Origin of the sequence: Bacillus nitratireducens (genome assembly GCF_001884135.1) — a bacterium.
GTDB classification, from domain to species: domain Bacteria; phylum Bacillota; class Bacilli; order Bacillales; family Bacillaceae_G; genus Bacillus_A; species Bacillus_A nitratireducens.
In genome coordinates this window covers 230,687-313,185 of the sequence record NZ_MAOC01000007.1, presented here as the reverse complement: position 1 = coordinate 313,185, position 82,499 = coordinate 230,687, and the positions used below count along the sequence as shown (strand labels likewise).

Sequence of the window (82,499 nt, the reverse complement as noted above, 5' to 3'; positions counted from 1 at the left end):
TCATCCCCCACTGATTATTAGTTGAACCAATCGGGCTTTTACGGGCAGTTGATCCCCACCTAACTTCTTTGTTTTCGCTGAATTTTGAGGTGGGGGTCTTACTGCTCGTTAATGCGGGATAAAATATATGAAAATGGCAGAGAAGTGAAAGGAGGGGATTTTTATGACAGTTACAATTAAAGATGTGGCGAAGAAAGCGAACGTAGCACCATCAACTGTTTCTCGTGTAATTGCTGATAATCCAAGTATAAGTGAAAAGACAAAGCGCCGTGTTCGAAAAGTAATGAGTGAATTAGGGTATCATCCAAATTTAAATGCAAGAAACCTTGCGAACCAAACGACGAAGACACTTGGTCTTGTTATGCCGAGTTCTGCAAGTAAAGCTTTTCAAAATCCGTTTTTCCCAGAAGTTATAAGAGGAATTAGTTCATTTGCACATGTGGAAGGGTATGCGCTTTATATGTCGACTGGTGAAACGGAAGATGAAATTTTTAATGGCGTTGTAAAAATGGTACAAGGGCGTCAAATCGGTGGTATTATTCTTTTATATTCAAGAGAGAACGATCGGATTATTGAATACTTGCATGACCAAAACTTCCCGTTTGTTTTAATTGGAAAACCATATGATCGAAAAGATGAAATTACATATGTAGATAATGACAATTATACAGCTGCAAGAGAAGTGGCGGAATATTTAATTTCACTAGGCCATAAACAGATCGCGTTCATTGGTGGTGGATCAGATTTACTTGTAACGAGAGATCGTTTAGCCGGTATGAGTGATGCTTTAAAACTAGCAGACATTGTATTACCGAAAGAGTATATTTTACACTTTGATTTTTCAAGGGAAAGTGGTCAACAAGCCGTTGAGGAGTTAATGGGACTGAAGCAACCACCGACGGCAATTATGGCAACGGATGATTTAATTGGACTTGGTGTACTAAGCGCACTTTCTAAAAAAGGATTCGTTGTACCGAAGGATGTTTCTATTGTAAGCTTTAATAATGCTTTATTATCAGAAATTGCGAGTCCTCCGCTTTCGACAGTTGATGTGAATATATATCAGCTAGGATATGAAGCAGCAAAAGCTTTAGTTGATAAAGTAGAGAATGCTGAGTCAACTGCAAAGTGTATTATTATTCCACATAAATTACTGAAGCGTCAAACTTGTGATCATTATGCATAAAAAAAGCTAAGAGTTTAACTCTTAGCTTTTTGCTTTAGAAAAGCTTCTAAACGGTCACAGCCTTCTTTTAAAGTTTCGATGCTATAAGCATAGGAAAGGCGAAGGTAGCCTTCACCGTATTCCGAAAATGCTGTTCCAGGAACAACGGCTAGCCCGGCTTCTTTTACAAGATCAAGTGCAAAATCAAATGATGAAGATGTTAAATGTCCAACATATGGGAATAAATAAAATGCGCCTGTTGGTTTCTCGACCGTTAAACCCATTTGAATGAGTCTATTATATACGTAATCACGGCGTTTTTTGTATTGATAGCGCATCATCTTCGGGGCATCTTTAGCAGCTGTTAAAGCTTCGATTGCAGCATATTGAGCGATTGAAGTAGCACATGTAACATTGTATTGATGAACTTTTAATATGTGTTTTGCTAAATATTCTGGAGCAAATAAAAGTCCGATACGCCAGCCGGTCATAGAATGTGATTTTGATAAGCCGTTAATGACAATCGTCTTATCACGCATTTCTGGGAAATGAGCGATAGATGTGTGTTTTTCTTCATATACAAGTTCACTATAAATTTCATCAGAAAGAACGAAAATATTTTTATCTTTTAAGACAGATACAATATCTTCTAATTCTTCTTTTGATAAGGTAACGCCAGTTGGATTAGAAGGATACGGTAAAACGACGCATCTTGTTCGTTCTGTAATTGCATGTTGCAATGCTTCAGCTGTTAAACGAAATCCAGTTTCACGAACATCTATAAAAATAGGAGTTGCACCACATAGTCGAATAATCGGCTCGTAACCAGGATAAATAGGAGCAGGTAAAATTACTTCCGTTCCTGGTTCTAAAATAGTTCGGAATGCAACATCAATTGCTTCACTGGCACCGATTGTAACGATGGTTTCGTTTTCAGGTGAATAATGTAAATCGTAGTTATCTTTTACAAAGTTACAAGCTGCCTTACGTAATTCTAGTAAACCGGCGTTATGTGTATAGCTTGTATAATTTTCTGTAATAGCCCGTTTTGCCGCTTCTTTTACGAGAGAAGGTGTAGGGAAATCGGGTTGTCCAATTGTTAAAGAGATAAGATTATCATAGTTTTGAATCATGTTAGAGAATTGACGAATTCCAGAAATTTGGATGTCCTTCACTCTAGGATTAATGAATTGTTCCATTGTATCTCCCTTTCTTCCGTTTGAAAATTAAGTCCATTTTAACATATTTTCTATGATTCCGCTTTGCATATGTCATTTAGAAAGAGAGAAAAGAAAAAAGCCGCTGAAAGCGACTTTTTAATAACCGTATTCCCAATCTATTTCATCTTCGTTCCAAAGTACGGAAGATACTTTGCCGAGATGGACAACGGATTCATTTACAGCACATGTACAGTTATCTTCCCCTGCTTTATGTTGCAGTTCTTCGTATACTGATTTTTCAACGTTTTCTAGCACAACCAAATTTTCTTCTTTTAAAACAAGCGTAGTACCCGCCATTTTTATCTTCCTCCTACTAAAGTAATGATCACTTATTTGTAAACATAGATAGTATGGATTATATGCTGTATTTTGCGATAGTTGTCCGTCTAGTGAAGTGTTTTTTAATTTCTTTGTAATCCGTATTCATTGTATACTGCATGAAGGAAATTTGGTACAGGGTTTACAATCATTTCGGAAATCTGTAACATTTATTATTAGTTGTTAACAAATAATTAACAAATACGTTAAGAAAAATCAAAATTTTAAAACAAATCAACTTATAAAATGATATAATCATATCAAAATACATATAGGGGATGAGAGGCTATGGAGCTGATTCGTGATTTAATGATCCAAATTGCCATCATTATTTTACCACTATTTTTATATGAAGCGATTCGTTTAAATCGTTATCAAGAAATGCTTCCGAAGCCTAATCGCTACTTTATTATGTTTTTATCTAGCGTTACACTCGTTCTCTCCATGACATACTCTATTTGTTTTGGTACCGTTTGTGGATACAATTTTCATCCAATCCCAATTGTTAGTGGTTTTTTATATGGGGGGATTGTTGGGCTCATCCCTGCCATTATTTTTGTTGCATATGAATGGATTGTTAAGGGACTCAGTTGGTTGCCTGTCGTAGAAGTTATATTTCTTTCAATAATTCCATTGTTTTTGTCAAAGAAATGGTCTCTTTTTTCAAGAGATAAGAAGCTAATATTAGCTTTTATGATTGCATCATTTTATGTTCTTGTTTCATTAGTATTTGGGATGTTGAATGTCCTTTTAGAAACAGGTTTTACACCGTACATATCTAATCTATATAGTGGGTATATATTTGCATCACTTATTATGGTTATGACAATGGTGTTTCAAGTGTATTTGACTGAGTATTTAAACGAAAATGCATTATTGCGTACAGAAATGCAAAAATCAGAAAAACTTAATATTGTAAGTGAGTTAGCTGCAAGTGTTGCACATGAAGTTCGAAATCCGCTCACTGTGGTACGTGGGTTTATTCAATTGCTAGAGAGTACGGAAGACGTAAAAAACAAAGATTATATGCGTCTCGTATTAGCTGAACTGGATCGTGCTGAACAGATTATTTCAGATTATTTAAATTTAGCAAGGCCACAAATTGAAAAAAAAGAACATATTTGTTTATCAGCACAATTAATTGAAATGACAACGCTTATGTCATCATTTGCAGCAATGCAGGGTGTTTATTTGCAAGTTGAGATTTCTGAGAGCCTTTATACTATCGGTGATAAAACGAAATTGAAGCAAGCTATTATGAATGTTGTTAAAAATGGTATTGAAGCAATTCAAGGAAACAAAGGGTATTTAAAAGTAACGGCTATTCAAAAAGATGAAACGATTGTAATAAGAGTTAAAGATAGTGGCGTTGGAATGACAAAAGAACAGTTAACAAGGCTTGGACAACCGTATTATTCTTTAAAAGAAAAAGGAACAGGATTAGGTCTTATGGTAACATTTAGTATTTTACAAGCGCATAATGGTACATTGGAATATAAAAGTGAAAGTGGAAAAGGAACTGAAGCTATTATTATATTGCCAGCTGTACGATATAAGGAATAAAAGTTACCGGTAGAAGGTAACTTTTTATTTTATTGTGCATTAGAAAATATACAGAAGTTTATTCATTTGTTTTTTCTTGTTTTGTTCGAATGAATAAACTTCTAAATGATTGAAAGAAGCTTTGCTCTTTTGAGGCGGCGACCAATCTTTTTGTTTCTTGAATTTCGCGAATAACTTGCATGAGTTGTGCATCACGGCTGCTGTCTTTATTGTAAATTTGATGGACAAGTTTATTCATTTTTTCTTCTTGTTTAGATTCTCGCTTATACATATGATTCATTAATAAGTCCATCTTTTCTTTCTGGAGTGCATCTGTTTGAGCGGCGTGATCAACTAGATCTTGTAACATTTTTTCTTGAGATCCTTCCTTTACATAAACTTGTTGCATAAGTTCATCTAATTTCTCGTCTTTTAAACGATTTTGTGTAATGAGAGTAGAGTTTTGATGAATAATTGCTTCATTTAATTGAGCAAGCATTTCAAGTTTTAACATGAACTCCTCAAAGTTACGCCCATCTTCTTTTTCTTTTGGTTGTATTTCTTGCTTATCTTGAATAACAGGTACAGGTGGGGCCTCTTTCTCTTTTAAAATAATAGGTATTGTTTCTGAAATATCTTCTTGTAATGTAGCAGCTCTTTCATGTATAGATTTCAATAGTTTTAAATCATCCAATTTATAAATACGAGCATCAGCTGTTTTTGAAATGATATAACCGTGTTCCTCTAAGAGTTGGCTATATTTTCGGACTATATGTTTTGGGATACCTGTTTTATTTGTAACATCTTTCGTTTTATAAATAGCTTCCATGATAGTTCCTCCCCAAAAAGTATCGTATATATCATTTCAATCTTTTATGAGGACTTCCTTTGAAAAAGAATGTCGGAAGGTTATTAGTTTTCTACAGCATTAGTGAAAAGATGGGGAAAAATGAATGTTTTTGGCGGAATGGAGAGGAAGAGCTAAAATAATGTCTGAAAACATACATAGAAGAAGTTTGTTATAATAGCTGAGGAAAAGAAATTGGTAGGAACACGGAGGTACACATGAAGCAATTAAAAGGTATTATCATTTCAATTATTGCAATTCTTTCTCTTTTGGTAGCGGTATATGAAGTACTTGTGCCAGAGGAGACAAGTACTAAAAAAACAACTACGTATGATCAAATTTTAGAGTTCCCGAAAGAACGATATCCAGAGACCGGGAAACATATAGCGGATGCTATAAAAGAAGGGCATTCAGAAATGTGTACAATTGATCGTAATGGTGCAGCGGATAGAAGGAAATTATCGTTAGCGCCATATCCGACGAAGAAAGGTTATGATCGCGATGAATGGCCGATGGCGATGTGTAAGGAAGGCGGAAAAGGAGCTCATATTGAATATATAAGTCCAGCAGATAACCGCGGTGCAGGTTCTTGGGTAGGGAATAAGCTAGACAAATATCCAGATGGTACGCGTGTGAAATTTGAAGTGAAATAGTAGTTGCACATTTCATAATGAAGGAGAAGGGAACTATGGAGTTAACAATTTCTTATTCACAATTAATGTTGATGAACTATGATGGTGAACAGCCTTACGTAGATTGGACAGATGAAGATTTTGAAAGAGGTTATGCTAAGGCGGATGGAACTGTTATTTTTGAAGCACTCTCTGATTATACTTGTGAAGTAAAAGTGACTTGTGGAAAACATATTGAGAAAGAAGAAGTGCTTAGAACGGTTGCGGTTCCTTTTACAGTTGAAAATGAATGTATCGTTGTAACGAGTATTCTTTCAAATAGATTTCAGATCCCTATTCCAAATGGTGAGTATACCGTTGTATTACAGGCAATTCCTCTTGAAGAGCCAACGGATGATGAATTATATAAAATACAATATGAATTCTTTTTTGAAAGTAAAGAATAAAAAATGGGTTATCCTTTTGGAGGATAACCCATTTTTGTTATGCGTTTGTTTTTAAAAGGGAACGAGCATCTTTTGCTGCTTGCACCATGTGTTCTAAAGCCGGAATGACTTCTTCCGTTCTTCTAGTTTTTAAACCACAGTCTGGATTAATCCAGAAATATTTAGGATCACATACTTGTAAAGATTGTTCTACGATTGCAAACATCTCATCTTTACTTGGGACACGTGGACTATGAATGTCATATACACCTAGACCAATTCCTTTTTCATATGTTGTATGTTTTAATGTATCAATAAATTCTCCATGACTTCTTGATGTTTCGATAGAAATAACATCTGCATCTAACGCACGAATTGCATCTACAATATCTTCGAAGTTACTGTAACACATATGGGTGTGAATTTGTGTTTCGTTTGCTACAGAAGATGTTGCTAAAAGGAATGATTGAACTGCCCATGTAATGTATGCATCCCAATCTTTCTCTTTTAACGGCATACCTTCACGAAGTGCGGGCTCATCGACTTGGATTACTCTTATTCCAGAAGATTCAAGTAATTCAATTTCATGACGAAGTGCTAGTGCAATTTGATATGAAACTTCTTTTCGTGAAATATCATTTCGAACGAATGACCAATTTAAAATAGTGACAGGTCCAGTTAACATTCCTTTTACAACTTTCTCTGTTAAGCTTTGTGCATAAACAGTTTCCTTAATAGTCATTCCGTTAATAAAGGCTACATCACCATAAATAACAGGTGGTTTTACGCAGCGGGAACCGTATGATTGTACCCAACCGTTTTTAGTGAATGAGAAACCAGCAAGGCGCTCACCAAAATATTCGACCATGTCAGTTCTTTCGAATTCACCATGCACTAGTACATCAAGACCAATATCTTCTTGGTAACGAATCCACTTCGAAGTTTCCTTTTCAATGAACTGATTATATTGTTCATTTGTAATATCACCGTTACGCCACTGTTTACGAGTTTGACGAACTTCGGATGTTTGCGGGAAGCTACCGATAGTTGTTGTTGGTAACAACGGTAATTGTAAAGCCACTTGCTGTAGTTCATATCGTTTTTCAAATGGAAGAGGACGTGAGAAATCATCTTCTTTAAGTGATGTACTTGCAAGTTTTACATCTTCACGATTACGTGCAGCTGATGAGCGGATGGCATTATGTGCGTTACGATATGTTGTCAGCTCGCTACTGATACTTTCTACACCTTTAGTAAGAGCAGAATGGATAAGGACTAGTTCTTCTAATTTTTGATTAGCAAATGCAAGTGCATCAAATAATTCAGTTGATAAGTGTGCTTCTTCTGTTTTATCAATTGGAGTATGCAATAAGCTACAAGAAGGCTGAACAATTAAACCTTTTGCTGCAATTTGATTTTGTAATGTTGTAAATAAAGAAAGTACATCATCAAGATCAGCTCTCCAAATGTTACGGCCATCTATACAACCGATAGCTAAAATTTTATCAGCTGGGAATCCATATTTTGAAATAGCATTTATATTACCTTCTTTGCCATGAACAAAGTCTAATCCAATACCGGAAACAGGGAATGTAATAATTTCTTCATAGTTCTCTTCTACACTATCAAAATATGTTTGTAGAAGTAGGTTAGCATTCGGAACTTCTTTATGAATAGCTTCGTAAAGTTCTTTCGCTTGATTAATTTCATCTTTTGTTAAAGATGCGAAGATTGGTTCGTCAACTTGAATAACTTTTGCTCCAGCTGCGTGTAATTCAGAGAATAATTGAACATAAGGTGCAACTAGCTCTTTTAAAATAGTGGCAAATTGATCTTCGTTATAACCTTTTGCTAGTTTTAGGAATGTATAAGGTCCTAAAATAACTGGTTTTCCATCAACGCCTAACTCTTTTTTCGCTTCTTCATATAAACGAAGAGGACGATTGTCTTTTAATGAGATTTGTAATCCTTCTTCATATTCAGGAACAATATAATGGTAGTTTGTGTTAAACCATTTTGTCATTTCAGAAGCAACGTGATCTTTAGAACCACGTGCCATCGCAAAATATACATCAAGGTAAGATGTAAACTCTGAAAAACGTGACGGGATGAACCCTAACATGTAGGCTGTATCCAGAACGTGGTCATAATATGTAAAATCGCCAACTGGAATTAATTCAATTCCTTTTTCTTGCTGTACTTTGACGTGTTGAAGGCGAATTTCTTTCATTGTCGTTAAAAATTGTTCTTCATCAATTTTATTGGACCAAAAAGCTTCCAATGTTTTTTTCCACTCTCGTTGTAGTCCGATACGTGGATAACCTAAGTTACTTGTTTGAATTGCCATTTTAAATTCCTCCCTAATTGAAAGTAAGCATTTCCGTTTACTAGGAAATACCTGTAACAAAAAGCATAAAGGCATAGAAAAATAAGCCTTCCTTTTTGTTCTTAACACCTCATCATCATCCGTGAGTCTACCAGTGTTGTTAAAATAGGCAGGTCTCCTGACTTATGCTTCATATAATTTCTTTCACCTTCCCGTTTTCACAGTGGCACAAAAAAGAAATCTTAGCATTTACAGTGGCGGGACCGTGTTGGAGTTTCACCAAACTTCCCTTTTAAACACGAAATGAAATGTTCGTGTACCTATTTTCCTTTTGAAAGGAATGTAACAAGCAATATGATATTGAAACAAATTCTAACACAATTTTCGGAATTTTGTCCACTGTTTTAAAATAAGAAAATTCTAAAGTTTTTTATTTATTTTATTCAGAAAATTAAGAATTTATAATAGGGATTTATTATTAAAATGAGGGTATTTTGAGTTGAGGGGAATAATTATAGTATTAGGTTTTTCTAAAAGAGGGGCACCTCTTTTAGAAAAACCTAATCATTATCTACACCTATTTCTGAAAGACGACCTACAGAAGCATCTTGTAAGAGTGTGTTTAGCCAACGTAACTCAACGTTAATATGCTCAATGACGCTTTGTAAAATATATAGTTGAGCACGAGGAACTAGTTGTTTATTGTGATCGTATATCGTTTGCATTGTATGTAAATATAGCATTGTATCATCTCTCTTTTTTTCCAAAATAGGAACTAGTTCTTGTTCGTCGCTAAAGTGAGCGAAAGAGAGCGCAGAATAAATAGGTTTATATATTTGGTTTTTCGCTTCAAATTGTTTTAATAATAAAGTGTGGAAAAGGGCTTTTCCTTCTTCTGTTATATGGAAGATTGTTTTATCTGGTCTATTCGTATCTCGAACAATATGGGTAACGCTAATCGCACCTTGTTTTTCTAATTGCTCGAAGGCATAGTATAGCGATCCTTTGGCATATTTAATATAACAATCCATTTGTCGTTCTTTCATTATATGTTGAACTTCATATGGATGTTTATCTCCTTCGAGTAACAAGCCGAGAATGACTAACTTCATGCTCATGCTGTCTCAACTCCTGTATATAGAAACTTTATATATATTATAAACGGTATATCCTCTTTCATAAAGGGATATACCGCTTCGTTTTTCTATATTAGCTTACTTGTTTTTGTTTTTGCTTCGTTTTCGGACCTGTTAAAAGACGTTCATTTCCCATAAGTAAAATACAAACTATACTTAGTACAGCTGGGATAAGTGCCCAGAAAAATGTATTGGCAATAGATGTTGCAAGAGCATCCTTAATACCACTCAGTACTTCAGGAGGTAGTTTGTCAGCGGCATTTGGTGATAATAAAAAGCTAGTGTCTCCACCTTTTGGAGCCATTTTTGCTAGTTCAGGTGGGAATACAGTGCTTAATTTATCAGTAAAAATATGATTTTGAATTGTACCGAAAATCGTTACACCAAGGGTCATTCCAAGTGAACGGAAGAATGAGTTCGTTGATGTAGCAGAACCGCGATCTCTCATTTCTAGTTTATGAATAGATGCCATACTTAAAACTGAGAAGGAGAATCCAACTCCAAGTCCAGCAAGCACCATAAACATTGTTACAAGTGTACGAGGTGTTTCCATTGTTAAAGTACTTAGTAAATAAATACCAAGAACGAAGAACACTCCGGATGCTATCATGATGTTACGATAACTTGTTCGTGAAGCTAACTGTCCGCCAGTTTGACTTCCAATTACAGACCCTACCATCATGGGTGTCAAAATTAATCCAGCATTTGAGGCTGAACCACCGAGAACACCTTGAACGAAGATTGGAATATAAACTGTACAGATGATAAAAGCTGCGCCATAGAAAAAGGCAACACCTTGGCTAGCTGCAAATAAAGGTTTTTTAAATAAATGGAAAGAAATAATAGGTTCTGTTGCGTTTCTTTCTACGAAGAAGAAGATAATAAGCGTAATAACAACAGTTGAAAATAAACCAATAATCACATTAGAGTCCCATGCATATTCTTTACCGCCAAGTTCCAGGGCAAACATTAAGCAAACGATACTAACGACAAGTGTAATAGCACCAGCCCAGTCGATTTTTTGTTTTCGATATTCTAGAGACTCGTTGTAGTATTTAGTAATGAAGAAGAAGGAAATAAGTCCTAATGGAATATTAATATAGAAGACCCAGTGCCAACTTATATAATCTGTAATATAAGCACCTAATAGAGGCCCGAAAACACTGGATGTTCCGAAAACGGCACCAAATAGACCTGTCATTTTCCCTCGTTTTTCAGGTGGGAATATATCATACATAATTGTAAATGCGATAGGCATCAGAGCGCCACCGCCAATTCCTTGAATGGCTCTATAAATACTTAGTTGTTCAATACTTGTTGCTGTCCCGCAAAGTGCAGAACCGAATAAGAAAAGAATTAGTCCACCAATATAAAAGCGTTTCCGTCCGTACATATCAGAAAGCTTACCGAAAATAGGCATACCAGCCATTGTTGCTACCATATATGCAGATGTGACCCAAACGAATTTGTCGAACCCTCCTAAGTCTCCAACGATTGTTGCCATCGCAGTCGCGACTATTGTGTTATCCATTGCTGCCATTAGAATACCAAGTAGTAAACCAGCAACAACAAATTTTGTTTTACTTGCTTCGTTTTTTGATAGTTGTGCTTCCAAAAGTAGCCCTCCTTTAATAAAAATTACACTAACTTAAGTTTTTAGATGCAGTGCATGAAAAATCTTTGTGTGTAGTTTGTTTCATTTCCTCTTTATTTATAAAAATTGAGCCTACATGATATAAAGAATGGAAATCATAGATTATATTATAGTCAAATTTGACTAAAAGGCAAATGTTTTCTATCGCCAAATTATTTTATCCCGCTTTAACGGGCAGTAAGACTTCCAACCCCAAAATTCGGCGAATGCGAGGAAGTTAGGCGGGAGTCGGGCCGTCCGTAAAACCCCCACTGATTAAAGTTTCACTTTATTATATTGACAAAAAGAGAGAGCAAGAGTTGATTTTGTTATGTAGTCAAGGAAGGAAATTGTAAAAAAATATTTAATAAAGAATAACCTGTGCCAACCTATTAAAAATGGTTTTTTCTTTATATTGTCGAATAGGATAAAAGGAAAAGAAAAATTAAAGGTGGTTTGTAATAAGCTCAATATTTTTTCTAAGTGTAGTTTATTGCGTCGGGAGGCAGAATAAAGTTGTATAGAGGATACATCTGGAATGAGGTGAATATATTATGAAAATATGGAAACGAATTTCGGATCAAGGAAGGTATTCTATACCGTTACAGCCGGTTTTGTGGATTGATGGTTCTAAAAAGGACACGGAAGCACCAAATGTAGCAGTCGCATTACAAATCCGAAGTATGTATAAAGAAAATTTTTCATATGAGATGATCTATGATGTTAATGACATACTAATTATTCGACTTGAAGTTGAAAATAAAGGCGTTGAAATGATTTCGCGAGTAGTTGTAAGTCATATGATTCGGGATTATTTCGCGTATATTCCAAACTCTTTAAAAGCAGATAAGGGAATAAGTGAGTTTTTATTTCAGCTCGTAAGGTGGCGAATCGATAATTTATCGCCGGGTGAAAAGGTAGAATTAATTTGTCAAATAAAAGCAAATAAAGATAAAGCTCCTCCAAATTCGTTATTTCAGGCTACATATACATTTCAATATAAAGGAGTATCATATGGACCGCTACAAACAAATGAAGTGGTTGTCAGAAAATGAGAAAAAGGAACCTACGCGAAAGGTTCCTTCTTTAATGAAGATTATGCTTCTTGAGTAATTTTTTTTGTTCCACTCCTTTTTTTCCAACATAGTTATTTTTGTATCCAAAATATAGAATGAATAGAAATGAAATAACATTTACTATAGCGTCAATTTGATCGTTTGTAATGAAGTTTATTCCGAAAGAGTTAAATAGTAATTTTAATGATAATAAAAAGCCAGCTAGTAAGCGCATAATATCTGATAGATTTTCTTTTTGAAGCATATATATCACTCCTTTCTAAAAACGATATATATTATATATATGAAATGAATTAGAAAAGGTATACAAGCTTAAGTAGAAATGTACATTAAATATGTACATTTTTTATTTTGTAGAAAAACATTATCGTTATAGAAACATATATTGGTATAAAAAGGGGGGAGAGTATGAAATATAAAGGGAAAATTAGTGGGTTATTACTTGGGAACACAGTTGCGATTACAGAATGGATCGCACTTCAGGATGTAATCGCTAAGCTAGATTCGCGATCATTTTTTACCGTCTTTATTATTTATATATTGCAAATGATACTAAGTTGTTATTTTGGACATTGGTACGATAAAAGAGCGAATACGCATGAAAATATTGAAGCAGGAGGAATGACGAACAACGATTTTGTCGTTGATTTTTTCGGGAAAGTAGCTGCTTTATCAGAAAGAGATTCTCGTAATATTACAGTGTATATCCTTTCTGTAAAAGAATGGGATGTATTAAAAGACACAGTGCAAGGAAAAAAATTAGATGAGTTAGTCCAAAGAGTAGAACGTACAATTGTAAAGACAGTTCGAAAGGGTGATGTAGTGACGAGGTGGGATGAAAATAAATATGTTATCGTAGCTGTTGATAATGGCTATGAAAAGTCAACAATAACAAATCGATTAATCAAAAATATTCAAAATGAAATAGCGAATGATTTATTAAATGTCACACTATTATTTGGGGCTGCAAGTTATCCGATAGAAGGGAAAACTTTTGAAGATTTGCTTAGAAAAGCACAAAATCAATTGTATAATTATAGAAATTTGCAAAGTCATGAATGAAATTTTGATTTGAAGAAGTATGATATAAAGCTTTTTTGTAACATTTTTTTGACTTTTGTTACAAGAAAAACTTTTTTTGTAACAAAAGTCTTTAAAAACATATGGAATCAGCATATAATTGTGTGTGGATGTATCAATGCATTTTGCACAATGTTTTCAGTTGAAAAGTGTAGAGGAAAACATTCTCTACACTTTTCCTTTTTAAGAAATTAAAAGAATCTTTATAAGAGTTGCGAGGTCACCTTCGCACTATGTAAAATGGACAAAGAGGTTATTTGGTAAAAAGTGAGAAAGGGAATGGTAGACGTGAGAGGTTATAGATTATCTTTTATCAGGTGAAACATTATAGTGTTTCTTGCAGTAGGTAAGATTACAGTAAATACCTTTATGTTTTAAGAAATTACATAATTTCAAGTGCTAAAATTGTACAAGCAGTATAAATAATTATTGATGATCGTCGTAAAAAAGATGCGAGCGTGAAATAGATAAAGAAGTTACATGTTTTCATGGGATTTTTGGCACGATGATCGTTTACTAATAGGAGGAAAAAGATGTTGAAATATAGTAAATTAGCAATTGTAACTGCATTATCACTGACTTTACTAGCCGGTTGTTTCGGACCGAAACCAGAAGAGGAATTATATGTTGCATTTGAAAATGCTGCAAAGCAAGAAAAAACAATGTTTGAAGATGCGAAGAAACTTGAAACTTTAGAGAAAGAGGGACAAGAATTATATAACCAGATTGTTCAAGAAGGAAAAGATAATAATCAAGCTGTTAAGGAAAAACTGAATCAAGCAGCGAAAAATACAGATGAACGAGAAAAAGTGCTTAAAAAAGAAAAAGAATCTTTAAATAAAGCACAAGAAGAAGTGAAATCAGCAGATAAATATGTGAGTAAAATTGAAGATAAGAAATTGAAAGATCAAGCGGATAAAGTGAAAAGTACATATGAGAAACGACATGATTCATTTAACAAGATGTATGATAGCTATAATAAATCGTTAAAACAAGAAAAAGAATTATATACAATGTTACAAGATAAAGGTACGAAATTAAAAGATATTAGTGAAAAAGTAAAAGTAGTAAATCAATCTTATAAGGATATTGAATCAGAAAAAGACAAGTTTAATGAATTTACGAAATCTTATAATACAGAAAAAATAGCTTTTTATAAACAAGCAAATATTAAAATTAAAGAAGAGAAAAAATAAAACAGTTTGGCCTAATATAGGCCAAACTGTTTTATTTTTTTGTATAGGTACGGCTATACCATGGAACTGGTTCGCTTAATTTTTTTTCTTGTTTTAATGCTTCAGGACCAATATAATCTTGCAGTGTTTTTTTTGCTATTGTTAAAGATAAGGTTGTTTTCGGATTTCGGTAGGAGGATTCAAGGTGACCAAGATGCGGTAGGGTGCGAAAATCATCTTTCGTAGGAGGGATATGGAAAAAATAATCACCTAAACGTATAAGAACATCGGATTGTTGTTGACTAAAACGTGGATTTCTAGAAAAATGTAATCCTTCTTTGATAGCCTTCTTTTCAGTAATTAAGCGTTCTAAAGCAGTCTTTTTTAACCAGTATAAGTACTTAGGATTAGTTGCAGCTTTAGCATGACGATTCACAACGAAAATAGATTGAGCTAGTCTATTAATAGAATGTTGGTTATGTAATTGAGATTGTGGTTGTGAAGGTTTCATATTGAATCTCCTTTCAAGTTTTCCTTATTATAGCATAAATAAAATGGGTTTTTATTATATGCAAAAAGTAATTGTATATATTTTCAATATTAAAGCAATATTGTTACAAAAAACAACTATTTTGTATAATAGTAATAGAATATGTTTCAGAAATTTGATAATGAAAGAGTGAGAAGGTTGAAAGAAATATTAAAACAACAATATGCCATTATAGACATTGGTTCTAATACAATGCGCTTAGTTATTTATGAAAAGCAAAACGGAGGTTTTTATAAAGAGATTGAAAATACGAAAGTGGTCGCTAGGTTAAGAAATTACTTAGTAGATGGTGTATTAAGTGAAGAAGGAATAGAAGTATTGTTACAAACATTATTTCAATTTCAAGAAAGTACACGATTTCATAAGTTGCATCATGTGCTTTGTGTCGCAACGGCAACAATTAGACAGGCAGAGAATCAAGATGAAATTAAAAAACTTGTTGAAGGACAAACAGATTTTACTCTTAGAGTTTTATCAGAATATGAAGAAGCGCGTTACGGTTATTTAGCAGTTATGAATTCTACTTCATTTTCAGAAGGAGTTACAGTTGATATTGGTGGCGGAAGTACGGAAGTTACATATATTAAAAATAGAGAGATTTTAGAGTACCATAGTTTTCCTTTTGGTGCGCTTTCTTTAAAACAACAATTTATTAAAGGTGATATTCCTACTAAAGATGAATTAGAGGGAATTCAAGAGTATTTAGAATGTCAATTTCGAACGTTACCATGGTTGATTGATAAAAAATTGCCTCTTATCGCAATTGGTGGTAGTGCGAGGAACTTAGCGAAAATCCACCAAAATTTAATAAGCTATCCTATAGCAGGAGTACATTTATACAAAATGAAAGAAGAAGATATTGAAAATGTAAAAGGTGAATTGGAAAAACTATCATTTATCGAACTTCAGAAAATGGAAGGATTGGCAAAAGATCGAGCTGATACAATTGTTCCAGCGGTTGAAGTATTTCATAAGCTTGTGAATATTATAGAAGCAACGGCATTTGTATTAAGCAGAAAAGGATTAAGAGAAGGTATTTTCTATGAAGAGTTAACGAAAGATTTAGGGATTTCATATTATCCGAATGTAGTTGAAGAAAGCTTGCATTTATTATCACACGAATATGAAATGGATATGGAATTTGTTATTCAACTTATCAAACATGGAAGGGTGATTTGTCAACAGCTTGAAGAAATAGGACTTATTTCTGTTTCAATAAAAGACTGGGAAGCATTCCATCAAGCAGCGAAAGTATTTAACATCGGAAAATATATAGACGAAGAAGCGAGTCGTTTACACACGTTTTATTTATTGGCGAATAAAACAATTGACGGCATGATGCATAAAGACCGAGTTAGATTAGCGCTTATTGCCTCGTACAAATCAAAAATGTTATTTAAACAACATTTAGCTCCATTTGAAGGTTGGTTTGAGAAAAGTGAACAAAAAAAAATTCGGTTATTAGGAGCTGTTTTGCAATTTTCAGCTGCTTTAAATGTGAGACAAAGATCGCTTGTTGAAACGATATCTATAACAGAAAGTAATGAAGGATTAACATTTAGAATTGTATGTGAGCAATCGGCGTTAGCAGAAAAAGTGCAAGCTGAAAAGCAAAAAAAGCAGCTGGAAAGAGTATTGAAAACGAATATTAACTTATCATTTGAATCAAAACGTTAAGTTGTACGGATGTCTTTACAAAAAATTAACACTTTGGAATATTGTAATTTGATAAAATAAAAGTAACTAAATTATAGTAAAAAAGTTTCAAAGGGAAGTGTGAAGAGAATGGAATTGCTAAAGGGGAATTTAGTAAATTTAAATGATACAGCTTATTATAATAACCGTGAGTTGAGCTGGCTAGCTTTTAATGAACGTGTACTACAAGAGGCGCAAGATGAAAATAATCCACTTTTAGAAAGATTAAAGTTTATTAGTATTTTTAGTTCAAATTTAGATGAATTTTTTATGGTGCGCGTAGCAGGTTTGAAAGATCAAGTAAGTGCCGGATTTAATCAGCCAGAAAATAAAGCGGGTTTAACACCGAAGAAACAGTTAAATAAGATTGCGATAAAAGCTCATGAGTTAATGACTGTACAGTATGACACGTTTAAAGGTTATGTATTGCCAGCGCTTGAACTAGAGGGGATTGAGCGTCTAACATTCCATGATTTGACGAAAGAGCAGAGAGAATTTATAGAAGAATATTTTGATGAACAAATCTTTCCGGTATTAACTCCTGTAGCTATTGATGCGTATCGTCCATTTCCAATGTTATTAAATAAAAGCTTGAATTTAGCTACTATTTTATATGATGAGAAGCAAGCAGAGGAAGAAAATCGTACGAAGTTAGGAATTGTCCAAGTGCCTTCTTTACTGGAGCGTTTCATATTTTTACCGAGTGAAGGGCAAAAACATAAATTTATTTTATTAGAAGATGTAATTAGTGGTTTTACTCATAAATTATTCACAGGATATAACGTATCACCCGTTACTCGTTTCCGTATTACACGTAATGCGGATTTAACAATCCATGAAGAAGGTGCACGCGATTTATTAAAAGTAATTGAAAAAGAACTGAAAAAGCGTAAGTGGGGAGCTGCCGTTCGTTTAGAAGTTGGTAAAGAACACATTGATGAAAGAGTGTTAGCGTTATTGTATGAGGTGTTGGAAGTAAAAGATGAAGATGTGTACATGATGGATGGACCGTTAGATTTAACATGTTTATTCTCCTTATATAAAAAATTAGCGCCTTTATATGAACATCTAGTATATCCGGCTCTTATTCCCCAACCTCCTCAAGATTTAGGTGATGAGGAAGATGTATTTGAAAAAGCGATAGAACATGATATTTTATTACACCATCCCTTTGAGTCGTTTCAGCCAGTCGTTGATTTTGTCCGTGATGCGGCAGATGACTCGAATGTACTTGCAATCAAACAAACATTATATCGTGTAAGTGGAGATTCTCCAATAATTCAGGCGTTGAAGATAGCAGCTGAAAAAGGGAAACAAGTGACGGTATTGGTTGAGTTAAAGGCGAGGTTTGATGAAGAGAATAATGTTCATTGGGCTAAAGAATTGGAACAGGCCGGATGTCACGTTATTTACGGAGTAAGTCACTTGAAAACGCATAGTAAAATTACGTTAGTTGTAAGAAGAAGAAACGGAAAAATTGAAAGGTTTGTACATCTTGGAACCGGAAATTATAATGATGCAACGGCGAAGTTATATACCGATTTTGGATATATTACATCGCGAAAAGACTTTGGTATAGATGCAACAAATTTCTTTAATTATTTGAGTGGCTATACAACGAAACCGCATTTTCATCATTTATCTGTTGCACCATTTGATATAAGAGAGCAATTTATGGATTTAATAGATGAGGAAATCCGTTACCATAGACAATATGGAAATGGATATATTATCGCTAAGATGAATTCGTTCACAGATAAGCCGTTAATAAAAAAAATGTATGAAGCATCGCAAGCTGGGGTAAGGGTAGAGCTCATCGTTAGAGGGACATGTTGTTTAAGACCTGGGATTCCAAATGTAAGTGAAAATATTCGTGTAGTTAGTGTTGTGGGAAGATATTTAGAACATAGTCGTATTTATTATTTCCATCATAATGGAGATGAGAAAATATACTTATCTTCAGCTGATTTGATGACACGAAATATGGAAAAACGAGTAGAAATATCTTTCCCAATTTTAGATATTGAAATGAAAGCGAGAATAAAGGCAATTTTACAGCTTACTTTAGCTGATAATGTGAAAACACGTGAACAAAATAAAGATGGTGACTATTATTATATTATTGATAGTGGTGCAGAAGAAATTGATAGCCAAGTGAGTTTATTTAAAATGGCTTATCAAAATACAGATGCTGAATAGTGGGAATATAGTAAAAACCTCTTAGTGCAATTAAGAGGTTTTTACTTTTTTTCTCTACTCATATGTTCCTAAAATGGAAGAATGAGTAGAGAGAATAGTTTTTATTATAAGCGTGTGATGAGTCGGTTCCTTGAGAGAATAAGATTTGAAAGAATCGCTTTTTTTAATTAGTAATAGTATGGTTGCTGACAAGGCCCTCCGTAGCAAGGAAAGGGTGCTGGTGGTGGGAAAGGTGGTGGATAAGGCGGATAAAACGGTCTAGGGCCGAAAGCTAATGCTCCGCCGAGTAATCCTCCAGCAATTCCGGCTAGAAATGGAACACCGAAAAATGGAAAGAAGCGTGAGTCGCCTGCTGGGCCAATAGGTGCTGAACGAACTGGGATTGGTTGATAATATGGATACATGAACAAACCTCCTTTATTGGACTCATTTTTATCATATGGTAGACCAAGCGTGGATGAGCGAGTACAAGAAAGGATAAGTAAGAAAATAGGCGAATTGTTACGAATGTTGTAGGGTAAAGAGTGTAATTTCGGGTTTTGACATAAAGCGGAATGGGACACGTGTTCTTCCAATACCTCGATTGACATAGAGAGTCAAATCCTGAATGTTATAGAAACCTTCAATATATTGTTTTGCAAGCGACGGAGTAATAATAGCACCTAAAAAAGGGATTTGTACTTGTCCGCCATGGCTATGACCAGAAAGTTGAAGGTTGATTGGATATGTAGCGATTTGTGGCGCGATATCTGGTTCGTGAACGAGAACAATTGTATAAATATTTTGATTTGCGTGCTGTAAAGTTTCCGCTATTTTTGGTTTACCTAGTAGTACATCATCGAGCCCGAAAATGGAAATTTCACTATTATCCAGTAAACGAATTCGCTTTTCACTATTTTGTAAAATTTCAAATCCCGATTCACGCATGATGTGATCATAGTATTCAGTTCCATATCCTCCATGGTCGTGGTTGCCATAAATAGAAAATTTACCGAAAGGTGCTTGTATATTCTTTAAAATGGATGCCACAAAAGGAGCCTCGGTATATGTTTGATAATCATCAATGAGGTCACCAGTAAAAAGGACAATATCTGGCTTTGCAGCATTGATTTTGGAAACAATTTGAGATAAATGTTGGAGAGAGAGATAGTATCCTAGATGTAAATCGCTAAATTGAAGAATTTTCATACCATGAAAACTTTCTGGTATGAGTTGTGATGTAAGTGTGTGTTGGGTAAAAGAAAGCAAATAGGGTTCTATATATTTAGCATAATAATAGCCGATGCTAGCGGTTATAAATGAATATAGACAAGTGCGTATTCCAGCTTTTAAAAAATTTCTTCTTGTAATTTTTTTCATATACAGGTTACTTGAATCTCCTTTCAGTTTTTTAAAAATATATTTTAAATATAAAAAAAATAGTATAGATTACGAAAAAAGGAACAAAAAGAAGTCTCTTCACGTTAAAATATCAGAAAATATTAAAAATATAAAGATTTCTGTTAAATAAAATGATAAAATGAATGTGTATTCATTTTTTGGAGGGGATGTATGTGAAAGAGAAGGTAGTTATTATAACAGGTGGATCAAGTGGAATGGGAAAAGGAATGGCGACTCGTTTTGCGAAAGAAGGGGCACGAGTAGTTATTACAGGACGTACAAAAGAAAAATTAGAAGAAGCAAAGATCGAGATTGAACAGTTTCCGGGGCAAGTATTACCTGTACAAATGGATGTACGAAATACTGATGATATTCAAAAGATGATTGAGCATATTGATGAGAAGTTTGGACGAATTGATATTTTAATAAATAATGCAGCTGGAAACTTTATTTGTCCAGCAGAGGACCTATCTGTGAATGGCTGGAATTCGGTCATTAATATTGTATTAAATGGTACATTTTATTGTAGCCAGGCTGTCGGAAAATATTGGATTGAAAAAGGTATAAAAGGAAATATCATTAACATGGTGGCAACATATGCATGGGATGCAGGGCCAGGAGTTATTCATTCAGCAGCAGCTAAAGCGGGTGTATTAGCAATGACTAAAACGCTTGCTGTTGAGTGGGGACGTAAATATGGGATACGAGTTAATGCTATCGCACCAGGGCCGATTGAACGTACGGGCGGTGCCGATAAATTATGGATTTCAGAAGAAATGGCTAAGCGTACAATACAGAGTGTCCCACTTGGTAGGTTGGGGACACCAGAAGAAATCGCGGGTCTAGCTTATTATTTATGTTCAGATGAAGCTGCATACATAAATGGAACTTGTATGACAATGGATGGTGGCCAACATTTGCACCAATATCCATTTTAAAAGGATGAAAAATGTGACAGAATTGTGACACGTGAGAGAAAGGTGTTTACAAAGGGGAATATATACGGTATATTTAAGACCTCTTTTTTCTTCATAGTAGAATTGCTAATTCCCCTTAGCATTTTACCCCTCTAATCCCTTCAGGAAAACTGAAGGGATTTTTTATTATTTTTCCGTAAATATCGTGTTATAATTTTTGAAAAGTAAAGGGAGGGAAGCACGTTGATAGATGCATTAGATGTAATGAGTAACTTGGATAAAGTCCTTCCTTATTATCAAGCTATTTTTAGTGCTGATGAGCATACAGTAATTGGATATGAAGTTGTAGGACGTATTCAAACAGAAGAGGGCATACAAAGTTTAGCATCTTTCTTCCATGATGATTCTATTCCGAGTGAGTTCCAACTGGAAGCGGATAATATCATAGTAGAAAAAGCGTTAAATAGGTATTTAGAAACAGATCAAAAATTATTATTATTTATACATCGGAATGCCAATGTATTAATGAATGATGAAGATGAAAGTTTACTTCAACTTTTATTGATGTATGAAAAACAAGGTTTAAATTTGAACCACATTGTTTTAGAGATTACAGAACATGAATGTAAAGAAGATATCGAGCAATTTAATCATTTGCTGATGTATTATCGTACATATGGTATTCAAATTTCGATTAATAAAGTTGGAACGGGTACAAGTAATTTAGAACGTATTAGCGTGTTAGCACCGGATATTTTAAAAGTAGATTTAACAAACCTAAGGCAAACTGCACTTTTACAATCTTATCAAGATATTTTATATTCCTTATCTTTACTTGCTAGAAGAATTGGTGCGACATTGTTATATGAAGAGATTGATGCTTTTTATCAACTACAATATGCTTGGAAAAACGGTGGTAGATATTATCAAGGTAATTATTTGAAAGAATGTTTACCTGATTTTATTGAAACGAATGTTTTAAAAGAGCGACTTGGTAATGAATGTCATCAATTTATTCTGCATGAGAAGAAAAAGTTGCAAAAAATTTATAATTTAACAGAGATGTTACGTGATCGAATTGGTGATGTTCTGTCAAAACAAAAAAAGAATGAAGATATAAATGACTGGTTATTACAATTTAGCCAAAGTGTATCACAATGTAGTTTTCGGATATTTATTTGTAATGAAGATGGTTTCCAGCAATCAGGTAATGTTATGAAAAAAGATGGGGAATGGATTGTGATGCCAGAGTATTATATGAAAAACTGGAGTTGGCGTCCGTATTTTCTCGAGAATATCATGAAAATGCGTTTTGAAAATAAGGCGCGACTTTCAGATTTATATGCCGATATTGAAACTGGTGAAATGGTACGAACATTTTCTTTCCCGATTGATGATGAAAACTTTTTATTTATAGATTTATCTTATGAATATTTATATGAAGAAGATGTTTTATTTTAATGCACGAAGTGATTCGTGCATTTTTTTGTTTGTTTTTATCATAAATTGGTAATAGTGAAAATAATAATGAAAATGCTGTCTATCATTGTAAAGATTTTACGAACGAAATCATCCCTGTTTTTGCATAATCATTGTTACAATGAATACTACAAAGACAAGCTCTTTTAAAAGGAAGGTGAAAAAATGAGGAAATATGGAATATGGTTTGTTCTATTTATATGTGTTGCCTTTCTAGTTGGCTATAGTGTCACAACTGTTTTAGGGAAAGAAGAAGTGAAAGTGGATCGGAAAGAAGTGTTTACAACGATACAAAAAGGTTATGAGACGCAATTTTCAATTCGAGGGAAACAAATACCAATGAATAAGATGATAGAGACGTTATCACCATATTTTACAAATAATTTCCTTCAAGTTTTTACGGATGAAAACAGTAGAAATGAAAAACAAAGTGGTGAGTATTTACTTCCAGCAAAAGAAGCTCCGTTTTCCTTTAATTCAGAAACAAAAATGTCATATGATGAGGAACATAAAAATTTATACGTCTATGAACGGGCAAAAAGTGGACAATATCAAATTGTGACATTACAAAAGGATAATGGGAAATGGAAATTAGCAGGGTATCATGAAAGTCAGGAACTTTTGGCTGAAATAAAAAGGTTACAACAATTATGAGAATAGGAATAGGTTTCTCCCTATTCCTATTCTATACCAAGTAGCTGTTGTAATTTTTCAATTTGAAAACCTGCGACAACTTCTCCGTCAATTACAACTGTTGGAGTTGAATAGGAGTCATAGTCATATAAAAGACGATTGCGTGCAGCGGCGTCTTTTTTTACGTCAAATTCTTCATACACAACGTCATTATGTTTTAAAAATTCTTTCACAATGGTACAAGGCGGACAATCAGGCTGTGTATAAACCTCAATTTTTTTCATTGTAATTCCTCCCTTTTTCTGTGTTTTATTATATTCTGTCAGTATAAAAAGAGCAATAAAGAAGGAAAAAGATATTCTTTCTTCTTTTTCCTTCGTATTTCGACAAATTTTAGTTGAGTTTCTGTCCAAGAACCTTTATCCTAGACTGTGGAACATTTTTTCTGTTATGACGGATAGAATGAGTATAGCTGTAAAACCTATTGGTAGGAAGATCAGAGAAAGGAGAGATTTCATGTCTCTACTCCAAGGAATTTTAACTCGACTTGTTAGTCTACAAGAACAAGCTGAAAGCGGTGAAGTAGCACAACGCTATTTTGAAGTGAACGGTGAGCGCAAATGTAGCGTGAAATTTTTCGATAAAAGTGAAATGTATGAGTTAGAAGTGTATCAACAAGGTGAAAAACCTCAAGTGTATCAATTCGACAACATCGACATGGTTGCAATTGAGATTTACGACATCATTTCTTGATACATATAAAAAAGGTACTGCCATTTGGCAGTACCTTTTTTAGTTATATTAATTAATAGGCTATACAGGTAGTGGAAGTCGCAATCAAATAAAAGAATTTCCACAAATGTATATGTATAGGAATTTTTTATTTTTCCTACAATGATAGTAAATAGTAATAGGAGGTGAAAAGGATGGAACGCTTACCGATTGTTATTTGCCCTAATTGTCATAGTCATGCTGAAATGAATCATGTATTAACTGCTCAGTCTAATCAAAATGTAATTTATACGTGTAGGTTTTGTCAGTATGTAATCCGAAATATTGAAACGAATAAAGGGTAGTGAGTTATAATTTTTGTTTTTGTCCCATACAATGAGAATACGAAAAGTCTGTCTAATTGAAAGGACGTGACTATGTGGACGGTGAACATACATTTTATAATGTTTCTGAGAGACATTTGAATTTTGATATGGTATTTAACCGCATTTGTAGTTTCATTGAAAAGGATCCGCGAAATTTATATCGCTTATCTATTGGGACAGACTCACAAGCGCATCAAAAGGATACGAGGTTTATTACAGCGATACATATTCATCGGGTTGGAAAAGGAGCATGGGGATGTTTGCATCACAAATCAGTAAAAAATAAGCCAGCAACTTTGCGAGAGAAAATATATTTAGAAACGCAGTTTAGTCAAGAAGTTGCCTGTCTATTTACTCCAAATCATATACAAACAATCTGGGATTTATTGCACCCATACGCTCAAGATGGAGCGGGATTCATAATGGAAATTCATTTAGATATTGGGAATGATGGTTTAACAAAAGAATTTATTTTAGATATGACGAAGAAAATTCAAGCGATGGGATTAACAGCAAAAATTAAACCGGATGCTTATGCGGCGTTTAGTTATGCGAACAGGTATACGAAATAATGTAAAATGGTTTCTATATATTCGCAGTTATTAAATACCTTTATTAAAAACTGAATATTACATCTATTAAATAAGTTGAAAATTTTATATAATAATAGTGATGATGTGAGGGCAAGGAGAGGGACATATGGAAAAGGAATTTGTTTTAACGAGAGAAGAAGAAGATTTATTGTTGGATATTCTGTTTCAGCAAAATTATGCGAGCGAAATTTTAGCGGTGGAGCTCACAGACATTGAGAATGGTTTAAAACAGACAGATGTGACAAAATATAAAAAAATCACAAGATTGTTTTACCGATTAAAAAATAAAGGGTATTAAGCGCTACCGGAATGGTAGTCTTTTTTTTATGTTGTATGCTAAAATAGCTGTGTATCTTTTTTATTAGAAGAATGTCAGGACAAAATAATAATATGAAAACGCTATCATAAAATGTGAATAGGATCAGAGAATATAAGCAGGAAAAAGGGAAAATGGGGGGATGTAACATGATTAGTATTCCGAAAGATGAGTTTCAACAAATTCTTGTGAAGGATTTAATGATTTCATCAGAAAAAGTAGCACATGTCCAGATAGGGAATGGTTTAGAACATGCTTTACTCGTTCTTGTGAAATCTGGATATTCGGCGATTCCTGTTTTAGACCCTACGTATAAATTACATGGGTTGATTAGTACTGCTATGATTTTAGATGGTATTTTAGGATTAGAGCGCATTGAGTTTGAAAGACTTGAGAATATGAAAGTGGAACAAGTGATGAAGGAAGAGATTCCAGTTCTTATGTTAGAAGATTCCTTTGCAAAAGCTTTAGAAATGACAATTGATCATCCTTTTATTTGCGCTGTCAATGAAGAAGGTTACTTCGAGGGTATTTTGACACGTCGAGCTATTTTAAAATTGTTGAATAAAAAAGTGAGACAGCATAATCGATAATATAGGAAAAGTGACTTCATAGAAAAGGAGAAGTCACTTTTTTTCGTGCATATCAGTTGTGTATGTATTATATTTAAAAAGACATAAAACATAAGAAAAGTTTGAACTAACAAACCGTTCTAATGTATAAAATTATTCAATTAAATTAAAGATGAAATGCTTATTAAAATTAGGTGTATGGAAGCTAAGGAAAGAGGGAGAAAGTTGCAAATCGATGATTTTCAAATGATGGTTGTGTTAGCTCAGGAATCAAATATGAGAAAAGCGGCGGAACGTTTATTTGTTTCCCAACCTGCGCTTAGTCAACGATTACAATCTATGGAGAAACAATGGGGAATGAAATTTTTTATTCGTTCACAAAAAGGATTGACAATTACACCTGAAGGGGAAAAAGTTGCAAATTATGCAAAAGAAATGTTACAAAAAGAAGAGGATATTAAAAGTGAACTGGCTCTTTTTAGAACGGAAACATATGGTACGCTAAAAATAGCCGTTGCGTCAGTCATTGGTCAATATTGGCTTCCACCTGTTTTGAAAAAATTTGTGCATAAGTATCCTTCTGTGAAGATATCTCTGTTTACTGGCTGGAGTAGTGAAGTGCAAAAGCAATTTTATGAAGGAGACGTTCACGTCGCCATATTAAGAGGGACACAAGAATATAAAGGTCAGAAGCAACAATTATTTGAAGATGAATTATACTTAGTTGATAAAGAAATAAAAGATATTTCAATGTTAAAAGAAACAAATAGACCTTTTATTCAATTTAAAAGTGATTCGACCTACTATGGACAAATACAAAATTGGTGGTATGGATTATTTTCCAATCCACCTAAGCGAACGATTGTAGTTGACCAAATTGAAACGTGCAAACAGCTTGTTTTAAATGGTATAGGCTATGCTCTTTTACCTTCGACTGTTTTAAAAGAAGTGCAGGAAAACATGTATAAAACACCTGTTCAATTAACGAGAGAAACATGGTTATTGACGAGTGACTCGGCAAGGCAGTTGAAGCAAGTGCAAGCATTTTTAGAAATTATAGAAGAAATTCAAATGGAAAAATAAGATTATTGTCTTGCTACTCGCCCTATCGTTTGGTAGAGTAACATTATAAATGGATTTAGGAGGCAACAAGAATGAAAATGATGGACGCTAACGAAATTATTTCGTTTATTCAAAAGAGTGAAAAGAAAACTCCTGTAAAGGTATACATAAAAGGGGATTTAAAAGAAGTAACATTCCCTGAAACAGTACAAGCATTTGTAAATAAAAAATCTGGTGTATTATTCGGAGAATGGTCTGAAATTAAGACAATTCTTGATGAAAATAGCAAGAACATTGTTGACTATGTAGTTGAGAACGATCGTCGTAATTCTGCAATTCCAATGCTTGATTTAAAAGGTATTACAGCTCGTATTGAGCCAGGCGCAATTATTCGTGACAATGTTGAAATTGGTGACAACGCTGTTATCATGATGAATGCAACAATTAATATCGGTGCTGTAATTGGCGAAGGTACTATGATCGACATGAACGCAGTGCTTGGTGGACGTGCAACAGTTGGTAAAAACTGTCACGTAGGTGCAGGTGCTGTACTTGCGGGTGTTATTGAGCCACCTTCTGCAAAACCAGTTATCGTTGAAGACGATGTTGTAATTGGTGCAAATGTAGTTGTTCTAGAAGGTGTTACAGTAGGTAAAGGTGCAGTTGTAGCAGCGGGTGCTGTTGTAACAGAAGATGTGCCTCCATATACAGTTGTTGCGGGAACTCCAGCACGTGTAATTAAAGAAATTGATGAGAAGACAAAGGCAAAAACTGAAATTAAACAAGAGCTTCGTCAATTAAACCCAGGGAAATAAAAAAACAAAAAGCGTAAGAGCATGAATGTGCTCTTACGCTTTTTATAGATGGAGGTGTAAAAATGACAGTAAGTAAGTTTGTCCAAGTTCGTAGAGATTTACATAAAATTCCGGAAATCGGATTTAAAGAGTGGAAAACACAACAGTATATTTTAAATTATATAGGAACGCTCTCTAATGAATATTTGGAAGTGAAAACATGGAAAACAGGTGTAATTGTTAAAGTAAATGGGAAAAATCCGGAAAAAATAATAGGTTATCGTGCAGATATAGACGGTCTACCAATTACAGAGGAAACGGAATATGACTTCTCTTCTATCCATGAAGGAATGATGCATGCGTGTGGGCATGATTTGCATGCAACAATTGGTTTAGGCCTTCTAACAGCGGCTGTAAGCGAAAGAATAGACGATGATCTTGTGTTTATATTCCAACCAGCTGAAGAGGGTCCAGGTGGTGCACTTCCTATGTTAGAAAGTGAAGAGTTAAAAGAATGGAAACCGAATATGATTCTTGGGCTTCATATTGCGCCTGAATACCCTGTGGGAACAATTGCTACAAAAGAAGGTTTATTATTTGCGAATACATCAGAGTTATACGTTGATTTAAAAGGAAAAGGTGGACATGCTGCATATCCGCATACAGCAAATGATATGATTGTTGCAGCGAGTCATCTCGTTACACAACTACAATCAGTTATTAGTCGTAATGTGAACCCTCTTGACAGTGCGGTAATTACAATTGGGAAAATCACTGGTGGCACAGTCCAAAACATCATCGCAGAAAAGTCTCGTTTAGAAGGAACGATTCGAACGTTATCAGTGGATTCAATGAAACGTGTTAAAAGCCGAATTGAGGCAATTGTTGCGGGAATAGAAGCTGCTTTTCAATGTGAAGCTGTTATTGACTACGGAGCGATGTATCACCAAGTGTATAACCATGAAGAGTTAACGAGAGAGTTTATGCAATTTACTCGTGAACAAACGAATATAGATGTAATTACATGTACGGAGGCAATGACAGGTGAAGACTTTGGTTATATGCTTCGAGAGATACCTGGATTTATGTTTTGGCTGGGAGTAAATTCAGAATATGGTTTACATCATGCGAAATTAAAACCAGACGAAGAGGCTATTGAGAAAGCGATTGTATTTTTAGACCAATATGTGAAGTGGAAGGGAAATCGAAAGTGAACTTCCACGCTAATTGTGCAACAGTTTAGAGTGGGAACTTCTTAGTTCCGAGACGAAAATATCTTTCGTATTTGTTAGTGTTAGACATTTTCATACAAATGAGTAAAGTTACATTTGGCGTTTTAATAATGAGCAGGGGTTTTTTAGCCACTGCTCATTATTAATTATTGCTAATAGAAAAGATAATTATTTAACTACCTATATATGTTTACTTTTAGTATGAAAAGTGTGTAAAATCAATGTGATACATAGAAAAAAGGGTGGGGAATTACGTGCAAATTAGCAGTGCGATTTTATGTTTCGTCTTATATGCATATGTTATTATTGCGGCGGTTTATTTTGGGATAAGTTTTTACGCCTATCGTTTAGCGAATAATAGTGAATATGAAGAAACATACAAATGGGTGAAAAGATATTTGTCACCTGTACTAGAAATTATGAATGGATTTGTTCTTTTTTTATTTATTGGATTAATTGCTTTCTCAACGAGCTTAGTAGGGAATAAGACTGCATTATTTGTGCTAGGTATCATTATTTTTATGCTATTAGGAATTCGGATTGGTAATACGGTATTTTGGAATGAAAGAAAAGTAGATGGTTGGACGGGAATGCTAATTCCATGTATGTTAGCTGCAATCGTGACGAATATAGAACATGAATATTATGAATTACATTTTTGGCTTATCATTGTTTTAACAATCCTTTCTGTTTTGTATATAAGTACTGTCGTGCTAACATACATTGCAAACGAAAAAGGCGATGCAAAAGGTACGCGATTCTTTAGAGGGCGTGCATTATTATGGAGTGTGCCGACGATGGCAGTTATAGGAATTATTGCGATATTAGTAAATGGATATCAATTTACTAATTGGCAACTGTTTTTAGAAACTTGGTGGATTTTTATAGTTTCGTTTATAGCTTTTTTAGGCGCAACACATTATTTATTCCATCAACATCATTATATATTGGCATTGTTATTCGCATTTACACAACTGTTATTTGCTTTTTTCGGACAAGAAACGTTATTGTTCGTTTTTGAAACATTTAGTTCATTTGGAAATATATTTGTATTCGGTATGTTAATTTTCAGTATCGCATTTTATTTACAACAGTATTTTTATATGCAAAAACAAAAATAAGAGTTTTATACAGGTTTTTGTAGCAAAACTAAAGTATGTTACAATAAAAGTACATAGTATTTGATATTATTGGAGGAATTCCTGTGGGCGAAAAAGAGAAAGAATTTGCTGTCATTGGGCTTGGGCGTTTCGGTGGAAGTATTTGCCGTGAACTCGCTCAATTAGGTATGGAAGTAATGGCAATTGATTCAGACGAAGATAAAATTAATGAGTTTGCAAATATAGCTTCGCATGCCGTAATTGCAGATTCAACAGATGAGATGGTATTAAAAAGTCTTGGTATTCGCAATTTTGATCATGTAGTCGTTGCTATTGGAGATAATTTAAATTCAAGTATTTTAACAACGTTAATTTTGAAAGAATTAGGTGTGAAAAATATTACTGTGAAAGCCCAAAATGACTACCATGAAAAAGTGTTAAGTAAAATAGGGGCCGATCATATTGTGCATCCAGAACGAGATATGGGAAAAAGGATTGCAAATAATATTGCATCAAGTAATGTGTTAGATTACCTAGAGCTTTCAGATGAGCATAGTATTGTAGAGATTATTGCAAATAAAAAAATCGATGGACACTCTTTAATTGAATTAGACATTCGTGCGAAGTTTGGTTTGAACATTGTAGCAATTAAACGTGGAAAAGAAGTTATCGTATCTCCTCGAGCTACAGAAAACATTCAAGCGGGAGATATATTAATTGTAATTGGTCATGACGATGAAGTAGATCGTTTTAAGCATTTTTTAAGATAAGAGAAAAGGACAATGCCGAGGAGGCATTGTCCTTTTCTTATATTTCCATAATGATTGGTAAAATCATTGGACGGCGTTTCGTTTTTTCGTATAGGAATGGTGCTAATGTGTCTGTAATCTCATTTTTAATTTCAGACCATTGTGTTGTTTTTCGCTCCATTACTTTTTCTAAATGTGTTGTAATTAATGTTTGAGCATCGTTGATTAAATCGCTGCTTTCACGCATATAAACGAAACCACGCGAGATGATATCAGGTCCTGCTGCAACTTTAAATTCTTTCATATCAATGCTTACAACTACAATAACAAGTCCTTCTTCAGAAAGAATGCGACGATCACGTAATACGATATTCCCGATATCTCCAATACCATTTCCATCGATATAGACAGAGCCAGATGGGATTTTCCCAGCTACGCTTGCTTCATCAGAACGTAAAGCAAGAACATCTCCATTATCCATAATGAAACAATTTTCTTCTGGAATACCACAATCATTAGCTAATTTCATATGCATACGCTGCATACGATACTCACCATGAATTGGCATGAAATATTTCGGCTTAATAAGACGTAACATTAACTTTTGTTCTTCTTGTCCACCGTGTCCACTCGTATGAATATTTGAGAGTTTACCATGGATTACATCAGCGCCAGCACGGTACAACATGTTAATTGTACGACTTACACTAATTGTATTGCCTGGGATTGGTGAAGAAGAGAAAACGACTGTATCGCCAGGGATAATTTGAATTTGACGATGTGTACCATTGGCAATACGTGAAAGTGCTGCCATAGGCTCCCCTTGACTACCTGTACATAAAATAACAACTTTATTAGCTGGTAGGCGGTTTAGCTGAGATGTGTCTATGAATGTATCCTTTGGACATCGGATATAACCAAGGTTTTGCCCGATTTCAATAGCTGCTTCCATACTTCGACCAAATACAGCTACTTTACGATTATTTTCAACAGCGGCCTCAACAACTTGTTGTAAGCGATGGATATTCGATGCAAAGGTTGCGAATATAATACGACCTTCTACTTTGCGGAATATATCTTGAATACTATCACCAACACGGCGCTCAGACATCGTAAAGTTTGGTACTTCACTGTTTGTACTATCAGATAAGAGACAAAGTACACCGTCTTTTCCAATTTCAGCCATTTTTGTTAAATCTGCTGGCTCACCGACTGGTGTGAAATCGAATTTGAAATCACCTGTATGAACGACTTGTCCTTGAGGTGTTTTCACAACAACTCCGTATGAATCTGGAATACTGTGAGTTGTACGGAAGAAGGAAACAGATGTCTTTTTAAATTTAATAACATCATCTTCTTGAATTTCATAAAGTTTTGCTTTACGAAGTAATCCGTGCTCTTCTAATTTGTTTTTTATTAGGGCAATTGCTAATTTTCCGCCGTAAATTGGAATGTTTACTTGACGTAATAGATAAGGAATTCCACCAATATGATCTTCGTGACCATGTGTAATGAATAACCCTTTAATTTTATCTTCGTTTCGCACAAAATAAGTGTAATCTGGTATTACATAATCGATCCCGAGGAGTTCGTCTTCTGGAAATTTAATTCCAGCGTCAATTATAATAATTTCATCTTGAAATTGAACAGCATATGTATTTTTACCGATTTCACCAAGACCACCAAGGGCAAAAACGGCAGCTTGATCATTTTTTAGGAATTTCATATGACTATACGATCTCCGCTAATATTAAATCAGCGTTTTGTTTTTCATATTCAAGATGAGCACCAGTAACAGACTGAACGAACTCGATATTATATGCGAACTTATTTAATTTTTTACGAACATCCTTTTGAGACGTAGCCTCTAAATATAAAACTTTTGTATTTTCACGTACTGGGACCTCAGTTAATTTTTCTTGATAAAATACTTTAAAAATCATTGGGAAAACCTCTCCTTGTCTATGTTTTGCATTATCTGTTACTTATTATAAAGCAAACAGTCATGATTTTCATGTTTTTTCGAACGAGAATGAAGAAAAAGCCCGAAATGGGCACAATTTAAGCGATTGTCTTCTTGCGGACTAAATCGTTTAAATAACGCTTGAGCTTTTTCTTCAGCTTCTTCAGCATGATTACTCCTTCCTTTCCTTATTTTAAACATGCATGTTACTAATGATAACTCCGTCTCCCGTACAAGAAAGAAGATTAGAAGTGAATAGTGAATCTTGTTCTTTTTAGTATAGTGTAAGTTATCCTGTAGTAACGATTAGTAGCCGTTAGTTATAGATATAGTATGAGGAAGAATAGAAAAGAAAATTCATCCGAACAAGTATCCACATTTTTTTACTAATATTATATGCACATTTCATAAATAAGGTCAGAAAGTGAACGCTTTCTTCACAGATGTTTAATATGTTATACTTTTTTTTGAAATTTGAAAAGTGATAATCAAAATAGGAATATAGAGTGCCAGAAAGGATTTTGACAAATGAATGATAAAATTGTCTTTTTTGATATTGATGGAACATTATTAGATCATGATAAAAAAATTCCGCAATCTACACGTGATGCAGTAAAAGATTTACAAGAAAAAGGTGTGCACGTAGCGATTGCGACAGGGCGTGCGCCATTTATGTTTGAAGATATTCGTAAGGAACTCAATATACATAATTATGTTAGTTTTAATGGACAGTACGTTGTATTTGAAGGTGAGACAATATTTAATAATCCGTTACATCCAGCGGCTCTACATAAGTTTACCCAGTTTGCAAAACAAGAAGGATATCCACTTGTATATCTTGACCATCAAGAGATGAGAGCGTCAGTGGAATATCATGATTATGTAAAAGAAGGTTTTGGAAGCTTACAATTTGATCATCCGGCATATGAACCTGATTTTTATGAGAAACGTGATATTTATCAAACGCTTCTTTTCTGTGAAGTAAATGAAGAGGAAAAGTTTATTAATCAGTATCCGGATTTTCATTTTATTCGTTGGCATGCGTATTCAATGGACATCATTCCAAATGGTGGTTCTAAGGCAAAAGGAATTGAGAAGTTCATTGAAAAATTAGGATTTAACCGTGAACAAGTGTATGCATTTGGGGATGGCTTAAACGATTTAGAAATGATTGAAGCAGTAGGCACAGGTATTGTGATGGGAAATGGTCATGATGACTTGAAAAAGCTTGCAAATTATGTGACAAACGATGTAAGTGAAGACGGTATATATCATGGATTAAAATGGGCTGGATTGTTATAAGTGAATATGGAACCCATTTCAGATAATAAAAAGGCGGAAGGTTAACTTCCGCCTTTTTATTATTATCGCTCTAGAGGTTTTGAATCATCGGGAGCCGCAAATGGATTGTCTTTATTAATATGATCATAGAACATAACACCGTTTAAATGGTCTATTTCATGTTGGAATACAATTGCTGGTAAACCTTTTAATCGTAGTTTTACGTCTTCACCGTTAATAGTTGTTGCTTTTACTGTAATTCTTGTGTAACGAGGGACATAACCAGGTACTTCACGGTCTACAGATAGACAACCTTCACCATTTTGTAAATATGTACGTTCAACAGAATGACTAATGATTTTTGGATTAAATAATGCGTAGCTATATAACGTACCGTTCGTATCAGTTACATGAACCGCAATCATTTTCTTTGAAATACCAATTTGCGGAGCTGCTAATCCGATTCCGGGGCGTAAATTATATTTTTCAGCCATTTCAGGGTCCTGGCTATTTATTACAAACTCAATCATTTCTTTAAGGGTATTTGTATCTTCCTCGCTAGCAGGTAAGGAGACCTCTTCTGCGACGTCACGCAAAATCGGATTTCCTTCACGAATTACCTCATTCATTGTAAGCATATGTAATCTCTCCTTTCTTCTTTAGTCTACCAAAGGAGATAAAAAAAGTCATCGGCAAGTAAGGAAGAGCTACGTGGAAACAAATCTTCTATAGATAAGTTATATAATAAAAAGAAAAGACGGCAAAGCCGTCCGTTTCTTTCCATAGTTGTTTCATTTTACATTAGCGAATGCAAGCAGCACCAACAATAATTAAAAGGATAAACAACACAACGATTAATGCAAATCCGCGTCCAGATCCGCCACAAGAACCGCCATAACCGTAGGAAGGATATGAGCAAGTTGTTGGATAGCAATATGAGTATCCGTACATGAGATGACCTCCTTTATCATTTCCCGCTAATACTGCGGTTACAATAATGTATGGAAGAATGGTCAGAAATGTATAGGTATTTACCTATAAAAGGAAGAAGTGTTTGTATAATTTTATTGAGAAGAGAGAAAAACTAAAGAGAATTAAATCGTTTACATATTATTCTAAGAGAAAAAATAAGTTAAAAAGGGAATAATATAACAGTAGGTTAATGCCTACTAATACAGATGTGAAAAATAAAAACACGTTTGTGTGGAGGAAACCTGCATATTATTTATAAAAAAACGTATTCAAAGTAATTGACATCGTAATTAGAATAGTTGTAAACTAAAAAACGTGATCAAGATTGTATTAATATGTTTTTGAAAAAACATTAGTACAGATTGTTAGGTACACAAAATTATTCTCAACCGACAGACAAATTTGTTGGTTTACATTGTTGCGTTTTCAGTCTAGCTAATAGATAGTGAAAGCGTTTCAGAATATGGTTCAAGAGAGGAAGAGGTGAACGGAATGGGTACTAAAACAAAAAAGACCCTATTTAATGTTGATGAGCAAATGAAAGCTATCGCAGCTCAATTTGAAACATTACAAATTTTAAATGAAAAAGGCGAAGTTGTGAATGAAGCAGCTATGCCTGAATTATCAGATGATCAATTAAAAGAATTAATGCGCCGTATGGTGTATACTCGCGTACTAGATCAACGTTCTATTTCTTTAAACCGTCAAGGACGTCTAGGTTTCTACGCACCAACTGCTGGACAAGAGGCTTCTCAATTAGCAAGTCATTTCGCACTTGAAGCAGAAGATTTCATCTTACCAGGATATCGTGACGTTCCACAATTAGTGTGGCACGGTCTACCATTATACCAAGCATTCTTATTCTCTCGTGGACATTTCATGGGTAACCAAATGCCTGAGAATGTAAATGCACTTGCTCCACAAATCATTATCGGTGCGCAAATCATCCAAACTGCTGGTGTTGCGTTAGGTATGAAATTACGTGGTAAAAAATCTGTTGCAATTACTTACACTGGTGACGGTGGTGCTTCACAAGGTGACTTCTACGAAGGTATGAACTTTGCGGGTGCATTCAAAGCTCCAGCAATCTTCGTTGTACAAAACAACCGTTATGCAATCTCTACTCCAGTAGAAAAGCAATCTGCAGCTAAAACTGTAGCACAAAAAGCAGTAGCAGCAGGTATTTACGGAATTCAAGTAGACGGTATGGATCCATTAGCTGTATACGCAGCAACTGCTTTCGCTCGTGAGCGTGCAGTAAACGGCGAAGGCCCTACTTTAATCGAGACTTTAACATTCCGTTACGGTCCACATACAATGGCTGGTGATGACCCAACTCGTTACCGTACAAAAGATATCGAGAACGAATGGGAACAAAAAGATCCAATCGTACGCTTCCGTGCATTCTTAGAAAACAAAGGCCTATGGTCTCAAGAAGTTGAAGAGAAAGTAATCGAAGAAGCAAAAGAAGATATCAAACAAGCAATTGCTAAGGCTGACCAAGCTCCAAAACAAAAAGTTACTGATTTAATGGAAATCATGTACGAAAAAATGCCTTACAACTTAGCTGAACAATATGAAATTTACAAAGAAAAGGAGTCGAAGTAAGCCATGGCTCAAATGACAATGATTCAAGCAATCACTGATGCTTTACGCGTTGAAATGAAAAATGACCCTAACGTACTTGTGTTTGGTGAAGACGTTGGTGTAAACGGCGGTGTATTCCGTGCTACTGAAGGTTTACAAGCTGAATTCGGTGAAGATCGTGTAATGGATACTCCACTTGCAGAGTCTGGTATTGGTGGACTTGCAGTTGGACTTGCATTAGAAGGTTTCCGTCCAGTTCCAGAAATCCAATTCTTCGGTTTCATTTATGAAGTAATGGATTCAGTTTCTGGTCAATTAGCTCGTATGCGTTACCGTTCTGGTGGACGTTGGACTGCTCCAGTAACAATTCGTTCTCCATTCGGTGGTGGCGTTCATACTCCTGAACTACATGCTGATAGCTTAGAAGGATTAGTGGCTCAACAACCTGGTCTAAAAGTTGTTATTCCATCTACTCCATACGATGCAAAAGGTCTTTTAATCTCTGCGATTCGTGACAACGATCCAGTTATCTACTTAGAGCATATGAAATTGTACCGTTCATTCCGTCAAGATGTACCAGAAGGCGATTACACAATTGATTTAGGTAAAGCTGATATCAAACGTGAAGGTACAGATGTATCTGTTATCGCTTACGGTGCTATGGTTCATGCTGCATTAAAAGCTGCTGAAGAACTTGAAAAAGAAGGTATCTCTTTAGAGGTTGTTGACTTACGTACAGTTCAACCATTAGATATCGAAACAATCATCGCTTCTGTTGAAAAAACAGGCCGCGTAGTTGTAGTTCAAGAAGCTCAAAAACAAGCTGGTATTGCAGCTAACGTTGTAGCGGAAATTAACGACCGTGCAATCTTAAACTTAGAAGCTCCAGTTGTACGTGTTGCAGCTGCTGATACAGTATTCCCATTCTCTCAAGCTGAGAGCGTATGGTTACCAAACCATAAAGATATTGTTGAAGCTGTTAACAAAGTAATGAACTTCTAATTTTTAGTTTTTCATGTGCAAAAGAAATCAGCACATGCTGGTTTCTTTTGTACATATTCCATAATAATGAAATGAATCAGGGGGCTGAATTCCGTGGCATTTGAATTTAAACTACCAGATATCGGTGAAGGTATCCACGAAGGTGAAATCGTAAAATGGTTTATTAAACCAGGTGACGAAGTAAACGAAGACGATGTACTTCTTGAAGTACAAAATGATAAAGCAGTAGTAGAAATCCCTTCTCCTGTTAAAGGTAAAGTACTTGAAGTACTTGTAGAAGAAGGAACAGTTGCAATTGTAGGAGATACATTAATTAAATTTGATGCTCCTGGATACGAAAACCTTAAATTTAAAGGTGACGATCATGATGAAGCTCCAAAAGCTGAAGAAGCAGCAGTAGAAGCTCCAGCAGCGGAAGCTACTCCAGCAGCAACTGCGGAAGTAGTAAATGAGCGTGTAATCGCTATGCCATCTGTTCGTAAATATGCTCGTGAAAAAGGTGTAGATATTCATAAAGTAGCTGGTTCTGGTAAGAACGGCCGCGTTGTGAAAACTGACATCGATGCATTTGCAAATGGTGGACAAACTGTAGCAGCAACTGAGGCTCCAGCAGCAGTAGAAGCTACTCCAGCAGCAGCGAAAGAAGAAGCACCAAAAGCACAACCAATCCCAGCTGGTGAATATCCAGAAACTCGTGAGAAAATGAGTGGTATCCGTAAAGCGATTGCGAAAGCAATGGTTAACTCTAAGCATACAGCTCCTCACGTAACATTAATGGACGAAGTAGATGTAACAGAACTTGTTGCTCACCGTAAGAAGTTCAAAGCTGTTGCAGCTGACAAAGGTATTAAATTAACTTACCTTCCATACGTTGTAAAAGCTTTAACATCTGCATTACGTGAATTCCCAATGTTGAATACTGCTTTAGACGATGCTTCTCAAGAAATCGTTCATAAACATTACTTCAACATCGGTATCGCAGCTGATACAGACAAAGGTCTATTAGTACCAGTTGTTAAAGATACAGATCGTAAATCTATCTTTACTATCTCTAACGAGATCAATGAACTTGCTGGTAAAGCACGTGACGGTCGTTTAGCTCCAGCTGAAATGAAAGGTGCTTCTTGCACAATTACAAACATTGGTTCTGCAGGTGGACAATGGTTCACTCCAGTTATCAATCACCCAGAAGTAGCAATCCTTGGTATCGGCCGTATCGCTGAGAAACCAGTTGTGAAAAATGGTGAGATCGTTGCAGCTCCAGTATTAGCATTATCTCTAAGCTTTGACCATCGTTTAATTGACGGCGCAACTGCTCAAAAAGCATTAAACCAAATTAAACGTCTATTGAATGACCCACAATTATTAGTAATGGAGGCGTAATAACAATGGTAGTAGGAGATTTCCCAATTGAATTAGATACAGTCGTTGTTGGTGCAGGTCCTGGTGGATACGTTGCGGCAATTCGTGCAGCACAATTAGGTCAAAAGGTAGCAATCATTGAAAAAGCTAACCTTGGTGGCGTATGCTTAAACGTTGGATGTATTCCTTCAAAAGCGTTAATCAATGCAGGTCACCGTTATGAGAATGCAATGCATTCTGATGACATGGGTATCACTGCAGAGAACGTAAAAGTTGACTTTACAAAAGTTCAAGAATGGAAAAACGGCGTAGTTAAGAAATTAACTGGCGGTGTTGAAGGCCTTCTTAAAGGTAACAAAGTTGAAATCATTCGCGGTGAAGCTTACTTCGTAGATGCTAACACATTACGCGTAATGACTGAAGATGCAGCACAAACTTATACGTTTAAAAATGCTGTTCTTGCAACTGGTTCTACACCAATCGAAATTCCAGGATTCAAATACTCTAAACGTGTTATCAACTCTACAGGCGCTTTAAGCTTACCTGAAATTCCTAAAAAACTTGTTGTAATCGGCGGCGGTTACATCGGTATGGAATTAGGAACTGCATATGCTAACTTCGGTACAGAAGTTACTGTAGTAGAAGCTGGCGACGAAATCTTAGCTGGTTTCGAAAAAGCTATGAGCTCTGTTGTTAAACGTGCTCTTCAAAAGAAAGGTAACGTAAATATCCATACAAAAGCTATGGCTAAAGGCGTTGAAGAAACAGAAACTGGCGTAAAAGTTAGCTTTGAAGTTAAAGGTGAAATCCAAACTGTAGAAGCAGATTACGTATTAGTAACTGTAGGTCGTCGTCCAAACACTCAAGAAATTGGTCTTGAGCAAGTTGGAGTTAAAATGACTGACCGCGGCATCATCGAAATCGATGAGCAATGTCGTACAAACGTATCAAACATCTATGCAATCGGTGATATCGTTCCTGGACCTCCATTAGCTCACAAAGCTTCTTACGAAGGTAAAGTAGCTGTTGAAGCAATTAGTGGCCATGCATCAGCAATCGATTACATCGGAATTCCTGCAGTATGCTTCACTGATCCAGAATTAGCATCTGTTGGTTACACTAAGAAACAAGCTGAAGAAGCAGGAATGACAGTAGCTGTATCTAAGTTCCCATTCGCTGCAAACGGTCGTGCGTTATCATTAAACAGCACTGATGGTTTCTTACAACTTGTAACACGTAAAGAAGATGGTCTTCTTGTAGGTGCACAAGTTGCAGGTGCAGGCGCTTCTGATATTATCTCTGAGATTGGTTTAGCTATCGAAGCTGGAATGACAGCAGAAGATATCGCTCAAACAATCCATGCTCACCCAACATTAGGTGAAATCACAATGGAAGCAGCTGAAGTTGCTCTTGGAATGCCAATTCACATTGTAAAATAATTTAAGTAATGTAAATAACCCATCTCTTATTTAAAGAGATGGGTTATTTTTATTTTAATATAATGGCGTGCAAGGTCTTTATATGTACTTGTCGAATGAATATATATAATACTTTAAATGAATCGTTAGAACATAGGTTAATCCAAAAGCAGCATATATACTTTCATATAATATGTAATTGATTCAAACTTAATCCCATATATTAATAAAATAGAGCATGTCAAAGGAGAAGGTTCCATGAGAATATTACATGTTATATTTTATCATTTTCTATTATGGAGTGGTTTTTCCATTGTATTAACATTATCGAATGGTGATAAGTTTCATTATAAAGTAATTCTCTTTTTCGTATTTCTTTATTTGGCATATGTAATTGCATGTTTTGTATTACACGCAAGGAAGCAGGCATTATTCCTTACGTGTTCAAATTGCATACTTTTTTTAATCATATTCTCAATTTTTTAAATTAACGTTTATAGAAATACATTGTTCTTCCATTAAATAATCGTAACTCTCCTTCCAATTTCTTCGCTAGAAAACGGCTAAATTCATTTGCTTTTCCTTTATCGCCGAATGTTGCTGTGGTGGGTAAAGAAATCTGTATGAAAGATTGATCCTTTTCTATTCCAATCCCCACATAAATAGAATTATATCGGTCGTGACTCGATTGGAGTTTTAATGTTGTTGCTGATGTATCTAATATTTCATAAGGAAAAGCTGTATTTGTATAGGCGTAATTAATTTGATCACCAGTCTTGGAAGTAACGGTTTTATAGTTATGAAAAAGGTGTTTGACATCCTCTATTGAAACAGATTGTTGATTGGATTTAGGTACAAGTGTGATAAAGGCGTGTTGCATACAAATTCCCCCCCTAGTTTAGTAGAATAATATCATTCTACATCCTACTGAATTTTTTGACAATTAAAAGGAGTATTACTTTTTTTGTTTAATATATTATTGAGTAGGAAGTGTTATTGAGAAAGGTGGAAACTGATGTTTGAAAAATTGTATGATGAGCATGAAAGTGTGAAGGTACGATTTTTAGGATTTATGACGCATGATACACGTTATGATTTTGGAGTTATTTATACAAATATGTTTTTTGGAAAGCCACTTATTGTTTGTATGCAAACAGGGAGATCTACTTTACTTGGAAGAGATGATGTGGAAAATGTTCCTTATATACAAGAAACTTTTAAGTTAGGGTCGGAAGAGGAGGCAGAGGAGTTAGCTCAGTTTTTTAAATTTCTTGTTCCGTCTACTTCTTTGCATGCGGAGTATGAAGAATAATTAACAAGAAACAGTCGTACGTATGATATATGACTGTTTTTTTGTGTTAATATCGCATACTAATTTATTTTTAAAATATTTAATGTGTTATACTAAAAACCTATTGACGTAAAAAGTATAACATATTAAAATAAAGACAGAAAGTTAAGCGGTTACAAAAAGTTTTTGGGATTATAAACTTAGGGGGAAATGAAAAATGGGAACAATCGTATGTCAAGATTGTGAAGGTACAATTGCACACTTCGAAGATGAGAAAGTAACGGTACTTTACGGGAAATGTGGATCTTGCGGATGTGATCACACAGAGCATACAAAAGCCCAATAATTGATAGGAAATGGACAGCTAAAAGTTTTTAGGACCATAAACTTAGGGGGAAATGAAAAATGGGAACAATCGTATGCCAAGTATGTGAAGGAACAATCGGACATTTTGAAGATGAAAAAACGACAGTGCTTTACGGGAAATGTGGTACAAATTGTGAATGTGCTAATAGAGATAATGCGAAAGCTTAATTATAAATAAGTAGATTATTATTAAAACTCAGGGGGAAATGAAAAATGGGAACAATCGTATGCCAAGTATGTGAAGGAACAATCGGACATTTTGAAGATGAAAAATCAACAGTACTTTACGGGAAATGTGGATCTCATTGCGAATGTGACCAAAAGGAACACTCAAAAGCTTAATAATGAAGAAAAAACGCCTACACATGTAGGCGTTTTTTTTTTTAGTAGATTGTAGTTGTATGTCCGACTGTTGCAACGATTGCATCATCTCTAATTGGAATAAATCCTATTGAGGTTTGTGGTGTGCTAGGCGAACTGTATTGGCTCATAATACGACTATCGATACGAGTAATAGTATCAGTCAAGAAAGCCGAAATAAATGCATAAGGGACTCGTCGTTCATTTAACGCGTATATAATTTCTTCTTTTGTTTTTACACCTACGCCATGTCCGTAAAAAAAGAAATTTCCTAAATAGATTGTGTTTTCTCCTTGCCACTCGATTGTAGCTGGATTCACTTGTGGGTTTTTAAAGTAAACGAGATCGCCTGGAACAAGATCGCCACCTGTTTTTGTTATGAGCTTTAAATCATGATCATAGTCCCATGTATAAAGTAAAAGGTTTGCAAATAGCCGGTTGAAAGTTTTTTCCTCATACAATGATAGTAATGCTTTGTAAAAAATAATTATCATAGCGGTTGCGCATTCAGTTCCATATAGTTTTCCGTTTTTGAAAATATCTTGGATGGCAATGGAAGGCGGTATGTTTGGAAGTAGTTTAAATCCGCCAAGTGATGTTCTTTCCCAAAACTGAGGGTTGCAAAAAGATTGTTGAAATGTACGAAACTGAAATCCGCTTTGAAAAAGTTCTAGCGCGGAAGTAATAATATTAACTCGTAAATTAAGATCAAAGCTGAGTTCATCAGCTGTTCGGAAGGAATAAACTTCTTGATTTCCTGCCATAATGGATAAAATTTGTTGTTTCTCAGCTGCAAATGGCTCATATTCATTTGTGATATAAGGATGTACAATAGAACGGCCTATTACAATCATAATAGTATCCCCACCTATACGTTACATTCTTTAATATCGTATGAGAAAAGGAAAAAAAGGTGAAAGAAAAGCCTATCAACTGATAGGCTTGTACTCTTTAATAACACGTAATGTTTGTAACGTCATATCTTCGGGTCCTTGTACAGGTAACCCTGCTTCTAAATTTTTACGAATATACTCTAAGTTTTCTTGTGTAATAATTTCCCCCGGAGTAAAGATTGGAATCCCTGGCGGATAAACCATAACAAAATCAGCTATTATGCGACCCGCTGCGTTTTCAAATGGAATGACTTCCGTCTCTGAATAAAAAGCATCTCTAGGAGAAAGTGCTAGCACAGGTATTTCTGGAATGTCTACTTGTACTTGAACACCTGTATCTACTCTATTTCTGTATGTTGTTGCTAAATCTTGTAATGCTGTGATAAGTGTATCAGTTTCACTTTCGGTATCTCCAAAAGTGATAAGACAAAGTATGTTATATAGATCAGAGAGTTCTACTTCAATGTTGTAATGTTCTCTAAGCCATACTTCAGCCTCATGGCCAGTAATACCTAAATCTTTTACAGATACAATTATCTTTGTAGGATCATAGTTAAAAGTAGCATCTGTTCCTAGCATTTCTTTTCCAGGACAATAAAGATGCTCAATAGCATTAATAGCATCACGAACATGTTCAGCTAATTGTATTGTTTGTTCTATGAGAACTTTTCCTTCGGTAGCAAGACGTTTTCTAGCAACATCAAGGGATGCTAACAAAATGTAAGAAGTTGATGTTGTCGTAAGCATGCTAATAATGGATTGGACATGCTTTACATTCACAAGACCTTCTTTTACATTAAGAATAGAGCTTTGGGTTAAAGACCCTCCTAACTTGTGAACACTTGTTGCTGCCATATCTGCACCTGCTTGCATAGCCGAGATTGGTAGTTCATCATGAAAATGGATATGAACACCGTGAGCCTCATCAACAAGTACAGGAATATCATAAGAATGAGCTAATTTTACAATCTGCTCTAAATCTGCAGCAAACCCAAAGTATGTTGGATTAATAACAAGTAAGCCTTTCGCATCTGAGTGCTCTTCGAGAGCTTTTTTGACAGACTGCATTGTGATCCCGTGTGAAATACCAAGCTTCGGATCAATCTCAGGATGCATGAAAATCGGTTTTGCACCTGAGAAAATAATAGCTGACATTACAGATTTATGCACGTTTCGTGGCACGAGGATTTTATCACCAGGGCCGCAAACGCTCATCACCATTGTCATAATTGCACCACTTGTACCTTGAATAGAAAAGAAAGTATGATCTGCACCGAAAGCAGCGGCGGCTAAATCCTGAGCTTCTTTAATCATACCTTTTGGATGATGTAAATCATCGAGCGGCGCAATGTTAATTAAATCAATTGCTAATGCATTATGCCCAATAAATTCGCGAAATGTTGGATCCATGCCCTGTCCTTTTTTATGACCTGGAATATGGAATTGAACTGGATTTCGCTTACTGTGCTCAACTAAAGCGGTAAACAATGGTGTTTCGTATTGGGACAATCTATACACCCCTTCTTCTTCGTAATATTTATTAGAATTTGTTTTATATGATTTCATCTCATTCTAAAAGGAATTTAAGATGACTAACTTTTAGAACATGACTTGTTTTCCTGCCATTCACAAAAGCTTTTTTGGGGATGGTAGTCTCACTTTACTTTCTATAAAACAAAAGCATTATATCACCAATAATTATAGATGTATAGAAAAATCTCATTTTCAAGGTGAGTATGTTTAATAGTTAGATTTTAAATACCGCAAAGAGGAAGACAATTCCATTGAAATGGATAAATGGTGTATAATGCAGAGTGGCTATAGTGAAGAATAAAAGATTCTTTTAAAGGTAGCATAATGGAAAAAGAAAGAATACTGAATGAGGTGCAAAATGGAATATCAATATCCACTTGATTACGATTGGTCAAATGAAGAAATGGTAGCAATTGTAAAGTTTTATGAAGCGATTGAAAAGGTATATGAAAAAGGAGTTTTGAGAGAAGACTTGATGGAATTATATCGTCGTTTTAAAGAGATTGTCCCATCGAAGGCAGCGGAGAAAAAAATTGATAAAGAATTTCAAGAAGTAAGTGGATATTCTATATATCGTGCGATTCAAAAGGCAAAAGAAGTAGCAGAAAAAAAGATTGTAAAAATGTAAAAATATTTTGAAAAATAAAATACAAAGTGCTATAATGTGATAACAACTAAAAACGGACAATATAAATTGTCCGTTTTCTACTATCGATTTATCGATTAGAAACCGCATATAAAGGAAGGAGTGATTGCATCGTAGATTCAATCTTAGCAAGGAATTGTTCGTTGGTCATTGCTGAAAACTCCTCTGGTGATATATGAATACCGACTAATAATTCTGCTTTTTTCACAGTAGCTAAACGTTCAATCATCTTTTGTAAGTCTTCCGTTTCAAGCGTTTCATGCAATTTTACACCTGGTTTAGTATGGTCAATGGACCAAACGAAGTCATTTGGAATATTCGTTTTTAAATCATTTAAATGTTCTAAGAAGGCGTGAGCCGTCTCCACTTTTTGTGGACACTCATAGATTAAACCAAAGTATATGAAAGCGTGAGTACCCCATAAACCAATTTGAAAATGTGGTAACATTTTATATCCACGTTTATTTGTTGAAAAAGCAACCCAAGTATCGTTTGGTGGATTGACTTTGCGGCGTGCGTGTTTGGCTACATGGTAGAAAAAGTTTTCATCGGTTTGTTTTGATAAGTATTCTGCAAACTGTTCCCCTAAAGCTTCTAGCTTAGGATGAATATTCGTTTTAATTGCGCTCATTCGTTCTTCAAGACCATCAACAGTAAAAACTTCAAAATCAGTTGATGTGAATGTTTGTAGTGGCATGATTGTTCCTCCAACTCCTATTTTGTTTTATTTTAGCATAGCTTGTACTATTCATAAAAAAAACAGCACAAAAAAATTTTAATAAAAAAATATAATTTTGTTGCATAGATGATTTATCCAACATAGTATAGTATAAAACAAAAAATCAGAAAATTGAATCAATTCTAGTCCGAGGGCAAACGAATATTGGGAGGAGGCAAATAATATGAGACAGGTGATTAATGCGTTAAAGAGAACAGATGCTGAAAAAAGAATTCCGGTGCTACGTTTGGAGCTAGATTATGAATTAGCAACTTTATATGATGCAATGATGGAGAATGACAAACAGAAAAAAGAAGAGTGCGTAGAAAAATTAGAAGTGTTAAGACTTGAAATGATTCGTTTAGAAGCGTAATAATAGTATATGAATAAAAAATTAGTTGGTGCGAACCTTATAAAGGGTTCGTTTTTTCTGTGAACAGTATAGATCGGAGTGTTTAAACATGCACGAGATATGGAAAGATATTGATACACACGCAAAACAGTGGATTCGAGAAGCGGGAGAACGTTTAATGGGATCGCTGAAAAAAGCACTTATTATAGAAACAAAATCTAATGCAGCGGATTTAGTAACAAACATGGATCGAGAGACGGAGCGGTTTTTAATTGGGAGAATTAAAGAAACATTCCCAGCCCATAATATTTTAGGAGAAGAAGGATATGGAGATGAAATCACTTCTTCTAATGGGGTTGTTTGGTTAATTGATCCAATTGACGGCACGATGAACTTTGTTCACCAAAAAAGAAATTTCGCAATCTCAATTGGAATTTATGAGAACGGTATCGGAAAAATTGGCCTTATTTATGATCCAGTTCATGATGAATTATATCATGCGATAAAGGGAGAAGGGGCCTTTTGTAATGATTTACCTATTCCCATGCTAGAAGAAGGAACAATAGAACAGGGAATTATAGCTTTAAATGCGATATGGCTTACTGATAATCCATTGCTGAATACGAAAAAAATGATGAGGCTTGTTAAGAAAGCGAGAGGAACAAGGTCTTATGGTTGTGCTGCGCTAGAAATGGTATATGTTGCAACGGGAAGATTAGATGCGTATGTAACACCGCGTTTATCGCCATGGGACTTTGGCGGGGGACAGATTATTGTAGAAGAAGTTGGCGGGAGAGTGACAACCTTCTCTGGAACTCCTCTTTCTATCATAGAGAAGAGCAGTGTGTTAGTTGCAAAACCAGGAGTATACGAAGAGGTATTATTATTTGTATCGCAGTAACAAAAAAAGTAAGAGGCTATAAAAGAAGCTTCTTACTTTTTAACGTTATTGCGATTTACGCATTTTTCTTTTTGTTACAAAACCGTATCCAACTGTAACAAATGTGCCGATAATGCAAATAATAATACCAATGGGACTATTTTCAGCAACCATAATGCCGATACCGATTAAGAAAATAACACCGATAATTGCAGTTAATAAAAAGCGATATTGAATGTGTTCCATTTCTTCACCCTCCAATCTCATTTTACTTTCACAAAAGTAAGAATACAACTATATTTTCATTCTTGATTTTATTTTGATTGCCATAGTATCCCCTTCGCTCTTATAATAGAGAAGGATTAAAAAGACATTAGGAGTTGGACATGTTGAAAAAACGACAAGATTTACGAAATATAGCAATTATTGCCCACGTTGACCATGGTAAAACAACACTTGTTGACCAGTTATTACGTCAAGCGGGGACTTTCCGTGCAAACGAACACGTTGAAGAACGTGCAATGGATTCGAATGATCTAGAAAGAGAACGCGGTATTACAATTTTAGCAAAAAATACTGCGATTCACTATGAAGATAAACGAATTAACATTTTAGATACACCTGGTCACGCTGACTTCGGTGGAGAAGTAGAACGTATCATGAAAATGGTTGATGGTGTTCTACTTGTTGTTGATGCATATGAAGGTTGTATGCCACAAACACGATTTGTTTTAAAGAAAGCTCTTGAGCAAAACTTAACGCCAATCGTTGTTGTAAACAAAATTGACCGTGACTTCGCTCGCCCTGATGAAGTAGTTGATGAAGTAGTTGACTTATTCATCGAACTTGGTGCAAACGAAGATCAATTAGAGTTCCCGGTTGTATTTGCATCAGCAATGAACGGAACAGCAAGCTTAGATTCAAATCCAGCAAACCAAGAAGAGAATATGAAATCATTGTTTGACACAATCATTGAACATATTCCAGCACCAGTTGATAACAGCGAAGAGCCACTTCAATTCCAAGTAGCACTTCTTGATTACAATGACTATGTTGGTCGTATCGGGGTTGGACGTATATTCCGTGGTACAATGAAAGTAGGACAACAAGTTGCATTAATGAAGGTTGATGGAAGTGTAAAACAATTCCGTGTAACTAAATTATTTGGTTATATTGGATTAAAACGTCAAGAAATTGAAGAAGCAAAAGCTGGAGATTTAGTAGCTGTTTCAGGTATGGAAGACATTAACGTAGGTGAAACGGTATGTCCGGTTGAGCATGAAGAGGCTTTACCATTATTACGTATCGATGAGCCAACATTACAAATGACATTCCTTGTAAATAACAGCCCATTTGCAGGTCGTGAAGGTAAATTCATTACATCTCGTAAAATTGAAGAGCGTCTTCGTTCACAATTAGAAACAGATGTAAGTTTACGTGTAGATAATACAGATTCTCCTGATGCATGGATCGTATCTGGACGCGGAGAATTACATTTATCTATCTTAATTGAAAACATGCGTCGTGAAGGTTATGAACTACAAGTATCTAAGCCTGAAGTAATTATTAAAGAAGTTGATGGCGTAAGATGTGAGCCTGTAGAGCGCGTGCAAATCGATGTACCTGAAGAATACACAGGTTCTATTATGGAATCTATGGGTGCACGTAAAGGTGAAATGTTAGATATGGTGAATAACGGAAACGGTCAAGTTCGCCTTACTTTCATGGTTCCAGCACGTGGTTTAATTGGTTACACAACAGAATTCTTAACATTAACTCGTGGTTACGGTATTTTAAACCACACATTCGATTGCTACCAACCAGTACATGCTGGACAAGTGGGTGGACGTCGTCAAGGTGTTCTAGTTTCACTTGAAGCAGGAAAAGCATCACAATACGGTATTATGCAAGTTGAAGACCGTGGTGTAATCTTCGTTGAACCAGGTACAGAAGTATATGCTGGTATGATTGTCGGAGAACACACTCGTGAGAATGATTTAACAGTTAACGTTGTGAAAATGAAACAACAAACTAACATTCGTTCTGCGACGAAAGATCAAACTTCAACAATGAAAAAACCACGCTTAATGACTTTAGAAGAGTCATTAGAGTACTTAAATGATGATGAGTTCTGTGAAGTAACTCCAGAATCAATTCGTCTACGTAAAAAGATTCTTGATAAGAGCGAGCGCGAAAGAGCTGCTAAGAAAAAGAAATCTGTTGAAGCGTAAAACAGTAAAAACAGCTACCTTTTATAAAGGTAGCTGTTTTTTTATTTTGTTTATTTTTTAGAATATTTACTCTTTTTTGTGGACAGTATTTTTTTTGCGAGTTACTCTTGTATTAAGTACATAAAGAAAATTTGTTTTTATGAGAAGGGAGGAAAGATAGTGTTAGAAAGAATGTCATTTTTCGCGAAATTGTGCAAAGTTGATGAAAATCCAGAACTAGGGATGTGGTTACTTTATGGGACAATTATTATACTGAGTGCACTTGTATATAATTTAGGATTTGCAAGGAAGCTATCAGTGCTAAAAAATATAGTAATATACATATCTTTAGCAATCGGATGCACGGTATTAACTTTCTTTGCAGTTTTTTTACCAGTTGGAGAGGGGCTCGTTGTAGCGGCGATTGTACTTGGAATTTATAGATTACGTTTACGTCAAGCGAAACAACAAAAAGTAGGGTGAAAAGGGGGAGTTTCATGCGCTCGGTACAAGATGCACTATATAATTGGTTAACAATTAAAACTGTTGCGGAAGCGCGTCCAGATGATAGCGCTGCACAAGAAACGTATGTATTATTTCGAAATATGATATATGAAGAGCATAAATTACGAAATGTAGAAGTGGAAAAGAACGAGGAAATGTATTTAATTACATATGAAATTGATGGAGAAATAAGGAGTGCAAGATTTCCAGTAGAAGCAATTGATTGTTTTTTGGATCAGATGAATCGTGAACCAGAAAAATACAAATAAGTCCTTATCTATATGATTAAGGACTTATTTACGGTTTACCAATCGTCTTCTACTTTTTTATCACGATATAATCGGAAATTACCACTTGCATGGCGTTCCATAGTACGCTCTGCAATGCGTTCCGTACATTCCATGCACATATATGTATGAATAGGGCGATTACGCAATTTTTTTGCCATAGGATTTTCGTCATCTAACATATCTTTTTTATCACAAATCATACATCTGACTCTCATTTCGTCACCTCAATACGAATTCTATCAGTATAAGTATATCATGGAAGCATAATGTTTTTGAATAATAGCGGGAAAAAATAATATTTTCGCAATTCGAAAAATAAGTTATGATAGGGGTATAGAAAGATTATTTGGAGGTGGAGATATGGCGAATGTAGTAGAGCCTACATTGACAGATGATTTAGTACAATCGTTACGTAAAGAGAGTATCGTTCTGGTAGCAACGACAGATTTCGAAAAACAAATTCCTAACGTAAGTGCTATTTCTTGGGTATATGCAGTGAGTGAAACTAGTATTCGATTTGCGGTAGATCAACGCTCACGTATTGTGGAAAATATACGGCATAGTGCAGGGGTAGTATTGACTATAATGGCGAATGAATCCGTATTTTCCATATGTGGTGAAGGTCAAATTTTAACAGATAGAATGGAAGGGATTCCACTAAAATTAGCTGTAATAGAAGTGAATGTGCAAGAAGTTCGTGATGTTATGTTTTATGGAGCTAAACTTGCTACAGAACCAGTATATGAAAAAACATATGATCTTCGAGCTGCGAAAAAGCTGGATAATCAAGTGTTGGTAGGAATGAAAGAATTATAAATGGGATGAATAGGAAAGTCGTTCATTAAATTTTGTAATTGAGTATTGTGATTTAATGTGAAAAATAATAATTAAAAGTAATATATTGAATAGAAATGAATAAAAAATAAAGAAAAGGTTTAATTTCTATGAATTTCGATTCTACCTCGTTTATACGTTACATATAATTATAACAATGGTTCGTCCATATTTTATGGATGAAACCCTTGTTCTACAAATTTAAAAGTGGAGTCAGGGGGTAACAGGTTGGATAAAATTTATGTGTTAGATACGAATGTACTTTTGCAGGATCCTTTATCTATTTTTTCATTTGCAACAAATGAAGTAGTGATTCCAGCAGTTGTATTAGAAGAGGTTGATTCGAAAAAACGTTATATGGATGAAGTAGGACGAAATGCTCGTTATGTGTCTAAGTTAATAGATAAATTTCGCGAAATAGGAAAGCTGCATGAAAGTATTCCGCTAGAAAACGGCGGTACATTTCGTATTGAATTAAATCATCGCTCATTTGTTCAACTGCAAGATATTTTTGTAGAAAAAACAAATGATAATCGAATTTTAGCGGTAGCGAAAAACCTATCTTTAGAAGAACAAGAAAAAGAGGACGGGAAGTCTGTTATTTTAGTAAGTAAAGACGTGCTCGTAAGGGTAAAAGCTGATGCAATTGGTTTGAAGGCTGAAGATTATTTAAGTGACCGCGTAATTGAAGTAGACAATATATATTCAGGATTTTTAGAAGGATATATATCAAAAGAACAATTGGATTATTTTTATGAAAAAGGTGAACTACCTTTATCTGAAATAGCAAATCATCCTTTTTATCCAAATCAGTTTGTTGTAATGAAAGATGCACTAGGGGGCTCTAGTTCAGCACTTGGGATTGTGGATCATTTAGGTAAGAAGGTAAAGAAACTTATTTTTCACAATGAACAAGTATGGGGAATACGCCCACGAAACGTGCAGCAAATTATGGGATTAGAATTGTTGCTTCGGGAAGATATTCCGCTAGTAACGTTAACGGGGAAAGCTGGTACAGGAAAAACATTACTAGCGTTGGCTTCGGGACTCATGCAAACGGAAGATTTAGGGTTATATAAAAAACTACTCGTTGCAAGGCCAATTGTTCCAGTCGGAAAAGATATCGGTTATTTACCAGGAGAAAAAGAAGAAAAATTAAGACCGTGGATGCAACCGATCTTTGATAATCTAGAGTATTTATTTAATACGAAAAAGCCAGGAGAGTTAGATGCTATTTTAGCTGGAATGGGTTCGATCGAAGTAGAGGCCCTTACCTATATACGTGGGAGAAGTATTCCAGATCAGTTCATTATAATTGACGAAGCACAAAATTTAACAAAACATGAAGTGAAAACGATATTAACAAGGGTAGGGGAAAAAAGTAAAATTGTATTAATGGGAGATCCTCAGCAAATTGATCACCCGTATTTGGATGAATATAATAACGGTTTAACATATGTTGTAGAGAAGTTTAAAGAGCAACGTATTAGTGGTCATGTAAAGTTTGTTAAAGGGGAGCGGTCTAATTTAGCTCAACTAGCAGCGGATTTATTATAAAAAGGAGTGAGCTTCAGCTCACTCCTTTTTTGTCTTTTAATTATACAATTTAAATGATTGTGAATTTACGGATGTTACGAATCGGATTTTGTCTATTAGATCCATCGTGGAAATATAGATGAACAGGTCCGTCTTCTCTTAATGGTTTACCTTCTTTTGAAAAACCGAGAATTGCTTGATTAGCTGTTTCTAACGGAAGTGTAATCGAATTGTCTGTGGTTTCAATTTCGATTTGAGTAGCACCTTCTAAAATTTCAGCATTTTTAAGAAATGGCTGAAGTGGTATGCCAAATGTTCCGTTAATAAGCTGTTCTTTTTTATATTTCTTTACGCTTTGTTGGATTGGCGGGAAGGCAGCGCCATCACGGATTTCGCGATCCCAATGCTCTGAAGTATGTTTTAAGTATGTTTCTAATTCGGATGATTCTTCTCTTGTTTCATCAAAGTAAGTTGTCAAATCTAATTTTCGATCATCAAAAATCCAAACAGTTGGATCGATAGTGATTGGAAAACGTACTTTTCCATTAATAAATAAAATTTCGCTCATTGTTGTTCCCCCATTTGTGTTATACTCCCACTTTTCAGTATAATAGTATTAGACACTGTTGTCACAAAAAATGTTTCTATTGCAATTTATTAAAACTATCGCTAATATTAATAGATAGGAGAGAGTAGGACGGAAACGGAGGGAATCAATTTGGCGTCTGAGACAGTATCAAATCATCAGGAAAAGGCACTAGCCCTTCTACAAGCGGATGCGGAGAAGATCTTAAGACTCATTAAGGTGCAAATGGACAATCTTACAATGCCGCAATGTCCATTATATGAAGAAGTGTTAGACACACAAATGTTTGGACTATCCCGCGAGGTCGATTTTGCAGTTCGCCTTGGTCTTATTGCAGAAGAACAAGGGAAAGCGATGCTAGGAGAGCTCGAACGTGAGTTATCTGCACTTCATGAAGCATTTACAAACAAACAACAATAACGGGTTCAAATAGGAGGGCTCAAACTGAAATAGTTTGGGCTTTTTATTTGTATGATAAAGCAGGAAGAATCTGTATACATATGGAATACAACAATAATTAAATTGAAACAGAAAGAGGAAATGAAATGAAAAAAGTATGGAAATCGATGGATTATTCATTATTACTTCCTCTTATTATTTTATGTGTGTTGGGAGTAATAATGGTATATAGTTCTAGTTCCATTGTTGCGATTTCAAAGCATAACTGGCCAGCAAATTACTTTTTTAAAAAACAATTAGTTGCTCTAGCAATTGGAACGATAATGTTAGCGATTATCGTTGCTATTCCCTATAAGATTTGGAGAAAGCGAATAGTTTTGATTGCAATGGGAACAGGGAGTATTGTTTTATTACTTGCAGCCTTCCTTTTCGGTAAGGAAGTGAATGGTGCAAAAGGATGGATATTAGGTATACAACCAGCTGAGTTTGTGAAAATAACGGTTATTATTACGCTAGCAAACTTTTTTGCCAAGAAACAAGAGACGCAAACAGCTTTTGTACAAGGGATAATTCCGCCTTTAGCTGTTGTCGGTGGAGCGATGGGATTAATTTTACTTCAAAATGACTTAGGGACCGATATACTAATAGGTGGAACTGTACTAATTATGTTCTTTTGTTCGGGAGTTAATGTTAATTTAAGTATAAAACGATTTCTTTTAACGTCTATAATATGGATTCCGGCGTTGTATTTAATTGGGAATTATAAGTTGAATCCATACCAAAAAGCGCGTTTTTCAGTTTTTCTTGACCCATTTAACGATCCTCAAAATGATGGATTCCAATTAATAAATTCTTTTATTGGAATTGCTTCAGGTGGGCTACATGGTCGAGGATTAGGAAACAGTGTACAAAAATATGGCTACTTACCAGAGCCGCAAACAGATTTTATTATGGCAATTATATCTGAAGAGCTCGGTTTTATAGGTGTAGCAGTCATTTTAATCTGTTTATTATTAATTATTATTCGGTCGCTCAGGGTTGCACAAAAATGTAAAGATCCGTTTGGCAGTTTAATAGTAATAGGGATTGCAGGTTTATTTGGAGTTCAAACTTTTGTTAATGTCGGTGGGATGTCTGGGTTAATACCGCTTACAGGGGTACCATTACCGTTTGTAAGTTATGGTGGAAGTTCTTTATTGGCTAATTTACTTGCAATGGGTATACTGTTAAATATTGCTAGTCATGTAAAACGACAAGAGAAACTACAGAATGAAACGAATACAGAAATAGGGCAAGGTGGACCACATCTTGTTGTTGTAAAATAAAAAGCACACTGGGACGAAGAGCTCAGTGTGCTTTTTATTTCGTTTATTTTTAATGTGATATACTATTTTGTTATATTGATTAAAAATATATCACATTAAAATTAATGTGATATACAATAATGTTGTTAGAAAAGGAAGAGGTATGCTATACTGTTTTTGTGAAACAAATTGATCAGAAAACTTATCATTTGTTGAAAAATAAGGTATGATGGATAAAAATAAAGTGAAGCTTTCTAAGTATAATATAATGTGGAAAGTGAAGAACTTCACGCTCTTTAGAGTGTGTATGTATTTTATCTCTAGAGTGGTAGAAAGTAGAGGGGGAAAATCATGACAAAGCTGCAACGTATTCAAAAAGTATTGGTAGCTAACCGTGGAGAGATTGCAATTCGTGTATTTCGAGCATGTTCAGAACTTGGATTAAACACAGTTGCAATTTATTCGAAAGAGGATAGCGGTTCTTATCATCGCTATAAAGCCGATGAGTCCTATTTAGTTGGGGAAGGAAAAAAACCAATTGATGCTTATCTAGATATTGAAGGCATTATTGAGATTGCGAAAAGTAATCATGTAGATGCAATCCACCCTGGATATGGTTTCTTGTCAGAAAATATTCAATTCGCAAAACGTTGTGAAGAAGAAGAAATTATCTTTATTGGTCCAAAAAGTAAGCATTTAGATATGTTTGGAGATAAAGTTAAAGCAAGAACACAAGCGCAGTTAGCACAAATTCCAGTTATTCCTGGTAGTGATGGTCCAGTAAATTCATTAGAAGAAGTCGCAGAATTTGCTGAAAAGTATGATTACCCGATTATTATTAAAGCGTCCCTTGGTGGTGGCGGCCGAGGTATGCGTATAGTACGAGCTAGTGAAGAATTAAGAGAATCGTATAATCGCGCGAAATCAGAAGCAAAAGCAGCCTTTGGTAATGATGAAGTATACGTTGAAAAATTCGTTGAAAAACCTAAACATATAGAAGTACAAATTTTAGCAGATGAAGAAGGCAATGTTGTTCACTTATTCGAGCGTGACTGTTCTGTACAACGTCGCCATCAAAAAGTTGTCGAAATCGCACCGAGTGTATCGCTTTCAGATGATTTGCGTCAACGTATTTGTGATGCTGCTGTTAAGTTAACGAAAAATGTAAACTATTTAAACGCAGGAACGGTAGAATTCCTTGTAAAAGGTGATGAGTTTTACTTCATTGAAGTAAACCCACGTGTTCAAGTTGAACATACAATTACAGAAATGATTACAGGAGTGGATATCGTTCAATCACAAATATTAATAGCTGATGGACATGCATTACATAGTAAAATGGTAGGTGTTCCTAAGCAAGAGGAAGTGGTTGTGCATGGATTTGCAATCCAATCTCGTGTAACGACTGAAGACCCACTAAATAATTTCATGCCAGATACAGGGAAAATTATGGCGTACCGATCAGGCGGTGGTTTTGGTGTTCGTCTTGATACAGGTAATAGTTTCCAAGGTGCAGTTATTACACCATACTACGACTCTTTACTTGTAAAAGTTACTACTTGGGCACTTACTTTTGAACAAGCCGCTGCAAAAATGGAACGTAACTTAAAAGAATTCCGTATTCGTGGTATTAAAACAAATATTCCATTCCTAGAGAATGTAGTAAAACATAAAAACTTCTTATCAGGAGAATATGACACTTCATTTATTGACGCTTCACCTGAACTATTCTTGTTCCCGAAACGTAAAGACCGCGGAACAAAAATGTTAAATTATATTGGTACAGTAACAGTAAATGGCTTCCCAGGAGTAGGGAAAAAAGAGAAACCAATTTTCTCAGATGCTCGTATACCAAATGTGATACACTCAGAGCCAATCCAAAATGGAACGAAACAAATTTTGGATGAGCGTGGGGCGGATGGATTAGTAAAGTGGGTACAAGATCAAAAGCGTGTACTTTTAACTGATACAACATTCCGTGATGCACATCAGTCATTACTTGCAACTCGTGTTCGTACAAAAGATTTACATCACATTGCAGAGCCGACAGCGAGAATGTTACCAAACTTATTCTCAGCGGAAATGTGGGGCGGTGCAACGTTTGATGTTGCATATCGTTTCTTGAAAGAAGATCCATGGGAACGATTACTAGATCTTCGTGAAAAAATGCCAAACGTTTTATTCCAAATGTTACTTCGCTCTTCAAACGCAGTAGGTTACAAAAACTATCCAGATAATTTAATTCAAAAATTTGTGGAATGTTCTGCTCAAGCTGGAATTGATGTCTTCCGTATTTTTGATAGCTTAAACTGGGTAGAAGGTATGAGAGTTGCGATTGATGCTGTACGAGATACTGGTAAAATTGCAGAAGCGACAATGTGTTACACAGGAGATATTCATGATCCGTTACGTAGTAAATATGATTTAAATTACTATAAAAACTTAGCAAAAGAGTTAGAAGCATCAGGAGCTCACATTTTAGGTATTAAAGATATGGCGGGCTTACTAAAACCAAATGCAGCATATGATCTAGTTTCAGCATTAAAAGAGACGGTATCGATTCCGATTCATCTGCACACACACGATACAAGTGGAAATGGTATATTAACGTATACGAAGGCAATTGAAGCAGGTGTTGACATTGTCGATGTAGCAGTAAGTTCTATGGCTGGTCAAACGTCACAACCAAGTGCGAACACGCTATACTATGCGTTAGGCGGAAACGAAAGACAGCCAGACGTTAATATAGATTCATTAGAAAAACTATCTCATTACTGGGAAGATGTACGTAAATACTACGCACCGTTTGAAAGTGGTATGAATGCACCTCACACAGAGGTATATATGCACGAAATGCCAGGCGGACAGTATAGTAATTTACAACAACAAGCGAAAGCGGTTGGTTTAGGAGATCGCTTCGATGAAGTTAAAGTGATGTATCGCCGTGTTAATGATATGTTTGGTGATATTGTAAAAGTAACACCATCATCTAAAGTTGTCGGTGATATGGCATTATTTATGGTTCAAAATCACTTAACAGAACAAGATATTTTAGAGCGTGGACATTCTATGGACTTCCCAGGATCTGTTGTTGAAATGTTCTCGGGAGATTTAGGACAACCATATGGTGGTTTCCCGAAAAAATTACAAGAAATAATTTTAAAAGGGAAAGAGCCATTAACAGTAAGACCAGGTGAATTATTAGAGCCGGTAGATTTCGATGCTTTACAAAAAGAGTTATTCCATAAACTTGGACGCGAAGTGACGATTTTTGATGTAGTCGCATATGCGTTATATCCAAAAGTGTTTATGGACTACGAAAAAGTTGCTGATCTTTATGGAAACGTATCTGTGCTTGATACAACGACATTCTTCTATGGAATGAGATTAGGTGAAGAAATCGATGTGGAAATCGAACAAGGTAAAACATTGATGGTTAAACTAGTATCAATCGGAGAGCCTCAGCCAGATGGAAACCGTGTACTTTACTTGGAGTTTAACGGTCAACCACGTGAGATTGTTGTGAAAGACGAAAGTGTAAAAGCAACAGTGGCACAACGTGTGAAAGGAAACCGTGAAAATCCAAACCACATTAGTGCAACAATGCCAGGGACAGTTATTAAAGTAGTTGTAAAAGAAGGCGATGAAGTGAAAAAAGGCGATTCTATGGCAATTACAGAAGCGATGAAAATGGAAACGACAGTTCAAGCGCCGTTCAATGGTAAAGTGAAAAAAGTATATGTTAACGATGGAGATGCAATTCAAACGGGTGACTTACTCATTGAATTAGATTACTAAAATAGAAAAAGAGCTGTGTAAATACAGCTCTTTTTTTATCGCAAAAAATACCTTGCCAATTCGGCAAGGTATTTTAATTTAAATTTATTTTGTTTGTTTAGAAGTTGATTCAGCTTCTTTTGCATTCGCTTTACTTCTTGTACCTAACATAACTAAATAGCATAGTACAGCAAACAAGCAAGAAATGAATAGTGAATGTAATAATGCCATTACTAAATTAGCATTTGTAAATACGACTAAAATTCCCACGATAGCTTGAAGTGTAACAAGGATAAATGAAATGATCCATCCCCAGTATACGACAGGCTGCTGTTTGTAATGGCGAATAGCGAGAATCATCGCGTATAGTATCCAAGCGAAAATTAACATCGCTGCAACTCTATGTCCCATTTGAACCCATTCATGTAGTTGAGTTGGCATAGGTCTATTTTTGCTACATAAAGGAAAGTCTGGGCAGGCTAAGCTAGCTCGTTCGTGACGTACTAAAGCGCCTGTGTAGACGACAATATAACTGTAAATTGTTACACCATAAATATGAAATTTCATTTTTTTGTCCATAATAAGTGAACGTGCATCAAATTTCTGGTCGATTTCAAAGATAAGACACGTTAATAAAATGACAGAAGCAAATGAAATTAAGGAAATACCGAAATGGATAGCAAGTACAGCTGGCATTTGTCCCCAAACAACAGCAGCAGCTCCCATTAATGCTTGTGCAACTAAAAATACGAAGGATAAAATTGCTAACGTTTTTGTTTCGCGCACATGTTTATAATATTTCCAGGACAAAATACAAAGGAGTGTGACAAGAATTCCTGCTGATCCTGATGTAAGTCGGTGACTTAGTTCAATAATAGTTTCCATTGATAAATTAGATGGAACAAATTCACCGTTACAAAGTGGCCATGATTTACCGCACCCTTGGCCAGAACCTGTTTTTGTAACTAAGGCGCCTCCTAGTAAAACTATTAATAAATCAAGACTCGTAATGACTGCTAACCATTTAATAAAGCGTTGCAATCTATTTCACCATCTTTCTGCTATGAAGTTATTGCGAAATATTTTCATTCCATTATGTATAGAATAAAACGCGCTAGTTCCTATGATATATAAAAAATAATAAAATAGCAAAGAAATGGTGGGCGCAGACAGGGGAGAGAAAATGGGTGTAGAAATAGGATATATAAGGAAAATTTTAGGTGGAAAATAGGCTATTTTGAAAAGAAATGGGGAGAATACGTGTTAAATATGACAAAAAAAGTTTATGATAGAAGGTAACATCATGTTATGATAAGGACAAGTAAGAATTAAGTTTTTTATGTTCGACACAAAAAGTTCATGTTTTCTTCACAAAATGTTCGGGAAATATGATTTAATATATTGGAGTATGGGCGTAGATTAGTAGTAGAATGGGTTAACAATGTTTCTACTGTAATAATATTGCTATATAGAAGCGAAATATTTCATTCGAAATAGGCGCAAAAAGAAAGATGAAAGTTTTAAGAGGGGGTTAAAGTGATGAACCATGCAACAAGTGAGCTGCATGATGAGTCTGCTGTTACAAGTGTGCCGGAAACAACTCGGTTACAAGATTTAAAAGCGCTCGTTAAAATGGGGATTGTAAACTCAAATACACTTACTGTATTTACAGGATTTTGGTTGGCATTACACTTTAATGGATTAAGTGTGATGGACAATCTGGATAAGTTATTCTTTACAATCGTTGGTTCTGGATTAATTATGGCGGGGGTATGTTGTTTAAATAATTACATTGATCGAGACATCGACCCGTTAATGGAAAGAACAAAAAACCGTCCAACGGTTACTGGGAAGTATAAACCGGGATTTGCACTTACATTTGGACTAGTTATATTACTTCTTGGATTTGTATTTTTATTATTAACAACACCAATGGCAGTATTAATGGGATTTATTGGTGCTTTCACATATGTTGTCTTATATACGTTATGGACAAAGAGAAAGTATACACTAAATACTGTTGTAGGTAGTATATCTGGAGCAGTTCCACCTTTAATTGGATGGGCAGCAATCGATCCATCTTTAGGCCATCCAATTGCTTGGATGTTATTTTTAATTATGTTTATTTGGCAAATCCCACATTTCCTCGCATTAGCGATGAAACGTGTTGATGAATATCGAAATGCAGGAATCCCAATGCTTCCTGTTGTACAGGGATTTGATATTACGAAACGTCAGATTATGATTTGGACAGTATGTTTATTACCACTACCATTTTATATGAGTGGGCTTGGAATAACATTCATGGTAATCGCAACATTGCTAAACATCGGATGGATCGTACTAGGGTTTTATGGCTTCCGTAAGCAAGATGACATCAAATGGTCCGTAAAAATGTTTGTTTATTCCCTGAATTACTTAACAATCTTATTTGTGTCAATGATTGTAGTTACATTCTTCTAAGACAACGACATGATTGGATTTCTTTACGTTGAGATTTACTTTACTTAACTATAAAGTACAATCTAATTCACAAAGAAAGTGGGGGTTGTTTGTATGAAGAAACAGTGGCGACTGCTTTCGTTCGTTTCACTGCTGGCTTTACTGTTAGGGGGGTGCGGTAAAGCCTTTCAATCTACTTTAATTCCGCAAGGAGAAGTAGCAAAAATGCAATATGATTTGCTCTTACTAGCGAGTGCAATCATGATTGGAGTAGTACTTGTAGTTACTATTATTTTCTTATATGTAATTGTGCGTTTCCGACAAAAGAAGGGTGAGGAAGATTTCATTCCAGAGCAAGTTGAAGGAAATCACAAACTAGAAATTATATGGACAGTTATTCCGATTATTCTTTTGTTAATCTTGGCTGTTCCGACTGTTACATATACATTCAAGCTTGCTGATGTAAGTGCGATGGAGAAAAAGAATATTGATAAAGATACTATCGTTGTTGATGTAACAGCGAATCTTTATTGGTGGGAATTTTCTTATAAATCAGAAAAAATAGTAACTTCTCAAGATTTAGTCATCCCCACAGGTAAGAAAGTGTATTTGAATTTGAAGGGTGCCGATATTAAACATTCGTTTTGGGTTCCATCTTTAGCTGGGAAAATGGATACAAATACAGATAATGTAAACAAAATGTGGTTAAAGGCAGATAAATCGGGCACTTATAATGGTTTTTGTACAGAGTTTTGCGGCCCGTCACATTCTTTAATGCAATTTAAAGTGAAAGCTTTAGATGAAAGCGAGTACAAAAAATGGCTTGCTGATATGAAGAAGATTGATGGGAAAAAAGAAGTAGCTTCAACAAAGGCGCAAGAAGGCCAAGAAATATTTAATAAAAGCTGTATTGGTTGTCATGCAGTTGGATCTAATGATAGTAGACCACCTTCCGCTCGTATCGCACCAAACTTAGCAAACTTTGCAGATCGCGATACAGTTGCTGGTATTGCCGAAAATAATGAAGAGAACTTAAAAAAATGGCTGAAAGATCCTGAAAATATGAAGCCAGGTAATAAAATGACTGGTAAATATGGCAACTTAACGGATGATCAAATTAATGCATTAAATGCATATTTACAAACGTTAAAGATTGAAAAGTAAAGAGGGATCATTTGCGAAGGGGAGGTTGAAAACGTGAGTTCTGTAGCAAAAAAACAGGGGATGGGTGCTGTCATATGGGATTATTTAACGACAGTAGACCATAAAAAGATTGCCATTCTCTATTTAATTGCAGGTGGAGTATTTTTTATAATAGGCGGAATAGAAGCGCTATTTATTCGCCTTCAGTTAGCGATTCCTAACAATGCTTTTCTTGTTGGGGATGCTTATAATCAAGTATTAACGATGCACGGTACAACAATGATTTTCCTCGCAGCTATGCCACTCGTGTTTGCATTTATGAACGCCGCAGTACCACTTCAAATTGGAGCACGTGATGTGGCGTTCCCGTTTTTGAATTCACTCGGATTCTGGTTGTTTTTCTTTGGTGGAGTATTTTTAAATTTAAGTTGGTTTTTAGGAGGAGCACCTGATGCAGGTTGGACATCGTATGCATCTTTAGCTTTAGCCTCAAAAGGGCATGGTGTTGACTTTTATGTACTCGGCTTGCAAATATCAGGTATTGGTACATTAATTGGAGGTATTAACTTCCTTGTTACAATTATTAATATGCGAGCGCCAGGAATGACCTATATGCGCATGCCGATGTTTACATGGACAACATTTGTAACATCGTCACTTATATTATTCGCATTTCCTCCATTAACTGTAGGATTAGGTCTTTTAATGCTAGATCGCTTATTTGGCACAAGTTTCTTTAATCCGGCATTAGGTGGGAACACAATTATATGGGAGCATTTATTCTGGATCTTCGGTCACCCAGAAGTATACATTCTTATACTCCCAGCTTTCGGAATATTCTCAGAAATCTTCGCCACATTTTCGAAAAAAAGATTATTTGGTTATTCATCGATGGTGTTCGCGACTGTATTAATCGGATTTTTAGGATTTATGGTATGGGCGCATCATATGTTTACAGTTGGTCTTGGTCCTGTTGCGAACGCTATCTTCTCAGTTGCAACAATGGCGATTGCAGTTCCCACAGGTATTAAAATATTTAACTGGCTCTTTACAATGTGGGGTGGAAGTATTAGGTTTACAACACCAATGATGTGGGCGGTAGCTTTTATTCCATCATTCGTTATGGGTGGAGTTACAGGCGTTATGCTTGCATCTGCACCAGCTGATTATCAATTTCATGATAATTATTTTGTGGTAGCACATTTTCATTATGTAATTGTCGGCGGTGTTGTATTTGGTTTACTTGCAGGTGCACATTATTATTGGCCGCTTATGTTTAATAAGGTATTAAATGAAACGCTAGGAAAGATAACATTTTGGTTATTCTTTATCGGTTTCCATTTAACGTTCTTTATTCAGCATTTCCTTGGATTAATTGGTATGCCACGTCGTTATTACACATACCTAGAGGGACAAGGATTAGAAATGGGGAATATGATTAGTTCTATTGGAGCAGTATTTATGGCTCTTGGCACAATCGTTCTTTTATTCAATGTAATTAAAACAACAGTGTCAAAAGAGAAGGCTGGTCGTGACCCATGGGATGCACGTACATTAGAGTGGACAATGCCAGCACCTACACCGGAATATAATTTCAAACAATTACCATTTGTTCGCGGATTAGATCCGTTTTGGATTGAAAAACGTGAAGGTAATAAAGAGATGACAGCTGCGGAACCAGTTGGTGATATTCATATGCCAAACCCTTCGTTTTCACCGTTTATCATTTCTTTAGGTTTATTTATAGCCGCGTTTGGTGCGATGTATATGCAGGGTGGAAAAGATAAGTTTTGGTTGTTAGTAGCAATTATTGGTTTAATCATTACATTTGGTACAATGTTCCTTCGCTCAGTAGTCGATGATCATGGATATCATATTCATAAAGAAGATTTAGAGGATAAGGGGGGCAAGGCATAATGCATGTAGATGAAAAATTAACGAATGAAACATTTCCAGCAGAGCCTGAAAAAGCAACCCTTGAGGGAAAAAATAAGTTTGTCGGTTTTTGGTTATTTCTTGGAGGCGAAACGGTGTTGTTCGCTTCCTTATTCGGCACATATTTAGCATTAAAGAACTCTACAAATGGCGGACCAACATCTCAAGAGATGTTTCAAATGCCACTCGTTTTCATCATGACGATGCTTTTGTTAACAAGTAGTTTAACGAGTGTATATGCAATGTATCATATGAAAAATTTCAACTTTAAGAAAATGCAACTTTGGTTACTTGTAACAGTGTTGCTGGGATTAGGATTTTTGGGGTTTGAAATATATGAGTTTTATCATTATACGCATGAATTTAAGCATACTATGAGAAGTAGTGCATTTGGTTCTGCATTCTATGCTCTTGTTGGTACACACGGGCTCCACGTGTTGTTTGGATTATGTTGGATTTTAACATTAATCTTTAGAAATGCGAAGAGAGGCTTAAATTTATACAACGCACCAAAGTTTTATGTTGCATCAATTTATTGGCACTTTATTGACGTAGTTTGGGTGTTTATTTTCACTGTAGTATATTTAATGGGAATGGTGGGATAAACAATGGCCGTAAAGCAAACGAATAATCCTAAAGTTGATCTTGTTTATCGGAAGAGAAAAAGTGCGGAGGAGATGAAGCATCAAGTTATTACGTTTGCATTAATGATTTTTTTAACATTAGTTGCATTTGTGGCAGTTGCATTTCCGAAAACTTTTAGTCCGACTTTCTCTGTACCATTTATTTTACTATTAGCAGTGGTACAAGTAATTTTTCAATTGTATTATTTTATGCATATGAGTCATAAAGGACATGAAGCGGCAAGTTTCTTTCTTTATTCTGGTCTGTTAATAGGATTAATTACAATTTTAGCTTTTATGACGATCGTGTGGATCTGAAAAGTGAAAAATAAGGGAGCTTGTGTTGTCACAGCTCCCTCTTCACATTATGTGAAAGGATAACCTTAAGAAGGTGGGTGTGACAATGAGTAACTTGTGGATATTTGGTTTTCAAGCTCTATGGAGTCCGATCTTTTTATTATTTATGCTTTCGATTCTTATTGGGTACTTTTTAATTATTGGACCATATAGAACGCGATTTGAAAATGCGACGAAGGTAAGTAAGAAGCAAATTTTTTATTTTACGACTGGGATTGTCCTCTTGTATTTTGTAAAGGGAGGACCTATTGATTTAATTGGTCATATTATATTTAGCGCACATATGTTTGAAATGGCAATAATGTATATTGCAGTTCCACCGTTATTACTGCTTGGTATACCTGTATGGCTATATCAATATATTACTTCTTTTAAGTTCGTTCAAATTGTGCTGAAGGTTTTTGCAAAGCCGCTTATTGCGTTGTTCGTATTTAACGGTCTGTTTTCCTTTTATCATTTGCCAGTTGTTTTTGATACAGTAAAACAAAGTCAAATAGCGCATCCTATTTGCCTTGCTATATTGTTTTTTGCAGCAATGATGATGTGGTGGCCGATGCTAAATCCGTTGCCGGAATATCAAACGTTAAGTGATATAAAGAAGCTTGGTTACATGTTTGCTAATGGTATTTTATTAACACCAGCTTGTGCATTAATAATTTTTGCGACTGCACCATTATTTGCAACATATACGGATTCAGCCGCTTGGATGAAGGCGATGGAACTTTGTGTACCAGCGGGTACTTTATCAGATTTAAATATAACCGGACCAGAATTTTTACATTGGATGCCAGTCGTACAAGACCAGCAAACAGGCGGTATCATTATGAAAATTGTCCAGGAAATAGTGTACGGTACGATTATCGGCTATGTGTTCTTTAAATGGGCACGTAGAGAGCGTGAAAAGGATAAAGAGCAGTTGCAAGAGTTACCCCCTTATTTGCAGACAAAATAAAAACGAGAGCATCTTATTGATGCTCTCGTTTTTTGTTATTCTATAATTTGAAATTCTTTCAATTCTTTTTCAATATTTTGTAGGAGTTGTTCGCTTTTTTGAAGTACATTCGTTGGGAAAATCTCATCATCACCATATTCAACGCCATGAGGATAATAATGTTTTCCTAATAAGGGAGGTAATAGTTTTACTTGAGCGTGTCTACCGCCGATGTCACCTTCAACAGCAAAACCTTGTACACGTAAATAATAAATATCCGTTAATATTTCAAATTTATAATCGTATGTAATGCGTTCATAATCCCATTGTCCAGCGAGTACAAAATGGTTGTTTTCCATGATTTCAGTTAAAAGAGTTAAATCTACGACTGCATCATTAAACTTTGTATTTGTAAATTGCATAAAATACCTCCTTCTTATTATTCATACTATTATTTTTATAATAGTATGAATAATAAGAAAGTGCAATTCATATTGAGAGAAAAGGGATAATCCAGACTTTTTTCGTGAAAATATGATATAGTGAAAAGAGTACGGTACACACAAAAAGGAAAGAAAAGGATTTGTGTATATCTCAATTTTATGTTTTGTTCAGGAGGTATATCGTTTGAAAAAAGTATTACGTATCGTAATCATTACATTTTTAATTTTAGCTGTGGATTTATACGGGAAATTACTCGTTTCGCAATATATATTAACCCCATCTCACTCTAAGCAAGAAAATAAAATTGTGAAAAAGAAAAAGCAAATAAATGAAGAAACCTCAGACACTGTTTTAAATATGATTGGTGGGGACTCTGAGAATTTATTAGCAAAGTGGGGCGAACCATCTCGAATAGAGCCGTCTGCCTATGGATATGAATGGTGGGTGTATAATCAAGATTTAACTCAGTATGTTCAATTTGGAGTTGCTGAACGTAAAATTGTAACGGCGTATGTTGCTGGTGAACAAGTTAAGGTGACGCCTTATTATATAAATGAAAAGTATGAAGAAGTATATAAAAAGAATCCGATTTCACATGAGATTTCATTAAAAAGAGGGAAAAATAATTATCAATTTGAGTTATCTGATACGGAAGTAATGGAACAACCACTAATACCTGTAGAAGATGGATGGGCACAATTATACTTTGATCATTTTACACATGAGCTTGTTGGTGTTCGTTATATGGATGATGAAACGTTATTACGCCAAAGACCGTATCAGCTTGTTTATTCAGGAGAATTAATAGCGGAACAACCATTGACTCCAGAAAAAATGAAGCAAGTAGAAAATGGAAATATGCAGCAAATTCTAGACTTAACAAATATTATTCGAGGTCGTCATGAATTACCGTTGTTAACATGGGATCAACAAACGGCAGACGTTGCATTTGGCCATAGTAAAGATATGAAGGATAATAATTATTTTTCCCATGACTCGCCTACTTTTGGTACGTTAGGAGATCGTCTGCAACGTGGTCAAGTAGCTTTTCAACTTGCTGGTGAGAATATAGCGGCGCAACATAGTGATGGAATCGCAGCGGTACAAGGCTGGTTAAATAGTGAAGGTCACAGAAAAAATTTATTAAATGAGCAATTCACTGGATTAGGTGTTGGGGTATACGATAAGTTTTATACTCAAAACTTTATTCGAAAATAAAAAGGTGCATGAATCGTCTAAAAATGGGCGAACCATGCGCCTTTTTTTTCTTACAATATAGTAGATATACAAGAAGAGGTGAGGATTATGCCGACAACAAAAGGGCCGTTGCATCCATCGGTTCAGCAGTTTAAAGAATTTGTAAACCATCACCCTAAAATGGTTCATGAGGTTAGAGGTGGCCAAAAAACTTGGCAGCAATTTTATGAAGAATGGTACTTACTCGGTGAAGAGGATCGAATATGGGCAGCCTATAGACCTGATGGAGCACCTGCTTTTTCTTCAGTGAAAAAAAATAAAGAGAAAAAAGAAGATAGAACTGAAGAAGAAAAAACTGAAGAAGAAAAAACTGAAGAAGAAAAAACTGCTGATGTGATGGGACAAATGCTTTCTTTTTTTAAGAAGCTAGACGTAGAACAAATGCAACAACATTTAGCAAATGTAACGAGTGCGATTGGTAGTGTGCAACAAGTTATACAACAATTTCAAGGAAACCGCGCGCAAGAAGAACAAAGTACTTCTGAAAATAATCCATTTTTCTTTCAAAAGGATTAGGGGGAAAGAGGATGAGAGCAGATCTTATGGAGTCTATAAAAGCTGATGAGGATTTAACTCGTTATATCCGGGAACAGCCGTACTGGTATCGGAAATTAACGCGTAATCCAGAAGAAAAAGAAGCCTTTGAGTTAGCTGCTATGCAGCATTTCAAAAAAACAATACCGGATAAAGTGGAAAAATTTCAAAATCAATTAGCGGTGGCTTCAATTATGATTGATATGTTTCAGTATATGAAGCAGCAAAATACGACGTAATTGGAAGGTGAAAACTATGTCCGTCATGCAAAACTTTTGTTACAATAGAATCGGATTATTTAAAAAGGAGTTGCAGCATGACGGAAATTTGTTTAGTACGACATGGACAAACTGATTGGAATTTTCAAGAGATTATTCAAGGGCGCGAAGATATTCCGCTTAACGAAGTTGGGAAAAAGCAAGCGAGTCAAAGTGCAGCTGCCTTGCAAGCAGAATCGTGGGATATTATTATCAGTAGCCCTTTAATTAGAGCTCAAGAAACAGCTAGGGAAATTGCTGAGGCTATTGGGTTGCAATCTATTTTATTAGATGAGCGATTTATGGAACGTAATTTTGGAGAAGCTTCTGGGAAACCAGTTGCGACAGTTAGAGAGTTAATTGCAGAAGGTAATGTAAAAGGTATGGAGCGGGACGAAGAGATTGTAGAACGCTGTTTTACCGCTTTACAAGAGGTTGCAGCAACCCATGGAGATAAGCGTATTATCATTGTTGCGCATTCACATGCAATAAAAGCAATTTTACATGCGATTACACCAGAGGAAATTACATTTAAAACGCCGTTAAAAAACGCATGTATTAGCTATGTAAAAGAAAATAGTGGGAAATGGGATGTTCTTAAATACAATGTTGCGGAGCATATTAGCGTATAGGAGTATAAGAGGATTATATGAAAAGAAGTTAGAAGCATATCTTTCTTTTAGGTGAGAGACTTCAATTAGTAGTTCTGTCCCAAATGTGTTATGATGAATACTCGGAGGTGTCTCTCATGATTGTAGCGACGCTGGAAAGCGTACTGATTTTAGATAAGGCAGAGCAGCTTGCAAAATCAATCATTTGTTCAGATATAGCAGAAGATTATCGTAAGTGTTATAAGGATATACAAGAAGATATAGATGTCCAGACGCTAATTCAACAGTTTACAGCGATGAAAGAGCGATATGAAGAAGTGCAACGCTTTGGTAAATATCATCCTGACTACACTTTCGTTTCAACGAAAATGAGGGAATTAAAGCGTTCTGTAGATTTGCATGATAAAATTGCAGCCTTTAAAAAAGCAGAAACTGCTTTACAAAAGTTATTAGATGAAGTTAGTGTAGCAATCGGTTCGGAGGTATCCTCTTCCATTAAAGTTCCAACAGGAAATCCGTTTTTTGATGCGGGTGGCTGTGGCGGTGGTTGTGGTACCGGGGGCGGTTGTGGTTGTAAAAAAACGGGGTAATTTACCCCGTTTTTTAGAATATGGAAGAAAACGTATACAGAGTTTGTCCTTTAATATCATAAATTTCTGATTGGTTTTCATAAAAGATAAGAATATAAGTTTTTAAAAGGAGAAGATGGAGAAGATTATGTTCGGGCAACGACAAAGTATGATTGTTTATTTACATTCATTGAAACATGCCAAGATTTTAAGGAAATATGGTAACATTCATTACATATCAAAACGATTGAAATATGCGGTTGTATATTGTGATATGGAACAAATTGAGCATATGATGCAAAAATTGAATAAACTTCCTTTTGTAAAAAAAGTAGAACAGTCGTATCGCCCATTTTTAAAAACGGAATTCGAAAATTCACGTCCTGATCGGGCGAAGGAATACGATTATAGCTAATAAAAAAATCCCCTGCTAAATTTAGTGGGGGATTTTTTTATTTTAAATAACATGTTATTTCATTGGAGGAATGAAATTGTTCATTCGTAAAATACCAATTAGATGATTGAAAAATAGTTCTTTTTCAGGGAAAGTTGTCGACGGTTTTACAGTAAAGGTAGTAACTTTTTTCCCTATTTGTTCCGCCGTTTCTTCAAATAAAATAACACGTTTGCTTTTTTTATTTTCAAGTACAGGAATGCCTTCACGACATATGTATAATGGCTGAAAATCACCAGTAGTTGTAGGTTTTAGTATTACAACAAGTGAACACACTTTTTTTTCGTTTTTTACAGTTTCAAATTGTAACATGTGTGTTATACGTTCTTTGTTTGCTTTGGCAATTTCGAGTAATTCATATAAATCAGAGTAGCCTTCTCCGAGTTCTATAAAGCGTTGAATCATATTTTTGCCTCCTCTTTCTTTTACTGTACCATCTCACTTTTTAAATGAAAAGTAGACAAAGAAAAAAACCCTGCAATGCAGGGCCCTTCTTATACTAGTATGAACTAGTAAGAAGGCAAAGGGAGAGGAGAAACCGGAGGAAGAACTTATGGGGAAACGTAAGTCTTCTCCGCGGTTGGCAACAACATCGAAGGTGATGTTGTTATATTTATTTATGTCCAATCTAAATGAAGATATACATAATGAAATTAAAATTTATGTTAGGCTTTTTATTTTTCTTTTTTTTATTTTATGATAGGATAAAAAAGGTAAAGTGGAACTGATGTACATAGAGGGTTGTTGCTTGCAAAAAGTGAAATGGATATGAAAGAAATAGCGAGCGGTTATTTTAACTGAGGTTTTCAATTATTTAAATAACAAATTAATAAAAAAATGTATGAAATAGTATGAATTGGTAGCGGTTACTGAATTGAAAAGAATTTGCTGTAATCGCTCTATAGATTGAAATAAAGGTAGTGACAACAGATGAGAGTAGTTTCAGGAAAATGTAAAGGGCACCCACTTAAAGCGGTACCTGGTAATACAACGCGTCCAACGACAGATAAAGTGAAAGAATCTATTTTTAATATGATAGGTCCTTATTATGATGGTGGTATCGCTCTTGATTTATTTGGTGGTAGCGGTGGTCTTGGAATTGAGGCCATAAGTAGAGGGATTGATAAAGCGATTTTTGTTGATCGAGATAGTAAAGCGATAAAAGTCATTCATCAAAATTTAGAAAGCTGTAGGCTACAAGAACAAGCTGAAGTGTATCGAAATGATGCAGAGCGTGCGGTAAAGGCGCTTATAAAGCGTGAAATATCATTCGATCTTATACTAATAGACCCTCCATATAAAGCTCAAAAAATTGTTTCTTTAGTTAGTGTGATGGATCAACATGGATTGTTAAATAAAGATGGAATCATTATGGCAGAGCACGGGGATGACGTGGTTTTACCTGATTCTATAGGAGAACTTGTAAAAGTACGAGCGGAAAACTATGGGATTACAGCAATTTCGATTTATAAGTATGAAGGTGAGGGGACGGAATGACAAGTATAGCTATTTCTTCAGGGAGTTTTGATCCAATTACCCTTGGGCATTTGGATATTATTAAAAGGGGCGCAAAAGTATTTGATGAAGTATATGTAGTTGTTTTAAATAATTCATCAAAAAAACCATTCTTTTCGGTAGAAGAACGCTTAGAGTTAATTCGAGAGGCGACAAAGGATATTCCGAATGTAAAGGTTGATTCACATAGTGGATTATTGGTGGAATATGCAAAAATGCGTAATGCAAATGCAATATTACGTGGTTTGCGAGCGGTTTCTGATTTTGAATATGAGATGCAAATTACTTCAATGAATCGAAAATTAGACGAAAATATAGAAACCTTTTTTATTATGACAAACAATCAATATTCATTTTTAAGTTCAAGTATTGTGAAAGAAGTTGCGAGATATGGAGGAAGTGTAGTAGACCTTGTTCCTCCGATTGTAGAGCGAGCTTTAAAAGAAAAGTTTCAAACCCCGTTAAAGTGAACGGGGTTTTTCTTTATAAATACGTAAAAACAATAAGATAACATATAAATATAAACAAAATAAGGTGAAGATTGGTCCGTAGTGTATAAATGCTGTCCAAATATCATTTAGTGTAAAAGAATGATTCAATAAAAATACGGGAATATCTTCTTGTGTAGGCGAGACAGAATGAACTTTTTCATAAAATGGTTCCCAAAATATAAAAGTGAGAATAGGAGCGATAATACTTTGGATAATTCGAGCTAAAAAATATGGTTTAAAACGGATATCTGTCTCCGCTAATATGCTTGCTACTTGTGCCTGAATAGAAAGACCACTAAATGCTAAAATGAAGCTTGTTACCATTGCTTGTTGAAGAAGTGTTGTTTCATTTATTTGGCTGATCATTTGGCTTCCAAGCGTCATTTCAAAAATACCGGATAATATCGGAATATTAAATTGGGAGGTAAGTTGGAAGAATGATAAAATATGTTGCATAATAAAAGAAAGCGCTTCTGTAATTTCGAAAACAGTAATCATTTTATTTAAAACAGAGAATAAAATAATAAACCCACCAATCATGAGCAGTGTTTGAATAGAAGAAACGATAGCGTCACCAAGTAGTTTTCCGATTGGCCTTTTTTCTTGCATACGCGTTTGGTGGAGAATGGAAAAAGGATTTTGAAAGGCACGTTTTTGATTCGTATGTTTTTCTTTTATGTAAGTATCGTTACTACCATAAAAGCGCATCAGTAACCCGACGGTAAAGTTACTTATATAATGTGCTGCTGCTAATACGAGCCCTAATTTCGGATTATTGAAAAAACCAATAGAAACCGCTCCGAAAATAAAAAGCGGATTAGAAGAATTTGTGAAAGATACGAGTCGTTCCGCTTCAATTTGTGTTAGTTGGTTGCTCTTGCGTAGTCTAGCGCTTAATTTGGCGCCAGCGGGGAATCCTGAAGCCATTCCCATTGCCCAAACAAACCCGCCTACCCCTGGAACACGAAACAATGGACGCATTAGTGGTTCTAATATAACACCGATAAATTTTACAACACCAATACTGATTAGAAGTTCCGCAATGATGAAAAACGGTAGTAGTGAAGGGAATACAACTTCCCACCATATATTTAACCCTCGAATTGAAGCTTGCAAAGCAGCTTGGGGGTGGAGTACAAGAGAAAAGGTTAAAAACAACATTGATATGGTAAGAAAAGCAGTTTTCCATTTTTCGTACATGTAAGAAAATCCCCCTTTGTCCCAAAAACGTTCATTTCAGTATACGTGGATATGTGGTGAATTTAGACCATAAGTATGAAAAAGGAATGAAAAAAATTAAAGGGTGAGAAAAATGAAGGAACCAAAAATCGGTTTAGCACTTGGATCCGGAGGTGCAAAAGGTTTTGCTCATATAGGGGTAATAAAAGTGTTAAGGGAAGCTGGCATCCCTATTCATATGGTAGCAGGTAGTAGTATAGGAGCGTTAATTGGTACATTTTATGCAGCGAGTTGTGACGTTGAAAGATTGTATAGATTGGCCGCTGTTTTTAAAAGGAAATATTATTTGGATTTTACAGTTCCTAAAATGGGATTTATTGCTGGAAAACGTATCAAAGATATGATTAAAATGTTTACATATAATAAAAATTTAGAAGAGTTAGATATCCCAACGGCTGTTGTGGCTACTGACATTTTGAAGGGGGAAAAAGTTGTTTTTACAAGCGGTCCGATTGCAGAGGCGGTTCGAGCTAGTATATCTGTGCCAGGGGTGTTTGTTCCAGAGAAAATAGATGGCCGCTTATTAGTGGATGGAGGGGTAATTGACCGTATTCCCGTATCGGTTGTAAAAGATTTAGGGGCTGATATTGTTATTGCTGTTGATGTATCTCCAATTAAGGTGAATGGAGAGGTTACATCGATTTATGATGTGATTATGCAGAGTATTGAAATCATGCAACATGAACTTGTGATAAATCGGCAAATAGCATCAGATTTAATGATGAGGCCAGCAGTAGAACAATTTAGTTCGCGTGCTTTTACACATATTGAAGACATTATTAGGGTCGGAGAAGTGGAAGCAGAAAAACACATTTCAAACATTTATTTACTAATTGAGCAGTGGAAGGAGAAACATAATGTTTAAGCGTTTTCGGTTTATATATGCAATTTTAATAGGGGTTATATTGGCGATGCTACTTGTTTATGTGCGTTTGCCATACTATGTGACAAAACCAGGTATGGCCGCGAAATTAGCGCCGTACGTGCAAGTTGACGGTGGAACTAAAGAGTCTGGTGATTTTATGCTTGTCACAGTCTCAATGGGGCCTGCAAATGTTGTGAACTTAATAGCCGCGCAATTTAATAAATATACACACGTTTCGAAGGCGGAAGAAATATTGCAAAAAGGTGAGAGTGATGAAGAATATCAATTTCGCCAAAATTATGCAATGAAAGATTCACAAAACGCCGCAATTTATAATGCATATAAACGTGCAAATCGTTCCGTATCTTTTGAAAATAAAGGGGTCCTAGTTGCTGGTGTGACAAAGGGAATGCCGTCAGAAGGGAAGCTTAAGCTTGGAGATGTCATCATAGCTGTCGACGGAAAAACATTCGAAAAGACGGAACAATTTATTGAGTATATGACAGGGAAAAAAGAGGGAGATACAGTAAATATTGAATACAAGCGAGGTGGAGAACAGTTTAAAGAAAATTTAAATGTAAAGACAATTCCTAATGGAAATGGCCGCGTTGGAATAGGTGTATCTATCGTTACAGAAAGAGAGTTAGTGGTAGATCCGAAAGTGAAAATTGATTCCCATGAAATAGGGGGGCCATCAGCGGGTTTAATGTTTACCTTAGAAATTTATAATCAGCTCGTTGAAGAAGATTTAACAAACGGACATGAAATAGCTGGAACAGGTACAATCAATGATAAAGGAGAAATTGGTCCCATTGGTGGTATTCAGCAAAAAGTAGTAGCTGCTAGTGATGCGGGAGCTGAAGTGTTCTTTGCGCCAAATGAAAAGGGTGTAGAGAAATCGAATTATAAAGATGCTCTTGAAGCTGCGAAAGATATTAAAACAAAGATGAAAATTGTACCGGTGGACACACTGGATGATGCATTAACGTATTTGGAAAAAATGGGTAAAATAAAGTAAACCTCTCTGAAAAAGAGAGGTTTTTCTTATAGGAATTTTTTAGTTGTTTCATCATAACGAACTGGATGATGCGTTGCTTCTTGTTTTAGCAGGTGTGTCCGCAAAGGTTCTTGCATTATGGAGAAATATACAGCATTTGATTTTCGCTCTATGTCTAAAGTAGGGTGTTCGAATGTTTTTGTATGTGTAAGGATTGGCAGTTCTATTCTTTTCTTATTTTTAGAAAGATAAGTTTGTCCTTTTTGTGACATTCCGAGTAGACGGATATACGGCGCGTGCTGTTCTATATTTGCTTTATATATTTCTTCCTTCGTTGTATTTGTTAAAATATGTGTACAAGCTCTTTGTAATCTAGTCCATGTATAACGTTTTGTTTTTAATGCTTCCATGAATGAATAGAAAGATGAACTGTCTTGTATTTTGGATAAAATACGATGCTCTAAACCCTCTTCAATTTCATATATATGTTGTAAGTCCCCTGGAGACATCGTCATAAGTTTGTATTTAAAAAATGAAAAGTATTTTTCCCAGTTATGTAACGTCCCATAGTTTTGCTTGTAGTTTTCTAAAAGAGAAGCAGTTGTTTTCGGGATAAAAGGCTCAATAGTTGTAGATGAACCGTGTTCATTAAATAGTTGTTTGCGGATACTTGTTGCACTTGCAATATGTTGATCGTGAAATGTTTCATCATGATAATGAGAGGCGAATCTTTTTATGGTTTGTGCTTGCATGGAGCTATTTTGTAAAAGGATAGCTTTAATGTACTGTAAACCTAAAATGTTATTTGGTTGTGACATATCTACATTTTTTTCAGGTGGTAAGATGTGTTGAAAGGCTTCGGATGTAGCTTTTGCATAACTATTACCCGCATTCATAAATTGCTTCACAAGACGATTAAAAGTCTCTTCTTCATTTTTTTGTACAGAGATGGTATTGTAGAAATTTCCAGTTTCCCCATCTTCACTACCGAAACAAATCTCAGAAACATGAAGGGCGTTTAAAATCGAAATTGCGCCATTTGCGAAAGTTTCGGCCTTTTGTGTTGCAAATGCATAAGGAAGCTCTACAATAAGGTCTACGCCGTTTGTTAAGGCCATTTTAGTACGATACCATTTGGAGATGAGTGCTGGCTCACCACGCTGCAAAAAAGGACCACTCATAACGGCGATAATAATATCAGACTGTGTTAACTTTTTTGTTTGTTGCACATGATAAGCATGACCGTTATGAAAAGGGTTATATTCAACAACAATACCACTGGCTTTTATGGTAATCTCTCCTTTCGATGTAGCATCTTTTTGGAAAACGTGATAATCTATATATTATTTCCTATGATGACTTCATTATAGTGTAAAGAAAAAACATTGACAAATATAAAATGGCTAGCTATAATTTTGTTTGTTGCCTTGAGGTGATATGATATGAAATGGTCCATCCATCAATTGAATAAATTGAGAAATAAAGGATTGACATTGAATGAAATGGTAGATGTAAGTGAGCTAAAAGAGGTCGAGAAAGATATTCGTGAAATTAATCCTGTTCATGTAACAGGAAGAGTTGATTTTGGCTCCGGTAAGTTTACGTTTCATCTACATATAACTGGAAGCATGGTTTTACCATGTTCTCGCTCTTTAGTAGATGTGACATTACCATTTGACATTAAAACAACTGAGGTGTTCCAAACTTCAGAAGAAGAATTTGAAACAGAAGCTGAAATTCATTGTTTAGAAGGAGAAGTACTTGACTTACTGCCCGTAATCAAGGAAAATATACTTTTGGAGATTCCAATGCAAATTTTCAGTGATGATGTTTCTGGTGGAGCGCCGATGCAAGGTCAAGACTGGCAAGTGATTTCGGAAGAAAACAAAGAAAAGACTGTTGATCCAAGATTAGCAGGACTTGCAAAGTTTTTTGACAAATAATCGGAAGACTGGTTTAGGCCTTCATATGAAAATAACTATTTCTTTTAAGGAGGTGGGAAGAATGGCTGTACCTTTTAGAAGAACTTCTAAAACAGTAAAAAGAAAGCGTCGTACGCATTTCAAATTATCAGTACCTGGTATGGTAGAGTGCCCAAGCTGTGGTGAAGCGAAATTAGCTCACCGTGTATGTAAAGCATGCGGTACTTACAAAGGTAAAGAAGTAATCAGCAAGTAATTGCGGGAAAATAAACGTAGAAGATATCTTCTGCGTTTATTTTTTTTGTCTTATTCTTTATTTGTTGTATTCTATCTTTTCTAGTAACTGCATATGCTTAATAAAAAATGCATAGGGAGGACTAGAGAGATGGCGACAACAAGACAAGATGCTTGGACTGATGATGAAGATTTGCTTCTGGCAGAAGTAGTACTCCGGCATATTCAAGAAGGTGGAACGCAACTTTCTGCCTTTAAAGAAGTGGGTAGACATTTGTCTCGCACACCAGCAGCATGTGGATTTAGATGGAATTCTTACGTTAGAAAGCAATACAAAGAACGTATTGAAGAAGCAAAGCAACTTCGTAAGGTAGAAAATTATGAAGTGAAAGAGACAAAGGTATTAGAGCCGAAATCTATTACGTTGAATGATGTTATTGATTTCTTACGAAATTATAAAGATGAAAACTCTTTAATGGTGTTGCAACAACAAATTGAATCGTTACAAACAGAGCGAGAAAGTCTTCTGGAGCGATTATCAGTATATGAGGAAGAATATAGAACATTACTTGATTATATCGATCAAAAAAGAAGTGTAATGGTAGCGGAAAGAAATGGTGCTCGCTCGAATGGGAAATTGGAGAAGTTAAAGAAATAAAAAAACAGCTGTTACGCAGCTGTTTTTTTTATTTCTTATGCAGATTCTTCATTTGTAACCGCATTCACATTTGTTTCTGGAAGCCAAATATAAAAATCGCCATCAGGTACTGATACTGGTTGGAAACTCAATTTATCCCAAAAACCAGCTGAATGGATACGTGCTATCGTTTTAATTGGGAATTTCAGTTGCTTTGCATAGTTAACAAGTATTTGTCCGAATCCTTGTTTTTGAAAAGTCGGTAACACTTCAAGTTTATAAAGTTCTAGGTAAGGTCCTGTAATTTCAAATGGTTCCCCGCCGTTCCTTTTCATGTATAGACTCATACGTGCGATTAGCGATCCTCCGTAATAAATACCGTAAAATGGAGATTCGCTATCATTTTCAATAATGTTTGCTTCTAATTCTTCCAACATGGATAGTTCTTGAGCTCCGCAACCTTTAAATTTTTTAAATTCATCTAATGTTTTATAATTGATGAGCAAGCGCTCAACTTTTGGGAATCCCATTACATCACATCCTTTTCATATCTTGTTGAATGCAGAAAAGTTAAAATATTTATAATAATATTATAACTCATTTTTTAATTTTTATGAAGAAGATAGAATATTTCTTTCATTATTTTTTTGAGGATTTGCTAAACTAAGAGTAGAACTATGTATATAAGTAGTATATACATAGTGAAAGAAGAGGTTGCATTTGTTAAAAGATAATTGAATCCTTAACTATGCAATTATAATTTAATAAGCCGTAAAGGGGGAAGGGCAAGGGAACGTATATCACTTGTTAATATATGTTCCTTGTGTGAAGATGAAAATTGGAATTGTTGGACCAGGAGCTATTGGTCTACTATATACATTTTATTTACAAAAAAATAATCAAGATGTTACGTTGTTTACAAGGACGGCTAAGCAGGCTGAGGAATTGAATGTAACAGGTGTAACTTGTATTAGAAATGGGGAAAGTGAAACGGTATTCCCAACTGTTTTACCAATAGAAAGTATGCGAGATGAGAAGTTGGATTATACATTTATTGCTGTAAAGCAGTATCATATAACTGACATATTACCTTTTGTGCAGGCTGAATCGTCATTAATCTTTTTACAAAATGGCATGTCTCACCTTCATATTATGAAAAAATTAGGGAATGAACGTATAGCGGTTGGGATCGTGGAGCATGGTGCGAAAAAAGAAGGGAAACATACAGTCCATCACACTGGAATAGGTGTTACAAAGTTTGGTGTAGTGCGTGGTCAATCTAATGGTTTTGAAAAGGTATTGAATCATTTTCCTTTACATTATTTTCCGATTCAAATAGAAGATGATTGGAATGGGATTATGCGTAATAAATTAGTGGTGAATGTATGTATTAATCCACTGACCGCATTATTACGGGTTGAGAACGGAGAGTTAATTTCAAATCCGTTTTTTTATCAAATGATGGAGCAAGTATTTCAGGAAGTCGCATTTCTTATTAAAGAAGAGGACAAAAGAATGGTATGGCAAATGGTATGCCAAGTATGTGAAAAAACAGCTCGTAATACATCATCTATGTTAGCGGATGTAAGAGAGAATAGACAAACGGAAATTAATGCGATTGTCGGATATGTATTAGAAGAAGCAAAGGGACGACAACAATCCGTTCCGACACTTCAATTTTTGTATGATGCAATAAAAGGGATGGAATTATAAGTGTTTTTCTTTGCTTTTACATGAAACATTGACTACAATGTGGGTTGGTGAGAGAACAGGATACGAAAGGAAGAATTATATGGAGATAAAAGAAATCTCTGTTCCACTACAAGGTGTTGTAGCGGACTATGTGAACGGTAAAAAAGAGATACAGTCATGTTTTGACTATTTGTTAACAGAAGATGCTTTTAAACAGCGTTTACATGATTTACGTGAGAGAGAGTTTTTCCGTCAAGATTTAGTAACGCATTTATTAGAATATAATACACAATTGCAAGCGGGAGAATCTACAATTCAAAATATAAAAGCGCTTGAAGATGAAAATACATATGTAGTTATAGCTGGACAACAGGCTGGATTGTTAACTGGACCACTTTATACAGTGCATAAAGTCATTTCGATTTTACAGCTTGCAAAAGAAAAAGAAGAGAGTTTAGGGGTTAGAGTTGTTCCAGTCTTTTGGATTGCCGGTGAAGATCATGATATGGATGAAATTAATCATACATTTGTAACGAAAAATAAAAAAATAAAAAAGACCATTTTTCATGATCGTCATCCGAAAAAGGCGAGTGCTTCTGAGTCAGAGCTTTCTATTGAAGACTGTAGAAAATGGATCGAAGAGATTTTTAAAACATATCCGGAAACGAATTTTACAAAGGATGTATTACAATTTGTTGAGGATGCTTTAGATAAATCGCATACATATGTAGATTTCTTTGCGCACCTTATTACAAAAATGTTCGTAAATTCTGGTTTAATTCTTGTAGATTCTCATCATCCTGCCTTAAGAAAATTAGAAGTACCGTTTTTACAACAAATAATAAGTAAATATAAAGAAATTCAAGCAGGCCTTCATAATCAACAGGAAGTAATTAAGGAATTAGGGTTTAAACCGATTATTGAAACGAAGGCAAATGCAGTGCATATATTTATGGAAATTGATAATGAGCGAGTATTGCTTGAAGAGAATCAAGGGAAATTTATTGGGAAAGATGGAGTGCATTCATTTTCGTATGAAGAATTGATGGAAGAGATGGAAAGAAGTCCAGAACGTTTTAGTAATAATGTTGTAACGCGTCCTCTTATGCAAGAGTATGTGTTTCCTACGTTAGCGTTTATTGGTGGTCCGGGGGAGTTAGCTTATTGGAGTGAATTGCAACAAGTGTTTCACACTGTCGGTTTCCAAATGCCACCTGTCGTTCCTCGGCTTACGATTACTTATATGGAGCGAGATATAGCGACAGATTTATACGATTTAGATTTGCAAGAAATTGATCCATTTCTAAATAAAGTAGATAATTTGCGTGAAAACTGGCTTTCTAATCAAATAGAGGAACCGATAGACGAACGATTTCTAGAAGCGAAAAAAGAAATAATGGATATTCATACATCATTACAACTATTCGTGAAAAAAATAGATCCAGGGTTAAATGAGTTTGCAGGGAAAAATGAAATGAAAATTAATGAACAAATTGAACTGTTAGAAAAAATGTTGAAAAGAAATGTTGAGAAGAAGCATGAGGTTCAACTAAATAAATTCCGACGTGTGCAATTTGCGCTTCGTCCATTAGGAGCACCGCAAGAACGTGTGTGGAATGTCTGTTATTATTTAAATCAATTCGGTCTTGATTTTGTGGACCAGGTAATGGAACAATCATTTTCGTGGGACGGAAAACATCATGTAATAAAACTATAGAATCTTGCTCTTTTGAGCAGGATTTTATTTTTATCCCGTTGAATTAACTGAGAAGCGAAATATTTCTGAATTGTCTATCTTATATTGGTGTGATGAATCGCTATGTACCAAGTTTATATATATGACAAAATAGCACAAAATGTAAACGGATTAATATCTTTTTCGACAGGTTTTTGTTTAAATTCCCGCAAAAAATGATAAAATTTAGTATATAATAAAATAAAATAGCGATTTGTATAGCAGGCTACCTTGTTGGAAGTTAAATGAGTCGTTCTTTAGTAGCATTTCATCCTCTAGTAGTAAATAATGTTTGTAGAGTGAGAAATGTATTTAACATAATTTATTGGAAAAAGAGTAGGTGCAGCAATGTTCAAACACGTAACAGTACTTTTGAAAGAAACAGTAGATGGCTTAGATATAAAGCCGAGTGGTACATATGTAGATTGTACACTGGGTGGAGGAGGACATAGTTCTTATTTATTATCCCAGCTAACAGATGGTGGAAAATTAATAGCATTTGATCAAGATGAAATAGCGATTCAAAATGCAAAGGAAAAATTTTCTTCTTATGGTGAGCAATTTGTAACAGTAAAGAGCAACTTCCGTTATTTATCTGAAAAACTACA

General features: G+C 35.2%; 93 protein-coding genes and 1 riboswitch (1 of these 94 cut by a window edge). Of the genes, 65 read left to right on the top strand and 28 right to left on the bottom strand.

The window, feature by feature from the left end:
• Positions 1 to 163 precede the first annotated feature (163 nt).
• On the top strand, positions 164 to 1,186 hold the full coding sequence (gene malR / locus BAU23_RS03010; protein ID WP_000219030.1) for a maltose operon transcriptional repressor MalR: 1,023 nt from the start codon (positions 164 to 166) through the stop codon (positions 1,184 to 1,186).
• A 14-nt stretch (positions 1,187 to 1,200) separates the two neighbouring features.
• On the opposite strand, the gene BAU23_RS03005 is transcribed toward malR, so the two are convergent.
• Both BAU23_RS03005 and BAU23_RS03000 read right to left on the bottom strand, forming a co-directional pair.
• Positions 1,201 to 2,364 carry an aminotransferase A gene (locus BAU23_RS03005; RefSeq protein ID WP_000434572.1) on the bottom strand — a complete coding sequence of 388 codons (1,164 nt, stop codon included), beginning with the start codon at positions 2,362 to 2,364 and terminating at the stop codon, positions 1,201 to 1,203.
• A gap of 117 nt (positions 2,365 to 2,481) precedes the next feature.
• Positions 2,482 to 2,682: a hypothetical protein gene (locus tag BAU23_RS03000; RefSeq protein WP_000929279.1), complete on the bottom strand. Its 201-nt coding sequence runs from the start codon at positions 2,680 to 2,682 to the stop codon at positions 2,482 to 2,484.
• A 309-nt stretch (positions 2,683 to 2,991) separates the two neighbouring features.
• Here BAU23_RS03000 and kinB point away from each other — a divergent pair, with 309 nt between their 5' ends.
• Complete coding sequence (gene kinB / locus BAU23_RS02995) at positions 2,992 to 4,266, top strand: sporulation sensor histidine kinase KinB (protein ID WP_016130208.1); 1,275 nt, start codon at positions 2,992 to 2,994, stop codon at positions 4,264 to 4,266.
• A gap of 58 nt (positions 4,267 to 4,324) precedes the next feature.
• On the opposite strand, the gene BAU23_RS02990 is transcribed toward kinB, so the two are convergent.
• The gene (locus BAU23_RS02990) at positions 4,325 to 5,074 is read right to left on the bottom strand and encodes a DUF3967 domain-containing protein (RefSeq protein ID WP_000387500.1); all 750 of its coding nucleotides are present in this window, start codon (positions 5,072 to 5,074) and stop codon (positions 4,325 to 4,327) included.
• A 236-nt stretch (positions 5,075 to 5,310) separates the two neighbouring features.
• Between BAU23_RS02990 and nucA the strand changes: the two genes are divergently transcribed.
• Both nucA and comJ read left to right on the top strand, forming a co-directional pair.
• Entirely contained in the window at positions 5,311 to 5,745 is a 435-nt protein-coding gene (gene nucA / locus BAU23_RS02985; RefSeq protein ID WP_000811509.1) for a DNA-entry nuclease, read from the top strand.
• A 35-nt stretch (positions 5,746 to 5,780) separates the two neighbouring features.
• Positions 5,781 to 6,170, top strand: coding sequence for a competence protein ComJ (comJ, locus tag BAU23_RS02980; RefSeq protein ID WP_000424027.1), 390 nt, complete (start codon positions 5,781 to 5,783; stop codon positions 6,168 to 6,170).
• Between the two features lie 37 nt (positions 6,171 to 6,207).
• Here the strand turns inward: comJ and metE are convergent, their stop codons facing one another.
• The 3 genes from metE to BAU23_RS02965 all read right to left on the bottom strand — a co-directional run bounded on the left by metE (position 6,208) and on the right by BAU23_RS02965 (position 11,226).
• Entirely contained in the window at positions 6,208 to 8,496 is a 2,289-nt protein-coding gene (metE, locus tag BAU23_RS02975; RefSeq protein ID WP_016130207.1) for a 5-methyltetrahydropteroyltriglutamate--homocysteine S-methyltransferase, read from the bottom strand.
• Between the two features lie 130 nt (positions 8,497 to 8,626).
• Positions 8,627 to 8,814, bottom strand: a riboswitch (cobalamin riboswitch).
• A 221-nt stretch (positions 8,815 to 9,035) separates the two neighbouring features.
• On the bottom strand, positions 9,036 to 9,593 hold the full coding sequence (locus BAU23_RS02970) for a PadR family transcriptional regulator (RefSeq protein WP_000062078.1): 558 nt from the start codon (positions 9,591 to 9,593) through the stop codon (positions 9,036 to 9,038).
• 91 nt (positions 9,594 to 9,684) lie between these two features.
• Positions 9,685 to 11,226, bottom strand: a complete 1,542-nt coding sequence (locus BAU23_RS02965) for an MDR family MFS transporter (protein ID WP_000388063.1) — start codon at positions 11,224 to 11,226, stop codon at positions 9,685 to 9,687.
• A 572-nt stretch (positions 11,227 to 11,798) separates the two neighbouring features.
• On the opposite strand from BAU23_RS02965, the gene BAU23_RS02960 reads away from it, so the two are divergent.
• Positions 11,799 to 12,299: a hypothetical protein gene (locus tag BAU23_RS02960; protein WP_000708186.1), complete on the top strand. Its 501-nt coding sequence runs from the start codon at positions 11,799 to 11,801 to the stop codon at positions 12,297 to 12,299.
• 31 nt (positions 12,300 to 12,330) lie between these two features.
• Here the strand turns inward: BAU23_RS02960 and BAU23_RS02955 are convergent, their stop codons facing one another.
• A complete protein-coding gene (locus BAU23_RS02955) occupies positions 12,331 to 12,564 on the bottom strand; it encodes an SPP1 phage holin family protein (RefSeq protein ID WP_000939455.1) in 234 nt (77 codons plus the stop codon).
• 164 nt (positions 12,565 to 12,728) lie between these two features.
• Between BAU23_RS02955 and BAU23_RS02950 the strand changes: the two genes are divergently transcribed.
• Both BAU23_RS02950 and BAU23_RS02945 read left to right on the top strand, forming a co-directional pair.
• Entirely contained in the window at positions 12,729 to 13,382 is a 654-nt protein-coding gene (locus BAU23_RS02950) for a diguanylate cyclase domain-containing protein (protein ID WP_000875437.1), read from the top strand.
• A 551-nt stretch (positions 13,383 to 13,933) separates the two neighbouring features.
• On the top strand, positions 13,934 to 14,596 hold the full coding sequence (locus tag BAU23_RS02945; RefSeq protein ID WP_000922480.1) for a YkyA family protein: 663 nt from the start codon (positions 13,934 to 13,936) through the stop codon (positions 14,594 to 14,596).
• A 31-nt stretch (positions 14,597 to 14,627) separates the two neighbouring features.
• On the opposite strand, the gene BAU23_RS02940 is transcribed toward BAU23_RS02945, so the two are convergent.
• Entirely contained in the window at positions 14,628 to 15,086 is a 459-nt protein-coding gene (locus tag BAU23_RS02940; protein ID WP_000804854.1) for a YkyB family protein, read from the bottom strand.
• 141 nt (positions 15,087 to 15,227) lie between these two features.
• On the opposite strand from BAU23_RS02940, the gene ppx reads away from it, so the two are divergent.
• Positions 15,228 to 16,802, top strand: coding sequence for an exopolyphosphatase (gene ppx / locus BAU23_RS02935; protein ID WP_071733476.1), 1,575 nt, complete (start codon positions 15,228 to 15,230; stop codon positions 16,800 to 16,802).
• 108 nt (positions 16,803 to 16,910) lie between these two features.
• Positions 16,911 to 19,019: a polyphosphate kinase gene (locus BAU23_RS02930; RefSeq protein ID WP_000421690.1), complete on the top strand. Its 2,109-nt coding sequence runs from the start codon at positions 16,911 to 16,913 to the stop codon at positions 19,017 to 19,019.
• Positions 19,020 to 19,186: 167 nt separating this feature from the next.
• Here the strand turns inward: BAU23_RS02930 and BAU23_RS02925 are convergent, their stop codons facing one another.
• Complete coding sequence (locus tag BAU23_RS02925; RefSeq protein ID WP_000283735.1) at positions 19,187 to 19,423, bottom strand: hypothetical protein; 237 nt, start codon at positions 19,421 to 19,423, stop codon at positions 19,187 to 19,189.
• 97 nt (positions 19,424 to 19,520) lie between these two features.
• Positions 19,521 to 20,378 carry a metallophosphoesterase gene (locus BAU23_RS02920; protein WP_071733473.1) on the bottom strand — a complete coding sequence of 286 codons (858 nt, stop codon included), beginning with the start codon at positions 20,376 to 20,378 and terminating at the stop codon, positions 19,521 to 19,523.
• Between the two features lie 194 nt (positions 20,379 to 20,572).
• On the opposite strand from BAU23_RS02920, the gene fadH reads away from it, so the two are divergent.
• The 3 genes from fadH (at position 20,573) to BAU23_RS02905 (ending at position 23,449) form a co-directional block, all read left to right on the top strand.
• The gene (fadH, locus tag BAU23_RS02915; protein ID WP_000660900.1) at positions 20,573 to 21,337 is read left to right on the top strand and encodes a 2,4-dienoyl-CoA reductase; all 765 of its coding nucleotides are present in this window, start codon (positions 20,573 to 20,575) and stop codon (positions 21,335 to 21,337) included.
• A 222-nt stretch (positions 21,338 to 21,559) separates the two neighbouring features.
• The gene (locus tag BAU23_RS02910) at positions 21,560 to 22,777 is read left to right on the top strand and encodes an EAL domain-containing protein (RefSeq protein WP_000564312.1); all 1,218 of its coding nucleotides are present in this window, start codon (positions 21,560 to 21,562) and stop codon (positions 22,775 to 22,777) included.
• A gap of 183 nt (positions 22,778 to 22,960) precedes the next feature.
• Complete coding sequence (locus BAU23_RS02905) at positions 22,961 to 23,449, top strand: DUF3993 domain-containing protein (RefSeq protein ID WP_001233796.1); 489 nt, start codon at positions 22,961 to 22,963, stop codon at positions 23,447 to 23,449.
• Between the two features lie 26 nt (positions 23,450 to 23,475).
• Here BAU23_RS02905 and BAU23_RS02900 read toward each other — a convergent pair whose 3' ends face one another.
• On the bottom strand, positions 23,476 to 23,712 hold the full coding sequence (locus tag BAU23_RS02900) for a glutaredoxin domain-containing protein (protein ID WP_000717868.1): 237 nt from the start codon (positions 23,710 to 23,712) through the stop codon (positions 23,476 to 23,478).
• Positions 23,713 to 23,944: 232 nt separating this feature from the next.
• Between BAU23_RS02900 and BAU23_RS02895 the strand changes: the two genes are divergently transcribed.
• From BAU23_RS02895 to BAU23_RS02850, 10 genes are all read left to right on the top strand, one after another.
• Positions 23,945 to 24,181: a YkuJ family protein gene (locus BAU23_RS02895; RefSeq protein ID WP_000055151.1), complete on the top strand. Its 237-nt coding sequence runs from the start codon at positions 23,945 to 23,947 to the stop codon at positions 24,179 to 24,181.
• Positions 24,182 to 24,354: 173 nt separating this feature from the next.
• Complete coding sequence (locus BAU23_RS02890) at positions 24,355 to 24,504, top strand: hypothetical protein (RefSeq protein WP_000440501.1); 150 nt, start codon at positions 24,355 to 24,357, stop codon at positions 24,502 to 24,504.
• A gap of 74 nt (positions 24,505 to 24,578) precedes the next feature.
• On the top strand, positions 24,579 to 25,097 hold the full coding sequence (locus tag BAU23_RS02885; protein ID WP_000348522.1) for a ribonuclease H-like YkuK family protein: 519 nt from the start codon (positions 24,579 to 24,581) through the stop codon (positions 25,095 to 25,097).
• Between the two features lie 127 nt (positions 25,098 to 25,224).
• Entirely contained in the window at positions 25,225 to 25,416 is a 192-nt protein-coding gene (gene abbA / locus BAU23_RS02880) for an antirepressor AbbA (protein WP_000409964.1), read from the top strand.
• 167 nt (positions 25,417 to 25,583) lie between these two features.
• Entirely contained in the window at positions 25,584 to 26,027 is a 444-nt protein-coding gene (cbpB, locus tag BAU23_RS02875) for a cyclic-di-AMP-binding protein CbpB (RefSeq protein WP_000623577.1), read from the top strand.
• Positions 26,028 to 26,204: 177 nt separating this feature from the next.
• Positions 26,205 to 27,089, top strand: a complete 885-nt coding sequence (locus tag BAU23_RS02870; protein WP_002077049.1) for a LysR family transcriptional regulator — start codon at positions 26,205 to 26,207, stop codon at positions 27,087 to 27,089.
• Between the two features lie 71 nt (positions 27,090 to 27,160).
• A complete protein-coding gene (gene dapD, locus BAU23_RS02865; RefSeq protein WP_000783246.1) occupies positions 27,161 to 27,883 on the top strand; it encodes a 2,3,4,5-tetrahydropyridine-2,6-dicarboxylate N-acetyltransferase in 723 nt (240 codons plus the stop codon).
• A gap of 62 nt (positions 27,884 to 27,945) precedes the next feature.
• Entirely contained in the window at positions 27,946 to 29,076 is a 1,131-nt protein-coding gene (locus BAU23_RS02860; protein WP_000218684.1) for an N-acetyldiaminopimelate deacetylase, read from the top strand.
• 272 nt (positions 29,077 to 29,348) lie between these two features.
• Positions 29,349 to 30,215, top strand: coding sequence for a hypothetical protein (locus tag BAU23_RS02855; RefSeq protein WP_001167314.1), 867 nt, complete (start codon positions 29,349 to 29,351; stop codon positions 30,213 to 30,215).
• A gap of 83 nt (positions 30,216 to 30,298) precedes the next feature.
• A complete protein-coding gene (locus tag BAU23_RS02850; protein ID WP_000504032.1) occupies positions 30,299 to 30,964 on the top strand; it encodes a potassium channel family protein in 666 nt (221 codons plus the stop codon).
• Positions 30,965 to 31,001: 37 nt separating this feature from the next.
• Here the strand turns inward: BAU23_RS02850 and rnjA are convergent, their stop codons facing one another.
• Both rnjA and BAU23_RS02840 read right to left on the bottom strand, forming a co-directional pair.
• Positions 31,002 to 32,669 carry a ribonuclease J1 gene (gene rnjA / locus BAU23_RS02845; RefSeq protein WP_000670372.1) on the bottom strand — a complete coding sequence of 556 codons (1,668 nt, stop codon included), beginning with the start codon at positions 32,667 to 32,669 and terminating at the stop codon, positions 31,002 to 31,004.
• 4 nt (positions 32,670 to 32,673) lie between these two features.
• On the bottom strand, positions 32,674 to 32,886 hold the full coding sequence (locus BAU23_RS02840) for a DNA-dependent RNA polymerase subunit epsilon (protein ID WP_000576436.1): 213 nt from the start codon (positions 32,884 to 32,886) through the stop codon (positions 32,674 to 32,676).
• A gap of 548 nt (positions 32,887 to 33,434) precedes the next feature.
• Between BAU23_RS02840 and BAU23_RS02830 the strand changes: the two genes are divergently transcribed.
• Positions 33,435 to 34,208 carry a Cof-type HAD-IIB family hydrolase gene (locus BAU23_RS02830; RefSeq protein ID WP_000998263.1) on the top strand — a complete coding sequence of 258 codons (774 nt, stop codon included), beginning with the start codon at positions 33,435 to 33,437 and terminating at the stop codon, positions 34,206 to 34,208.
• Positions 34,209 to 34,270: 62 nt separating this feature from the next.
• Here BAU23_RS02830 and def read toward each other — a convergent pair whose 3' ends face one another.
• Positions 34,271 to 34,825 (bottom strand): peptide deformylase, encoded by a 555-nt coding sequence (gene def / locus BAU23_RS02825; RefSeq protein WP_000957073.1) that lies wholly within the window; start codon positions 34,823 to 34,825, stop codon positions 34,271 to 34,273.
• Between the two features lie 163 nt (positions 34,826 to 34,988).
• The gene (locus BAU23_RS02820) at positions 34,989 to 35,138 is read right to left on the bottom strand and encodes a YjcZ family sporulation protein (protein WP_000274565.1); all 150 of its coding nucleotides are present in this window, start codon (positions 35,136 to 35,138) and stop codon (positions 34,989 to 34,991) included.
• Positions 35,139 to 35,651: 513 nt separating this feature from the next.
• Here BAU23_RS02820 and pdhA point away from each other — a divergent pair.
• The 5 genes from pdhA (at position 35,652) to BAU23_RS02795 (ending at position 41,014) form a co-directional block, all read left to right on the top strand.
• Positions 35,652 to 36,767: a pyruvate dehydrogenase E1 component subunit alpha gene (gene pdhA, locus BAU23_RS02815; RefSeq protein WP_000536893.1), complete on the top strand. Its 1,116-nt coding sequence runs from the start codon at positions 35,652 to 35,654 to the stop codon at positions 36,765 to 36,767.
• A gap of 3 nt (positions 36,768 to 36,770) precedes the next feature.
• Complete coding sequence (gene pdhB / locus BAU23_RS02810) at positions 36,771 to 37,748, top strand: pyruvate dehydrogenase complex E1 component subunit beta (RefSeq protein WP_000068162.1); 978 nt, start codon at positions 36,771 to 36,773, stop codon at positions 37,746 to 37,748.
• 93 nt (positions 37,749 to 37,841) lie between these two features.
• Positions 37,842 to 39,131, top strand: coding sequence for a pyruvate dehydrogenase complex dihydrolipoyllysine-residue acetyltransferase (gene pdhC, locus BAU23_RS02805; protein WP_000863416.1), 1,290 nt, complete (start codon positions 37,842 to 37,844; stop codon positions 39,129 to 39,131).
• 5 nt (positions 39,132 to 39,136) lie between these two features.
• Positions 39,137 to 40,549, top strand: coding sequence for a dihydrolipoyl dehydrogenase (gene lpdA, locus BAU23_RS02800; protein ID WP_000260106.1), 1,413 nt, complete (start codon positions 39,137 to 39,139; stop codon positions 40,547 to 40,549).
• 237 nt (positions 40,550 to 40,786) lie between these two features.
• On the top strand, positions 40,787 to 41,014 hold the full coding sequence (locus BAU23_RS02795; protein ID WP_001221349.1) for a hypothetical protein: 228 nt from the start codon (positions 40,787 to 40,789) through the stop codon (positions 41,012 to 41,014).
• Position 41,015: 1 nt separating this feature from the next.
• Here BAU23_RS02795 and BAU23_RS02790 read toward each other — a convergent pair whose 3' ends face one another.
• A complete protein-coding gene (locus tag BAU23_RS02790; RefSeq protein ID WP_001163313.1) occupies positions 41,016 to 41,408 on the bottom strand; it encodes a DUF1885 family protein in 393 nt (130 codons plus the stop codon).
• A gap of 135 nt (positions 41,409 to 41,543) precedes the next feature.
• Here BAU23_RS02790 and BAU23_RS02785 point away from each other — a divergent pair, with 135 nt between their 5' ends.
• The 4 genes from BAU23_RS02785 (at position 41,544) to BAU23_RS02770 (ending at position 42,527) form a co-directional block, all read left to right on the top strand.
• Positions 41,544 to 41,840, top strand: coding sequence for a DUF3055 domain-containing protein (locus BAU23_RS02785; RefSeq protein ID WP_000462037.1), 297 nt, complete (start codon positions 41,544 to 41,546; stop codon positions 41,838 to 41,840).
• 196 nt (positions 41,841 to 42,036) lie between these two features.
• A complete protein-coding gene (locus tag BAU23_RS02780; protein ID WP_000536778.1) occupies positions 42,037 to 42,165 on the top strand; it encodes a GapA-binding peptide SR1P in 129 nt (42 codons plus the stop codon).
• Between the two features lie 59 nt (positions 42,166 to 42,224).
• Positions 42,225 to 42,353, top strand: a complete 129-nt coding sequence (locus BAU23_RS02775) for a GapA-binding peptide SR1P (protein ID WP_000536808.1) — start codon at positions 42,225 to 42,227, stop codon at positions 42,351 to 42,353.
• Positions 42,354 to 42,398: 45 nt separating this feature from the next.
• Positions 42,399 to 42,527, top strand: a complete 129-nt coding sequence (locus BAU23_RS02770; RefSeq protein ID WP_000536797.1) for a GapA-binding peptide SR1P — start codon at positions 42,399 to 42,401, stop codon at positions 42,525 to 42,527.
• A gap of 41 nt (positions 42,528 to 42,568) precedes the next feature.
• Here the strand turns inward: BAU23_RS02770 and BAU23_RS02765 are convergent, their stop codons facing one another.
• Both BAU23_RS02765 and speA read right to left on the bottom strand, forming a co-directional pair.
• Positions 42,569 to 43,399, bottom strand: coding sequence for a protein-glutamine gamma-glutamyltransferase (locus BAU23_RS02765; protein ID WP_000635345.1), 831 nt, complete (start codon positions 43,397 to 43,399; stop codon positions 42,569 to 42,571).
• A gap of 75 nt (positions 43,400 to 43,474) precedes the next feature.
• The gene (gene speA / locus BAU23_RS02760) at positions 43,475 to 44,947 is read right to left on the bottom strand and encodes an arginine decarboxylase (RefSeq protein ID WP_000084908.1); all 1,473 of its coding nucleotides are present in this window, start codon (positions 44,945 to 44,947) and stop codon (positions 43,475 to 43,477) included.
• 382 nt (positions 44,948 to 45,329) lie between these two features.
• On the opposite strand from speA, the gene BAU23_RS02755 reads away from it, so the two are divergent.
• A complete protein-coding gene (locus tag BAU23_RS02755; protein WP_000456545.1) occupies positions 45,330 to 45,599 on the top strand; it encodes a UPF0223 family protein in 270 nt (89 codons plus the stop codon).
• Between the two features lie 88 nt (positions 45,600 to 45,687).
• Here the strand turns inward: BAU23_RS02755 and BAU23_RS02750 are convergent, their stop codons facing one another.
• Entirely contained in the window at positions 45,688 to 46,314 is a 627-nt protein-coding gene (locus BAU23_RS02750) for a YktB family protein (protein ID WP_001130994.1), read from the bottom strand.
• A gap of 205 nt (positions 46,315 to 46,519) precedes the next feature.
• Here BAU23_RS02750 and BAU23_RS02745 point away from each other — a divergent pair, with 205 nt between their 5' ends.
• Together BAU23_RS02745 and BAU23_RS02740 are read left to right on the top strand one after the other, a co-directional pair.
• Positions 46,520 to 46,708, top strand: coding sequence for a hypothetical protein (locus BAU23_RS02745; RefSeq protein WP_001250167.1), 189 nt, complete (start codon positions 46,520 to 46,522; stop codon positions 46,706 to 46,708).
• An 88-nt stretch (positions 46,709 to 46,796) separates the two neighbouring features.
• Positions 46,797 to 47,588: an inositol monophosphatase family protein gene (locus BAU23_RS02740; protein ID WP_071733471.1), complete on the top strand. Its 792-nt coding sequence runs from the start codon at positions 46,797 to 46,799 to the stop codon at positions 47,586 to 47,588.
• Between the two features lie 45 nt (positions 47,589 to 47,633).
• On the opposite strand, the gene BAU23_RS02735 is transcribed toward BAU23_RS02740, so the two are convergent.
• Positions 47,634 to 47,813 carry a DUF5325 family protein gene (locus tag BAU23_RS02735; protein ID WP_000400129.1) on the bottom strand — a complete coding sequence of 60 codons (180 nt, stop codon included), beginning with the start codon at positions 47,811 to 47,813 and terminating at the stop codon, positions 47,634 to 47,636.
• Positions 47,814 to 47,953: 140 nt separating this feature from the next.
• Here BAU23_RS02735 and typA point away from each other — a divergent pair, with 140 nt between their 5' ends.
• The 3 genes from typA to BAU23_RS02720 all read left to right on the top strand — a co-directional run bounded on the left by typA (position 47,954) and on the right by BAU23_RS02720 (position 50,550).
• Positions 47,954 to 49,798, top strand: coding sequence for a translational GTPase TypA (gene typA, locus BAU23_RS02730; RefSeq protein WP_000914767.1), 1,845 nt, complete (start codon positions 47,954 to 47,956; stop codon positions 49,796 to 49,798).
• A 159-nt stretch (positions 49,799 to 49,957) separates the two neighbouring features.
• Complete coding sequence (locus tag BAU23_RS02725; protein WP_000893663.1) at positions 49,958 to 50,260, top strand: YlaH-like family protein; 303 nt, start codon at positions 49,958 to 49,960, stop codon at positions 50,258 to 50,260.
• Between the two features lie 14 nt (positions 50,261 to 50,274).
• Complete coding sequence (locus BAU23_RS02720) at positions 50,275 to 50,550, top strand: hypothetical protein (protein WP_001258153.1); 276 nt, start codon at positions 50,275 to 50,277, stop codon at positions 50,548 to 50,550.
• 35 nt (positions 50,551 to 50,585) lie between these two features.
• Here BAU23_RS02720 and BAU23_RS02715 read toward each other — a convergent pair whose 3' ends face one another.
• Positions 50,586 to 50,786, bottom strand: coding sequence for a YlaI family protein (locus BAU23_RS02715; protein ID WP_002094429.1), 201 nt, complete (start codon positions 50,784 to 50,786; stop codon positions 50,586 to 50,588).
• 145 nt (positions 50,787 to 50,931) lie between these two features.
• Here BAU23_RS02715 and BAU23_RS02710 point away from each other — a divergent pair, with 145 nt between their 5' ends.
• Entirely contained in the window at positions 50,932 to 51,387 is a 456-nt protein-coding gene (locus BAU23_RS02710; protein WP_000024573.1) for a PNPOx family protein, read from the top strand.
• Positions 51,388 to 51,633: 246 nt separating this feature from the next.
• On the top strand, positions 51,634 to 52,962 hold the full coding sequence (locus BAU23_RS02705; protein WP_000358078.1) for a PhoH family protein: 1,329 nt from the start codon (positions 51,634 to 51,636) through the stop codon (positions 52,960 to 52,962).
• 49 nt (positions 52,963 to 53,011) lie between these two features.
• Here the strand turns inward: BAU23_RS02705 and BAU23_RS02700 are convergent, their stop codons facing one another.
• The gene (locus BAU23_RS02700; protein ID WP_016130202.1) at positions 53,012 to 53,509 is read right to left on the bottom strand and encodes a hypothetical protein; all 498 of its coding nucleotides are present in this window, start codon (positions 53,507 to 53,509) and stop codon (positions 53,012 to 53,014) included.
• Positions 53,510 to 53,659: 150 nt separating this feature from the next.
• Between BAU23_RS02700 and BAU23_RS02695 the strand changes: the two genes are divergently transcribed.
• From BAU23_RS02695 to pyc, 3 genes are all read left to right on the top strand, one after another.
• Positions 53,660 to 53,947, top strand: a complete 288-nt coding sequence (locus BAU23_RS02695; protein ID WP_000135698.1) for an Fpa/YlaN family protein — start codon at positions 53,660 to 53,662, stop codon at positions 53,945 to 53,947.
• A gap of 125 nt (positions 53,948 to 54,072) precedes the next feature.
• Positions 54,073 to 55,251, top strand: coding sequence for a putative lipid II flippase FtsW (ftsW, locus tag BAU23_RS02690; protein WP_000758397.1), 1,179 nt, complete (start codon positions 54,073 to 54,075; stop codon positions 55,249 to 55,251).
• A gap of 330 nt (positions 55,252 to 55,581) precedes the next feature.
• The gene (gene pyc / locus BAU23_RS02680; RefSeq protein WP_071733469.1) at positions 55,582 to 59,028 is read left to right on the top strand and encodes a pyruvate carboxylase; all 3,447 of its coding nucleotides are present in this window, start codon (positions 55,582 to 55,584) and stop codon (positions 59,026 to 59,028) included.
• 84 nt (positions 59,029 to 59,112) lie between these two features.
• Here pyc and ctaA read toward each other — a convergent pair whose 3' ends face one another.
• Positions 59,113 to 60,048, bottom strand: coding sequence for a heme A synthase (gene ctaA, locus BAU23_RS02675; RefSeq protein ID WP_001188734.1), 936 nt, complete (start codon positions 60,046 to 60,048; stop codon positions 59,113 to 59,115).
• A gap of 498 nt (positions 60,049 to 60,546) precedes the next feature.
• Between ctaA and ctaB the strand changes: the two genes are divergently transcribed.
• The 6 genes from ctaB to ctaG all read left to right on the top strand — a co-directional run bounded on the left by ctaB (position 60,547) and on the right by ctaG (position 66,459).
• The gene (gene ctaB / locus BAU23_RS02670) at positions 60,547 to 61,470 is read left to right on the top strand and encodes a protoheme IX farnesyltransferase (protein ID WP_001015055.1); all 924 of its coding nucleotides are present in this window, start codon (positions 60,547 to 60,549) and stop codon (positions 61,468 to 61,470) included.
• A gap of 93 nt (positions 61,471 to 61,563) precedes the next feature.
• Complete coding sequence (coxB, locus tag BAU23_RS02665; RefSeq protein ID WP_000745263.1) at positions 61,564 to 62,613, top strand: cytochrome c oxidase subunit II; 1,050 nt, start codon at positions 61,564 to 61,566, stop codon at positions 62,611 to 62,613.
• A gap of 60 nt (positions 62,614 to 62,673) precedes the next feature.
• Positions 62,674 to 64,509, top strand: coding sequence for a cytochrome c oxidase subunit I (gene ctaD, locus BAU23_RS02660; RefSeq protein ID WP_175472357.1), 1,836 nt, complete (start codon positions 62,674 to 62,676; stop codon positions 64,507 to 64,509).
• Positions 64,509 to 65,132: a cytochrome c oxidase subunit III gene (gene ctaE, locus BAU23_RS02655; RefSeq protein WP_000557861.1), complete on the top strand. Its 624-nt coding sequence runs from the start codon at positions 64,509 to 64,511 to the stop codon at positions 65,130 to 65,132. Before ctaD ends, ctaE begins: the two co-directional genes overlap by 1 nt.
• A gap of 3 nt (positions 65,133 to 65,135) precedes the next feature.
• The gene (gene ctaF / locus BAU23_RS02650; protein ID WP_000279358.1) at positions 65,136 to 65,468 is read left to right on the top strand and encodes a cytochrome c oxidase subunit IVB; all 333 of its coding nucleotides are present in this window, start codon (positions 65,136 to 65,138) and stop codon (positions 65,466 to 65,468) included.
• 85 nt (positions 65,469 to 65,553) lie between these two features.
• Complete coding sequence (gene ctaG / locus BAU23_RS02645) at positions 65,554 to 66,459, top strand: cytochrome c oxidase assembly factor CtaG (protein ID WP_000069033.1); 906 nt, start codon at positions 65,554 to 65,556, stop codon at positions 66,457 to 66,459.
• A gap of 35 nt (positions 66,460 to 66,494) precedes the next feature.
• Here the strand turns inward: ctaG and BAU23_RS02640 are convergent, their stop codons facing one another.
• Positions 66,495 to 66,860: a YugN family protein gene (locus BAU23_RS02640; protein WP_001160931.1), complete on the bottom strand. Its 366-nt coding sequence runs from the start codon at positions 66,858 to 66,860 to the stop codon at positions 66,495 to 66,497.
• Positions 66,861 to 67,065: 205 nt separating this feature from the next.
• On the opposite strand from BAU23_RS02640, the gene BAU23_RS02635 reads away from it, so the two are divergent.
• The 6 genes from BAU23_RS02635 (at position 67,066) to BAU23_RS02610 (ending at position 70,525) form a co-directional block, all read left to right on the top strand.
• Positions 67,066 to 68,100 carry a CAP domain-containing protein gene (locus BAU23_RS02635; protein WP_000757182.1) on the top strand — a complete coding sequence of 345 codons (1,035 nt, stop codon included), beginning with the start codon at positions 67,066 to 67,068 and terminating at the stop codon, positions 68,098 to 68,100.
• An 87-nt stretch (positions 68,101 to 68,187) separates the two neighbouring features.
• Positions 68,188 to 68,655 (top strand): YlbD family protein, encoded by a 468-nt coding sequence (locus BAU23_RS02630; RefSeq protein WP_071733467.1) that lies wholly within the window; start codon positions 68,188 to 68,190, stop codon positions 68,653 to 68,655.
• A gap of 11 nt (positions 68,656 to 68,666) precedes the next feature.
• Positions 68,667 to 68,912, top strand: coding sequence for a YlbE-like family protein (locus BAU23_RS02625; RefSeq protein WP_001200915.1), 246 nt, complete (start codon positions 68,667 to 68,669; stop codon positions 68,910 to 68,912).
• Positions 68,913 to 68,989: 77 nt separating this feature from the next.
• A complete protein-coding gene (locus tag BAU23_RS02620) occupies positions 68,990 to 69,562 on the top strand; it encodes a histidine phosphatase family protein (RefSeq protein WP_000134943.1) in 573 nt (190 codons plus the stop codon).
• Positions 69,563 to 69,678: 116 nt separating this feature from the next.
• Positions 69,679 to 70,131 (top strand): YlbF/YmcA family competence regulator, encoded by a 453-nt coding sequence (locus tag BAU23_RS02615; protein ID WP_000634367.1) that lies wholly within the window; start codon positions 69,679 to 69,681, stop codon positions 70,129 to 70,131.
• 127 nt (positions 70,132 to 70,258) lie between these two features.
• Positions 70,259 to 70,525 (top strand): YlbG family protein, encoded by a 267-nt coding sequence (locus BAU23_RS02610; protein WP_002088292.1) that lies wholly within the window; start codon positions 70,259 to 70,261, stop codon positions 70,523 to 70,525.
• Positions 70,526 to 70,579: 54 nt separating this feature from the next.
• On the opposite strand, the gene BAU23_RS02605 is transcribed toward BAU23_RS02610, so the two are convergent.
• Positions 70,580 to 70,969, bottom strand: coding sequence for a DUF7147 family protein (locus BAU23_RS02605; protein ID WP_000616004.1), 390 nt, complete (start codon positions 70,967 to 70,969; stop codon positions 70,580 to 70,582).
• A 525-nt stretch (positions 70,970 to 71,494) separates the two neighbouring features.
• On the opposite strand from BAU23_RS02605, the gene rsmD reads away from it, so the two are divergent.
• Entirely contained in the window at positions 71,495 to 72,061 is a 567-nt protein-coding gene (rsmD, locus tag BAU23_RS02600) for a 16S rRNA (guanine(966)-N(2))-methyltransferase RsmD (RefSeq protein ID WP_001266992.1), read from the top strand.
• The gene (gene coaD / locus BAU23_RS02595) at positions 72,058 to 72,549 is read left to right on the top strand and encodes a pantetheine-phosphate adenylyltransferase (protein WP_000200601.1); all 492 of its coding nucleotides are present in this window, start codon (positions 72,058 to 72,060) and stop codon (positions 72,547 to 72,549) included. Before rsmD ends, coaD begins: the two co-directional genes overlap by 4 nt.
• Here the strand turns inward: coaD and ylbJ are convergent.
• Positions 72,541 to 73,770 (bottom strand): sporulation integral membrane protein YlbJ, encoded by a 1,230-nt coding sequence (gene ylbJ, locus BAU23_RS02590; protein ID WP_000273073.1) that lies wholly within the window; start codon positions 73,768 to 73,770, stop codon positions 72,541 to 72,543. The genes coaD and ylbJ overlap by 9 nt on opposite strands.
• Before the next feature lie 112 nt (positions 73,771 to 73,882).
• Here ylbJ and BAU23_RS02585 point away from each other — a divergent pair, with 112 nt between their 5' ends.
• The gene (locus BAU23_RS02585) at positions 73,883 to 74,674 is read left to right on the top strand and encodes a patatin-like phospholipase family protein (protein WP_000662591.1); all 792 of its coding nucleotides are present in this window, start codon (positions 73,883 to 73,885) and stop codon (positions 74,672 to 74,674) included.
• Positions 74,667 to 75,692, top strand: a complete 1,026-nt coding sequence (locus tag BAU23_RS02580) for a SepM family pheromone-processing serine protease (protein WP_000476291.1) — start codon at positions 74,667 to 74,669, stop codon at positions 75,690 to 75,692. The genes BAU23_RS02585 and BAU23_RS02580 overlap by 8 nt, the downstream gene beginning before the upstream one ends.
• 26 nt (positions 75,693 to 75,718) lie before the next feature.
• On the opposite strand, the gene BAU23_RS02575 is transcribed toward BAU23_RS02580, so the two are convergent.
• Positions 75,719 to 76,945 carry a nucleotidyltransferase gene (locus tag BAU23_RS02575; RefSeq protein WP_071733465.1) on the bottom strand — a complete coding sequence of 409 codons (1,227 nt, stop codon included), beginning with the start codon at positions 76,943 to 76,945 and terminating at the stop codon, positions 75,719 to 75,721.
• Between the two features lie 168 nt (positions 76,946 to 77,113).
• Here BAU23_RS02575 and BAU23_RS02570 point away from each other — a divergent pair, with 168 nt between their 5' ends.
• From BAU23_RS02570 to BAU23_RS02560, 3 genes are all read left to right on the top strand, one after another.
• Entirely contained in the window at positions 77,114 to 77,614 is a 501-nt protein-coding gene (locus tag BAU23_RS02570) for a YceD family protein (RefSeq protein WP_000872151.1), read from the top strand.
• 61 nt (positions 77,615 to 77,675) lie between these two features.
• Complete coding sequence (rpmF, locus tag BAU23_RS02565) at positions 77,676 to 77,849, top strand: 50S ribosomal protein L32 (protein WP_001984764.1); 174 nt, start codon at positions 77,676 to 77,678, stop codon at positions 77,847 to 77,849.
• A 129-nt stretch (positions 77,850 to 77,978) separates the two neighbouring features.
• Positions 77,979 to 78,485: an RsfA family transcriptional regulator gene (locus tag BAU23_RS02560; RefSeq protein ID WP_000246460.1), complete on the top strand. Its 507-nt coding sequence runs from the start codon at positions 77,979 to 77,981 to the stop codon at positions 78,483 to 78,485.
• A 35-nt stretch (positions 78,486 to 78,520) separates the two neighbouring features.
• Here the strand turns inward: BAU23_RS02560 and BAU23_RS02555 are convergent, their stop codons facing one another.
• Positions 78,521 to 78,994: an N-acetyltransferase gene (locus BAU23_RS02555; RefSeq protein ID WP_000506687.1), complete on the bottom strand. Its 474-nt coding sequence runs from the start codon at positions 78,992 to 78,994 to the stop codon at positions 78,521 to 78,523.
• A gap of 295 nt (positions 78,995 to 79,289) precedes the next feature.
• On the opposite strand from BAU23_RS02555, the gene panE reads away from it, so the two are divergent.
• The 3 genes from panE to rsmH form a co-directional block, all read left to right on the top strand.
• Positions 79,290 to 80,177, top strand: a complete 888-nt coding sequence (gene panE, locus BAU23_RS02550; RefSeq protein WP_033656787.1) for a 2-dehydropantoate 2-reductase — start codon at positions 79,290 to 79,292, stop codon at positions 80,175 to 80,177.
• A gap of 79 nt (positions 80,178 to 80,256) precedes the next feature.
• On the top strand, positions 80,257 to 81,873 hold the full coding sequence (gene bshC, locus BAU23_RS02545; RefSeq protein ID WP_071733463.1) for a bacillithiol biosynthesis cysteine-adding enzyme BshC: 1,617 nt from the start codon (positions 80,257 to 80,259) through the stop codon (positions 81,871 to 81,873).
• A gap of 366 nt (positions 81,874 to 82,239) precedes the next feature.
• Positions 82,240 to 82,499: the beginning of a 16S rRNA (cytosine(1402)-N(4))-methyltransferase RsmH gene (gene rsmH, locus BAU23_RS02540; protein WP_000472513.1), read on the top strand. Its footprint extends 673 nt past the window's final position; only the first 260 of its 933 coding nucleotides appear in the window; its start codon is at positions 82,240 to 82,242; its stop codon lies beyond the right edge, outside the window.

Excerpts from the sequence above, each read along its gene's own strand:
- malR (WP_000219030.1), top strand. The coding sequence starts at position 164 with ATGACAGTTACAATTAAAGATGTGGCGAAGAAAGCGAACGTAGCACCA.
- BAU23_RS03005 (WP_000434572.1), bottom strand. The coding sequence starts at position 2,364 with ATGGAACAATTCATTAATCCTAGAGTGAAGGACATCCAAATTTCTGGA.
- BAU23_RS03000 (WP_000929279.1), bottom strand. The coding sequence starts at position 2,682 with ATGGCGGGTACTACGCTTGTTTTAAAAGAAGAAAATTTGGTTGTGCTA.
- kinB (WP_016130208.1), top strand. The coding sequence starts at position 2,992 with ATGGAGCTGATTCGTGATTTAATGATCCAAATTGCCATCATTATTTTA.
- BAU23_RS02990 (WP_000387500.1), bottom strand. The coding sequence starts at position 5,074 with ATGGAAGCTATTTATAAAACGAAAGATGTTACAAATAAAACAGGTATC.
- nucA (WP_000811509.1), top strand. The coding sequence starts at position 5,311 with ATGAAGCAATTAAAAGGTATTATCATTTCAATTATTGCAATTCTTTCT.
- comJ (WP_000424027.1), top strand. The coding sequence starts at position 5,781 with ATGGAGTTAACAATTTCTTATTCACAATTAATGTTGATGAACTATGAT.
- metE (WP_016130207.1), bottom strand. The coding sequence starts at position 8,496 with ATGGCAATTCAAACAAGTAACTTAGGTTATCCACGTATCGGACTACAA.
- BAU23_RS02970 (WP_000062078.1), bottom strand. The coding sequence starts at position 9,593 with ATGAGCATGAAGTTAGTCATTCTCGGCTTGTTACTCGAAGGAGATAAA.
- BAU23_RS02960 (WP_000708186.1), top strand. The coding sequence starts at position 11,799 with ATGAAAATATGGAAACGAATTTCGGATCAAGGAAGGTATTCTATACCG.
- BAU23_RS02955 (WP_000939455.1), bottom strand. The coding sequence starts at position 12,564 with ATGCTTCAAAAAGAAAATCTATCAGATATTATGCGCTTACTAGCTGGC.
- BAU23_RS02950 (WP_000875437.1), top strand. The coding sequence starts at position 12,729 with ATGAAATATAAAGGGAAAATTAGTGGGTTATTACTTGGGAACACAGTT.
- BAU23_RS02945 (WP_000922480.1), top strand. The coding sequence starts at position 13,934 with ATGTTGAAATATAGTAAATTAGCAATTGTAACTGCATTATCACTGACT.
- BAU23_RS02940 (WP_000804854.1), bottom strand. The coding sequence starts at position 15,086 with ATGAAACCTTCACAACCACAATCTCAATTACATAACCAACATTCTATT.
- ppx (WP_071733476.1), top strand. The coding sequence starts at position 15,228 with ATGTTTCAGAAATTTGATAATGAAAGAGTGAGAAGGTTGAAAGAAATA.
- BAU23_RS02930 (WP_000421690.1), top strand. The coding sequence starts at position 16,911 with ATGGAATTGCTAAAGGGGAATTTAGTAAATTTAAATGATACAGCTTAT.
- BAU23_RS02925 (WP_000283735.1), bottom strand. The coding sequence starts at position 19,423 with ATGTATCCATATTATCAACCAATCCCAGTTCGTTCAGCACCTATTGGC.
- BAU23_RS02920 (WP_071733473.1), bottom strand. The coding sequence starts at position 20,378 with ATGAAAAAAATTACAAGAAGAAATTTTTTAAAAGCTGGAATACGCACT.
- BAU23_RS02905 (WP_001233796.1), top strand. The coding sequence starts at position 22,961 with ATGAGGAAATATGGAATATGGTTTGTTCTATTTATATGTGTTGCCTTT.
- BAU23_RS02900 (WP_000717868.1), bottom strand. The coding sequence starts at position 23,712 with ATGAAAAAAATTGAGGTTTATACACAGCCTGATTGTCCGCCTTGTACC.
- BAU23_RS02895 (WP_000055151.1), top strand. The coding sequence starts at position 23,945 with ATGTCTCTACTCCAAGGAATTTTAACTCGACTTGTTAGTCTACAAGAA.
- BAU23_RS02890 (WP_000440501.1), top strand. The coding sequence starts at position 24,355 with ATGGAACGCTTACCGATTGTTATTTGCCCTAATTGTCATAGTCATGCT.
- abbA (WP_000409964.1), top strand. The coding sequence starts at position 25,225 with ATGGAAAAGGAATTTGTTTTAACGAGAGAAGAAGAAGATTTATTGTTG.
- cbpB (WP_000623577.1), top strand. The coding sequence starts at position 25,584 with ATGATTAGTATTCCGAAAGATGAGTTTCAACAAATTCTTGTGAAGGAT.
- BAU23_RS02870 (WP_002077049.1), top strand. The coding sequence starts at position 26,205 with ATGGAAGCTAAGGAAAGAGGGAGAAAGTTGCAAATCGATGATTTTCAA.
- dapD (WP_000783246.1), top strand. The coding sequence starts at position 27,161 with ATGAAAATGATGGACGCTAACGAAATTATTTCGTTTATTCAAAAGAGT.
- BAU23_RS02860 (WP_000218684.1), top strand. The coding sequence starts at position 27,946 with ATGACAGTAAGTAAGTTTGTCCAAGTTCGTAGAGATTTACATAAAATT.
- rnjA (WP_000670372.1), bottom strand. The coding sequence starts at position 32,669 with ATGAAATTCCTAAAAAATGATCAAGCTGCCGTTTTTGCCCTTGGTGGT.
- BAU23_RS02840 (WP_000576436.1), bottom strand. The coding sequence starts at position 32,886 with ATGATTTTTAAAGTATTTTATCAAGAAAAATTAACTGAGGTCCCAGTA.
- BAU23_RS02830 (WP_000998263.1), top strand. The coding sequence starts at position 33,435 with ATGAATGATAAAATTGTCTTTTTTGATATTGATGGAACATTATTAGAT.
- def (WP_000957073.1), bottom strand. The coding sequence starts at position 34,825 with ATGCTTACAATGAATGAGGTAATTCGTGAAGGAAATCCGATTTTGCGT.
- BAU23_RS02820 (WP_000274565.1), bottom strand. The coding sequence starts at position 35,138 with ATGTACGGATACTCATATTGCTATCCAACAACTTGCTCATATCCTTCC.
- pdhA (WP_000536893.1), top strand. The coding sequence starts at position 35,652 with ATGGGTACTAAAACAAAAAAGACCCTATTTAATGTTGATGAGCAAATG.
- pdhB (WP_000068162.1), top strand. The coding sequence starts at position 36,771 with ATGGCTCAAATGACAATGATTCAAGCAATCACTGATGCTTTACGCGTT.
- lpdA (WP_000260106.1), top strand. The coding sequence starts at position 39,137 with ATGGTAGTAGGAGATTTCCCAATTGAATTAGATACAGTCGTTGTTGGT.
- BAU23_RS02795 (WP_001221349.1), top strand. The coding sequence starts at position 40,787 with ATGAGAATATTACATGTTATATTTTATCATTTTCTATTATGGAGTGGT.
- BAU23_RS02790 (WP_001163313.1), bottom strand. The coding sequence starts at position 41,408 with ATGCAACACGCCTTTATCACACTTGTACCTAAATCCAATCAACAATCT.
- BAU23_RS02785 (WP_000462037.1), top strand. The coding sequence starts at position 41,544 with ATGTTTGAAAAATTGTATGATGAGCATGAAAGTGTGAAGGTACGATTT.
- BAU23_RS02780 (WP_000536778.1), top strand. The coding sequence starts at position 42,037 with ATGGGAACAATCGTATGTCAAGATTGTGAAGGTACAATTGCACACTTC.
- BAU23_RS02775 (WP_000536808.1), top strand. The coding sequence starts at position 42,225 with ATGGGAACAATCGTATGCCAAGTATGTGAAGGAACAATCGGACATTTT.
- BAU23_RS02770 (WP_000536797.1), top strand. The coding sequence starts at position 42,399 with ATGGGAACAATCGTATGCCAAGTATGTGAAGGAACAATCGGACATTTT.
- BAU23_RS02765 (WP_000635345.1), bottom strand. The coding sequence starts at position 43,399 with ATGATTGTAATAGGCCGTTCTATTGTACATCCTTATATCACAAATGAA.
- BAU23_RS02755 (WP_000456545.1), top strand. The coding sequence starts at position 45,330 with ATGGAATATCAATATCCACTTGATTACGATTGGTCAAATGAAGAAATG.
- BAU23_RS02750 (WP_001130994.1), bottom strand. The coding sequence starts at position 46,314 with ATGCCACTACAAACATTCACATCAACTGATTTTGAAGTTTTTACTGTT.
- BAU23_RS02745 (WP_001250167.1), top strand. The coding sequence starts at position 46,520 with ATGAGACAGGTGATTAATGCGTTAAAGAGAACAGATGCTGAAAAAAGA.
- BAU23_RS02740 (WP_071733471.1), top strand. The coding sequence starts at position 46,797 with ATGCACGAGATATGGAAAGATATTGATACACACGCAAAACAGTGGATT.
- BAU23_RS02735 (WP_000400129.1), bottom strand. The coding sequence starts at position 47,813 with ATGGAACACATTCAATATCGCTTTTTATTAACTGCAATTATCGGTGTT.
- typA (WP_000914767.1), top strand. The coding sequence starts at position 47,954 with ATGTTGAAAAAACGACAAGATTTACGAAATATAGCAATTATTGCCCAC.
- BAU23_RS02720 (WP_001258153.1), top strand. The coding sequence starts at position 50,275 with ATGCGCTCGGTACAAGATGCACTATATAATTGGTTAACAATTAAAACT.
- BAU23_RS02715 (WP_002094429.1), bottom strand. The coding sequence starts at position 50,786 with ATGAGAGTCAGATGTATGATTTGTGATAAAAAAGATATGTTAGATGAC.
- BAU23_RS02710 (WP_000024573.1), top strand. The coding sequence starts at position 50,932 with ATGGCGAATGTAGTAGAGCCTACATTGACAGATGATTTAGTACAATCG.
- BAU23_RS02700 (WP_016130202.1), bottom strand. The coding sequence starts at position 53,509 with ATGAGCGAAATTTTATTTATTAATGGAAAAGTACGTTTTCCAATCACT.
- ftsW (WP_000758397.1), top strand. The coding sequence starts at position 54,073 with ATGAAAAAAGTATGGAAATCGATGGATTATTCATTATTACTTCCTCTT.
- pyc (WP_071733469.1), top strand. The coding sequence starts at position 55,582 with ATGACAAAGCTGCAACGTATTCAAAAAGTATTGGTAGCTAACCGTGGA.
- ctaB (WP_001015055.1), top strand. The coding sequence starts at position 60,547 with ATGAACCATGCAACAAGTGAGCTGCATGATGAGTCTGCTGTTACAAGT.
- coxB (WP_000745263.1), top strand. The coding sequence starts at position 61,564 with ATGAAGAAACAGTGGCGACTGCTTTCGTTCGTTTCACTGCTGGCTTTA.
- ctaD (WP_175472357.1), top strand. The coding sequence starts at position 62,674 with ATGGGTGCTGTCATATGGGATTATTTAACGACAGTAGACCATAAAAAG.
- ctaE (WP_000557861.1), top strand. The coding sequence starts at position 64,509 with ATGCATGTAGATGAAAAATTAACGAATGAAACATTTCCAGCAGAGCCT.
- ctaF (WP_000279358.1), top strand. The coding sequence starts at position 65,136 with ATGGCCGTAAAGCAAACGAATAATCCTAAAGTTGATCTTGTTTATCGG.
- ctaG (WP_000069033.1), top strand. The coding sequence starts at position 65,554 with ATGAGTAACTTGTGGATATTTGGTTTTCAAGCTCTATGGAGTCCGATC.
- BAU23_RS02640 (WP_001160931.1), bottom strand. The coding sequence starts at position 66,860 with ATGCAATTTACAAATACAAAGTTTAATGATGCAGTCGTAGATTTAACT.
- BAU23_RS02630 (WP_071733467.1), top strand. The coding sequence starts at position 68,188 with ATGCCGACAACAAAAGGGCCGTTGCATCCATCGGTTCAGCAGTTTAAA.
- BAU23_RS02625 (WP_001200915.1), top strand. The coding sequence starts at position 68,667 with ATGAGAGCAGATCTTATGGAGTCTATAAAAGCTGATGAGGATTTAACT.
- BAU23_RS02620 (WP_000134943.1), top strand. The coding sequence starts at position 68,990 with ATGACGGAAATTTGTTTAGTACGACATGGACAAACTGATTGGAATTTT.
- BAU23_RS02615 (WP_000634367.1), top strand. The coding sequence starts at position 69,679 with ATGATTGTAGCGACGCTGGAAAGCGTACTGATTTTAGATAAGGCAGAG.
- BAU23_RS02610 (WP_002088292.1), top strand. The coding sequence starts at position 70,259 with ATGTTCGGGCAACGACAAAGTATGATTGTTTATTTACATTCATTGAAA.
- BAU23_RS02605 (WP_000616004.1), bottom strand. The coding sequence starts at position 70,969 with ATGATTCAACGCTTTATAGAACTCGGAGAAGGCTACTCTGATTTATAT.
- rsmD (WP_001266992.1), top strand. The coding sequence starts at position 71,495 with ATGAGAGTAGTTTCAGGAAAATGTAAAGGGCACCCACTTAAAGCGGTA.
- coaD (WP_000200601.1), top strand. The coding sequence starts at position 72,058 with ATGACAAGTATAGCTATTTCTTCAGGGAGTTTTGATCCAATTACCCTT.
- ylbJ (WP_000273073.1), bottom strand. The coding sequence starts at position 73,770 with ATGTACGAAAAATGGAAAACTGCTTTTCTTACCATATCAATGTTGTTT.
- BAU23_RS02585 (WP_000662591.1), top strand. The coding sequence starts at position 73,883 with ATGAAGGAACCAAAAATCGGTTTAGCACTTGGATCCGGAGGTGCAAAA.
- BAU23_RS02580 (WP_000476291.1), top strand. The coding sequence starts at position 74,667 with ATGTTTAAGCGTTTTCGGTTTATATATGCAATTTTAATAGGGGTTATA.
- BAU23_RS02570 (WP_000872151.1), top strand. The coding sequence starts at position 77,114 with ATGAAATGGTCCATCCATCAATTGAATAAATTGAGAAATAAAGGATTG.
- rpmF (WP_001984764.1), top strand. The coding sequence starts at position 77,676 with ATGGCTGTACCTTTTAGAAGAACTTCTAAAACAGTAAAAAGAAAGCGT.
- BAU23_RS02560 (WP_000246460.1), top strand. The coding sequence starts at position 77,979 with ATGGCGACAACAAGACAAGATGCTTGGACTGATGATGAAGATTTGCTT.
- BAU23_RS02555 (WP_000506687.1), bottom strand. The coding sequence starts at position 78,994 with ATGGGATTCCCAAAAGTTGAGCGCTTGCTCATCAATTATAAAACATTA.
- bshC (WP_071733463.1), top strand. The coding sequence starts at position 80,257 with ATGGAGATAAAAGAAATCTCTGTTCCACTACAAGGTGTTGTAGCGGAC.